Genomic DNA, 115343 nt, shown 5'->3' with positions numbered 1-115343 from the left:
GGTGGCCGGCGGCTCGCCGATGGCCAGGGCGATCTCGCGCTGCGCCATGGCGTAGCGCGTCAGCGAATCCATCAGCAACAGCACATGCCGCCCCTGGTCGCGGAAATGCTCGGCGATGGCCGTGGCATAGGCCGCGCCCTGCATGCGCAGGAGCGGCGGCGCGTCGGCCGGGGCCGCCACCACCACGGCGCGGCCGCGGTCCTGTTCGCCCAGGATGTCTTCGACGAATTCCTTGACCTCGCGGCCGCGCTCGCCGATCAGCCCCACCACGATCACGTCGGCCTGGGTGTAGCGCGCCATCATGCCCAGCAGCACGCTCTTGCCCACGCCCGAGCCCGCGAACAGGCCCAGCCGCTGACCGCGGCCCACGGTGAGCAGCGCGTTGATGGCGCGCACGCCGGTATCGAGCGGCTCGCGCACCGGGTCGCGTTCCATGGCGTTGATGGGGCTGCGGTCCATGGCCTGGGCGGCCACATCCGCCAGCGGCCCGCCGTGGTCCAGCGGCTGGCCCTGCGAGTCCACCACGCGCCCCAGCAATCCGTCACCCATGGGCAGGCGCAGCACACCCGCCCGGGCCTCGGCGGGGTCGGCGGGCGTACCGCCCAGGCGCGGCGCGGGCACGTAGGCCGCGGCCGGCGTGACGCTGGCGCCGCTGGACAGCCCATGCACGTCGCCCGCGGGCATCAAGAAGGCCTTGTCTGCGGCGAAGCCCACCACCTCGGCCAGCACGGGCTCCTGTCCGGCCATCTGCACCTGGCATTGCGAACCCACGGGGACGCGGATGCCCGCGGCCTCCAGCACCAGACCGGTCAGGCGCGTGAGCGTACCGCGCGTCTCCAGCGGCAGTTCCTGCGCCACGCGCTTGCGCGCCTCGGCGACGAAGTCTCCCCAGGCGGCGGCCTGCTCAATCGGCATGGCCGCCCTCCCGCCAGGCTGCCGCCAGCCCCAGCGCCGCAATGGCGCGGCGCCAACGCTTGTCCAGCGTGCCATCCACGGCCATGCCGGCCGACTCCACCAGGCAGTCGCCGGGCTCCACGGCCGCGTCCGCCAGCCACTGGATGCGGCCGGCGGCGAACTCCTCGCGCAGCGGCTGCTCCAGCGCGGCCCAGTCGCCGGGGTTCAGGCGCACGGTGGCCGGACGACCCTCGCTGACCAGCATGCCCAGCGCCTCGCGCACCACGGGCAGCATGGCCTGCGGATTGCCCGCCACCTCCTGGCGCACCACCTGGCGGGCGATGTCGCAGGCCAGCTGCAGCACCTCCTGGGCCATGGACTGCTGCATGCCGGAAAAGCTCTCTTCCAGGGACTGGGCCAGGCTCGCCAGCCGCTGCGCGGCCTCCTGCCCCTGGCCGGCCACGTATTCATCCATGCGCTGCTGCCACTGCAGCCCCGCCTGCTCCTGACCTTCGGCCAGGCCGCGTGCATACGCCTCGTCGCGCGCCTGCTGCAGCAGCTCCTGGTGCTCGGCCTCGGCAATGCCCGGCGGCGGCAGGACCGGCTCAGGTTCCAGCACCTGCGGCTCGGCCACCAGGGGCTGCAGCGTGTCGGCGACATGGACGTCGCCGAACTCCCAGCGCGTGACGTCGCCCACTTCCTCGCGCGGGATGAAGCGGGTGTAGTGGCGGCTAGACGAAGGCATCGTCGCCACCACTGCTCAGCGCGATCTGGCCTTCCTCGGCCAGGCGGCGCACGGTCTTGAGAATTTCCTTTTGCTGAGCCTCGACCTCGGACAGCCGCATGGGGCCGCGCGACTCCAGGTCTTCGCGCATGGCCTCGGCGGCGCGCGAGGACATGTTGGCGAGGATCTTCTCGCGCACCTCGGGCTGCGCGCCCTTGAGCGCCACCACCAGGGTTTCGGAGGCCACCTCGCGCAGCACGGTCTGGATGGCGCGGCCGTCGAGCTTGGCGAGATCGTCGAACACGAACATCTTGTCCATGATCTTCTGCGCCAGGTCCATGTCGTAGCCGCGGATGGACTCCAGCACCGCCGCGTCCATGCCCGAGCCCAGCAGGTTGATGATGTCGGCCGCCGCCTTGACGCCGCCCAGCGAGCTCTTGCGCACCTTGTCGCCGCCGGCCAGCACCTTGAACAGCACCTCGTTCAGGTCCTTGAGCGCCGTCGGCTGGATGCCCTCCAGCGTGGCGATGCGCAGCATCACCTCGCTGCGCTGGCGCTCGGTGAGCTGCATCAGGATGGCGGAAGACTGCTCCGGATCCAGGTGCACCAGGATGGCCGCCACGATCTGCGGGTGTTCGTTGCGCAGCAGCTCGGCCACCGACAGCGGATCCATCCACTTGAGGCTTTCGATGCCCGAGACATCGCCGCCCTGCAGGATGCGGTCGATCAGCAGCGCGGCCTTGTCGTCGCCCAGGGCGCGCTTGAGCACGGCGCGCACGTAGTTGCTGGTGTCGGACACCAGCAGGCTCTGCGCCGCCGCGTCGTTGGTGAAGCGGTTGAGCACCTCGTCCACCTTCTCCTTGGAGACCGTGCGCATGCGCGCGATGGTCTCGCCCAGCTTCTGCACCTCCTTCGGGGACAGGTGCTTGAAGACCTCGGCCGCCTCTTCCTCGCCAAGGGACATCAGCATGATCGCTGCGTCGTTCAGGCCTTGCTCATCCATGCCAGACTCGTTTTCAGATGCGGGCCGGCGTCATTCGCCGTTGACCCAGGTTTTGAGGATGCTGGCCACGGCCACGGGGTTGTCGCGGGCCAGCTGGCGCGCGTCCTCCAGGCGCAGCTGCTCGGCCGTGGGCTGCAGCTCCTCGGCCTGCACCGGAGCGGGCAGCGCGGGGCGCTGCAGGTCTTCGGAGGCGACCGCGCTCAGTTGCCCGCCCTGCGGCTGCATGACCGGCACCGCGCGGGCCCGCGCCTTGAGCATCGGGCGCACCAGGCCCAGCAGCAGCAGGGCCGCGGCCAGGGAGATGCCCACGGGCCAGCCCAGGGTCTTGGCCAGCTCGATCACCTCGGGCTGCTTCCACAGCGGCAGCTCGCCCACGGGCGCCTCTTGCACGAGGAAGGGCGCGTTCATCAGGTTCACCGAGTCACCGCGCTCCTTGTTGAAACCGATGGTCTCGCGCACCAGGGCGGTCATCTGTTCCAGCTGCTCGGGCGTGAGCGCCTTGTTCACCATGGGCTTGCCCGGCCCCTCGCTGACGGGCTGGTAGTTCACGACCACGGCCGCATTCACGCGCTTGACGGCGCCCGTGCCGCCGCGCGTCACATGCGTGGTCTTGTCCACCTCGTAGTTGGTGACGGATTCGCGCTTGCCCTGCACGGCGCTGCCCTGCCCGGGCTGCTGGCCGTTGACGGCCGTGGGCGGCGGGTTGGCGCCGTTGATGGGGGCGGTGGAATTCTGCGGCGGCTGGTTGCTGACCGCGCCGGGTACGCCCGCGGGCGGCTGCGGGCCCTGCGGGCCGCTGCTCTCCACGATCTGCTGGCTGCGCACGGCGCTGGCATCGGGCGCCAGATTGGGCCGGTGCTGCTCCACCGTGGACTCGGTGTGGCTGAAGTCCACCTCGGCCGTCACCTGGGCCTTCACGTTGTTCTTGCCCACCACGGGCTCCAGCAGGTCCAGGATACGGCGCGTGTACTGCTGCTCAATCAACTGCACATAGGCCAGCTGCTGCGCGTCCACGCCGTTGCTGGCGGCCGCGTCGGGCGACTGCGACAGCAGCTTGCCCGTGTCGTCCAGCACGCTCACGGCCGAGGGCGCCAGCTCCGGCACGCTGGAGGCCACCAGGTGCACGATACCGGCGAGCTGGGCGCGGTCCAGAAAGCGCCCCGGGTACAGGCCCAGCAGCACCGAGGCCGAGGGCTTTTGCTGCTCGCGAAAGAAACCGTTCTGGTTGGGCAGCGCCAGGTGCACGCGCGCGCTCTGCACCGAGGCCAGCGCCTGGATGGAGCGCGTGAGCTCGCCCTCCAGCCCGCGCTGGAAGTTGAGCCGTTCCTGGAACTGGGTCACGCCGAAGCGGTTCGTCTCCATGAGTTCGAAGCCCGTCACCGAGCCCTTGGGCAGCCCCTGCGTGGCCAGGCGCAGGCGCACATCGTGCACGCGCTCGGCCGGCACCATGATGGCGCCGCCGCCCTCGGTGTACTTGTAGGGCACGTTCATCTGGGACAGCTGGGCCACGATGGCGCCGCCGTCCTTGTCGTTCAGGCCGGAGAACAGCACCCGGTAGTCGGGCTGGCGGGTATAGAAGAACGCGGCCGCCAGGGCCGCCACCAGCAGCGCCGCCACGGCGCCCAGGCGCAGGCGGGTGGACCGGTCGAGCGACGCCAGCCGCTGCGGCCAGCCGGGGCTGGCGACAGGCGGCGGAGTGACGGGAACTTCGGCAACTGCGGACATCGTGCTTTCCAAATAGACGGTGCCAGGCGGGACTCTGGCGCTGGTGCGATTATTGGGTCGCCCCCCTGCGCCGTTCGCCGGATAAAGCGCGCCTTTGACCATCATTTCGCCGCGCTGGCGCGCCGCCGGCCGCCTACGATTGCACCATCCCCAATTTCTCCCAGCAACCGCCATGGACCTGCGCATCGCCAGCACCCCATCCCCGCTTACCGGCACCCAAGTGGCGCGCCGCGTCACTGCGCCGCAGGAAGGCGTGCAGGAGGCCGGCTTCTCAACCGCATTCAAGGACGCCCTGCAGTCCGTGAGCGCCGCCCAGGACCGCGCCGGCGGCCTGCAGCGCGAGGTGCAACTGGAAAACCCCAACGTCAGCATCGAGGAAACCATGGTCGCCATGCAGAAGGCGCAGATCGGCTTCCAGGCCACGCTGCATGTGCGCAACCGCATGGTGCAGGCCTACACCGACATCATGAACATGCAGGTGTAGAACTCCTGATTTAATAGCTGCTAGCGCTTGATGGATAAGCGCAAAAGCCATTTTTGATTAAAAAAAGCCGGCCACCTTGCGGTGCCGGCTTTTTTCGTCCTTGGAACTCGGCATGCGGCGCCACCACGCCGCTGCAGCCCGTTCCCGGGCTGCCGCCCTCAGTGCATCATCTGCGGCTGGCCGTCAAACAGATGCTCGAACTGCGCCAGCCAGGGCTCGGCCAGGCAGCGGATCTGGGCATCGTTGCGCAGGATGCGCTGCATGATGCGCGCCTTTTCCTTGCGGTGCTCCGGGGCCAGCTCCTGCGCCTGCGACTGGAACCGCAGTTGCTCGATGAGCACGGCGCAGGCGCCCTCGTAGCGCACCACGCCATCCCAGTCCTTGAGCTTGGCGGCCTCCAGCATCTTGGCGCTGCTGTCTTCGATGGCCTTGTAGTAGTCAATCAGCATTTCGGGCATGTCTCAGGCCCCGACCATCACGGGGTGGTTTTCGGGCCGGCCTGCTGCAACGGCAGAGGAGGCTCCGGTTTTTTTGATTTCGTTCCAGCCCAAAGCGATGGGCTCGATCAGGCGCATGACCTCTTCCATCATCGCGTCGTCGTTACGGGCGTTGGCCAGGATCAGACGGCGCAGGCAATAGTCATACAGCGCGCCCAGGTTCTCCGCCAGCTCTCCGCCCATCTCGCGGTCCAGCGCCGTGCTCAGGCCCTCCTCGAGGATGCGGGTGGCCTTGGCGACGCTATTGCACTTGGTCAGCACGTCGCCGCGCGCCAGCGCCCCGCGCGCCGTGGCAATGGCACTCAGCAAGCCCTCATACAACAGGCTGACCAGTTGGTGCTGATCGATCGTGTGCATGCTGGTTTCCACGTTGATGCGCTGGTAGGCAGACGCGGCACGGGGCTGGTAGGCGGCGAACATGGCAGGCATTCCTTTGAACTGTCTGCTGTATTTATCGGCAAGGCACGCTAAAACTTAAAGCTTCGCTTGAACTCAACCAGGGGTTTTATTCCAGGTCGTCACCTGCTGGGCAATGTAGGCGTTCAGCGCATTCAGCCGGCTCATCTGGCTGTCCAGCGCCACGTAGCGCGCCGTCAGGTTGGCCTCCAGCCGCGTGGCACGGTCTTCCACCGCACGGACGTCCTTCGAATTGGCCGTCTTGGCTTTTTGCAGCACTTTGTCCTTGCTGGAAAAGAAGCCGGTTCCATCCGCCAGCAGGCTGTCGAGCGTGGCCTTGATCTTGGTTCCCACGCCATTGGCGGCATTGCCATCGGCACCGCGAAAGAACGTCTTGAGCGCCTCAGGATCCTTGAGCGCTGCATTGAGCTTGACCGAGTCGATCTCCAGATCGCCCGTGGGCCGCAGCGGATCAGTCCCCTTGGCCGTACCGATGCCGACGTCTGACAGCGTGCGCAGCTTGCCATCCCCACCGCCCGCCACCGACTGCAGCGCCATGCGCAGGGTGTTCTGCAGCGACACCGCCGTCGAGTCGCCCTGCAGCAGCCCGGCCGTCTTGGTTTCCTTGTCGTAGCTGGTGATCGTGTTGAGTGCCTGATTGACTGCGTTGTAGGCTTTCACGAAGGCGTCCAGGTTCTCCCGGACCTTCGAGGTGTCGCTGGCCACCGTGATCTCGACCGGGCCCGTCGTCACCTTCAGCGCATTGAACGTCACGCCAGACACCGTGTTGGCGAACGTGTTGGTGGCGGACGTCACCGCGATGCCGTTGACCGTTGCCTTGGCATCCTCCGCATAACTGGTGGCGACGTTGTCCATGAGGCGCGACAGGCCCGAACCATCGGCATCGTTGCCATCGGTGTCGGTGACTGTCATGCGGAAACCCGCTTCTTCTCCGGTGGACTGGCTGCGCAGCAGCAGGCGCTCGCCCGAAGCGTCGGACACGATGGTGGCCGTCACGCCCGCCTTGGCGCCGTTGATTTTGCCCGCGATGCTGGACAGCGTGTCATTGGCGCCGACCACGATGTCCACGGCCGTCTTGCCATCGGCAGGCGTGAATGTGGAAGGGTCGGCCCACTTGCCCACCTCCAGGCGCAGCGTGCCTGCGCCCACCGGCAAGCCCTTGCCCAGCGCCTGCGAAGTCATTGTCTGCGCCTTGGCCAGCCCCTGCACCTCCACACTGAGTGTGGAAGCGACCGTTCCGCCCACCGCCGAGGCGGTGATGGCGTCCTTGTTCGACGAGGTGGCCGTCACCGCATTCCACCCCGTCACGCTCGCCAGCTTGCTCGCGGCGTCCGACAAAGTGGACACCAGCGACTTGATCTGGCCGTAGGTGGATATCTTGGCGTCGATCATCGTGGCCTGGTAGGTCAGGCCGGTGCTCCTGGTGATAGGCAGGCGCGCCATGTCCACGGACGCCTTGATGAGCTCGTTGACATTGATGTTGCCACCAAGACCGACTCCCAAATTCGTAAAGCTAGGCACAGCCACCTCCTGATAAATGCACTGTCAGGTTAATACCAATCGAGAGATTGTCCAGCCAACCTGCCAGGCGCATTGCGCCGATAAGTGCCCGGAACACCGCCCATCCCTGTGCAAGCGACAAAGCGGCGACGATTTTTATCGTCGCCGCTCCCGGTGGTTGCGAGACCGGCCCCGCAAGAGACCGGCCCCAAATTCCGGCTTAGCGCAGCAGGGCCAGCACGCCCTGCGGCAGCTGGTTGGCCTGCGCCACCATGGCGGTACCGGCTTGCTGCAGGATCTGGGCCCGCGACAGGGCGGCGGTTTCGGCCGCAAAGTCAGCGTCCTGGATACGGCTGCGGGAGGCGGACATGTTTTCCGACGTGGTCTGCAGGTTCGCCACCGCGCTTTCGAAGCGCGACTGCAGGGCACCGTAGCTGGCACGCTGGCTGGCGATGGCCGAGATGGCGGCATCCACCATGGCCAGGGTGCGGTTGGCGCCGGCCACCGTGCTCACATCCATGTCCTTCACGGCCTGCATCTGGCTGGCGTTGGCCGTGGTGCCGATCAGGAAGCCGTTGACCGTGCCTGCGGCCGTACCCGCCGAGTCCGTGGCACTGAAGGACTTGGACGAATCCAGCGTGAGCTGGCCCGTGATCACGGTGAAGTTGGCACCAGCGCCCGCGACGGCAGCACCGCCGGCCATGGCAGTCGTCGTATCGTTGGCATGGTGCAACGTGAAGTTGGTAGCAGCGAGGGCCGACTTGTTCTTAAGATTGATGTCCTCGCCCGAGTCATTGACCAAAATGATGCCGTTGCCAGCCTCGTTCAAGCGGGCCGATACGCCAGTCTTGGCAGACACATCGTTGAACGCCTTCACCGCAGCGCTCAAGCCTTCCGCGTCGTTCTTCTCCACCTTGAACGAAATGGTGACCGGGGCGGTCGTTTCGTTGTTGGAGGCCACTTCCAGGGTGAAGGAGCCGGAAGCGAACGTATCCAACTGCACCTCGGTGCGGGCCGATGCGCTCACTCCGGTGTATTCGGTCTGGGCGTTCACCAGGGCTGCCACGTCCTTGGCCGAAGACTTGGCCGCGTAGGTAATGTCCTTCTTGCCAGCTGCACCTTCGATGGTCAGAGTGCCGCCCGCGATGGCCGAAGTGCCCGTCGCACTGGCCTGCACCAGCTTGGTGCCTGCCGTGCTACCCAGCGTCAGATCACCGCTCGAGTCCGTGGCCGTGGCTGCCTTGGCACCAATACGGTTGTTACCGTAGGCATTGGTGCTGAAGTTCGACGAGGTGGCCGTGATGGTCTGGTTGGCATTGGCACCCACCTGGAAGGCGGCGCTGGTGAACGAGCCGTCCAGCAGTTTGCGGCCGTTGAATTCGGTGGTCTTGGCGATGCGGTCCAGTTCGGAAGTGAGCTGATTCACCTCGGAGTTCAGGGCATTGCGGTCGGAGGCGCTGTTGGTGGCGTTGGCCGACTGCACGGCCAGCTCGCGGATACGCTGCAGGATGTCGCCCGAGCTCTTGAGCGCGCCTTCAGCCGTCTGCGCCAGCGAGATGCCGTCATTGGCATTGCGCACCGCCTGGTTCAGGCCACGGATCTGGCTGGTGAAACGCTCGGAAATGGCCAGGCCGGCGGCGTCGTCCTTGGCGCTGTTGATGCGCAGGCCCGAGGACAGACGGTTGATCGAGGTATTGAGCGCGTTCTGGCTGACACCCAGGTTGCGCTGGGCGGTGAGCGAGGCGACGTTCGTGTTGATGGTGGAAGCCATTGCAAATCTCCCGAAAGAACTGACTAGATATGGCGTTGCCGCCAACTGGGCCCAGAACCGTCTGGCCACAGCGTTCACAGCGCCCAACCAGGCCATCTGTTGAACAGCGGGTCGTCACTTTTTGTTTCACACGGCCCGTTGATGATGTTTTCGGGTTGTGCTTAGAAAACTTTAGGGCTGAATCGGCAGATTGAGCGGTTTTTGGCCTGCTTATCCAGCCAACGGCCCGGCGGCCGCTGCCCACAATCCCTTCATCGTTCCCAAAAAGTCCGCCGGAGGGGTAGCGCTTGAACCGGCAGAAATGTTCATTTCCAGCCCTGCAGGAGTTCCGCAATGGCATCGACGATCAACACCAACATCGCCTCGCTCACCGCCCAGCGCAACCTGGGTGTCAGCCAGGCTTCGCTCAACACCTCGATCAATCGCCTGTCCTCGGGCCTGCGCATCAACAGCGCCAAGGACGACGCCGCCGGCCTGGCCATTTCCGAGCGTTTCACTACACAAATCCGCGGCATGAACCAGGCCGCGCGCAATGCCAATGACGGCATCTCGCTGGCCCAGGTGGCCGAAGGCGCGCTCAAGAGCTCGGGCGACATCCTGCAGCGCATTCGCGAGCTGGCCGTGCAGTCGGCCAACGCCACCAACAGCGCCTCGGACCGCAATGCCCTGAATTCCGAAGTGAACCAGCTCACCTCCGAGCTGGACCGCATTGCCAAGACCACCGAATTCAACGGCCGCAAGCTGCTGGACGGATCGTTCACCAGCGCCGCCTTCCAGGTGGGTGCCAATGCCAACCAGACCATCACGGCCACTTCGTCGAACTTCAGCACCAGTTCGTACGGCAACTACCGCATTGGCGGCAAGGCCGTAACGCCTACGGACGGCACGGGCGACCTGACACTGGGCAGCCTGCCGGGCTCCGTCAAGGCTCAGGGCGCCGTGGGCGCCTCCGCCATCACGGGCGGCACGCTGACCGTGGACGGTGCCTACGGCAAGAAGGACATTGCCTACCCTGCAGGCGCATCCGCGGAGAGCTTGGCATCCCTGGTGAACGCCCAGACCGAGCTCACTGGCGTGAGCGCTTCGGCGCGCACCGAAGTAGGAATCGATAACCTCGTCTCCGGCGCCTCTTACACGCTTCAAATCGCCTCGAACAACGCCACGGGTGCTCCTGCAACGGTCTCGTTTACCGTTAAATCCCTCACCGCCGATGGTCTGAGCGCCGCCGTGAAGGCATTCAACGACGTTTCGGCCAAAACCGGGGTGTCTGCGCGCGTGAACGACGACGGCGACCGCATCATCCTCACCAACGACGCGGGTGAAGACATTCACCTGTTGAACAACTCCGCCGCCGCCAGCACCTTCAGCCTGACCAATCCAGACGGCACGGCACTGCCCACAGCCCAGGCGGGGATTGCGGGCCAAGCGGGCGCGGGCGCCTTCGGCACCCACGACATCGTCCTGACGGGCCAAATCACGCTGGATTCGTCCAAATCGTTCAGCGCGATGGATACGGCCGGTGCTGCTGCGGGCGGCGGCTTCATGCTCGCTGCCACCGCCACATCCAGCCAGTTGCAAGCCGTCAAGGACATGGACATCAGCACGGTGGACGGCGCCAACCGCACCCTGGCCATGGTGGATGCAGCCATCGCAGCCATCGCCAGTCAGCGTGCCAACTACGGCGCCCTGCAGTCGCGCTTCGAGACGGCCATCGCCAACCTGAACATCTCATCGGAAAACATGTCCGCCTCGCGCAGCCGCATCCAGGATGCTGATTTCGCGGCGGAGACGGCCAACCTGTCGCGCACCCAGATCCTGCAACAGGCCGGCACCGCCATGGTGGCCCAGGCCAACCAGATTCCGCAGGGGGTTCTGGCGCTGCTCAAAGGCTGACAAGAGCAACTGCTCCATAAAAAAAGCCCGGTGCATTGCACCGGGCTTTCTTCGTTGTCCACGTCGCGCAAACTCAGCGCCCCGACCAGGCGGCCAACCACGCATCCAGGCCTGTACCCTCCAGCATCCAGTCACGCCGAACGGCCGCTTGCAGCTCATCGCCCTCCCGCCTGGCCGCATCCAGGTCGCCAACGTGCATGCGGATGGCCCCCACCCAATCCTTGAACCGGTTACGCACCTTGGTGACCGGCAGGCTGGAACGCCGGTAAGGGCCCACGTCGCTGCAGACGACCGGATACCCGCAGGCCCCATATTCAAGCAGCTTGAGCTGACTCTTGCATTGGTTGAACAGATTGTCTTCCAGGGGGGCAATTGCCAAGTCCAGGCCCAGTGCCGCCAGACGCGCAGGGTAGCGGTCAATGCCGCCGCCGGGATGGTATTCGTGAACGTGCGGCAGCAGCGCATCGGGGCACAGGCCAAAGAAAACCCATTCCACCTCCTGCGCAAGCTCTCGCACCACGTCCTTGAGCAGAGCCAGATCCCCCGTGTGCCCCACGCCACCCGCCCAGCCGACCCGGGGTTTTGCGGACTGGCGGCGCGTAGGTTGCACCGCGCCCCACCATGATGGAGGCAGCCGGTTCTCCACCACCCGAATGTCCGGGTGCAGACCCGCGAAGGCCTCCGCCAGCGGCTCGGTGGAGACGACGAAACGATCCACATAGCCCAGCCCCTGACGCAATGCCTTGAGTACATCGCTCGACAACGCAAGGCGATGCGCGTTCTGCAAAGGCACGTTGGGCAGATAGTCATCCAACTCATACACCTTGAATGCCCGCGAGAACATGTGGATGCGGCGCATGGACTCGATCTGCTTCTCTCCGATCCGCCGTTGCAGCACGATCACATCGGGCGCATAGCGTTCGAGTTCAGGCACCTCCAACAGCGCCGCGGAATACCCTCCGTCAATGCGTCCCGCCGCCTGCATCGCGCGCCATGGCTGAATGACCCGGTAATGCCCGCAGCCGTATGCATCGGCTTGGTGCGCCAGCACCCGCGGCCCCCGAGCGGGCGCGCCGGTGGGCATGCGCAGATGCGGTTCAACCTCATACCCCTTGCCGTACAGGGTGAAATGCCGGTGATACGCCGGGTCGTGCGCCAACACCGGAAGCCATTTGGCGTACATCGCATCCTGCTCGGCGGCAAAGCGCTGGCGCTTGGCCTCCTGGGCTGCGGCGTCCACGCTTTTCTGGCTCACGCTGCCCACGTGCATCATGAGTGCGTGCGGCGTCCACACCACCAGGTGACCGGACTGCCTGACCTTGAGGCACAGGTCCACGTCGTTGTAGGAAACCTTGAAGTCGCCCTCGTCCAATCCGCCCACCGCCTCATAGACAGACTTGCGTACCATGAGGCAGGCCCCCGTCACGGCGCTCAGGTCTTGATCCACCAGCAACCGGTGCAGGTCACCCGGAGCATTCATGGCGGCCCCGTTGTACGGATGGTCAGCGGGCCCATTCAGGCCCAGCACCACACCCGCGTGCTGGACGCTACCGTCTGGATAGAGCAGCTTGGCACCGACGATGCCCACCTCGGGTCGCTGTGCGTGGTTGAGCATGGCGTCGAGCCAGTTTTCCTGCAGCACCGCCGTGTCATTGTTGAGCAGCAGCAGATACTCGCCGCGCGCCTGCCGTGCAGCTAGGTTGTTCATCGCCGAGTAGTTGAACGGATGCGGGTAGCGCAGCACACGCAGCTGATCCGACTCCATGCGCTCAATGCTGTCGAGCCATGCCTGCGCTTCAGGGGTCGTGCTGCCGTTATCAACAATCAGCACTTCAAAGTGACGGTAAGCGGTCTTCTCGAGCAATGTCTCCACGCACCGCTGGAGCATCGGCAACTGATCCTTGGTCGGGATGATCACCGACACCAACGGCGCATGGTCATGCTCATACAGTACGCGGAAGGTCCCCGGTACTCCATCCACCACCCGGGCACTGGCATAGCCACGCCGGTGCATATGAGACAGCACCACCTGCCGGGCATCTTCGCTGGCCGACACCGCGGCTGGCGCAATGAGGAATGGCTCCGACACATGTCCCAAGCTGGCGAACTCCCCACTTTCGGCCATGCGCAGCAATGCGCCCAGTTCGAATGCATCGCCATCCTCCGCATCGAACCCGCCCACGGCCTCGAGCGCCTCGCGGCGGAAGAGCCAGTGCCTCCCCATCACCCCGGGGAAGCTCACGAGCAGGTCGAGATTGAAATCCGGGCGGAACAGCGGCAGCAGCCCCTTGGCCCCCTGCACCACCTCGTCCGCATGCACTGCCTTGCACGCAGGCGCCTGCACTAGTGCCTGGCGCACCATTTCCACCCCTGAGGGCAAAAACTGCACCCCGGCAGGCACGCGCAGCCACCATTGCTCAGTGCGCCGCTCCATGAGTGCCGCGAGGGGTGCGCAGCCATCGCCACAAGCCAGTACCGATACAGCCATGCCACGCGGATAGCGCCCGTCAGGCCCGCTAAGGCTGCGTCGCGTGCTTTCTGCCTGATCACCCTCCTCTCCGTCAATGACGACGTGGAGGGTCGCTACCGGTCCCTCCTCCTGCGTCATGCGGACACGCGCACCCTCGGGGTCGCGTCGATCCAGCCACTGCGCGAAGGCGTCGGGCGAAGGCAAAACGGCCATCCGCTCGCGCTGCAGGTCTTCCTGCAGCTCCTGCGGAGGGCTGTGCAGCACGCGCCGCGTAGCCTCCAGATAGGCGCGGCCGAACTTGGCATCTGGCTCGAGATAGCAGCCCTCACCCCATTCATTCCAGGCATTGATGAAGACAATCCGCTCATCGCCCGCCTGTTCCTCCAGCGTGCGCGCCACGGTGCGGCGCAGCCATTGCTCGTAGAGCTGCGGCGTGGAACCATGGATGACAGTGGCTCCGCCCTTGCGCCGACGGGCCGCGTTATCCCACGCTGGCACGATGCCGCGAAAGCGCTTGTAGGCAGGGCGGGGCCTGCTCAGCCAATAGTCCGGCAACTGCGCGTAGTCCGCCAGATTCATCCGGTTGTCGCGCAGACCATGCAGCGCCATGTCTGGCGCCAGGGTGGAGAAATTGACCTGATGCGGCAGGAACTCGGTCGCTGCATCGAATCCGGCCGCATCAGGGTGCATCGGCTTGAAGCTGTCTACCGCCAGCAGGTAGACCTCGCCAATACCCTCGCGACGCCAGACTTCCCGCCATGCGGAAGATGCACGAGCCACGTTCGGAATGATGTCAAGCCGGTAGACGAGCACCAGCGGCCGGCCATCCACGCGGATGTAGCGCGCGTCGCGCAGGTAAGGCACCAAGTCCAGCGCGAAGCGTTCGTCAAGCTCCGGGGAGTAGCTCTGGCGCATCAGCACTTGCTGCTCGCCGCCGTCCCAGCGGCGCGTCCAGTTCTCGTTGGCCCAACACAGGCAGAACGGCAGATCGATATCGGGCCGGCTCAACAACTGGTCTACAGGCTTCTCCAGCAACCGCTGACCGTCGAACCAGTAGTAATAGAAGCAAAAGCCTTCCAGCCCATGCTCGCGCGCCAGGCGGGCCTGGCGATCCAGCACCTCGACATCGGAAAGGTCGTAGTAACCCATCTCCGCCGGCACGCGCGGCTGGTAGTGACCGTCGAACAGCGGCTGCCCTTGGCGCACATTGCTCCACTCGGTGAAGTCCTTGCCCCACCACTCGTCGTTTTCCGCAATGGCGTGGAATTGGGGTAGGTGGAAGGCGATGGCGCGCACGGAGCTCCGGGGGGCTGCGATCTCAGCGACGGCCACATCCTTGAGCGCACCACGCAAAACACCCGCCAAGTCCAGCGGCCCGGAGGGCAAATACAGGCGACGCAATGCATCCAACGAATACAGGGCCGCGCCCTCGGCCCCGGAGGATGACTCCCGGCAAAAGCGCTCAAACCATGCGGCGTCACGAACCGAATCCATCGCCACGTAATAGCGGCTCAACAGCCAGTACAGGAGATGCGACCGGTCTGCCGGCTGCTTTTGGTTCAGCACCTCTACGACATCCGACAAGTCATGGCCATCGGCAAATGGGGTGGCGTAGGAGGTCCCCAGAGAGATAACCGGGCGCTCATAGAACAGCGCCTGCATCCCCACGGCCGAGCTCACGGTCACCACCGCATCGCACATGAGCATCAACACCTGGGAGCTGGCATAAATATCCCGCCCACGTGCACTCCATACGAAGTGCGGGTACTTCCCAGCCAGGTAGCGCGCAACATCCTCTGTCACCACCGGATGATCTGGATGCTCTGTCACCACGACGGCAACGTCACGGGGCACCCGCTCCAGCACTTCCTGCAGATAGTCGAACTGTGACCTGAAGCGGCAGTTGGCATCAAATGCGTAATAGCCGGAAAACTGCAAAGGCAACAGCAGTTTCTTGCGGAACAAGGCCAGTCGCTCTCCATAGATAGCTTCCGCCTCGGGCCTCAGCCGGCTGATGCCTTCGCCGATATAGACCTGCCTCAACCGCCTAATAAACGCCAACTCCTCCTCGTCGGCGCGAAAGGCACGAATACGGTCCGACTGCCGGGACAGGAGACTGTCCTTGAACATGCCACAAGGATCAAAATACAGGGTCAGCGGAAATGGCTTGCGGGAAAACATTCCCACTTCCAAGAACAAAATGCGTGCCTGCGGAAAAAGACGCTCCAGAAAAGGCGCCGGAGAAAATGAAATAATGACCTCAGGATTCCAGCCTCCCAGAAGCCTCTTCACATACTCCAAAAAAACATCCTGCACCTTGCCCGTCTCACCAAGGTACCAACGCGATGTGATGTCCAGGTAATCCCGGCCGGCCCTCTCTATCAAAGGCTGGTAATCGGCCACAAAAGTGGCTTCCCCAGAAAACCCCCGACTCTGCGCAGCCTCCTGCAAAGCCTCTCCAAGCAGCACACGGAAGTCTGCTCCCGCTTCAGCCAGAGACTCTCGGAAAATTACCGCAAGGTCCAGCCACCCTGCCTTCCAAAAAGGTGCCTGCCGCTCAATGAAGGGTTCGACATACAGGAGGCAACGCATCAGAACTCCCCCACTGACCGCAAGATATCTTTGGCCGGAACGCCCATGGCCACCGCGCGCCCCACGCGCCACTCCTTGTCAATCCCCGTCATCACCGCCTCCTGCACGGCGCTCCAGTGCCGCTGGGGAATGACGATCACGCCATCTGCATCGCCAAAGACATAATCGCCATTAGCAATATCCACCCCCTCAATATTCAACGGCTTATTCATGGACCGGACCACGCCACGGTACTTGATGTCCGAGCAATAGAACCCGCGTGCAAACACCGCAAAATCCAATGCCGCCACAGCCTCTGCATCACGCGTCACGCCATTGATGACGGCCCCCTCCGCCCCTGCGCGCGCAGCAAGTCCCGCATTGAGATTGCCAAAATACGCGCTGTCCGGCACCAGGTTATCCACAACGATGATGTCCCCAGGACGAACAAAGTCGTAGCTTCCCAGCGCATCGTAAATATTCTCCCAATGCTCGCCCGGCCTGCATTGGTCCAGCAGCATGGTTTTGGATCGGCCAAAAATCTTGCGCCGAGTATTAGGCTGAAGGTGCCGAGGCAGGGCGCATCGCATCCCCATCTCTCGGGTAATGTCCGACAGCATCGCTGAAGACAGGTAAGGCTTCAATGCTTGCATGGCCAGGTTTTCCTGGGCGCGCTTGCCGGCCGATATGCTTTCGGCAAAAGTGAGGTCGGCGGGCCAGTTCACATCCACGCTTTCTTCCGGGTTCAACAAGAAGAAGCATGGGGCAGCAGTGAAGCGCCGATCAATGGCTACACCCTTGTTCTTGACCATGTACAGGCTCATGGCCTCGATATCTACCGCCGGAAGGTCAACGCTATTGGGAATTCGCCCCCGGCCATATTCAGGCTCGCCGTCCTTCCAGACATATTGCTTTTCCCGCTTGATTGCCACCAACGAGTCCGCGCCCGAATCGAGAAAGCATGACAAGGCACGATCCATCGTGTCAGCATCAACGAATGGCGCCGTGCAAAGCACTTGAATATAGACATCTGCAGCCACCTGGGAGCACTCATAGGCAAACAGCGCATGCCCATCGGTTTGATTGGTCGCCAATTCCGGAGGACGCTTCAACCTTTTGACCGGGAGATCATCTACCAGAGCGGCCAGCTCATCCGAGTCCGTATCCAGATAAACCTCGTCGATACGCGAGCACTCCAGCAACTGACGTAATTTCCGCTTGAACAAATACTCCCCATCCAGGATGGACAAATTCTTGTTCTTGATCCGCTCGCTGTGCCCTTTAGCAGGGACAAAGGCCACAATCTTCATTTGAAATTCCCATCAAAACAGCGTCCAACACTTGCCGGTCAAGCGCCCTAAACCATCAACAAAGGAGCAAATGCCTACCCCATCGGGCACACCAGCATAGAGCAGTTCCCTGGGGTGAAAACCGCATAAACGCCCTTGAACACTTGGCAATTGCGCCTTTTGCGGCGCCCGACATGCCATAAGCTCAAGAGAAGCCAAAGCCGTCCGATACCACTGATACGATTGCGCAATCCCGTTGCGGCTCCAGCCTCCATCGGGCGCGGCAATATTCACCAGCCTATCCGCCTTCCATGCTCGTCATCCTCGGCTACATCATCACCTTCGGCTGCGTCTTCGGCGTGTTCGTGGCCCATGGCGGCAACGTGCAGGTGCTGCTGACGGCCCTGCCCTTCGAAATGATCACCATCGGAGGGGCGGCGCTGGGGTCGTTCATCGTGACCAACCAGCCCAAGGTGCTCAAGGCGACCATGGCCACGCTGCCGCAGGTGTTCAAGGGCAACAAGTACACCAAGGCGCGCTACATGGAGCTGATGGCCATGCTCTATGAAATCCTGCAGAAGGCGCGCAAGGAGGGCCTGATGGCGATCGAGCAGGATGTCGAGGCGCCCCAGGATTCCGAGCTGTTCAAGAAGTTTCCCACCGTGGGCAGCGACCCGCATGTGATCGAGTTCACCACGGACTACCTGCGCATGATGGTGTCGGGCAACCTCAACGCCCACGAGATAGAGGCGCTGATGGACAGCGAGATCGAGACCCACCACGCCGAGGCGCACGCCCCCGTGGCGGCGCTCACGCGGCTGGCCGGCGCGCTGCCGGCCTTCGGTATCGTGGCGGCCGTGCTGGGCGTGGTGAACACCATGGGCTCGGTGGGGCAGCCGCCGGCGGTGCTGGGCGGCATGATCGCCTCGGCGCTGGTGGGCACGTTCCTGGGCATCTTGCTGGCCTATGGCGCGGTGGAACCACTGGCCGGCCTGCTGGAGCAAAAGGCGGCCGACGCGGCCAAGGAATACGAGTGCATCAAGTCCACCCTGCTGGCCAGCATGCAGGGCTACAACCCGGCCACCGCGATCGAGTTCGGGCGCAAGGTGCTGTTCTCGGGGGATCGCCCCGGCTTCGTGGAGCTGGAAGCCCATGTGAAGGGCAAGAAGTAACAACGGCCGCCCCGCGCAGGACCGCCCGCCATGGCAGAAAAGAAGCTTCAGCCCATCATCATCAAGCGCGCCAAGAAGCGCCCCCATGCACCGCACGGCGGCGCCTGGAAGATCGCCTACGCCGACTTCGTGACGGCCATGATGGCCTTCTTCCTGCTGATGTGGCTGCTGGGCTCCACCGCCAAGGGCGAGCTGCAGGGCATTGCGTCGTATTTCTCGTCGCCGCTCAAGGTGTCGATGCAGGGCGGCGACGGCGCGGGCAACAGCTCCAGCGTGATTCCGGGCGGCGGCAACGACCTGTCCAAGGTGCACGGCCAGGTGCGCCGCTCCGACGCCGACAACGCGACCAACCTGCGCACCAACATCGAGATGGCGCGCGCCGAGCGTGCCCGGCAGGATGCGCAGCGCATCAAGGCGCTGCAGTCGCGGATCGACGCGATGATCACCGAGAACCCGCGCCTGAACGAATACCGCTCGCAGATCCGGCTGGACCTCACGCCCGACGGGCTGCAGATCCAGATCGTGGACGACCAGAACCGCCCCATGTTCGACAGCGGCAGCGCCCTGGTCAAACCCTATATGCGCGACATCCTGCGCGAGATCGGCGCGGCGCTGGGCGGGGTGGAAAACCGCGTCAGCCTGGCCGGCCACACCGATTCCGCCCCCTACGGCAATGGTGACCGCGGCTACAGCAACTGGGAACTGTCGGCCGACCGTGCCAATGCCTCGCGCCGCGAGCTGGTGGCCGCCGGCATGCCCGACGGCAAGCTGGGCCGCGTGGTGGGCCTGGCCGCCAGCGACCTGCTGGAGCCGGACCACCCGCGCGCGGCGGTGAACCGGCGCATCACGATCACGGTGCTGACGCACGAGGCCGAGGAGCGGCTCATGGGAAAAAAGAACATCCTATTCCCATTGCCGCCCACCGAGGCCGAAAAGCAGGAGAATCCAGCTTCTGCCCCACCCAGTCAGTAACAACTTGTCACGTTGCTACTGACTTACGACAATAGTTCCGTAATTTCCACCGAAAGGGTCCTTTGTGTCCTCCGCCCTTCGTTTTCTGATCGTTGACGACTTTTCCACCATGCGGCGCATCGTCCGCAACCTGCTCAAGGAAAGCGGCTATGCCGACGCCGACGAGGCCGAGGATGGCGTGGTGGCGCTGCACAAGCTGCGCAATGCCAAGTTCGACTTCGTGGTCACCGACATCAACATGCCGAACATGAACGGCTTCCAGTTGCTCAGCGAGATCAAGAAGGACGACAAGCTCAAGCACCTGCCGGTGCTCATGGTCACGGCCGAGGCCCGCAAGGAGGACATCGTGGCTGCGGCCCAGGGCGGCGCGGCCGGCTACATCGTCAAGCCGTTCACCAAGGCCACGCTCGAAGAGAAGGTCACGCTGATCCTCAAGAAACTGGGGCTGTGAACATGGAGGCAGCGGAGCGCAGCATGCCCCCCGACGGGGCGGACGATGTCCACCACAAGATCGGCCAGCTCACCCGCCAGCTGCACAACGCGCTGACCGAGCTGGGCTACGCGGACCAGCTGCGCGGCACCATGGGCGAGCTGCCCGACGCGCAAAGCCGCCTGTCCTACATCGCGCGCCTGACGGGCGAGGCCGCCGAGAAGGTGCTGGGCCGCGTGGAGCAGGCCAAGGCGCAGCACGACTACATCGCCGCCGAAACGCGCCGCGTGGTCACCGCGCTGGTGGCCGACCCGGTGGCGGCCGTGGCCAAGGGCGAGATCTTCAACTTCCTGACCGACGTGGAGCGCGTCACCAAGGAGGCCGACGCGCACCTGACGGAAATCATGATGGCGCAGGACTTCCACGACCTCACCGGCCAGGTGATCGCGCGCGTGGTGAACCTGGCCGCCACCATCGAGCAGCAGCTGGTGCAGCTGCTGATCCAGACCGCGCCGCTCCAGGCAGCGGCCCAGGCCCCGGCCCCCGAGCCCCGCCGCGAGCACCTGCAGGGGCCCGTGGTCCGCCCCGAGTCCACGCCCGACGTGGTGACCAGCCAGTCGCAGGTGGACGACCTGCTGGCCAGCCTGGGGTTCTGAGCCAGCGCCGATGCATTGACAGCCGAATCGGCCTCTAGCGCCCATGGATAAAGCGCAACAAGCTATAACTTAAATAGCAACATGAACGCCCGCGCCTTGCGCCACGCGGCGTGAATAGCGCCGCTACCGCCCCCTTATTCGGGCTTTAGCTTTCGCCCCGGCTCCCGACAATGGCGTGACCCAGAAGTCACGCCGCCATGGATTCGAGCCAAGACAAAAACCTCCCCGCCACCGAGCGCAAGCTCCAGAAGGCACGCAGCGACGGCCAAGCCGCACGCTCACGGGATCTGTCGCACCTGGCGATCCTGGGCATGGGCGCGCTGTCGCTGCTGGTGCTCGCGCCCTGGTTCACCGAGTACCTGCAACGCGCCCTGAGCCAGCAGCTGGTGTTCGACGCCGCCACCGTGCAGACGCCGGACCACATGCTGGAGCGCCTGAAGACCATGGCCGTGATCGGCGTGCTGGCCAGCGCCGCGTTCGCGCTGCTCACCGGCAGCGCCGCGCTGCTCAGCGCCATCGGCGCGGGCGGCTGGATCTTCAGCCTCAAGCCCATCACGCCGCAATTCAACCGGCTCAACCCGCTGTCGGGCTTTGCCAACCTGTTTTCCAAGCAGCAGCTCACCAACGTCAGCAAGATGGTGCTGATGACCGGCATCCTCTCCTTCGTCGCCTGGAAGTTCATGGGCAACAGCATCGAGAAGATGGCCCTGCTGGTGCTGCAGCCCTCGCCGCTGTCGCTGCGCCACGCGGGCGAGTGGATCGTCTCGGGCATGAGCCTGCTGCTGCTGGTGGTGTTCCTGTTCGCCGTGGTGGACGTGCCGCTGCAGGTCTTCTTCTTCAAGTCGCGCCTGAAGATGTCGCACGAGGAGGTGAAGCAGGAGCACAAGGAGTCGGACGGCAACCCCCAGCTCAAGGGCCGCCAGCGCCAGCGCGCGCGCGAGATCGCCGACGGCGCCAGCATCGCCGCGGTGCCGAAGGCCGACTTCGTGGTCATGAACCCCACGCACTACGCCGTGGCCCTCAAGTACGACGACGCCAGCATGGGCGCGCCCCAGGTCATCTCCAAGGGCACGGACCTGCTGGCCTTCAAGATCCGCGAGATCGCCCAGCAGCATGGCGTGCCGGTGCTGCAATCGCCCATGCTGGCGCGCGCGCTGTACGCCCACGCCGAGCTGGAGCAGCCCATTCCCGCCCAGCTCTACACCGCCGTGGCGCAGGTGCTGGCCTATGTCTACCGCCTCAAGGCCGCGCTGCGCGGCGAGGGACGCATGCCCGACGCGCAGCCCGACCCGTACGTGCCGCCCGAGCTCGACCCGCACCACGGCGCACCAGCCGCCGCACCTGGTAACGCATGATGACCTCCACCCCGATGAACACCCTCCGCCAATGGGCCGGCAACCATGGCTCGGCGCTGCAGGGGCTGGCGGCCCCGCTGCTGGTGGTCGCCATCCTGGCGTTGATGGTGCTGCCCATTCCCGCGTGGATGCTGGACACCTTCTTCACGCTCAACATCGCCGTGGCGCTGATGGTGATGATGGTGGCGGCCTACATGATCAAGCCGCTGGACTTCGCGGCCTTTCCCTCGGTGCTGCTGCTCACCACGCTGATGCGCCTGTCGCTGAACGTGGCCTCCACCCGCGTGGTGCTGCTGGAGGGCCACACCGGTCCCGGCGCCGCGGGCGCGGTGATCGAGGCCTTCGGCCATTTCCTGATCGGCGGCAACTTCGCCGTGGGCCTGATCGTGTTCGCCATCCTGGTGGTCATCAACTTCGTGGTGGTGACCAAGGGCGCCGAGCGCATCGCCGAGGTCTCGGCCCGCTTCACGCTGGACGCCATGCCCGGCAAGCAGATGGCCGTGGACGCCGACCTCAACGCCGGCCTGATCGACGACAAGGAGGCCAAGCGCCGCCGCGCCGAGGTGCAGGAGGAGGCCAACTTCTTCGGTTCCATGGACGGTGCCAGCAAGTTCGTGCGCGGCGACGCCATCGCCGGCATCCTGATCCTGCTCATCAACATCGTGGGCGGCTTCGCCATCGGCATGCTGCAGCACGACCTGTCGGCCCTCGATGCGGCCAACAGCTACATCCTGCTGGCCGTGGGCGACGCGCTGGTGGCGCAGATTCCGGGCCTGCTGATCTCGGTGGCCGCGGCCATGGTGATCTCGCGCGTGGGCAAGGAAACCGACATGGGCCAGCAGATCGTGCACCAGCTCTTCATGTCGCCGCGCGTGCTGGGCGTGACGGCCGGGGTGCTGATCCTGCTGGGCCTCATCCCCGGCATGCCGCACACCGTGTTCCTGGCCATGGGCAGCGCCATCGGCTACGGTGCCTGGCTGCTGCTGCAGCGCCAGCGCCGCCCCGCCCCGGTGGAAGAAGCGCCCGCCCCCGTGAGCGACGGCGAGGCCAGCTGGGACGACCTGCAGCCCGTGGACCTGCTGGGCCTGGAACTGGGCTACCGCCTGATCGCCCTCGTGGACAAGAACCGCCAGGGCGACCTGCTCACGCGCATCAAGGGCGTGCGCCGCAAGTTCGCGCAGGAGGTGGGCTTCCTGCCGCCGGCCGTGCATGTGCGCGACAACCTCGAACTCAAGCCCAGCGCCTACCGCATCACGCTGCGCGGCGTGGTCGTGGGCGAGGGCGAGGCGCACCCCGGCATGTTCCTGGCCATCAACCCCGGCGGCATCAGCACGCCGCTGATCGGCACGCCCACCACCGACCCGGCCTTCGGCCTGCCCGCGCACTGGATCGACGCCAACCAAAGGGAAGCGGCGCAAATGGCGGGCTTTACCGTGGTTGATTCGGAAACCGTGATGGCGACCCATTTGTCACACTTGATGCAAGTGCAAGCCTCCAAGCTCCTGAGCCGCACCGAGACCCAGCAGCTCGTGGAGCATGTGACCCGGCTGGCCCCCAAACTGATCGAAGAAGTCGTGCCCAAGATGGTGTCCATCACAACGTTCCAGAAGGTGCTGCAGCTGCTGCTGGAGGAATCCGTGCACATCCGCGACATCCGCACCATCATCGAAACGCTGGCCGAACACGCCGGCAGCACGCAGGACCCCGCGGAGCTGGCGCGCCGCGTGCGCATCGCGCTGTCGCCGGCCATCGTGCAGCAGATCTACGGCCCGACGCGCGAGCTCAATGTGATCGCCATCGAGCCCGGCCTGGAACGCCTGCTGGTGCAGGCCCTGGGCAATGCCAGCGGCCCTGCGCTGGACCCCGGCGTGGCCGACCTGCTCACCCACAAGGCCGCCGAAGTGGCCATGAAGCAGGAAGAGCTGGGCATGCCCGCCTGCCTGCTGGTGCCCGACCAGATCCGCAACGCCATCGCCCGCCTGGTGCGCCGCGTGGCGCCCCGCCTGCAGGTGCTCGCGCACAGCGAGATTCCTGAAACCCACACCATCCGCATCGGCCCGATCCTCAAAGGTGCAACGTCATGAACATCAAACGCTTTACCGCCCCCACCGCCCGTGAGGCCCTGGCCAAGGCGCGCATGGCCTTCGGTGACGGCACGCTGATCCTGTCCAACCGCCCCACGGCCAATGGCGTCGAAGTGGTGGCCACGGCCGAGGAGACCCTGTCGTCCCTGCACGGCGGCGCCGAGCCCGCGCCCAGCCGCCTGCAGGAGCGCGCCGACGACCTGGCCGCCAGCACGCCCGTGCGCACGCCGCAGGCGGCGCCATTCCAGCAGGCCCAGCCCGTCCAGCCCCCAGCGCCCCGCCCCGCCGCCGCGGCGCGCAACACCGTCGCCAAGGACACCGAGCAGCTCGCCATGAGCACGTTGTCCTTCCAGGACTATGTGCGCGAGCGCATGCTGCGCCGCCGCCACGAGGCGCTGAACGGCACGCCCGGCACCGCAACGCTCAACGAGCGCGCGGGTCTGGAGCACGGCCAGCAGGAACGCCGCTTCGAGCGCCCCGCCGAGCGCACGCTGGCGCCACAGCCCGAGCCGCTGCCGGTGAACGCCCCCCTGGCGCGCCACAACCCGCTGCGGGTGATGCACGCCGCCCTGGGGGCCGAGCAGCTCACGCCGCGCCGTGCCGAGCTGCCCACCACCGCCGCGCCCACGCTGGCCGCGGGCCTGGGACAGCAGAGCCTGATGAAGGAGCTGCAGTCCATGAAGGAGCTCATCGAGGACCGCTTCAACACCCTGGCCTGGCTGGGCCAGGCGCGCCAGAACCCCATCCAGTCCAACCTGATGCTCAAGCTCATCCGCTCGGGCTACTCGCCGGCGCTGTCGCGCGCCGTGCTGGAGCATTTGCCCGAGCACCTGGGCGCGGCCGATGCCGTGCGCTGGCTGATGGAGGTGCTGGAGCGCAACCTGCGCACCGACGCGCAGACGCTGCCGCTGTACGAAGAGGGCGGCATCTACGCCATGGTGGGCGCCACCGGCGTGGGCAAGACCACCACCACGGCCAAGCTGGCCGCGCTGTGCGCGCGCATCCACGGCCCCGCCAGCGTGGGCCTGATCACGCTGGACACCTACCGCGTCGGCGCCCACGAGCAGTTGCGCTCCTACGGCCGCATGCTGGGCGTGGTGGCGCACCTGGCGCACGACCGCGCGGCGCTGCAGGACCTGCTGGGCCTGCTGTCGTCCAAGAAGATGGTGCTCATCGACACCACGGGCGTGGCCCCGCGCGACCCGCGCAAGCGCGACCTGCTGGACGTGCTGCAGCTGCCCGGCGTGAAGCGCCTGCTGGTGCTCAACGCCAGCAGCCATGGCGACACGCTGGACGACGTGCTCACCGGCTTCAAGACCACGGGCTCGCAGCAGGCCATCCTGTCCAAGGTGGACGAGGCCGTGAAGCTGGGCCCCGCCATCGACGCGCTGATCCGCCACCAGATGGTGCTGCGCGGCGTGACCAACGGCCAGCGCGTGCCCGAGGACTGGGAGGCGGCCGACGCGCGCAAGCTCGTCAGCGCCTCCATGCGCACCAGCGTGAAGTCGGCCTTCGACCCCAAGGCGGCCGAACTCAACTTCTTCTTCTCGCACGCCACGGAAACCGCCGACGAGCAAGGACTGGCCGATGTTGCTTGACACCATCCTCCACCAGGCCACGGGCCTGCACAGCTTCACGCCGCAGCGCGACCTGCGCCTGCTGGCCGTGCTGAGCCAGCCGGACAGCGGCCCCTGGCTGGAAATGCTGTGGCAGCTGTGCTCCAGCCTGCAGCGCCTGGGCTACCCCGTGGTGGTGCTGGACGGCACGGCCGCCGAGAGCGACCAGGCCCCCGGCCTGGAGCAGCTGCTGGGCGCCACGCCCTGGCCCGGCACCGAGGCGCTGGACGCCGCGGCCGCCAGCGCCTCGCTGGCGGTGGTGCCCGCGGCCCGCGGCCTGGCGCGGCTGGCCGACCCGGCCCAGCACCCGCCCGGCGCCGCGCTGCCGCGCCTGCACCCGCTGTTTCGCTCCTACGCGCTGATGGTGCTGTACGCGCCACCGGAGCAACTGGCGCCGCTGCTGCGCGGCAGCGCCAGCGTGCCGCTGATCATGACCGGCCCGGGCGCCCAGGGCATGGTGCGCAGCTACCGCCAACTCAAGCACATGGCGCTGCATGCGGGCGTGGGCTGCACGGTGGCCTCCATCCTGCCGCCCCACACGGCGGCGCACCCCCGGCAGACCGCCGAGGCGCTGGCCACGCTGCAGCGCAGCGCCCGCGGCCACCTGGGCCTGCAGATCCACACCACCACGGTGGCCGGCGCGCGCGCGCAGGACATCCAGCGCCTGGCCTTGCAACTGCTGGAAAACGCATGCACCATTGACGCCCCCATGCCAATGCTGCCCGCGCACAGTCTCTCCGCCCTCTCCCCCCTGGAACGGAGCCACTGAAACGATGTACACCGCGAAAGGCCAGCTCGACCGGGACGCGCTGTTCCACCAGCACGTGCCCCTGGTGCGGCGCATCGCCCACCACATGATCGCCAAGCTCCCGCCCAACGTGGAGCTGGACGACCTGATCCAGGTCGGCATGATCGGCCTGACCGACGCGCTCTCGCGCTACGAGGTGGCCCAGGGCGTGCAGTTCGAGACTTTCGCCTCGCAGCGCATCCGCGGTGCCATGCTGGACGAACTGCGCGAGGGCGACTGGATGAGCCGCAGCTCGCGCAAGAGCCAGAAGGAGATCGAGCAGGCCCTGCACCGCGTGGAGCAGAAGCTCGGGCGCAGCCCGATGGAGTCCGAGATCGCGGCCGAGCTGGGCATGAGCCTGGAGGACTACCAGTCCCTGCTGAGCAAGGTGCGCGGCACGCAGCTCGTGTACCTGGAGGACATCCACCACGGCGACGATGACGACGAGGGCTTCCTGGACCGCCACGTGGCCAGCGGCGACGCCGACCCCATGAACGCGCTGCGCGACCGGCGCCTGCGCGCCTCGCTGGTGGAGGCCATCAAGCAGCTGCCCGAGCGCGAGCAGTACATCATGGGCATGTACTACGAGCACGACATGAACCTCAAGGAAATCGCCGCCGTGCTGGGCGTGACCGAATCGCGCGTGTGCCAGCTGCACAGCCAGGCGATCGCGCGGCTGCGCACCAAGATGCGGGGGCATTGATCTTTCTGACTCAAAATGGGCTGCTTGGCTTATAAAGTCTGCGTAGACAGCTATCTTTTTTGAGTTTCTTTGGTTGGATTGAACGTTGTCGGCCGAGCGCAGCGATGGCCTGTCTCGCGGGTGCCCTTCTGGCCGTACCGAGAAGCGCAGGGCTGGGCGGACCAGGGCTCGCGATTGTCTGAGCGCCGCAGGCGCGAGTTCGAGCGAGACCCCGCACAGACCGAGCATCGCAGGTTGCCCCGCTGCATAGCAGCGGGGTCACGGACAGCAGGGTCGCCTTTTCTTTGCTTACTTTCTTTTGGCGAAGCAAAAGAAAGTGAGTGCGCCGCCGGGCGCATATCCCGGCCAGCTACATCAAAAGGCCCAGAAGACATCAAAAAGAATAGCTACTGACGCTTATCCCATAAGCGCCACAGCCTATTTCAACCCAAAATCAGCCCGGCGCCCGGTAGATCCGCGCCCCCACCGTCCCAGAGGCGGGCCCATAGGTCACCCCCTCCACCGGCGGCAGCAGCGACGCCGCCTGCCGCTCCGTCAGCGCCAGCACCCGCGCCAACTGGTCGCGCAGCAGCGACAGCTGCCGGCCTATGGCCTGCACGCGCTGCGCCACAGAGTCCGGCGCACCATCGCCCCAGGGCGATTGCGCCAGGGCCTGGGCCAGCGCGATGGCCGCCTCGCGCAATTGCGGGGCCGTCCGCTCCAAAACCAGGGGGTCATCGGACAAAAGCGCAGCATGCATATGCTGCAGCTGCGCTTCGATGGAGGTGAGGGTGTCGTCGAGTGACATGGGGGGTGAGTCTAGGGCCTGTCACCCCGGCAGGCCAGAAGGCCGGGCGCGCGTCCTGCGGCGGCGGCGATCAGCCGCGGGCGCGGAACAGGGTTTCCTGGGCGTTAGCCAGCAGCTTGTCGGCCACGGCCTCGGCGTTCACCCGGAAGGTGCCCTTGTCGATGGCGGTCTTGATGGCCTTGACCTTGCCGGCGTCAAAATCGGCCGCGCCCCGGGCGGACTCCACGCCGCGTGCGGTGGCGGACAGCGTGACCGGCACCCCCGCGGCGGCGCGTGCGGTGCCCTGGGCCGCCGCCTCTGCGGCCGGCGCGGGCGCGGCGGCCTTGGCCTGCTGCTTGACGGCAGCGGCCTGTGACAGCGCATTCGCAATATCCGGGTTGTTTCCAATCTTCATCGCACTCTCCACCACCCCTGTGAGATGTGGGGCCAGTAGCCATGTTTTCGGCCGGCAGGGAGCGAACTTTAGCGCTTTGTGGCGCCGCGCGGCTCACAAGGCCGCTTCTATTGTTCCATCCTCCGACACAGTTCCGCCGATTAACCGCCCATTCGCCATGCGAACGCGCACATTCTGCCCCTGGGATCCGGCGCTCATGGCCTGGCCCGAGGCCGTGACCGCATAGCCCGGCCCCTGCACCACCACGCGCACGAGCGCGCCGGACTTGAAGAGGTCAGGCGCCCGCACCATGTTCTGGCGCAGGGCCTGGCCGGCGGCCAGCGGCCGCGCCGCAACCTGCCCCACCCATGCCTGCGGGTTGGCGACGATGGCGGCCTGCTCGGCGGCCCAGTCCACCTCGGCCTCCATTGCGTGCTGCTCCGTCAGCACCGTGCCGGTGGCCACGTTGCCGGCCAGCACCCACGCAGGGCCATAGGCCTTGACGGTGAGGGGCAGGAACACATTCCAGCGCGTGGCCCCGTCCAGGCAGCGCAGGCCCAGGCGCGTGCGGCCCCACAAGCGCGCGCCGGTGGGCAGATAGGGCTCGACGCGGGCGCAGGGCGCCAGACGCAGGCGCGAATCCAGCGCACCCACGCTCACCTCCATGCGCAGCGGCAGCCCGCCCGCCTGGGCCTGGGCCAGCGCGTCGTCCAGCCAGCGCTGGGTCAGCGCGCCCAACTCGGGGGTCTGATCTGCCACCGCCTGGGCCTGCGCCGGCAGGGCCAAGGCGGCGCCCAGGGCCATTCCCGCACACAGCGGGCGCAAGAAGGCGGCAAGAGAGGTGAGGCGCACGAGAGAAAACGGCATGGGAACGGCTCCAGCGGACATAGCGGCGCCCGGTGACCTGGCCTGGTGCGAGGCGGTCCGGGCACCCTTTCACGGATGCCACTGTAGGCCGGCGCGCACGGCCTGGAAGCACCGAACAGCGGGCCAATCCCCGCTTTCTTCGCGCTTTAGAAACGGCGGCCGATTTCCATAATCGACGCACGCCACCAGCCCGCCGGGCGATGGCGCCAACCCCTATTTGCACGCCGAGGCCCACATGCTCGACAAGATGACCAACCGCCTGGACTTTCACGGAAACGCGCTGCTGCTGCGCTCCGAGCGCCAGCGCGCCATCGCGAGCAACATCGCCAACGCCGACACGCCCGGCTACGTGGCGCGCGACTTCAAGTTCGCCGATGCCATGCGCGCCGCCACCGAGGCCCAGGGCAGCGCCCCGCGGTCCGGCCCCAGCGTGAGCGACCCGCGCCACATTCCGCTGCCGGCCGCCAGCAGCGGCGGCTCGGACAGCACGCTGGGCTATGCCCTGCAGACCCAGCCCAGCCTGGACAACAACACGGTGGACATGGACCGCGAGCGCGCCGCGTTCGTGGACAACGCCGTGCGCTACGAGGCCACGCTGCGCTTCATCAACGGCCAGGCCAAGACGATGCTGAGCGCCATCCAGGGCCAGTAAAGAGAAAGCGAGCACCCGCCATGTCCATGTTCTCCATCTTCAACGTCTCGGGCAGCGCCATCAGCGCGCAGTCGCAGCGACTGAACGTCGTGGCCAGCAACCTGGCCAACGTGGACGCCGTGGCCGGCCCCGATGGCCAGGCCTACAAGGCGCGCCAGGTGGTGTTCCAGACCACGCCCATGGGGCCCGACAGCTCCGCCGGCGTGCGCGTCTCGGCCATCCAGGAAAGCGACGCCCCCGGCCGCCGCGTGCACGACCCCGCCAACCCCCTGGCCGACGCCGAGGGCTACGTCACCCACGCCAACGTGAATGCCGTGGAGGAGATGGTCAACATGATCTCGGCCTCGCGCTCGTACCAGAACAACGTGGAGGTCATGAACACGGCCAAGTCGCTGCTGCTCAAGACCCTGCAGATGGGCCAGTGAGGCACCGCCCTGCCACCCTAGAGAGCACACCATGATCCTCAACCCCATCGGCTCCACCGCCACCGTCAACTCCGGCACGTCCGCCAATGCAGCCAACGACCCCGCGGCGATGCAGGACCGCTTTCTCAAGCTGCTCGTCGCCCAGCTCAACAACCAGGATCCGATGAATCCGCTGGACAACGCGCAGATGACCACGCAGATGGCGCAGATCAACACGGTGACGGGCATCCAGACGCTGAACCTGACCATGCAGACCATGGCCGAGGAGTTCTCGACGATGCAGCAGATCCAGGGCATCTCGCTCATCGGGCGCTCGGTACTCACCGAAGGCAACCGCATGAGCTTCACCGACACCGCCGGCAAGGGCTACTTCAGCCTGGAAGGCGCCGCCAAGGACGTCAAGGTCGAGATCGTCACCCCCGGAGGCGTGGTCGTGGACACGGTGGAGATGGGCGCACAGGACAAGGGGCGCCGCAGCTTCGAGTGGGACGCCAGCAAGTACAGCGGCAACACCTCCGACCTGCGCTTTCGCGTGACGGCCACCACCGGCGAGACCGCCGTCACGGCCACGCCGCTGACACAGGCGCAGGTCGTGGCCACGGGCTCCAGCGCCGGCGCCCTGACCCTGACGCTGGACAACGGCGACAGCGTCAACTACTTCCGCATCCACAGCGTGCTCTGAACGCCCGCACCACGTACCGCATTCCCGCCATCAGGAGCACACCATGGGTTTCCAGCAAGGTCTCTCGGGCCTCAACACATCGGCCAAGAATCTCGACGTCATCGGCCACAACATCGCCAACGCCAACACCACGGGCTTCAAGTCCTCGCGCACGGAGTTCGCGGCCATGATCGCCTCGGCCATCGGCGCGGCGGGCGGCACCAACTCCGGCATCGGGGTGGAGGTGTCCTCGGTGTCCCAGCAGTTCAACCAGGGCAACCTCACGGTGACCGGCAACAGCCTGGACGTGGCCATCAACGGCAACGGCTTCTTCACGCTGCAGATGCCCGACGGCTCGCGCGCCTACACGCGCGCCGGCAACTTCAAGCTTGACAACCTGGGCAACGTGGTCACCAACAACGGCGCGCAGGTGATGGGCTACCCCATCGACCCGGTCACGGGGCTGCGCACCTCCAGCACCGCGGTGCCGCTGACCTTTCCCACGTCGGCCCCCATCCCCGCCAAGCAGACGACGGCCATCCAGACCGCCTTCAACCTGGATGCCCGCACGCCCAACGCCAAGGGCGACCCCTCGGCCACCCCGCCCGTGCCGGCCACGCCGCGCACCACCTACGGAACCTCGCTCAATGTGTATGACAGCCAGGGCGTGGCCACGCCGCTGAGCTTCTACTTCGAGAAAAACGGTGCCAACACCTGGGACATCTACAACCAGCTCGATGACCTGACCACCGCGCCGCCCACGGTGCCATCGATCACCGGCCGCATGATCGCCGACAAGAACGGCGCCATCGCGGCCACGGTCGAGCCCGTGGCCAGCTCCGTGGTCAACGGCGATCCCACGCTCACACAGGAGGACGACTTCCCCACGTCGTTCACCTACCGCTTCTATGGCCCCGACGCCCAGGGCACCTACGCCATCCGCGAAACCACGGTGACCGCGGCCTCCCCTGCCGATGCCTGGGACTTCACCTATTCGGATGCGCCCGCCAACACCCTGGTCGCCTCCGCCCGCCTCAAGGACAACCTGGTGGATTACGCCAACGGCACTTTCGCCGCGAACGTCACCGCCGCGCACACGCCCTTGAACACCGCTCCCGCCGCCACCAAGCAGTCGTTCGAGCTGGCGCTGTCCGTGAACCCCAGCCCCGCCAACCCCAACAGCCCCACGGCGCCCGGCAGCAACCCGGCGCCCGGCAGCTTTCCCGTGACGCTGGACCTGAACAAGGTGACGCAGTTCGGCACCAAGTTCGCCGTGTCCGAGCTGGCGCAGGACGGCTACACCTCGGGCGAACTCACGGGCATCAATGTCGAAAACAACGGCATGATCATGACCCGCTACTCCAACGGCGTGACGCGGGCCGAGGGCCAGATCGCCCTGGCGAGCTTTCGCAACACGCAGGGCCTGGCGGCCGTGGGCGGCAACAACTGGGTGGAAACCTACGAATCGGGCCAGCCGGTGCTGGGCACGCCCACGGACGGCAACTTCGGCGCCCTGCGCTCGGGCGCGCTGGAGGACTCCAACGTGGACCTCACGGCCGAGCTGGTGAACATGATGACCGCCCAGCGCGCCTACCAGGCCAACGCGCAGACCATCAAGACGCAAGACCAGGTGATGTCCACCCTGGTGAACTTGAGATGACCCCCCTGAGCGGCTGCGCCGCTTCCCCCCTCTCTCGTGCTTCGCGCGGGAAGGGGGACGCCGCCCGTGCGGCGGGGCGGCCCTTGCACGGCGGCCCGCGCTTGGGGCGCGCCCGTTCCATGCGCCGCGGGCAACGCGCGGCACGGTGAATCGCTGAAAGGAAACCTGCACGATGGACCGCATCATCTACACCTCCATGACCGGCGCCAGCGCCGCCGCGCACCGGCAGGCGGTGCTGTCCAACAACCTGGCGAACGCCTCCACCAACGGCTTTCGCGCCGAGCTGTCCAACTTCCGCTCGGTGCCGCTGCAGGGCAGCGGATCGACCACGCGCGTGTTTGCGCTGGAGGCCACCTCCGGCCATGTGGAAACGCCCGGCCCGGTGCAGCGCACGGGCCGCAACCTGGACGCCATGGCCGCGGGCAACGCCTGGTTTGCCGTGCAGGGGCTGGACGGCACCGAGGCCTACACCCGCGGCGGCGCCTTCGAGGTCACGGCCGCGGGCCAGCTGGTCACGCAGGGCGGGCTGCCGGTGCTCTCGGACGGCGGTGCGCCCATTGACGCGCCCCCGAACGCCGAGGTGACGCTGGGCGCCGACGGCACCATCACCGCGCGCGTGGCCGGGCAGCAGCCCCAGGCCCTCGCGCGGCTGAAGCTCGCCACGCCCACGCCGGACGACCCGCTCAAGCGCGGCGACGACGCGCTGTTTCGCACCACCTCGGGCGAGCCCATGGCCAGCGACCCCAACGCGCGGCTGCTGGCCGGCGCGCTGGAGGGCTCCAACGTGAACCCGGTGGAAGCCATGGTCGGCATGATCGCCGCCGCCCGCCAGTTCGAGCAGCAGATGCGTCTGCTGCAGACCGCCGAAAGCGACGACAAGTCCGCCGGCCAGCTGCTCAGCCTGAACGGCTGAAGACCTAGGAGAAGCACATGATCAATTCCCTGTGGATCGCCAAGACCGGCATGACCGCCCAGCAGACGCAGCTGGACGTGATCTCGCACAACCTCGCCAACGTCTCCACCACGGGCTTCAAGCGCAACAACGCGGTGTTCGAAGACCTGATCTACCAGAACCTGCGCCAGGTGGGCTCGCAGACCACCGAGGAAAACCAGCTGCCCACGGGCCTGCACCTGGGCCTGGGCGTGCGCACCGTGGCCACCAGCCGCAACTTCACGCAGGGCAGCCTGCAGCAGTCCAACAACAGCCTGGACGTGGCCATCAACGGCAATGGCTTCTTCGAGGTGCAGCTGCCCGACGGCACCATCGGCTACACGCGCGACGGCTCGTTCCAGCTCGACTCGCAGGGGCGCCTGGTCACCTCCGGCGGCCTGCCCGTGGCCAACGGCATCACGGTGCCGCAGGGCGCCACCAGCATCAGCGTCAGCGAAAGCGGCGTGGTCAGCGCCATCGTGGCGGGCAATCCCCAGCCGCAGCAGCTGGGCCAGCTCGCCATGTCCAGTTTCATCAACTCCGCCGGCCTGGAGCCCGTGGGGCAGAACATGTACAAGGAATCGGCCGCCTCGGGCGCGCCGCAGCAGGGCCAGCCGGGCACCAACGGCCTGGGCATCATGAAGCAGGGCTTTCTGGAGACCTCCAACGTCAACGTGGTGGAGGAACTCGTCACCATGATCCAGACCCAGCGCGCCTACGAGATGAACTCCAAGGCCATCCAGACCTCCGACCAGATGCTGGCCAAGCTGTCGCAGCTGTGAGGACACGCGCCATGAACACCCCCCTGCGCCTCGTCCTGCCCCTGGCCTGCGCCATGCTGGCCACCGGCTGCGCCACCATGAACCCGCCGCCGCCCGTGGACCTGCTGCCCACCGCGCCGCCGCCCGTGGCCGCCACGCCGCGTCCCACCGGGCCGGCCACCGGCAGCCTGTTCCATGCCGCGAGCTACCGCCCCGCCTTCGAGGACCGGCGCGCGCGCCTGGTGGGCGACATCGTCACCATCCAGATCGTGGAGCGGGTGACGGCCAAGCAGAACTCCACCTCCACCATCGACCGCAGCTCCGACACCTCGGCCGGCATCACGGCGTTTCCGTTCGTCGGCGCCAGCAAGCTGGGCAAGCTGGACCTGGGCGCCAGCAGCAGCAACGCCTTCTCGGGCAAGGGCGGCACGGAGAGCAGCAACACCTTCACCGGCGCCATCACCACCACGGTCATCGACGTGCTGCCCAACGGCCACCTGGTGGTGTCGGGCGAAAAGCAGATCGGCGTGAACGAGAACGTGGACGTGCTGCGCTTCTCGGGCACGGTGGACCCGCGCTCCCTGCAGCCCGGCAGCGTGGTGGCCTCCACCCAGGTGGCCAATGCCCGCCTGCAGTCGCGCGGCCGCGGCGCGCAAAGCGAGGCCCAGGCCATGGGCTGGCTGTCGCGCGCCTTCAACTCGGTCGCGCCGTTCTAGCGCGCCCTCTGCGCCGCGGTGCGCCCCCAGTGCGGGGCGCCGCCGCACTCACATCAAAAATAATAGCTACTAGCGCTTTATAAATAAGCGCTACGGCCGTTTTTCATCTTAAACCCCATGCCCGGCAAATAAGGGGTTTTCTGGCGTCTTTTCGGTGGTTCGCGCCATGCGGGGCGCACCCACAATCATTGCCATGACCACCTTTCCCCCGCTCCCTTCATCGGCCGGCGCTCGCGCGCTGCAGCGGCTGGCCGCGCTCGGGATGCTGGCGCTGTGCACGGCGCTGCCCGCGCATGCGCTGCGCATCAAGGAGGTGGCCGCCGTGCAGGGCGTGCGCAGCAACCAGCTCACGGGCTACGGCCTGGTGGTGGGCCTGGACGGCACGGGCGACCAGACCACGCAGATGCCCTTCACCACGCAGGCCATGCAGAACTACCTGCAGCAGATGGGTATCAGCCTGCCGCCGGGCACCACGGCGCCGCAGCTCAAGAACGTGGCCACGGTGATCGTGACCGCGCAGCTGCCCGCCTTCGCCCAGCCGGGCCAGGCGATCGACGTGAGCGTGTCCTCCATGGGCAATGCCAAGTCGCTCAAGGGCGGCACGCTGATCGCCACGCCGCTGCGCGGCGCCGACGGCGAGATCTACGCCCTGGCCCAGGGCAACGTGGTGGTGGGCGGCGCCGGCGCATCGGCCGGCGGCAGCAAGGTACAGATCAACCACCTGAGCGCGGGCCGCATCCCGGACGGCGCGCAGGTCGAGCGCTCGGTGCCCACGCCGCTGCACGAAGGCGACACCATCAACCTGGGCCTGAACGCCTCGGACTTCCAGACCGCGCGCAAGGTGGCCGACACCATCAACGGACGGCTGGGCCCGGGCACGGCCACGGCGCTGGACGGGCGCACGGTACAGGTGCGCGCGCCCATGACCCCGGGTGCGCGCGTGAACTTCATCGCCGAGCTGGAGGAGCTGCAGCTGCCCGCGTCCACGCCCGCCGCCAAGGTGGTCATCAACGCGCGCACCGGCTCCATCGTGCTCAACCAGGCCGTGACGCTGGGGCCCTGCGCCATCGCGCACGGCAACCTGTCGATCACCATCAGCAGCACGCCCGTCATCAGCCAGCCCGCACCGCTGTCGCAGGGCCAGACCGTGGTGGCGCAAAAGAGCGACATCCAGGTCAAGCAGGACGGCGGCAAGGTGCTGGAGATTCCCGCCTCGCCGCAGCTGGCCGACGTGGTGCGCGCGCTCAACACCCTGGGCGCCACGCCGCAGGACCTGCTGGCCATCCTGCAGGCCATCAAGGCCGCGGGCGCGCTCAATGCGGAGCTGGAGGTGATCTGATGGCCTTCTCCCTTTCCAGCACCGGCAACGCCGGCGCCGCCCGCCAGGCGCTGGCGGTGGACGGGCGTTCGCTCAACGCGATCAAGCTGCAGGCCGGGCAGAACGACCCGCAGGCAATCCAGGAAACGGCCAAGCAGCTCGAGTCGCTGTTCATGCGCGAGCTCATCAAGAGCATGCGCGAGGCGACCATGAAGTCCGGCCTGCTCGACGGCGCCGAGGGCAACCTGGCCAACGACCTGTTCGACCAGCAGCTGTCGGTGCAGATGGCGGGCCAGCCCGGCGGGCTGGCCGAGGCCATTCAGCGCCAGCTCTCCAAGCAGTTGGGCGGCGACGGCCAGACCACGCTGGTGCCCGGTTCCACCCTGAGCATGGACGCCGCGCTGCGCAAGGCCGCGCCGGCCGGCGACCCCAAGGCGCCATCGCCCAAGGGCCGCGACGATTTCGTACAGCACCACCGCGCCGCGGCCGAGCGCGTGGCGCACAGCAGCGGCATTCCCGCCAGCTTCATGCTGGGCCAGGCCGGGCACGAAACGGGCTGGGGCAAGAGCGAGATCCGCCACCGGGACGGCAGCAATGCCTTCAACCTGTTCGGCATCAAGGCCGGCAAGAACTGGACCGGCAAGGTGGCCGAGGTGACCACCACCGAATACATCAACGGCGCGCCGCGCAAGGTGGTGGCCAAGTTCCGCGCCTACGACTCGTACGAGGAGTCGTTCAAGGACTATGCCCGCCTGATCAATGACAACCCGCGCTACGAAAAGGCGCGCGGCAAGACCCATTCCGCCGTGGCCTACGCCACGGAGCTGCAAAAGGCCGGCTACGCCACCGACCCCCAGTACGCCGCCAAGCTCAGCCGTGCCATCCAGAGCACGCAGGGCGTGGCGCGCACGCCGGTCCTGGCCCAGGCATCCGGCACGCAGGCCTGACAACGCACCGCACCACTGAACCATGAGCCTTCTCAACGTCGGCGCCCGCGCCCTCCTCGCCAACCAGGTCGCCCTGCAGACCACGGGGCACAACATCGCCAACGTCAGCGTGGCCGGCTATTCGCGCCAGAGCGTGGCCATGGAGACGGTGCAGGGCCAGTTCACCGGCTCGGGCTACATCGGCAACGGCGTGCAGATCGCCACCATCCTGCGCAACCACAACGAGCTGCTCACGCGCCAGGCCGCCGCCGCCCAGGCGGTGCAGGCCTCCGACACGATCCGCGCCGAGCGCCTGGGGCAGATGCAGGACGTGTTCAGCGGCGGCACCAGCGGCCTGGGCGCGGCCATCACCGACATGATGAACTCGCTGGCCGACGTGGTGGCCTCGCCCACCGACATCACGGCGCGCACCGTCACGCTCACGCGCATGGATGAAATGGCGGCGCGCATGCGCAGCAGCGCCGAGCAGTTGCAGGAGATCCAGTATTCGGTCAACGAGCAGCTGCAGAACAACACCACCCGCATCAACGCCCTGGCCCGCAGCATTGCCGAGGTGAACGAGCAGGTCGCCCGCGTCAAGGGCAACGGCCAGACGCCCAACGATCTGCTGGACAAGCGCGACCAGCTGATCCGCGAACTCAACCAGTACATCCAGACCACGCAGATCCCGGCCGACGACGGCACGGTGGGCGTGTTCGTGGGCGGCAGCCAGGCCTTGGTGCTCGGCAGCACGCCCACCACCGTGTCGGTCGACGAATCGCAGTTGTTTCCCGGCAGCGGCCAGACGCGCCTGTTCTTCAACCGCCCCGGCGCCGCGCCCGTGGAGCTGGAGGAGTCCATGCTCGGCGGCGGCGAGATGGCGGGCCTGCTGAAGTTTGCCAACCACGACCTGGCCGAGGGCCGCAACCTGCTGGGGCGCATGGCGCTGGCCATCGGCACCACGATGAACCACCAGCAGACGCTGGGCCTGACCCTGGACGGGCAGCCCGGCAAGCCGCTGTTTTCCACCCCCGCCTCGGTCCATGGCTACACCCAGGGCACGGCCGTGGGCAGCATCGGCTTCACCGACCCGACCCGCTTCTCGCCCACGCAGTTCGCCGCGTCGGACTACGAGGTGCACTTCACCTCGCCGCCGGGCGGGCAGGTGGTGCGGCTGTCGGATGGCAAGGCCACGCCCTTCACCGATCTCAACGACCTGCGCAGTCAGCAGATCGACGGCCTGACCTTCGACTTCACCACGGCCGGCGCCGCGAACGAGCGCGTGCTGTTCAAGCCCTTTGCCAGCGCCGCGGCCAACATCCAGTCTCTGGTGTACTCGCCACGCGACCTGGCCGCCGCCAACCCCGTCAACGCGGCCATGGGCACGTCCAACACCGGCACGCTGCAGCTGGCGGGGCTCAAGGCCACGGGCCTGCCCAATCCGCCGGGGCTGGTGCTGCCGCCCAACGGCGACACCGCGACTCCGCCGGCGTTTCCCGGCGGCATCCAGCTGGCCTTCACCGCCGGCCCGCCCGCCACCTACGACGTGCTGAACCGCGGCACCAACCCGCCGACACCGGTTGCGCCAGCGGCCCGGCCCTACACCCCCGGCCAGCCCATCACCATCGACGGCTGGTCCATCACCCTGCAGGGCACGCCCAAGACGGGGGACACGGTCAACATCGGCAACGCGCTCGATCCGCAGTACGGCGACATGTACACGCGCAACGCCGGGAACGCCACGGCGCTCATGGATCTGCGCGACGTGAAGATGTTCGACGAGTCCTCGATGGCCGACGGCTATGCCGGGCTCATGGCCCAGGTGGGAACGCGCACGCAAAGCGCGCAATACGCGGCCAAGCTCTCGGACTCCATCGCCAGCAACCTGGAGGCCAGCCGCACGGCCGTCTCGGGCGTGAATCTGGACGAGGAGGCCGCCCGACTCATCCAGTACCAGCAGGCCTACCAGGCCTCGGCCAAGGTGCTGCAGATCGCGCAGAACATCTTCGACAATCTGATCCAGACCATGGGCCGCTGAAAGGACCCCGCATGAGCAGCTCTTTCTACCGCGTCAGCACCGCCAACATGTACGACGGCACGATGCGCAACCTCAGCGCACGGCAAAAGACACTGGTGGACCTGCAGGAAAACCTCACCTCGGGCAAGCGCGTGGTGCGCCCCAGCGACGACCCCGTGGCCGCAGCCCAGGCCGAGCGCGCGCTCACGCGCCTGAGCCGCATCCAGACCGAGCAGCGCGCGCTGGACGTGCAGCGTAATGCCATCGCCCAGGCCGAGTCCACCCTGGGCGACGCCGTGGGCCTGGTGCAGGAGATACGCCAGCTGGTCGTGGCCGCCGGCGGCGGCGCCCTCAAGCCCGAGGACCGCAAGACCTACGCCAACCAGATCCAGAGCCTGCGCGAGCAGCTCACCGAAGTCATCAACCGCAAGGACACCAATGGCGTGCCGCTGCTGGGCGCCCTGGGCAGCGCGCTGGAGCCCTTCACCGGCCCGCTGATCGGCAACCCCGACTACCTGTTCGCCGGCCTGCCGGGCCAGGGCAGCAGCAACGGCACGTCGATCACGACGACGCTGGACGGACATGCGACGCTGATGTTCGACCCGCAGCGCGATGGGGTGTACTACGCCACCGGCAGCACCATTCCGCCGGACCGCACCCTCGTAACCAGCGGCATCACCCCGGTCAACCCGGACCTGGTGACAGGAAACAACTACCAGATCGACTTCCTGAACGTGGTTCCCGGTGCGACGCCGGGCACCACCTCGGCGCAGTACACCATCACCGACAACAGCACCGTGCCGCCCACGGTGTCGGCGCCGGTCACCATTCCAGACTACCCGTCCGACAAGCCGATGGAAGTCTCCGTGACCGGCATTCCCGGCCTGAGCTTCACCATCAAGGGCAACCCCGCCAACGGCGACTCCATCAGCCTGCAGCCCAGCGCCAGCCTGATGAGCTCCATCGACAGCGCCATCAGGGACATCGGCGGTGCGCCCAACCAGAATGCCGCCACGCAGGCCGTGGGCCAGGCGCTGGCCAACATCGACATCGGCATGGAGCGCCTGCACAACATGCGCGGCTACGCGGGCGAACTGCTCAACCGCGCCGACCGCATCGCCGGCGACCAGGGCAACCGCTCCATCCAGCTGGAGGCCGACCGCTCGCGCGCCGAGGACCTGGACATGGTGCAGGGCATCTCGGACTTCCAGAACGCCCATGTGGGCTACGAGGCCGCGCTCAAGTCCTACGCCCAGGTGCAGCGCCTGTCGCTGTTCAACTTCATCAGCTGACGCCAACGGGCGCGGGGTTTTCGCCAGATGCGCGCGCCCCGGCGCGGCATGACAATGGCGGCCTTCGCCCCCTCGAACCACCACCCTCATGGTCCAATCCGTTCTCGGCAGCCTGGTGCTCGGCTACCGCCCCCTGTGGAACGCCGCCCGCAAGATGGCCGGCGTGCAGCTTTACGTGCACAGCGAAGGCGCGGCGCTGGTGGATGCGCCGCACCTACTGCGCACCATCCAGGAGCTGTGGACCGCCAGTTCCCCACCGCTGCTGCTGTCGCCGCGCTCGCCGCAGCTGCTGGCCGACCTGCTGGAACACGCCCCGCGCGGCGCGCCCTGGATCGAGGTGCCGGGCGACTGGCTGGCCACCCCCACGGTCCGCGAGCGGGCCCGGCAGGCGCATGCCCGGGGCCTGCGGCTGGTGTGGCGCGGCGACCTGGCCCGCCTGCCCGATGCCGAGACCGCGCAGCTGTTCGACAACAGCCTGCTGCACCTGTCCAGCGCCGACGCGGTGAGCGCGCTGCAGGCCTCGGCGGCCGGGCGCGGCACCGGCGCGACGGCCGCGCAGCGCAGCCCCCTGATCGCCGGCCAGCTCTATGACAACGTGGCCAGCCGCGCGCTGCTGTCGCACTGCCTGGACGAGGGCGGCGCCCTGGCCGTGGCCGGCTGGCCCATGGAGGACGTGCTCTACAGCCTGCGCCACCACCCGCTGCAGCCCGCGCACGAGGTGGTGCTCAAGCTCATGAAGGCCATCGACGAGGAGCAGTCCATCGACCGCTTCGAGCAGATCCTGGGCGAAGACCCGCTGCTGGCCCACCGCTTCATGGTCTACACCAACTCGGCGGCGCTGGGCCTGCGCACGGGCGTGGATTCGCTGCGGCGCGGCCTGGTGATGATGGGCTACGGCTCCCTCGGGCGCTGGCTGTCCGACCAGCTGCCCCATGCCGCCACCGAGCCCGACCTGCGCCCCATCCGCGCCGCCATGGTGCTGCGCGCGCGCCTGACCGAGCACCTGCTCGACGCCGGCGTGGGCAAGGACCTGCGCCGCGAGGTGTACCTGAGCGGCCTGTTCTCGCAGCTCGACGAGCTGCTGCGCGAGCCGCTGGGCGCCATCCTGCGCCGCCTGCCGCTGTCCGAGCGCGTGTACGACGCCGCCGTGCTGCGCACCGGGCCCTACGCCCCCAGCCTGGAAATGGCCTGCGCGCTGGAGGGCGACGACGCCGGCGCCATCCGCCAGCTGTGCGAGACGCACGAGCTGGAGCTGGAATATGTCAACCGCGCGCTGCTGCGCGTGCTGTCGGAGCTGGTGGTCGAGCGCCCGGCGGCCCACTGAGCGCAGCTGCCGTCAGCGCGCGCCCTCCTGCGCCACGCGCTGCCAGGTGCGCCAGAAGGCCGGGTCCTGCGTGGTGCTGAAGTTGATGCGCATCAGCGTGCAGGGCCGGCGCGTGGCATGGAACAGCGCCCCCGGCGCGATGAGGTAGCCCTCGTCCAGCATGCGCTGGGCCAGCATGTCGGTGTCCACGCCCGTCTCCACCCAGCCGAACATGCCCGCGGGCTCCGCGGCGAAGGTGCAGCCGGCCTCCAGCGCCAGCTGCACGCTGCGCGCGCGGGCCTGGGCCAGGCGCAGGCGCATGCGGTCGGCGTGGCGGCGCAGCTGGCCCTGCTCGATGCACAGCGCCAGGGCCTTTTCCAGCAGGGAGGGCGTGGTCAGCGTGGACAGCAGCTTGGTGTCCAGCAGCCGCTCCATCAGATCGGGCGACGCGGCCAGGTAACCCACGCGCCAGTTGGGCGCCAGGATCTTGGCGAAGCCGCTCACGTAGATGGTGCGGCGCAGCCCGTCGAGCGCGGCCAGCCGCGTGGCGTGGTCGGCGGCGATGTGGCCGTAGGTGTCGTCCTCGACGATGTGGAAGTCGTGCCGCTGCGCCAGCTCCAGCACCTGGTGCGCGCTGCCCGGCGAGAGGCTGTAGCCCGTGGGGTTGTGCAGCACGCTCACGCTCACGAACAGCTTGGGCGCGTGCAGCTCGCAGTAGCGCGCCATGACCGCCAGGTCCGGCCCCTCGGGGCCGCGCGGCACAGGCAGCACGCGCATGCCCAGGGCGTCCAGCCGCGCGAACTCCACAGACCAGCCGGGTTCTTCCACCATCACCGGGTCACCCGCCTTGAGCAGCGTGCGGCTGACGATGTCCAACGCCTGCGTGGCGCCCACGGTGGTCATGATCTGCGTGGGCTGGGCGTGGATGTTGATGTCCGCCATGCGCCGCGCCACCGCCTGGCGCAGCGCGGCGTCGCCCATGGGCTCGCCGTAGCTCAGCGAGCCGTCGTGCAGCGCGCTGCTGGCCGTGATCTTGCGCACCGCGGCGGCCATGAAGCGCGCATCCTCCAGCCAGCCGATGGGCAGCACGCCCGCGCCCGGCTGAGGCTTGGCCGAGGCCTGGTGGAACATGCCCCGGATCAGCGCGGTGGCGTTGATGCACGAGCCCGACAGGCGCACGCCCATGGTGCCCAGCGGCGACACCGCTTTTGCTCCTGAATTAATAGCTAATTGCGCTTGCGCATCAAGCGCTGGTGGCTGTTTTTGCACAAAATCGCGCACATAGAAGCCGCGCTGGCGCCGCGCCTCCACCAGCCCCTGGGCCAGCAGCTTGTCGTAGGCCGCCACCACCGTGTAGGGGCTCACGCCCTGCTGGCGCGCGCATTCGCGCACCGACGGCAGGCGCGCGCCGGCGGGCAGCAGCCGCGCGCGTATGCGTTCGGCAAAGCGCTCGGCCAGTTGCTCGGTCAGGGTGCGGTCGGGGGTGCGGGTGAGCAGGGCCATGGTGCGAAGGGGCAGTTCCTGCACCGGCACTGTGCCAATGCAAATGCCGGTACAGTCGATGAAATTGTGAGGTTCAACTGTATCGGAACTGTAATGGACTTTGGCCCTACAGTGCACCGCATCCCCGCCTCCGATGGAACCCTCACATGCCCCTGGTTGAATTCACCGCCCTGCTGATACTGGCCACCGCGATGAGCTTCACCCCCGGGCCGAACACCACCCTGTCCACGGCGCTGGCCGCCAACCGCGGCCTGCCCGCCGCCATGCGCTTCGTGGTGGCCGTGCCCGTGGGCTGGAGCGCGCTGCTGCTGCTGTGCGCCGCGGGGCTCGGCGCCGTCGTGCTGGCCGTGCCGGCGCTGCGCTGGGCGATCAAGGCCGTGGGCATCGCCTACCTGCTGTGGCTGGCGCTCAAGCTCTCGCAGTCGGGCCGCCTGTCGGAGGCCGACGCCGCCCGCCTCTCCGTGGGCTTCTGGCAGGGCGCGGCGCTGCAGTTCGTGAACATCAAGGCCTGGCTGCTGGCGCTGACCATCGTGGCCGGCTGGGTCGTCGGGCGCGACGACAGCCTGCAGCGCCTGGCCGTGGTGCTGCCGGTGATGGCCTTCTTCGCGCTGTCCAGCAACTTCGTCTATGCCGCCACGGGCGCGCTGCTGCGCCACTGGCTGGCGCACGGGCAGCGCCTGCTGTGGTTCAACCGCGCCATGGCCCTGGTGCTGGCGCTCACGGCCGCCTGGATGGTGATCGCATGACGGCGCCCACCATCACCCATCCGGTGCGCAACACCCAGCGCGACGAGACCCTGGGCCTGTGGCTCGGCGTGCTAGGGGTGGCGATCTTCGCCATCACCCTGCCCGCCACGCGCCTGGCCACCGGCACGGCCGAGGCGCCGCAGCTCTCGCCCTGGTTCGTCACCATGGGCCGCGCCGCGCTGGCGGGCCTGCTGTCGGCGGTCTTCCTGCTCGCCACGCGCTCGCCGCGCCCGCAGCCGCACCAGTGGAAGCCGCTGACGCTGGCCGTGCTTGGCAACGTCGTGGGCTACCCGCTGCTGCTGGCCTATGCGCTGCGCAGCGTCACGGCCAGCCACGCGGCCGTGGTCACGGCGCTGCTGCCGCTGGTGACGGCCGCCGTCGCGGCCGTGGTGCTGCACCAGCGCGCCCGCGCGGGCTTCTGGATCTGCGCCGTGCTGGGCAGCACGCTGGTGGTGGCGTTCTCGCTGCTGCGCGGCTGGCAGCTGGGCCATGGCTTCGGCCTGGAGGCGGCCGACGCGCTGCTGGTGGGCGCGGTCGTGGCGGCCTCGGTGGGCTACATCCAGGGCGCCAAGGTCACGCCCGCGCTGGGCGCCGAGCGCGTGATCTGCTGGGTCTGCCTGATGGCGCTGCCCGTCACGCTGCCCGCCGCGCTGTGGCTCTGGCCCGCGCAGCCGGTGGCGGCCTCGGCCTGGGGCGGCTTCGTCTACGTGGGCGTGTTCTCGATGTGGGCGGGCTTCTTCGCCTGGTACCGGGGCCTGGCCCTGGGCGGCGCGCTGCGCGTGAGCCAGGTGCAGCTGCTGCAGCCCTTTTTCTCGATCCTGGCAGCGATTCCGCTGCTGGGCGAGCCGCTCGACCTGGTGACGATCGGTTTCGCGGTGGCCGTGGTCGCCACCGTGCTGGCAGGCAAGAGAATGTCGTGACCGGGCTGCGCAGCCCCTAGCATTAGCACCTGCGGCCCCACCCGCAGGGCCGCAACCCGCCGCACGACGGCATTGTTGGAATGATTCGGCGCCATGAAAACGCGCCTTTTGGAGATGATGGAATGACGAACTGGACCCTGGCCGCACGGGCCGAAAAGATGAACCCCTCGGTGATCCGAGAAATCCTGAAGGTGACCGAGAAGCCCGGCATCATCAGCCTGGCCGGCGGACTGCCCTCGCCCCAGACCTTCCCGATCGACTCCTTCGCCGCCGCGGCCGCCACCGTGCTGGCCCACGAAGGCGCGTCGGCGCTGCAGTACGCCGCCAGCGAAGGCTACGCGCCGCTGCGCGAGGCGATCGCCGGGTTCCTGCCCTGGGACGTGCACCCCGACCAGGTGCTGATCACCACCGGCTCGCAGCAGGCGCTGGACCTGGCGGCCAAGGTGCTCATCGACACGGGCAGCCGCGTGCTGGTGGAAACGCCCACCTACCTGGGCGCGCTGCAGGCCTTCGCCCCCATGGAGCCCAAGGTGGTGTCGGTGGCCAGCGACGACGAGGGCGTGCGCATTGACGACCTGGCCGCCAAGGCCGGCAGCGGCACGGACAAGGCGCGCTTCCTGTACGTGCTACCCAACTTCCAGAACCCCACGGGCCGCACCATGACCGAGGCGCGCCGCGAGGCCCTGGTGGCCAAGGCGGCCGAGCTGGGCATTCCGCTGATCGAGGACAACCCCTACGGCGACCTGTGGTTCGACCAGGCCCCGCCCAAGCCCCTGACCGCGCGCAACCCCGAGGGCTGCCTCTACATGGGCTCGTTCTCCAAGGTGCTGGCGCCCGGCCTGCGCCTGGGCTACATCGTCGCGCCGCGCCAGATGTACCCCAAGCTGCTGCAGGCCAAGCAGGCGGCCGACCTGCACACCCCCAGCTTCAACCAGCGCCTGGTGTCCGAGGTGCTGAAGAACGGCTTCCTGGACCGCCATGTGCCCACCATCCGCCAGCTCTACAAGCAGCAGTGCGAGGCCATGGTGACGGCCCTGGAGCAGGAAATGCAGGGCCTAGGCGTAACCTGGAACCGCCCGGCCGGCGGCATGTTCCTGTGGCTGCGCCTGCCCGAGGGCATGAGCGCGCTGGAACTGCTGCCGCGCGCCGTGGAGCGCAACGTGGCCTTCGTGCCCGGCGCCGCCTTCTACGCCGAGCAGGCCGACACGCGCACGCTGCGCCTGTCCTTCGTGACCGCCACGCAGGAGCAGATCCGCACCGCGATCGCCGCGCTGGCCGCCGCCATCCGCGCGACGGCCTGATTTCCGCCCGCCCCTGACCGTCCCCGCGCGGGACGGTGGCTGCAGCCCCTGCGCGTGCGCGGGTGCCGCCGCCGCATGCCCGCGCCCCTTCTCATCACCGGAGCCCTCCCATGCGCCAGCGCCCGTTCCAGCAAGTCGACGTCTTCACCGCCACCCCCTATCTCGGCAACGCCCTGGCCGTGGTGCTGGACGGCGAGGGCCTCGACACCGACACCATGCAGCAGTTCACGAACTGGACCAACCTGTCGGAAGCCACCTTCCTGCTGCCACCCACCGAGGCCGGCCGCGCCGGCGGCGCCGACTACCGCGTGCGCATCTTCTGCCCGGGCCGCGAGCTGCCGTTCGCCGGCCACCCCACGCTGGGCAGCTGCCATGCCTGGCTCCAGGCCGGCGGGCAACCCCGCGTGCCGGGGCGCGTCGTGCAGGAATGCGGCGTGGGCCTGGTCACGCTGCGCAAGGACGGCGACAGCCTGGCCTTCGCCGCGCCGCCGCGCCTCAAGAGCGGGCCCCTGGACGAGGCCGATGTGCAGCGCATCGCGCAAGGCCTGGGCGTGGCGCGCAGCGACATCGTGGCGCATGCCTGGTGCGACAACGGCCCCAACTGGCGCGGCGTGATGCTGCGCTCGGCCGAGCAGGTGCTGGCCCTGCGGCCCGACGCCGCGGTGCTGGCCGGGCTGGACGTGGGCGTGATCGGGCCGCGCGGCAAGGTCGGCGTGATCGGCGCGCATGCGGCGGGGGAGGACATCGCCTTTGAGGTGCGCGCCTTCTTCCCCGGCAACAACGGCCTGACCGAAGACCCCGTCACCGGCAGCCTGAACGCCGCGCTGGCCCAGTGGCTCATAGGCGCGGGCCTGGCGCCCAGCCGCTACATCGCCAGCCAGGGAACGGCCCTGGGCCGCGCCGGCCGGGTGCATGTGCTGCAGGAGGACGGGCATATCTGGGTCGGCGGCCATGCGGTCACCTGCGTGCGCGGCGAGGTGCGGCTGTGACCGACGCGTCCTGCTGCCCCGGCATCGACCACCTCGTGGTGCTGGCCGCCGACCTGCGCGAGGGCGCCGACTGGTGCCGCCGCACGCTGGGCGTGGACCCGGCCAAGGGCGGCGAGCACCCGCTCATGGGCACGCACAACCGGCTGCTCAACATCTCCAGCCCCGCGCACCCGCGCAGCTACCTGGAGATCATTGCTATCAAACCAGGAGCTACTAGCGCACGCCCCATGGGCGCAAAACGCTGGTTTGATATGGATGATCCGGCCCTGCGCGCGCAGGTGGCCCGCGGCGGGCCGCAGTTCATCCACTGGGTGGCATGCGTGCCGGACATTGCCGCCAGCCATGCGGCGCTGGCCGCGCGCGGCGTGGACCGCGGCGAGATCATCACCGCCAGCCGCCCCACCTCGCTGGGCCTGCTGGAGTGGCGCATCACCGTGCGCGGGGACGGCCAGCGGCTCATGGACGGCTGCCTGCCCACGCTGCTCGAATGGGGCGAACGCCACCCCTGCCACGGCCTGCCGCACAGCGGCGTGCAACTGCAGTCGCTGCGCCTGCAGCACCCGCAGGCCGCCGCCCTGGCGGACGCCTGCACCGGCGCCGGGCTGCCGCCCATGCCCGTGGACTGGGCCAGCGCGCCCCGCCTGACCGCCACGCTGCTCACGCCGCTGGGGCCCGTGTGCCTCGCCAGCCATTGCCCCGAATGACACCCAACCAAGACACACCCATGCCCGCCATTGCCCTGCCCACGCTGGCCGACATCGAGGACGCCGCACGCACCGTTTACCAGGAATTCCAGGCCACGCCGCAGTACCGCTGGGGCCTGCTGGGCGAGCGCCTGGGCACGGAGTGCTGGCTCAAGCACGAGAACCACAACCCCGTGGGCGCGTTCAAGATCCGCGGCGGGCTCACCTACTTCGCGCAGATGGCGCGGCGCGGCCAGCTGCCGCGCGAGGTGATCAGCGCCACGCGCGGCAACCACGGCCAGAGCATCGGCTGGGCCGCGCGCCGCCATGGCGTGGCCAGCACCATCGTCGTGCCGCATGGCAATTCGGTGGAGAAGAACGCCGCCATGCGCGCGCTGGGCGTGAGCCTGGTGGAGCACGGCGACGACTTCCAGGCCGCGCGCGAACACGCGCTGCAGCTGGCGAGCGAGCGCGGCGCCCACATGGTGCCCAGCTACCACCCGGACCTGGTGCGCGGCGTGGCCACCTACTGGTGGGAATTCCTGCACGCCGTGCCGCACATGGACGTGGCCTACGTGCCCATCGGCCTGGGCTCGGGCGCCTGCGCCGCCGTGGCGGCCAAGCTGGCGCTGGGCCACCGCGTGCGCATCGTGGGCGTGGTGAGCCGCCATGCCACGACCTATGCCGACTCGTTCGCCGCAGGCCGCGTGGTCGCCTCGCCCGTCAGCACGCAGGTGGCCGACGGCATGGCGGTGCGGGTGGCCGACCCCGATGCCCTGTCGGTGCTCATGCCCCACCTGGACCGCCTGGTGCAGGTGGACGATGCCGAGGTGGCCGCCGCCATGCGCGCCCTGTTCAGCGACACCCACAACGTCGCCGAGGGTGCCGGCGCCGCGGCCCTGGCAGCCGCCCTGCAGGAGCGCGAGGCGCTGCGCGGCCAGTGCGTGGGCCTGGCGCTCACGGGCGGCAATGTGGATGCCGCGGCCTTTGCCCGCGTGCTGCTCGGGCCATGATACGGCGCCAAAACCTGCCGCACCCCCGCGGCAGGTTTTGATCTGCAAAACCACCAACGCCAGCCCAAGCGCAAGGCACCGCAAGAACGCCAGGGTTTTCCCGGCAAGCTATTTCACCCAGCAAAACTTTCGGCAGCGCGTTTGACGCACGGTGCGCCGCGCCAACACCATTGCCTCCAAGCCGCTGCACCCGCGGCACTGGAGACAAGACCATGCGATGGAGACAACGCCCCGCCGGTTCCAACTGGGGTGAATTCGGGCCCGACGACCAACTGGGCCGCGCCAACCTGATCGGCCCCGAGCAGGTCCGCAAGGGCGTGCAGGAGGTGCGCGAGGGCATCAGCCTGTGCCTGTCGCTGCCCCTGGACTACCCCGGCGGCAATGGGCTCAACGCGCGGCGCCTGCCGCCGCAGCTGCGCCCCACGCGGCGCGAGGGCATTCCCTACGTGAACTTTCCGCTGGGCCATGTGTACCCCGGCGCCACGGACGTGGTCAGCGACGACCAGGTGCTGCTGTCGCTGCAGTACTCCACGCAATGGGACTCGCTGGCCCATGTGGGCGCGCTGTTCGACCCCGAGGGCGACGGCCGCCTGCGCACCACCTACTACAACGGCTACCTTGGTCATGGGCACATCCTGGGCCCGCAGGACCACGGCATTCCCACGCGCGACGAACACGGCGCCCCCGCGCGCTACCAGCCCCAGTGCTGCGCCGGCCGCGCGCCCGACGAGAGCGTGGCCCGGGCGCTGGGCGTGGAGCACCTGGCCGTCAAGGGCATGCAGGGCCGCGGCGTGCTGGTGGACCTGGAACGCACGTACGGCATGGCGTTCCGCGACATCGGCTACGACGAACTGATGCGCGCCATGGAGCGCAGCGGCGCCACCGTGGAGCCGGGCGACATGCTGCTGCTGCGCACGGGCTTCGCCGAGCTGGTGCTGTCCATGCAGCGCCAGCCCGACGAACACCGCCTGCACCACAGCTGCGCGGCGCTGGACGGCGGCGACGAGAGGCTGCTGCAGTGGATCACCGACAGCGGCATTGCCGCCCTCGTCGCCGACAACTACGCCGTGGAACGCCACCCGCCGCGGCGCGTGCCCACCGACGGTTCGCCCTACCCCGTGCTGCCGCTGCACGAGCACTGCCTGTTCAAGCTGGGCCTGCCGCTGGGCGAGCTGTGGTACCTGAAGGAGCTGGCCGATCGGCTGCACGCCCTGGGACGCACGCGCTTTCTGCTCACCGCGCCCCCGCTGCGCCTGCCCGGCGCCGTGGGCTCGCCCGTCACGCCCATCGCCACGCTCTGATTTCCCCACACACACAACCAAGGAGACAACCATGCACCGCCCCACCCCCCTCACCACCGCCTGCCGCACGCTCTGCACCGGCCTAGCCCTGCTGGCCGCCAGCACGGCCGCCACGGCGCAGATTTCCGACGACGTGCTGCGCCTGGGCATCCTGACCGACCTGAACGGCCCGTTCGCCGACATCACCGGCCCCGGCAGCGCGGCCGCAATCCAGATGGCCATCGACGACTTCGGCGGCCAGGTGCTGGGCAAGAAGATCGAGCTCATCGTGAGCGACCACCAGAACAAGGCCGACATCGCCTCCAGCAAGGCGCGCGAATGGTTCGACACCGGCAAGGTGGACGCCATCATGGACGTGGCCGTTTCCGCCCCCGCGCTGGCGGCGCTGGAGATCGCCAAGCAAAAGCAGAAGGTGATCATCTTCAACGGCCCCGGCCTGGACCGCCTGACCAACGACCTGTGCATGCCCAGCACCGTGCACTATGTCTACGACACCTATGCCCTGGCCAACGTGACGGCCAGCGCCATCACCCAGCGCGGCGGCAAGGACTGGTTCTTCGTCACCGCCGACTACGCCTTCGGCCACAGCCTGCAGGACCAGGCCAGCGCCGTGGTGACGGCCCAGGGCGGCAAGGTGCTGGGCGCGGCCAAGCACCCCATCGGCGCGACCGACTTCGCCTCGTTCCTGCTGAGCGCGCAGAGCAGCAAGGCCCAGGTCGTCGGTCTGGCCAATGCCGGCGGCGACACCGTCAACACCATCAAGGCCGCGCGCGAGTTCGGCCTGACCCAGGGCAAGAACAAGCAGACCCTGGCCGGCCTGCTCATGTACATCAACGACGTGCACGCCATCGGCCTGCGCACGGCCGCGGGCCTGATGCTCACCGAGGGCTTCTACTGGGACATGAACGACGAGACGCGCGCCTGGTCCAAGCGCTACTTCGAGAAGATGAAGAAGATGCCCAACATGAGCCAGGCGGGCGCCTACTCCTCCACCATGCACTACCTGAAGGCCGTGCAGGCCGCCAAGACCGACGACACGGCCAAGGTCATGGCGCAGATGAAGGCCCTGCCCATCAACGACTTCTTTGCCAAGAACGGCCGCATCCGCGAGGACGGCCGCATGGTGCACGACATGTACCTGTTCGAGGTGAAGTCGCAGGCCGAGTCCAAATACCCCTGGGACTACTACAAGCTCGTGGCCACCGTGCCCGGCGACAAGGCCTTCCTGCCGCTGTCGCAATCCAAGTGCCCGATGGTGAAGAAATGACGAACACCGTCCTCGTCGTAGGCGCCACCGGCGTCGTGGGCCAGGCCTGCCTGCGCCACTTCGCCGCCCTGCCCGGCTGGAAGGCCGTGGGCGCGGCGCGCCGCCCCATCGCCCTGCCCGAGGGCGCCACTTCGCTGCAGCTGGACCTGCAGGACAGCGTGGCCTGCCGCGCCGCCCTGGGCGCGCGCGACGACATCACCCACATGGTCTACGCCGCCGTGTACGAGCAGCCCGGCGGGCTGGTGGGCGGCTGGCGCGACCAGGAACAGATGCGCACCAACCTCGCGATGCTGCGCAATGTCGTCGAGCCGCTGGACCGGCCCGGCAGCCCGCTGCGCCACGTCACCATCATGCAGGGCGGCAAGGCCTACGGCGTGCACATCCACCCGCAGATCGCCGTGCCCGCACGCGAGCGCTGGCCGCGCGACGCGCACGAGAATTTCTACTGGCTGCAGGAGGACTTCCTGCGCGAGCGGCAGGCGCAGAGCGGCGCCTGGCACTTCACCATCATGCGCCCGCGCATCGTGTTCGGTGACGCCATGGGCAGCCACATGAACCCCATACCGGCCATCGGCGTCTATGCCTGGCTGCGCCACGCACAGGGCCTGCCGCTGGCCTACCCCGGCGGCCCCGCCCGCGTGAACCAGGCCATCGACGCCGACCTGATCGCCCAGGCCTGCGCCTGGGCCGCCGAGTCGCCCAACGCCCGCAACGAGACCTTCAACCTGGACAACGGCGACGTGTTCGTCTGGCAGAACGTCTGGCCCGCCATCGCCGACGCGCTGGGCATGCCCGTGGGCGAGCCCGAGCCCCAGTCCCTGGGCGCCACGCTGCCGACGCAGCAGCGGGCCTGGGAACGCATCGTGGACCGGTACCAGCTGGCGGCGCCGCGCGAGCTGGCGGCCTTCATCGGCCAGGGCGCGGCCTATGCCGACTTCCAGATGAACCACGGCAAGGCCGGCCCGCTGCCGCCGGTGATCATGAGCTCGGTGAAGATCCGCCAGGCGGGCTTTCACGCCTGCATCGACACCGAGGACATGTTCCGCAAATGGTTCGGCCGGCTGCAGCAGCGCCGCTTGCTGCCCACGGCGGAGCAGGCACGCGCCGGATAGCCACGAAAGCCATGGAACCCGTCGCCCGCGTGACAAGCGCCAGCGACCGGCCTGCCCACAATCCACGCCCATGGGAACCCTCTACCTCGTGCGCCATGGCCAGGCCTCGTTCGGCGCGGATGACTATGACCGGCTGAGCCCGCGCGGGCATGCGCAGGCGCAGCGGCTGGGCGCGTACTGGCGCGAGCGCGGCCTGCGCTTCGACGCCGTGCTGTGCGGCACGCTGCAGCGCCACCGCCAGACGCTGGAGGGCATACAGCAAGGGCTGCACGGCGCGGCGCCCGCGCCGCTGCTGATGCCCGGGCTCAACGAGTACGACAGCCATGCGCTCATCCATGCCGTGCACCCCGCGCCGCTGCCGCGGCCCGACACGCCCGCGTTGTACAAGCAGCATTTCCGCCTGCTGTGCGACGCGCTCGCGCAGTGGATGGGCGGCACCATCAGCCCGGCCGGCATGCCGAGCTGGGACGACTTCTCCGGCGGCGTGCGCACGGCGCTGGAGCATGTGCGCCACCACCACACGGGGCAGAACGTGCTGCTGGTCTCCAGCGGCGGCCCCATTTCCACCGCCGTGGGCGAGGTGCTGTCCACGCCACCCGAGGTCACCATCGCGCTGAACATGCGCATCCGCAACAGCGCGGTGACGGAGTTCAGCATCGCGCCGAAGCGCCTGATGCTGCAGACCTTCAACACCCTGCCGCACCTGGACACGGACGAGCACCGCGACTGGATCACGCACGCCTGACGGGCAGCGCACTCTCAAAATTCGAGGCATTTAGGCCGCAAAGCCTTACCACGAAAGCGCAATTAGCTATTTAATTTAAAGCAAAACACCATGGGCGGCCCAATTGCGGACCTGCACTTCATGGCGCCCCTTCACGGCCGCGGCGACGGCGGGCGCGGCTCAGCCCGCGCCCGGTTCGCGCAGCGTGCTCAGCGGCAGGGCGTGCAGCTCCTGCAGCAGCGCCGCCAGTTGCGCCGCAGCGGCCTCCACCACCGCACGGCCCTTGTCTGCCGTGGCCCCCGCCGCATTGCCCACGGCGCCCGCGGGGTGGTAGTCCTCGATGGCCCAGCCCATCTTGGCGCTCTTGCCGTTGCCCAGGATGGCGTAGCGCTCGGCGCGGTCCTGCGAGCTGGAGCGCCAGGCCTGCGCATGCTCCATGTGCACCGTGGCGGGCGCGAGGTGCAGCATCATCGACGTTTCGATCTCGCCGCCGTGGATGCCAAAGCGGTGCTCCTCGGCGCTGAACTGCGCGCTCACGGCCTCGGGCAGCGGCAGGCTGAACCAGCTGCAGCTATAGACAAGCAAGCCGTGGCGCTGGCGCAGCTCGCGCGCCACGATGTCCATGGCGCTCACGTTGCCGCCATGGCCGTTGAGCAGCAGCAGCTTCTTCACGCCGGCGCGCGCCACGCAGGCGCCCAGCTCGGACCACAGCGCGATCAGCGTGGCGGGCGAGAGCGAGAGCGTGCCGGGATAGGACAGGTGTTCGGTGGACAGGCCGATGTTCTGCGAAGGCAGGAACAGCGCCGGCAGATCGGCGGGCAGCAGCGGCAGCGCGGCGTCGATCACGCCCTGCAGCAGCGCGGCATCCACGCCCAGCGGCAGGTGCGGGCCATGCTGCTCGACGGCGGCCACGGGCAGCACGGCCACGGTCTGCGCGGCCAGGCCCGAGGCCAGGGCTTCGGCAAAGTCACGCGCGGACAACTCGGACCAGAGGCGGGAGGGATGGGGCATGGTGCGCATGGTAGCGCCACGGCCCCGCCACAACGCGGCGCCTCACCGTCAGTCCCTTGGCCCGCGCGCAGGCCGCCGCCGGTGCGCTGCCCCTAACAGCGCACGCCACGGGTCGCCATACCGCACTTGCAGTATGGCGACCGGCGCCATGGCTGAAGAAACTGCCAGCAGGCGGCCCGCCGGCTTCGCGCCGGCACCCGCCATGACCCTATTTCCCAGAAAGGCAGACACACCATGACCCTCCGCAATGTTCCGTGGCCCCACTCGCTTCTCGCCGGCGCAGTGCTGGCACTCAGCGCCTGCGGCGGTGGCAGCGACGGCGATGGCAAGACCCCGACCCCCACGCCCGAGCCGCAGCCGCCCACCACGCAGGAGCTGGTGACCCAGTACATCCAGGCCAGCACGGCCATCACGGCCACGCGGCTGCCCGACGCGGGGGCCGACCGCTATGCGATGCTGGATGCCTGCTATCTGGGCCAGGGCAGCAGCAAGGCCGCGCTGGTCGCCGCCTGGAACGACGGCGGCGCGCAGCGCCTGGCCGCCAACGCCTACATGGTGGGGCGCCAGTTCACCAACGTGCAGGTGCTGGCCGAGCGCAAGACCACGAACGCCGACGGCTCGGCGCGGCATGAGGTGGACATCGGCTATGACGAGAAGTACACCAACGGCACCACCACCACGGGCCAGACCGAGACGCTGGTGGCCGGCAGCACGGCCGGCGCCTGCGACACGCCCCAAACGGGCGCCGCGCTGCGGGCGCTGGGCAACCGGCGGGCGGTCAGCGTGTCGCTGGTGGCGCGCAACACGCTCAACACCTTCTTCAAGCTGGCCGATGGGCAAAGCGCGGCCACGCCCTACCAGCTGCGGCGCGAGGTGCAGTTCGCCGTCATCGACCCCGCCAAGGCCGCCACCTACGTGGTGGTGAGCTGGCCCTCGCCCACGGCGGGCGCGGCGCCGCTGTCGCTCAAGCTGCTCTCGCCCCGCGTGGCGCGCGATGCGGCGGAGATGCAGGGCACGCCCGGCAACGCCACGTATTCCGACACCGACCGCTTCCGGATCTGCCGCTCCGACGCGCAAGGCAGCGTGGCCAACGCCGCCACGGCCGACTGCGCCAAGCTGGGGCTGCTCCAGGACACGTGGGGCGCCTCCGTCTGGCCGCCGGCCAATGCCGAAGCCATCGCCAGCGGCGAGGCACGCTATGCGGCCTGGGGCTTCGCCGCCGGTACGGAGTTCACCTTCCAGGTGCATGCCGACGATGGCTGGAAGACCGTCAACGGGCAGCAGGGCCAGACGCCCATCGCCACCTACCGGCTGTCGCTCAAGAACGCCCCCTATCCGTTCGCGGAGATGACGCCCGCGAACTTCCCGCAGATCACCAGCGTCTCCCCGACGCCCCTGGAGATCGCGACCGCGTTCAAGGGCGCGGGCGGCACGGCGCGCATCCAGTGGCAGGTGGCCAAGGTGCCCGCGGGCGGCCTGCCGATGGTGTTCTCCGACCTGTCGTCCTACCGCCAGGGCCCCAAGGAGGGTTCCGCCAACGGCCTGCCGACCGTGCGCACGCGCGCCCAGTCGGTCACGGCGGCCCCCGGCGCGACCGAGGCCCTGCTGCCCTTCGGCGGCAAGCCCGAAGGCGCATCGGCCACGACCTACGGGGAGTTCACGCTGACCCATGTCGACCGCAACGGCCGGCAGATGCGCCACAGCGTGCAGTTCCAGCCGTAAGCACGGCGGGCGAGGCGGAGGGTGGATCATGGCGGGAGCGCCCCTCCCGCTACCATCCCCACCATGACCCACGACCTTTTCCGCCAAGACAGCTACCTGCGCGAGTGCAGCGCCACCGTGACCGCCCTCACCCCCGAGGGCGGCGTGGTGCTGGACCGCACCGTGTTCTACCCCCTGGGCGGCGGCCAGGCCGGCGACGCGGGCGTGCTGCTGCGCGCCGATGGCAGCAGCCTGCCCATTGCCGACACGCGCAAGGGCAAGGACGCCGAAGGCCGGCCCACGGCGGACATCGTGCATGTGCCCGCCGATGGTCAGGCGCCGGGCCTGGCCGTGGGCGATGCGGTGACCGCGCGCATCGACTGGGAGCGGCGCCACCGCCTGATGCGCTTTCACACCGCCTCGCACCTGCTGTGCCATGTGGTGGCGCAGCCGGTGAATGGCTGCTCGATCACGCCCGAATACGCACGCATCGACTTCCACATGGACGGCCCGCTCGACAAGGAGACCGTCACCGCCGCGCTCGCCCGCCTGGTGGGCGAGGACCATGCCATCACCCTCGGCGCCATCAGCGACGAGGCGCTGGACGCCAACCCGCAGCTCGTCAAGAGCATGAGCGTGCAGCCCCCGCGCGGCACGGGCCTGGTGCGCACCGTGCGCGTGGGCGGCGCCAGCGACGGCGATGCCGCGCAGATCGACCTGCAGCCCTGCGGCGGCACCCATGTGGCGCGCACGGGCGAGATCGGCGCCGTAGTGGTCACGAAGATCGAGAAGAAGGGCGCCATGGCGCGCCGCCTGGTGCTGGGCTTCGCGGCCTGAGAACGCCCCGCACGGCCGGTTCCGAGGAACCAAACCCCTGCTCCACCGCTCCCACCCTGCGCCATGTCTCACCGATTCCTGCAGCGTGCGCTGCCCGCTCTCTTTTTTATAGCTGCCAGCGCTTTACCACTGGGCGCCAGCAGCCAAATTCTTCTCAAAAACTCTGCCCTGGCCGGCGGCAGCACCGTGGCCACGCCCCATGTGCAGGCCGAGCTGGTGGCCCAGGCGCCCGATGGCGTGGGCCCCGGCAGGCCGCTGTGGCTGGGCCTGTCCATCACCCACCAGCCCGAGTGGCACACCTACTGGAAGAACCCGGGCGACTCGGGCCTGCCCACGCAGCTCGAATGGACACTGCCGCCGGGCCTGGATGTGGGCGAGGTCGCCTGGCCCGTGCCCAAGAAGATTCCCCTGGGCAACCTGGCCAACTACGGCTACGAGGGCCAGGTGCTGCTGCCCGTGCCGGTGACGGTGTCGCAGGCCTTCAGCCCCGGCCCGCTGGCCAAGGAGGTGACGATCCAGCTCAAGGCCTCGTGGCTGGTGTGCCGCCAGGAATGCATTCCCGAGGAGGGCCAGTTCACGCTGCAACTGCCCCTGCAGGGCACGACGGCGCTGCACGCTGCAGCCTTTGCCTCCGCCGCCCAGGCCCATCCCCAGGCGCTGCCGGCCCAGGACGGCAGCCAGGCCCGCGTGGACGGCAGCGCCCTCGCCCTGCGCGTGGCCGGCCTGCCCGCCGCGCTGCGGGGGCAGGCGCTGGACATCTTCCCCGAGACCCCGGGCGTGGTGGAGACCGCCGCCACCCCCAGCCAGCAATGGGACGGCGCGGTGTGGACGGCGCGCGTGCCGCTGTCGCCCCAGCGCAGCGAAGGCCCCACGCCCCTGCCCGTGGTGCTGGCCCAGGGCGGCCAGGGCTGGCGCGTGGAGCTGCCCGTGGAGGGCGGCTGGCCCGCCACCGCGGCGCCGGCCACGGTATCGCCCGCGCTGGAGGCCGCGCTGAAGGCCAACGCCCAGGCCGATGCGCTGGCCGCGCAGGCGCGCGGCGCGGGCATCACCCCGGTGCCCATGGGCATCTGGCTGGTGGCGCTGCTGGGGGCCCTGCTGGGCGGGCTGATCCTCAACCTCATGCCCTGCGTGTTCCCGGTGCTGGCCATCAAGGTCGTGGGCTTTGCCAGCCATGCGCAAGACCGGCGCGCCCACCGCATCGGCGGGCTGGCCTACACGGCGGGCGTGGTGCTGTCCTTCCTGCTGCTGGGCGCGCTGATGCTGGGCCTGCGCGCCGCGGGCGAGGCCGTGGGCTGGGGCTTTCAGCTGCAGTCGCCGGCCGTGGTGGCATCGCTGGCCACGCTGTTCACGCTGATCGGCCTGAACCTGGCCGGCGTGTTCGAGTTCCGCACCCTGCTGCCCCAGTCGCTGGCCAGCCTGCAGGCGCGCCACCCGGTGGCGGACGCTTTCCTCACCGGCGTGCTGGCCGTGGCCGTGGCCTCGCCGTGCACGGCGCCGTTCATGGGCGCATCGCTGGGGCTCACGGCCACGCTGCCGGCGGCGCAGGCGCTGGCCATCTTCGCCGCGCTGGGCCTGGGCCTGGCCCTGCCCTACCTGCTGGCGAGCTGGCTGCCCGCCGTGGCGCGCGCGCTGCCGCGCCCCGGCGCCTGGATGGACACGCTGCGCCGCTTCATGGCCTTCCCCATGTTCGCCACCGTGGTGTGGCTGGTGTGGGTGCTGGGCCAGCAAAGCGGCATCAACGGCGCGGCGGCGCTGCTGGCGCTGCTGGTGCTGCTGGCCATGGCCGTGTGGGCGTTCACGCTGCGCGGCCGCGCGCGGCGCTTTTTTGCTCCACTTTCGATAGCTACTTGCGCTGTGTTCATATGGCTTTGGGGCCCAAAGATCACTGAGATGGAGCTGACGCCCGCCAGCGCCGCGACACCCGCGGGCGCGGCGTCTTCGGAGGCCACGTCCTGGCAGCCCTGGCGGCCAGGCCTGACGGACGAGATCGTCGCCCAGGGCCGCCCCGTGTTCGTGGACTACACCGCCGCCTGGTGCGTGACCTGCCAGTACAACAAGAACACCACATTGGCCAGTTCGGCGGTGCTGCAGGACTTTGCCGCCAAGAACGTGGCCCTGCTGCGCGCCGACTGGACGCGCCGCGACCCCGCCATCACCGCCGCCCTGGCCGCGCTGGGCCGCAGCGGCGTGCCGGTGTACGTGCTGCACGCGCCGGGCAGCGCGCCAGTGGTGTTCTCCGAGATCCTGAGCGAATCCGACCTGCGCGCCGCCGTGGCCAAGCTCTGAACGCCCGCGCGGCTCAGCGGCGCGCACCGCGCGCCGGGGGCGCGTCCAGCTCGCGCACCAGGCGCATGCCCACCAGGGTGTAGCGCGTCTGGGGCGTGTTCCAGTTGCGGAACGCGCAGCGCGCATACAGCGGCCAGGTGTGCCACGAGCCGCCCCGCCGCACCCGCGCCTGGCCCGTGGCCGGGCCCTGCGGGTCGTCGCGCGGGGCGCGTGCGTAGGCGTCCTCGCCATACCAGTCCGACACCCATTCCCACACATTGCCCACCATGTCGTGCACGCCGAAGGCGTTGGGCGCGAAGCTGCCCACGGGCGCGGTGAAGGCATGGCCGTCATGCCCCGGCGCAGCCTGGGCGCGCCAGTGCTGCCATTGCGGCCAGTGGGGCACGGCGTCCTGGTCGAACACATTGGCATGGCGCGTCAGCGTGGCGGGGTCGTCGCCCTGCGGGTAGCGGGTGCGCGTGCCGGCGCGGCAGGCGTATTCCCACTCGGCCTCGGTGGGCAGGCGGTAGCGGTGGCCCTCGGTGGCGCTGAGCCAGGCAGCCAGCGCGTGGGCGTCGTGCCAGGTGATGTTGACCACGGGGTGGTCCTCGCCCTGGGCGAAGCCGGGATAGCGCCAGGAGTAGCGCGGGTCGCGCCCCTCGAAGGCGTCGCCGCGCGCGCTGGCGGGGCCGTCGTAGGCCGGGTTGTAGCCGTAGCCGCCGGTGCCGTCGGCCTCGGATTCGGGCTGGTAGCCCGAGGCCTGCACGAAGCGCCGGAACTGCCCCACCGTCACCTCGGTCCGGCCCAGGTAGAAGGCGCGCGTGATGCGCACGGTGTGCACGGGCGCCTCGTCGGCCAGCTGCTCCAGGCGCCGGCGCTCCATCTGCGGGTAGGCGCGCGCCAGCGCCTCGGCCGGCTCGCTGCCCCCCATGCGAAAGCTCCCCGGCGCGATGCGCACGAAGGCCATGTCCAGGGAGTTCACCCACAGCTGCGGCGCGCCCTGCGCCTGCACCGCCCCCGCAGCCCAAGCGGCCACCAGCACGCAAACGCCTTGCAGGGGAAGGGGCGGGACACGGGCCATGGCGGGCTCCTGGTGCGATTGGTCGATGGTCCGCAGTGTAGGGCGTGGGGTTTTTCGCGGCGGCGCGGCGGCCCTGGTTTTTTATACTGCTTGCCGGGTGTCCATGCCGCACAGTGCGGCCGGGCAGGTATGTTCAGCGCAGGTCGGGCCGCCTGCGCATCCAAGAGCCGTCAACGGCCCCTTTTCTTTCCTGCCATGCATCGCCCCACCACCCCGCGGCGCGCCACGCCGCGCGCGCCCGCCCTTCTCCCCCTGGCCGACCGTACCGGCGCCGCCCTCTCCCGCCTGGCCCATGCCGATGCCGCTGGCGGCATCGTGCTGCTGATCGCCGCCGCCGCCGCCCTGGCCTGGGCCAACTCGCCCTGGGCGCATGGCTACCACGCGCTGTGGCATCTGCCGCTGTCCATCGCGCTGGGCGACTGGCAGGTCACGCAATCGCTGCATTTCTGGATCAACGATGCACTGATGACGGTGTTCTTCCTCGCCGTGGGCATGGAGATCCGCCGCGAGCTGCACGACGGCGCCCTGGCCCGCCCGCGCGATGCGCTGCTGCCCGTGCTGGCGGCGCTGGGCGGCGTGGTCGTGCCGGCGCTGGCCTACCTGGCGCTGGTGCCGCCCGCGCTGCGCAGCGGCTGGGCCGTGCCCACGGCCACCGACATCGCCTTCGCCGTGGGCGTGCTGGCCCTGCTGGGGCGCGGCCTGCCGCCGGTGCTGCGGGTGTTCCTGCTCACGCTGGCCATCATCGACGACCTGGTGGCCGTGCTCATCATCGCGCTGTTCTATTCGGGCGGCCTGCAGTGGCCGATGTTCGCCGTGGCCGCGCTGGGCCTGGGCGCCGTGCTGCTGCTGCAGCAGCTGGGCGTGCGCCGCGCCTGGGCCTACGTGCCGGCGGGCGCCGTGCTGTGGTGGGGCCTGTGGCAGACCGGCGCCCACCCCACGCTGGCCGGCGTGGTGCTGGGCCTGGTGACGCCCGTGCATGTCCTGGCCGGGCGCGAGAGCGCCGCCCCCGTGCTGCGCGTGCAAGCCAGCCTGCACCCCTGGGTGACGTTCGGCGTGATGCCGCTGTTTGCACTGGCCAATGCGGGCGTGGCCCTGGGCGGCGCGCAGGAGCCGGTGGCGGGCGCCGCCCTGCTCGCGACCGCCGTGGCCCTGGCCTTGGTGGCGGGCAAGCCGCTGGGCGTGCTGGCGGCCTGCTGGCTGGCCGTGCGCCTGCGCCTGTGCGCGCTGCCGCCGGGCATGGGCTGGGGCGGCCTGCTGCTGACCGGGCTGCTGGCGGGCATCGGCTTCACCATGGCCATCTTCATTGCCACGCTGGCGTTCGACAACGCGGCCATGCTGGACGCGGCCAAGCGCGGCGTGCTGCTGGCCTCGGGCCTGGCCGCTTTGCTGGGGCTGGCCTGGGGACTGTGGCTCAAGCGGCGCCACGCCGCCGCCCACGGCGCCGCCGGCTGAGCGGGGGGCGCACCCTCACGCCCCATCCCCCAAGGAGCGCGCCTGTGCATACACTGCCGGCATGCTCCGCACACCCGACACCATCAGCACCCTGCGCGACGTGCTCGCGCAGTGCCGCACCATCGCCGTGGTGGGCCTGTCGCCGCAATGGCACCGGCCCAGCCACTTTGCCGCCAAGTACATGCAGGCCCATGGCTACCGCATCGTGCCCGTGAACCCGCTGGTGGCGCGGGACGGCGGGCAGATCCTGGGCGAGACCGCCTATGCCAGCGTGCTGGATGCCGCCGCCGCCCTGGCCGCGCAGGGCGTGAAGATCGACATGGTGGACTGCTTTCGCAAGAGCGAGGACATCCCGCCGCTGGCCGACGAGGCCATCGCCATCGGCGCGCGATGCCTGTGGCTGCAGCTGGGCGTGTTCCACGAGGCCGCCAGCGCCAAGGCCGAGGCCGCGGGCCTGCAGGTGATCCACAACCGCTGCGTGAAGATCGAGCACGCGCGCCTGTTCGGCGGCCTGGGCTGGATGGGCGTGGACACCAAGGTGATCTCGTCCAAGCGCCTGCGCCGCCCGTTTCACTAGCCTATTCATAGCATTCAGCGCTTGCCGCACAAGCGCTGCAGGCCTTTTTGACCTATAAATCCATGACCGCACCCAGCTCTTCCGGCGAGCGCGCCTTCGGCTTCGGCACCCGCGCCATCCACGCCGGCGCCCAGCCCGACCCCGTGACCGGCGCACGCGCCACGCCCATCTACCAGACCACCAGCTTCGTCTTTGACGACGCCGAGCACGCCAGCAGCCTGTTCAACCTGCAGACCTTCGGCAACGTGTACAGCCGCATCAGCAACCCCACGGTGGCGGTGCTGGAGGAGCGCATGGCCAGCCTGGAGGGCGGCCGCGCGGCCCTGGCCTGCGCCAGCGGCATGGCGGCGCAGATGGCGGCGCTGCTGGCCATCCTGAAAAGCGGCGACCACATCGTGGCGGCCAGCACGCTGTACGGCGGCACGGTGGGCCAGCTGGGCGTGGGCTTTGGCCGCCTGGGCATCGAGACCACCTTCGTGGACCCCGCCGATCCCGAGAACTTCGCCCGCGCCGTGCGCCCCAACACCCGCGCCTTCTATGGCGAGACCATAGGCAACCCGCTGGTCAACGTGCTGGACATCGGTTCAATAGCCGACGTGGCCCACGCCCACGGCGTGCCGCTGGTGATCGACAACACCGTGGCCAGCCCCTACCTGTGCAACCCGCTGGCCCTAGGCGCCGACATCGTGGTGCACAGCGCCACCAAGTACATCGGCGGCCACGGCACGACCATGGGCGGCGTGGTGGTCGAGGGTGGCAAGTTCCCCTGGGACAACGGCCGCTTCCCCGAGATGGTGGAGCCCAGCCGCGCCTACCACGGCGTGAAGTTCTACGAGACCTTTGGCGACTTCGGCTACACCATGAAGGCGCGCATGGAGGTCAACCGCACCTTCGGCGGCGTGCTCTCGCCCCTGAACGCCTGGCAGCTGCTGCAGGGCGCCGAGACCCTGCACCTGCGCATGCGCGAGCACTGCCGCAATGCGCTGGCCGTGGCCAGGTTCTTGCAAGCCCACCCGCAGGTGGCCTGGGTCAACTACCCGGGCCTGCCCGACTCGCCCAGCCATGCGCTGGCGCGCAAGCAGTTCCGCGCGGTGGACGGACAGCCGGGCGCCTCGGGCATCCTGACCTTCGGCGTGAAGGGCGGCGCCGCGGCCGGCGAGAAGTTCATCGACGCCTGCGAGTTCCTGAGCCACCTGGCCAACATCGGCGACGCCAAGACGCTGGTGATCCACCCTGCCTCGACCACGCACCGCCAGCTGAGCGAAGAGGAGCTGGAGCGCGCCGGCGTGCGCGCTGACATGGTGCGGCTGTCGGTGGGCATCGAGGACCTGGACGACATCCTCTGGGACATCGACCAGGCGCTGGCGCGCACTTGAGGGCCTACGCCCAGCGCCGCACATCCCTGCAGTAGTCCGCGGCTGGCCCCCTGAAAACGCCGCCAGCCAGCTCCACGGTGGCGCTGGCGGGGGCTGCGCCCACATGGCGCGCCCAAGGCGGCGCTCAGCGGCGGCGTGCCAGCCGCCGCTTGCGTTGCCATGCGGGCGCCAGCCACAGCAGCTGCACCGTGACATAGCCCAGCACTGCCATCACCAGTCCCAGCGTGGGCAAGCCCACCAGCAGCGGTACGCCCAGGGCCTGCATCCAGGTGCCCAGCGCCTGTGCCGAAAAGTCGCCACCCGGCACCACGCTGCTCCATGCGGGCAGGGTGTGCGTGCCGGGCATGGCCAGTGCGCCCAGATAGAACGCCAGCACATACAGCGGAACGGTGGTGAGCGGGTTGGTGTAGAACGTAGCCACGCCACCCGCCACGATGTTGCCGCGCAGCCAGGCACAGGCCAGCAGCGTGCCCGGGATCTGAAGCGGGCCGGGGATCAGCCCGCAGAACATGCCCGCCGCCACCCCGCGCGCTAGCGGCTGGCGCTGAAAGCGGAACAGCGCACGCTGCTCCAGCCAGGGCTGGTAGCGCGCCAGCCAGCCGCGCTCCAGGTGGGCGCGCGCCCGGGGTTCCAGCCCACGCAGCCAGCGGCGCAAGGTGCAGAGCATCTGCATCGCCCCCTCCTCAGTCCCAGAGCAGCGCGGCAGCGGCCCCGGCGCCACACAAGGCAGAGAGCCCCATCAGCAGCCGCACATCGCGCCGCTCGTTGCCCGCCCGGTGGGCGGTGACGGTGGCCGCGACCAGGCCCCCCAGCAGAACAAGCAACACAGAGTCGAAGAGTTCCATGGCGTGTGACCTTGTTTCAGCCTTTGCGGGGCAGGGCCGGGGCGCCATGGGCGCTTTCACCCGAGTTGCGCAACGACAGGTAGATGGAACCGGCGATCAGCCCGGCGGTGACCAGCAGCGCGTAGCCAATCGGGATCTTCACCAGGTCGATGAGCAGCATCTTGCCGCCGATGAACACCAGCACCAGCGCCAGGCCATAGGCCAGCAGGTGGAAGCGGTTGGCCAGGTCGGCCAGCAGGAAGTACAGCGCACGCAGGCCCAGGATGGCGAAGACGTTGGCCGTGAGCACGATGAACGGGTCGCTGGTGATCGCAAAGATCGCCGGGATGCTGTCCACAGCAAAGATGATGTCGGTGGTGCCGATGAGCACCAGCACCACGAACAGGGGCGTGAAGTGCTTGACGCCATTGATCATCGTGGAGAGCTTTTCGCCGTCGAACTGGTCGGTGATGCGGATGCGCTTTTTCAGGAACTTGAGCACCGGGTTGGTGGCGATGTCGGTCTCCTGGCCCGCTGCAAACCACATCTTCACGCCCGTGATGACCAGGAACGCGCCGAACACATACAGCAGCCAGTGGAAGGTGGCCAACAGCCACGCGCCAGCCAGGATCAGCAGCGTGCGCAGCACGATGGCGCCGATGATGCCGACGATGAGCGCACGCTTCTGGTACTGCGGCGGCACGGCAAAGTAGCTGAACAGCATCAGGAAGACGAAGATGTTGTCCACCGACAGGCTCTTCTCCACCAGGTAGCCGGTGATGAACTGCATCGACACCGTGTTGGCCACCTCGCGGCCCTGGCTGCCATCCAGGTACCACCACAGGATGGCCACGAACACAAAGGCCAGCGAGAACCACAGCAGGCTCCAGCGCAGCGCTTCTTTCATCGTGACTTTGTGTGCGCCCTGGCGCTCCATCACCAACAGGTCGATGGCAATGGCCACCACCACAAAGACGGCAAAACCCGTCCACATCCACCAGGTGCCTATTGTTTCCATGATCTTTCTCCAAAGGGGAATGCTTGGCCGGGCGCCCCACCCGGCAACAGACCCGCACTGTAGGGACGCAGTGGATTCTTAAAAACCTGTCAAATTGGTAGCATTGGTTCGGTTTTTACGAACCAAACTCGTTTTTCCACCAAAAGGCGCCCATGAGCCAAAGCTTCAACTACCGCCATCTTTTCTACTTCTGGGTGGTGGCCAAGGAGGGCGGCATCGCGCGTGCCGCCGAGCGGCTGGACATGGCCGTGCAGACCATCAGCGCCCAGGTGCGCGAACTGGAGAAATCCCTGGGGGTGAGCCTGCTGCGCACCGAGGGCCGCAACCTGGTGCTGACCGACGCGGGCGTGGCCGCGCTGCACGAGGCGGACCACATCTTTGCGCTGGGCGAGCTGCTGCCCGTGCGCGTGCGCGAGGCCGCCAGCGGCCAGACGCTGCGCCTGAACCTGGGCATCTCCGACGGCATTGCCAAACTGGCCCTGCACCGGCTGCTGACGCCCGTGCTGGAAGAACCCCACCTGCGCCTGCTGTGCCACGAGGGCGAGTTCCAGCCCCTCTTGGGCGAGCTGACGCTGCACAAGCTCGACGCGGTGCTGGCCGACCGCGCCGCACCACCCAACCCCGCACTGCGCACCACCAGCCAGCTGCTGGGCAGCAGCGCCATCGCCTGGTATGCGCCCCCGCTGTGGGCCGAGGTGGCTGCCAACAGCTTTCCCCACAGCCTGGCCGTGGTGCCCGTGCTGCTGCCCACCGACCACGCCGCCATGCGCGCACGCATCGACCACTGGCTGGAGCGTGAACGCATCCGCCCGCGCATCGCAGGAGAGTTTGAAGACAGCGCCCTGCTGAGCACCTTCGCCACCGCAGGCATGGGCGTGATGCCCGCGCCCGTGTCGCTGGGCGAACACCTGGCGCAGACCTACGGACTGGTGCAGGTGGGTACCACGCCCGATGTGCACGAGCAGTTCCACCTGATCTACAGCGCCCGCAAGGTGATGCACCCACTGCTCACGCGGCTGCTGGAGGCGGGGAAAAGCGGATTGCTACTAAATATATAGCTACAAAGGCACAACCACCAGCAGGTAAAGGCCTAAAACATGCCTCAATGCCAAGCCCAGCGCCCGCTCTGGTCGGCCCGCGCGTGGCATCCGCCACCGCGGGAAGGCGCGCTGCGGCTCAGGGGGAGACTCACCTCCCCGGCATGTCCTTGACCGTGTAGCACAGGCTCACCGTCGCATCGTCCGGGATGGGCGGCATGCTGTCGTTCCAGGCCTCCCAGGCCGTGAGCATGGCCTGCAGGCGCTCGGGCAGCAGCGGCGCAAGGTTGGCGCGCTCGCGCTCGTCCTGCGCCAGGTTGAACAGGTAGTCCACGCCGTCCACGCGCAGGTATTTCCAGTCGCCCTGGCGCATGGCGCGCTGGCCGCGGTGGTTCATGCGCCAGAACAGGGGCTGCTCCTCGGTCCAGGCCGCGTCGCGCAGCAGCGGCACCAGCGAGCGGCCGTCCCACGGGTAGTCGGGGTGCGGGCGCGCGCCGCCCAGCTCCAGCAGGGTGACGGACCAGTCCATGCTCAGGCAGGTCTGGCGGCTCACGCCGCCCGGCGCGATGGCGGCGGGCCAGTGCGCGATCCACGGCACGCGGATGCCGCCCTCGGTCAGGTCCATCTTGCCGCCCACCAGCGGCCAGCTGTCCGAGAAGCGCTCGCCGCCGTTGTCGCTGGTGAAGACGATGAGCGTGTCGCGCTCCAGGCCCTGCGCGCGCAGCTGCTCCACGATGCGGCCGATGCCCTCGTCCATGTGGTGGATCATGCGGCGGTAGCTCTCCACGTTGCCGCCGTGCAGGTGGTAGATGGCCTGCCCGCTGTCGCGCAGTTCCTGCGCCAGTGCCTCGTCGTCGCGCGTCTCCCAGGGCCAGTGCGGCGCTGTGTAGTGCACGCTGAGGAAGAACGGCTGGCCGGCGCGCGCGCCCGGCGCCATGCGCGCGATGTAGTCCACCGAATGGTCGGTGATGAGGTCGGTGAGGTAGCCCTGCTGCGCGCGCTCCTCCTCGCCGAACCACAGGTCGTGCGTGCCGTTGGCGCCGCAGTGCGTGAAGTAGTCCACCCCGCCCGACATGGGGCCGAAGAACTCCTCGTAGCCCGAGCGCAGCGGGCTGAAGTGCGGCGGGTAGCCCAGGTGCCACTTGCCCATGAGCGCGGTGCGGTAGCCCGCCTCCTTGAGCAGCGAGGGCAGCGTGGGGTGCGCCGGCGGCAGGCCCAGCCGGTCGTTGCCGCGCGTGGCGGTGCGGATGGGCTCCTCGGCCGCGCCGCGCAGGCGGTACTGGTAGCGCGCCGTCATGAGCGCGAAGCGCGTGGGCGAACACACGGGCGAATTGGAGTAGCCCTGGGTGAGGCGCAGCCCCTCGGCCGCCAGCCGGTCGAGCACGGGCGAGACGGGGCCGAAGGCGGCGTCGCGCCCGCCGTAGCAGCCCAGGTCGGCATAGCCGAGATCGTCGGCCACGATGAAGACAATGTTCGGTCGCTGCATCACTGGTTTTCAGAAAAAAGGCCGCCAGCGCTTGCCTGGCAAGCGCTGAGCTATCAAAAACAATAGCAGAGCTTAGGGCTTGTAGCCCGAGGAGCGGATCACCGGCTCCCACTGCTGGCGGTAGGCCGCGAGGCGATCGCGCGTCTGCGCGGCGGTGCTGGCCACGGGGTCGAGCTTGCTCGACTTGAACTGCCGCACCACGTCGGGGTCCTGCATGATCTTGTGGATCAGCGCGGCATAGCGGTCCACCTGCGCCTGGGGCATGGACTTGGGCGCGAAGAAGCTGTTCCAGCCCGCGGCGGCCAGGTCCACCCCGCCCTCACGCAGCGTCGGCACCTGCGGCGCGAGCGGGTGGCGCTGCTCAGCAGACACGCCCAGCAGGCGCAGCTTGCCGGCCTCGTGCTGGGTCAGCAGCACGTCCAGCGTGTCCACCGCCACGGGGATCTGGCCGCCGATGAGGTCGGTGAGCAGCGGGGCCGAGCCCTTGTAGCCCACGGCCTCGGCCGCCACCTGGGCCTGCTTGCCCAGCATCAGCGCAAAGAAATGCGGCAGGCTGCCCGTGGCGGGCACGCCGATGTTGGCCTGCTGCGGGTTGGCGCGCATCCAGGCCAGCAGGTGCTGCAGTTCCTTCACGGGCACGGCCGACGACACGGCCACGCCGAAGACATAGCTGTTGACCTCGCTCACGGGCACGAAGTCCTTGGCCGGGTCATAGCCCAGGTCGTTCACCACCAGGGGCGACACCACCATCACCGCAGGGTTGGCCAGCAGCAGCATGGGCTGGCTGGCGGGCGCCGCCTTCACGTACTGCGCCGACACGCGGCCGCCCGCGCCCACCTTGTTCTCCACGATCACGGGGCTGCCCAGCGCCGCCTGCAGCTTGTCTGCCACGATGCGGGCCACGCGGTCGCTGGCCCCGCCGGGCGGATAGCCCACCACCACGCGCAGGGTGGCGTCCTGCGCGAATGCGGGTGCGGCGCCCAGCGGCGCGGCTGCCAGCAGGGCGGAGCGGGTGAGGAACTGACGGCGTTGGATCATGCGGAGTCTCGTCTCTTTCTTGTCTGCGGGGGGATCGGGACCGCACCGGGCCTGACCGATGCGGCAAGCCCTCCATGCTGGCACAGCTTTCAGGGGGTATCGTTATGAGGATATTCCCTAGGTAGGCCGGCCCCGCGCCCCGGCTTTCTTGATCTGAGGCAAGCCCCATGGGCTTCGCAGGCACCGCGGCGGGCCACCCTGCGACAATCGCCCCATGAGTTTCGCCCCCCTCCAGAACGACACCTTCCTGCGCGCCTGCCGCCGCCAGGCCACCGACTACACCCCCCTGTGGCTGATGCGCCAGGCCGGCCGCTACCTGCCCGAGTACAAGGCCACGCGCGCCCAGGCGGGCAGCTTCATGGGCCTGGCCACGAATGTGGCGTACGCCACCGAGGTCACGCTGCAGCCCCTGGAGCGTTTCCCGTTGGACGCGGCCATCCTGTTCAGCGACATCCTCACCGTGCCCGACGCCATGGGCCTAGGCCTGTCGTTCGCCGAGGGCGAAGGCCCGCGCTTCGCCAAGGTGGTGCGCGACGAGGCCGCCGTGGCCGAGCTGGCCGTACCCGACATGGACAAGCTGCGCTACGTGTTCGACGCCGTCACCAGCATCCGCCGCGCGCTGAACGGCCGCGTGCCGCTGATCGGCTTCTCGGGCAGCCCCTGGACCCTGGCCTGCTACATGGTCGAGGGCAAGGGCAGCGACGACTACCGCCTGGTCAAGACGCTGATGTACAGCCGCCCCGACCTGATGCACCGCATCCTGGCCGTGAACGCCGATGCCGTGGCGCAGTACCTCAACGCCCAGATCGACGCCGGCGCCCAGGCCGTGATGGTGTTCGACAGCTGGGGCGGCGTGCTGGCCGACGGTGCGTTCCAGGACTTCAGCCTGGCCTACACCAAGCGCGTCCTGGCCCAGCTCAAGCGCACGGGCGTGGACGGCACCGACGTGCCGCGCATCGTCTTCACCAAGGGCGGCGGCATCTGGCTCGACGATATGAAGGACATTGACTGCGAAGTGCTGGGCCTGGACTGGACCGCCAACCTGGGCAAGGCCCGCGCCATCGTCGGCGGCCAGGCCGGCGGCCCCGGCAAGGCGCTGCAGGGCAACATCGACCCCAACGTGCTGTTCGCCCCGCCCGAGCAGGTGGCCGCCCAGGCCCGCGCCGTGCTCGACAGCTTCGGCAAGCCCCACACCGACCGCACCACCTGCGGCCCCACCCACATCTTCAATCTGGGCCACGGCATCAGCCAGTTCACGCCGCCCGAGCATGTCGCGGCGCTGGTGGAGACCGTGCACGGCCACTCCCGCGCCCTGCGGCAGGGCTGACCGGGCGCCCGGCCCGCCCGCCGGTGCGGCGCGCACGCACCGGTGTTCCTGCACGGCCGCCACGGGGGTGAGTGCCGGCTCACTCCGGCGCACCCGCCCCGTGACTTATGCACATTTCTGCCCGCATGGCAGCGCGGCGACAATTGGATACCAGCGCAACATGCGTGCGCATCCAAAAAAAGAAGATCGCACGCAAGTTATTGATTCATATAGACATCGCAGCCCTGCCGCTTTTGCGGGCACGCTAAGCAAAGCATGTATTCATAAGGCATTGCGGGGGGTGGGGAGTGGATATCAACAAAGTTATCCACAGAAAAACTGAACTTCTCCCGAATTCCTCGTAAAATCAAGCACTTGCCGCCGGATGTGCATGAAAAGTCCCGCATCCGATCCGCGCCCTACCACATTTTGGGGATGGCTCTCCCTATTGACAGCGCAGTTGTGCACATGTTTGGTGGAGCGGCGGCATGCACCCGCCATACCCCAGCGGCTATCGCGCCGGTTCTTGCGCTGCAGCATAGATCATTGATTCATATACATTTTTCGCCACACCGGCCTATCAATCTGCTAGCACCCCAGCGCCCTGCCACGCCCGCCCAGCGCTCGTCGGCACCATCTGTCAACAAAGTTATCCACAGATCGCCTGATTTCTGGGGGTAAGTCTGTGGAATCATGCGGTTCCGCCGCCCACACCCCCAACCACCCCGCCCATGCCCCCTTCCACCGCGCCCCACGCCGCCGAGACGCCCGCACCCGCCATGGGCCTGGTGCAGGTGGCCGTGAGCACGCCCGCGCACAGCGCGGTGGGCGATCTGCTGAGCTACGCCTGCGACAGGCCCCTGCCGCCGGGCACCCTGGTGCGCGTGCCGCTGGGCACGCGCGAGGTGCTGGGCGTGGTCTGGGACGCGCCGGCCGAGCCCGCGCCCCTGCCGGCCGGCATGGCGCCGCGCCCGGTGACGGGCGTGCTCGACGGCATTGCGCCGCTGGATGCCGGCTGGCGGCGCCTGGTGGCGTTCTCGGCGCGCTACTACCAGCGCGCCCTGGGCGAGGTGGCACTGGCCGCCCTGCCGCCGCAGCTGCGCGACCTCACGCCGGAGCAACTCGCCCGCCGCCTGCGCCGCCCCAGCGCCGCGGCGGACGCCTCTCAGAACAGTCCTGATTTAATAGCACTTAGCGCAGAGCAGGAAAGCGCTTGCGGCCAAATTGGCACCCAACCCGGCCCCTTCCTGCTGTTTGGCAGCACCGGCAGCGGCAAGACCGAGGTCTATCTGCGTTGCGCGCAGCAGGCGCTGGCCGCGGCGCCCACCGCCCAGGCCCTGGTGATGGTGCCCGAGATCAACCTCACCCCCCAGCTGGAGGCGCGCTTTCGCGAACGCTTTGCACCGCTGTACGGCGAGGGCGCGGTGGTCAGCCTGCACAGCGGCATGACCAACCCCCAGCGCCTGAAAAGCTGGCTGGCCGCGCACGCGGGCGCGGCGCGCATCGTGCTGGGCACGCGCATGGCGGTGTTCGCCAGCCTGCCGGGGCTGGCGCTGATCGTGGTGGACGAGGAACACGACGCCAGCTACAAGCAACAGGAGGGCGCGCGCTACTCCGCCCGCGACCTGGCCCTGTGGCGCGGCCACGCCACGGGCGCCAAGGTGATCCTGGGCAGCGCCACGCCCTCGCTGGAAAGCTGGCACGCCAGCCGCCCGCCCACGCCCGAAGACCCGCAGGGCGGGCGCTACCTGCGCCTGCACATGCCCAGCCGCATCGGCGCGGGCGAGCTACCGCGCGTGCGCCTGGTGGACATGGGCCAGCAGCCGCGCGGCGCCGTGTTCTCGCCGCCGCTGCTGGCCGCCATCACCGAACGCGTGGAGCGCGGCGAGCAATGCCTGGTGCTGCTCAACCGCCGCGGCTTCGCCCCCGTGCTGCACTGCCACGACTGCGGCTGGAAGAGCGACTGCCCGCACTGCAGCGCCCACCAGGTGTTCCACAAGACCGACCGCACGCTGCGCTGCCACCACTGCGGCTTTACGCAGCGCGTGCCGCGCGCCTGCCCCGGCTGCGGCAACCCCGACATCCTGCCCCTGGGGCGCGGCACCGAGCAGCTGGAGGAACAACTGGCCGCGCTGCTGCGCAACGTGATCACGCCCGAGCGCCGCGCCGCGCGCGTGGCCCGCATCGACGCCGACACCACCAAGGCCAAGGGCGCGCTGGAAGAGCAGCTGGCCCAGGTGCACAGCGGCGAGGTGGACGTGCTGGTGGGCACGCAGATGGTGGCCAAGGGCCACGACTTTCGCCGCGTCACCCTGGTGGCGGCCGTGCAGCCCGACGGGGCGCTGTTCTCCAGCGACTTCCGCGCGCCCGAACGCATGTTCGCCCTGCTCATGCAGGCGGCGGGCCGCGCCGGGCGCGACGCGCATTACATCGCCACCCAGGGCCAGCCGCCCGAGATGTGGATCCAGACCTGGCACCCCGACCACGCCGTGTTCGCCGCCCTGCGCCGCCACGACTACCCGGCGTTCGCCGCCCAGCAGCTGGCCGAGCGCGCCGATGCCGGCATGCCGCCCTTCGCCCACCAGGCGCTGGTGCGCGCCGACGCCCGCACCCAGGAGACCGCCCAGGCCTTCCTGCAGGCCGCCAGCGACGCCGCGCGCACCGCGCAGCTGCCGGGGCTGGACCAGGTGTTTTTGTTCCCGCCCGTGCCGCTCGCCATCCAGCGCGTGGCCGACGTGGAGCGCGCGCAAATGCTCATCGAAAGCCCGCACCGCACCGCGCTGCAGCGCTTCCTGGCCGCCTGGCAGCCCCTGCTGCACGCCGAACGCCCGCGCCACAAGGGGCTGGTGCGCTGGCTGGTGGACGTGGACCCGCAGGCCATCTGAGTGCCGGCCTCGCCACCACCCCGGCGCTTACTTCATCCCACGGTTGATCTTGGTGCCCTGCAGCGAAACGCCGGCCCCCAGGCCTGCATGGGCCGGCACATAGCTCGTCCCCGGCGCCTGGGTCGTGGTGGTGTTCACATGGCCATTGGCGCCCGCGGACCAGCCATAGCGGTGCTGCACCGCCCCGATTGCGCCCAATGGCCGGGCTGGCCCGCTGCGATCTGGCAGGCATGGTTGGCGCAAAAAATTGCCAAAATCAACATTTATTATTAATGTTTAACGTTTTATTACCTTCACCAACCGCATCAATGAACACCTTCACATCCTCCGCCCAGCGCCAGGCCCCTGAGCGCTTTCCCCTGAGGGCCCTGGCCCTGGCCGCATGCCTGGCCATGACGCCAGCACTCTCCCTGGCGGGCGGGTCGGGTGGTGGTGGTGGCTCAGCCCTTATGGGCGGCGGCGGTGGTGGTGGCGGCAATGCTGGTGGCTGGGTTGGCCCAGTGGGCAGCGCGGGCTCCGGCAGCGCGAACGGTGGCATCGCAGGCGGTGTACTTGCGTCCGATGGGCAATCAGCCATTGCCAGCCTCGATGGGGCGAACGGAGGCAACGGTGACACTGGTGCAGCCGGAGGTTCTGGCGGTATTGCCGGTGCCGGAGCCGATGGGGGAGGCGTAGTAGGCGGCGGTGGTGGCGGCGGCGGCGGCGGTGCCGACGGACGGGACTGCACAGGGGGCGTGCAAACAGGCTTTGATGGCGGCAAAGGCGGCTCTCCAATCGGTGTCGGGGGCATTAGTGGCGGCGGCGGCGGCGGCGGTGGCGCTGGCGCCCATATCTTCATGAACGGGAACAATTGCACGGTAGGCGCGGTCGTTGGCGGCAACGGTGGAGCAGGCGGATCAGTTCCGACACCGGGCAGCGGCGGCGGGGGCGGCGGCGGCGGCTCTGGCTTGCTGGTACGCGGCAACAACAACACCATCACCACCACCGGTGCAACAGGAGGCAACGGGGGCGCAGGAGGGTCCAGCCTCGCCGATAGCGGCACCGGCGGCAGCCCCGGAACGGGCATCACCATTACCGGCACCGGCAACCTGGTGCGGGTCAGCGGCACGGTGGCCCCCGGCACCGGGGCAACGACCAGCGATGCCATTGACATTCAGACGGCGGGCAATACGGTGGAGCTGAACGCCGCCACCGTCAACGGTTCGCTGCGCACCACCGGGGTCGCGGGCAACACGTTGCGCGGCACGGGCACCATCAACGGCAGCGTGTTTTTGGGCGCGGGCACCATTGCCCCGGGCCATTCCATTGGCACCCTCACCGCGCCCTTCTTCGACCTGCGCGGGGCAACCTACAACGCCGAGATCGACGCGACGGCTGTCACGGCCGACCTGATCGACGCCACCGGCCCCAGCGTTCCGCCCGGCGGCTCGGTCTGGATTGCCGGCGCCACCGTGAACATCAGCAACCTGGCCGGCACGCCGGCCGTGGGCCAAAACTACACCCTGCTGCGCGCCGCACCTGGCGGCGTGAGCGGCACCTTCACCCTGGGCACGCTGCCCGCCGGCGTGAGCGCCAGCCTCAGCTACCCAGGCGGCACCTCGGTGGTGCTGACCATTACCGCGGTCGCCGCAGCGCCAGCACCGGGGAGCGCCCACGGCATTCCCACACTGTCGCAATGGGGTGTGGCCGCGCTCAGCCTGTTGCTGGCGGGCGGCCTGCTGTGGCAGCGCCGGCGTGGGCGGGTTTAGGGCAATTTTTGGCTGTAGCGCTTATGCAATAAGCGCTGACAGCTATCAATAGCAGAGCAATCAGGTCAGCAGCGCCACGGCGCCCGAAAAGCTCAGGAACGCCAGCGCCGTGCTGACTAGGATGATGCGCGCCACGCGCCCGCCGTGGGCGCCGAAGCGCTCGGTCAGCAGTGCCACGTTGCTGGCGCTGGGCAGGGCCGCCACCAGCACCATGGCCGTCAGGCCGAACGGCGACAGCGGCAGGCCCAGGGCGATGGCCGCGCGGCCCAGGCACCACAGCAGCAGCGGGTGCACGATGAGCTTGGCCAGCGCCAGCGGCACGTACTGCCCGGGCGGCACGCGTTCGTGCGCGTTCATCTGCGAGCGTGCCAGCACGGCGCCGATGGTGAACAGCGCCACGGGCGAGGCCGCGCCCGCCAGCATGGCCAGCGTCTGGTCCACGGGGCCGGGCAACTGCCATTGCAGGGCCGACGCCACGCCGCCCAGCACGATGGACCAGGGCATGGGGTTGGTCGCCATGCCCTTGAAGGCGTTGCGCAGCGCCATCGCCACGCCGTGCGTGCCCGCACCGTCCAGCCGCGACAGGGCGATGCACAGCGAGCTGGTGATCACCATGTCGATGGTCAGCACCAGGATCACCGGCCCCGCGCTCTGCGCGCCCAGCAGCGCCACCAGCAGCGGCACGCCCATGAAGCCGGTGTTGGGAAAGGCCGTGACCAGGGCGCCGAAGGCCGCGTCGTTCCAGCCCAGGGCGCGCCGCGTCAGCGCGATGGCGCCCGCCACCATGAGCAGCGCGCACAGCAGGTATACGCCGGCCACGGCCGGGTCCAGCAGCTGGGCGATGGGCGTGCTGGCGCCGAAGCGGTACAGCATGCACGGCAGCGCAAAGTACAGCACGAAGCTGTTGAGCCCGCCGATGGCCCCGGTCGGCAGCGCGCCGCTGCGCGTGGCCAGGTAGCCGCAGAGCACGAGCGCGAAGAACGGGAAGGTAACGATGAGTACGGACAGCACGGGCGCGATTGTGGCAGCGCGCTCACCGCCCGACACACTCCTACACCATTGCTCGCCGCCCCGCTGGCGCCATGGCCGCGCGCGCGCCGCTATCATTCGGGCGCTGGTTCGTCTCCCAACCGCCCTCCGCCGCACGCCAGTCGGTCGGTGGCGCGCCCTCCCTTCTCCCCCATGTCCGGTCTCAATCTCGCTCAGTTGCAGGCAGTGCATTACACCGACGGCCCGTGTCTCGTGCTCGCGGGCGCGGGCTCCGGCAAGACGCGGGTGATCACGCACAAGATCGCCCACATGATCGACAAGGGGCTGGCGCCGCGGCGCATCGCCGCCATCACCTTCACCAACAAGGCGGCGGCCGAGATGCGCGAGCGCGCGGCCGGCCTGATCGGCCGCCAGGCCAAGGATGTGCTGGTCTGCACCTTCCACGCCCTGGGCGTGCGCATGGTGCGCGAGGACGGCCATGTGCTGGGCCTCAAGCCCTCGTTCAGCATCCTGGACCAGGACGACGTGACCGGCATCCTCAAGGACTGCTCGGGCGGCACCACCGACCTGGCCACGGCGCGCCAGTGGCAGTGGACCATCAGCGCCTGGAAGAACCAGGGCTGGGACGCGCGCAAGGCCCTGGCCATGGCGCAGGACGACCACGAGCGCAGCATCGCCCTGATCATGCAGCGCTACGAGGAACGCCTGACGGCCTACCAGAGCGTGGACTTCGACGACCTGATCGGCATGCCCATGCGCCTGCTGCGCGGCCACCCCGAGGTGCGCGAGAAGTGGCAGCGCCTGCTGGGCCATGTGCTGGTCGATGAGTACCAGGACACCAACGCCACGCAGTACGAGTTGCTGAAATACCTGGTGGGCGAACGCGCCCACTTCACGGCCGTGGGCGACGACGACCAGAGCATCTACGGCTGGCGCGGCGCCACGCTGGACAACCTGAAGAAGCTGCCGCAGGACTTCCCGCAGCTCAAGGTCATCAAGTTGGAGCAGAACTACCGCTCCACCAGCGCCATCCTGCGCGCGGCCAACAACGTGATCCAGCCCAACCCAAAACTGTTCCCGAAGACGCTGTTCTCGGAGCTGGGCGAGGGCGAGCCCGTGCGCGTGGTTCAGTGTGACAACGAGGAGCACGAGGCCGAGCGCGCCGTGGCCCGCATCCAGGGCCTGCGCGCCGCGGCCAACCCGCCGCCGGCGTGGAAGAGCTTCGCCATCCTGTACCGCGCCAACCACCAGGCCAAGCCGTTCGAGAAGGCGCTGCGCAAGGCCAACATTCCGTACAAGGTCTCGGGCGGCACCAGCTTCTTCGACCGCGCCGAGATCAAGGACCTGTGCGCCTGGTTCCGGCTGTGGATCAACAACGACGACGACCCGGCCTTCCTGCGCGCCATCGCCAGCCCGCGCCGCGGCATCGGCCACACCACGCTGGGCGCCCTGGGCGAGTTCGCCACGCAGCACAAGCAGAGCATGTTCGGCGCACTGTTCAACGCCATGCTGCCGGCCGTGATCCCCAAGCGCGGCATGGAAGGGCTGCTGGAGTTCGGCCGCACCATCAACGACCTGGAACACCGCGCCCGCCACACCCACGGCTTCGAAGCCGCACGCGCCTTCCTCACCGACTGGCTCCAGGAACTGGGCTACGAACAGCACCTGTACGACAGCGAGGACAGCGAGAAGGTGGCCGCCGCGCGCTGGAGTAATGTGCTGGAGTTCTGCGACTGGATGGCCCAGCGCGCGGGCGGGCAGGTGGACGACACCGCCGGCGTGGTGACCACGCGCGAGACCAAGAGCCTGCTGGAGGTGGCGCAGACCATCGCCCTGCTGTCCACGATCAGCGAACGCGAGCAGGAGCAGGAGCAGGACATGGTGGTGCTGTCCACCCTGCACGCCAGCAAGGGCCTGGAGTGGCCGCATGTGGTGCTGGCCGGCGTGAACGAGGGCATGCTGCCCTTCAAGCTGGACGACGACGACGGCCGCCAGGAAAAGGTCAGCGACGACACCCTGCAGCGCCTGCAGGAAGAGCGCCGCCTGATGTACGTGGGCATCACCCGCGCCCAGCGCACGCTGGCCGTGGGCTGGACCAAGAAGCGCAAGAAGGGCCGCGAGATGGTGGCCTGCCAGCCCAGCCGCTTCATCGCCGAGATGAAGCTCGACGCCACCACCGCCCGCGAGGACCCGCGCGAGAAGCTGCGCCAGTTGCGCGAGGAATTCGCCCGCAAGGCCCAGGCCGCCGCCGGCCCCACGCCCCCCTGAACAGCATGCCAAGAACTCATTTATTGATAGCTGCCAGCGCTTTACTGATAAGCGCTTGCGCCCAAAATCACTCAAAAAACCAGCCACCTGAAGCGCGCCCGGCCTGCCCGACGGCGGCGCAGATGGAGCAGCCCGAACTCGTCGGCCGCTGGCAGGCCGACATGCCGGGCCAGCCCGGCCCCGTGGTGCTGGAGCTGGGCCCCCACCCCGAGTGGGAGGGTACGGTCAAGGGCCATATCCACCGGCCCGGCTTTTCCGCCGTGGTGGTGGGCGACGTGCACCAGGGCCTGCTGACGCTGGAGGAATCGCGCGACGGCCAGCGCGTGAGCGGCAACTGGAGCGGCGACGTGGTCGACGGCAGCTGCGCGCGCGAAATCCGCGGCGAATGGACGGACGAGGCCGACCGCCCGTTCCGCTTCACCCTGCGCAAGATAGGAACCCGCCAACCATGACCCGCACGCTCCTCACCACCCTGATCGGCGCGGCGCTGCCGCTGGCCGGCCAGGCACAGCCAGACGCCGCCCACATCACCAGCCCCGCCGGCTGGCGCCAGTGCTCGGCCATCACCGGCGACAGCCAGGCGCGCCTGGCCTGCTTCGACCAATGGGCCGGCGAGCAGGCCTGGCAGGCCCCCGCGGCCGCGGCCAGCACGCAGGCCCCCGGCACCGGCCTGGCGCCCCCCGTGGACGCCACGCTGCCGGCCACGCGCATCATCGAAGTGGCGCAGGTGGACGGCTGCCGCGACGCGCAGTACAGCACCCTGTCGCGCTTCTGGGAGCTGGAGGCCGGCAGCGACTGCGGCGCCTTCCGCTTCCGCGGCTACCGGCCCATGAGCGTCTCCGTCGTGGGCGCCAGCAGCGTGAACCAGCAGCCCTCCTCCGGCAGCCCGGACAACAACGCTGCCACCGCCGTGGACTACCGCACGACCGAGATGCGGGTGCAGCTGTCGGTGCGCACCAAGCTCGCCTCGGGGCTGCTCACACGCGGCCACCCCACGCTGCGCGACTCGCTGTGGGCCGGCTACACGCAGCAGTCGTACTGGCAGCTGTTCTCGCCCGGCATCTCGCGGCCGTTCCGCAACACGGACCACGAGCCGGAAATCATGTACGTGTACCCCACCGACGCCAAGCTGCCCTTTGGCTGGCGCTGGCGCTACAGCGGCATCGGGCTGGTGCACCAGTCCAACGGCCAGAGCCTGCCGCTGTCGCGCAGCTGGAACCGCGTGTACCTGATGACCGGCATGGAGCTGGACAACCGCTGGGCCGTCACGGCCCGCCTGTGGAAGCGCCTGCACGAGCGCCCGGAGAACGACGACAACCCCGGCATCAGCAACTACGTGGGCCGCGCCGAGCTGGGCCTGGCCTGGAACGTGGACAAGGACAACCTGCTGGCGCTGACCGCGCGCCACTCGCTGGGCTCCACCAGCCGCGGCTCGGCGCGCCTGGAGTGGCTGCAAACCCTGGGCACCAGCCTGGTGGGCAACCGCACCAACCTGCGCCTGCACACGGCCCTGTTCACGGGCTATGGCGACAGCATGGTCGACTACAACCGCAAGCGCACCGTGTTCAGCGTGGGCGTGAGCCTGGTGGACTTCTGACGCCGTCCCGATCACATCCGGTTACCGTTTGACCCGGCCCGCGGCTTGAACCCGCCCCGCGGCGCCGACACAATTCCTCCATTGCCGCCCACGCTATCGCCCCAGGGGTGGCGATGGCACTCAGGCTATCGGCACGCGTGCGGCGCGGGCCGATAAGGCGCCGGTTTCGCACGGTTTTCACGCCTTTGCCTGCGGGCCATCCCCGCAACAATGCCGCTCGGAGAATGAGACCATGGACCTGCAGTACGAGCTCAAGGCGGGCAACTACTACCTGTACGACATGCGCGAGACGCCCAGCGCCGTCACGGGCGAGCGCCGCTTCAAGCTCAAGACGGACAACGTGGCCATCGCCTTCGACCTGCACACCGGCGAGGTGCACCAGCATGGCAGCCCGGCGCGCATCCAGTCCTGGGCCACGCACCAGCGCCGGCGCCTGCGCGCCGCAGGCGCCCTGGACGTAGCCAACGACATCGTCGTCGTCTCCGGCCCGCTGCCCGTGGACGAACTCAACAAATGCCTGTGGATCAGCGGCTACTGCCGGCGCATGTTCACGCGCCTGGCCAGCCTGCCCCACGGCAAGCTGCAGCGCCCCGCGCAGCAATGGAAAAAAGCGGCCTGAAGGCGCTCCTGCACTGCGCAAGAAGCTCCTGTATCAATAGCAAAAGCGGGCCGCAAGGGCCCGCTTTTTTCATGCGCGCTGCGGCGTCAGGCCGGCTCGGCGTCTTCCTCGTCCGTCTCCTCGGGCGGCAACTCCTGCGGCTCGGCATGCTTGACCACGGTGACCGGCACCGGGCTGCTGTGCACCAGCGCCTGCGACACCGAACCCAGCAGCGCCCCGCGCAGGCCGCCCAGGCCGCGCGCACCGATGAACAGCGCGTCGCAGCCGCAGCGCTCGACCATGTCCACCAGGGTGGCGGCCACGGGGCCCAGGCCGATCTCGGTCTCGTAGGGCACGCCGGCGGCCTCCACCAGCGCCACGGCCGGGGCCATCAGGTGCTGGCCTGCCTCCACGCTGGCGGTGGCCACCGCGTCGGCGCCCTGACGCGCCAGCTCCAGCAGCGTGGCCTCTTCCTGCACATGGCCCAGCACCAGCGTGGCCTGCAGGCCGCCGCGGCGCACCAGTTCGAGGCCGTGGCGCACGGCGTCGAGCGCGAGTTCGGAGCCGTCAACGGCGATGAGGATTCTGAGCATGGGTCACCTCCTTGTACTGCGATATCAATGCAGCCAGTGTAGGCCGTGCCGGCACCGCGCCCGCCGCAAAACCCCGCCGGTGTGCCGCGCAAGCAGTCTGGGACAATCGCGGCCATGCTCAAGTTCGAACTCCTGGCCACCGATTCCTCCAGCCACGCACGGCGCGGCACGCTCACGCTCAACCACGGCGTGGTGCAGACCCCCATCTTCATGCCCGTGGGCACCTACGGCACCGTCAAGGGCGTGATGCCGCGCAGCCTGCGTGAAATGGGCGCGCAGATCATCCTGGGCAACACCTTCCACCTGTGGATGCGCCCCGGCCTGGACATCATGCAGAGCTTCGGCGGCCTGCACGGCTTCGAGCAGTGGGACAAGCCCATCCTGACCGACTCGGGCGGCTTCCAGGTCTGGTCGCTGGGCGCGATGCGCAAGATCACCGAGCAGGGCGTGCACTTCCAGAGCCCCGTGAACGGCGACAAGCTGTTCATGTCGCCCGAGGTCAGCATGCAGATCCAGACGATCCTGAACTCGGACATCGTCATGCAGCTCGACGAATGCACGCCCTACGAGACCAACGGCCACAAGACCACCGAGGCCGAGGCGCGCAAGAGCATGGAGATGAGCCGCCGCTGGGCCCTGCGCAGCAAGGACGAGTTCGAGCGCCTGGGCAATCCCAACGCGCTGTTCGGCATCGTGCAGGGCGGCATGTACACCCATCTGCGCGAGGAATCGCTGCAGGCGCTGGTGGAGATGGACTTCCCCGGCTACGCCGTGGGCGGCGTGAGCGTGGGCGAGCCCAAGGACGAGATGCTGGAGATCATGGCCCACACGCCGCACCGCCTGCCACAGCACAAGCCGCGCTACCTGATGGGCGTGGGCACGCCCGAGGACCTGGTGCAGGGCGTGGCCGACGGCGTGGACATGTTCGACTGCGTGATGCCCACACGCAACGCGCGCAACGGCACCATCTTCACGCGCTACGGCGACCTGAAGATCCGCAACGCGCGCCACAAGGCCGACCACCAGCCGCTGGACCCCAGCTGCACCTGCCACGCCTGCGCGGGCACCGAGGGCGTGAGCTGGAACGACGGCGGGCGCGGCGGCTTCTCGCGCGCCTACCTGCACCACCTGGATCGCTGCGGCGAGATGCTGGGCCCCATGCTCACCACTATCCACAACCTGCACTACTACCTGCATCTGATGCAGGAGGTGCGCGAGGCGCTGGATGCCGGGCGCTTCGGCGAATTCCGCGCGCGCTTCAAGGCCGACCGGGCGCGCGGGGTGTAGCGCGCCCGGCGCTCACGCCATCACCACGCGGTTGCGCCCCGCCGCCTTGCCGGCGTAGAGGGCCTCGTCGGCGCGCCGGATGGCGGACTCCACCGACTCCCCGGGCCGCCAGGTGGTGGCGCCCATGCTGGCGGTCACCCCGCCGCCGCCCTGGCAGACCGCCGCCCAGTCCGCCGATTCGATGCAGGCCCGCAGCCGCTCCAGCACCTCGCGCGCCTGCTCCCCGGTGGTGCCGGGCAGGACCAGCAGGAACTCCTCGCCCCCGTAGCGCCCCGCGCAGTCCGTCGCGCGCATCTGCGCCTTCAGCAGGCCGCCCAGCGCGTGCAGCACGCGGTCGCCGGCGTCATGGCCGGCATCGTCGTTGATGCGCTTGAAATGGTCCACGTCCAGCAGCGCCACGCTCAGCGGCAGGCTCTCGCGCGCGGCCTGCTCCTGGTGCCCGCGCAAGGCCTCCATCACGCCCCGGCGGTTCGCCAGGCCCGTGAGCTCGTCGCTGCGCACCAGGTCCTCGATGCGGGCCAGCGCCTGCCCCAGCCGGTACTGCACGCTGCGAAAGTAGGTCACCAGGCCAATGCAGCGCGCCACGGCCCCCAGCACCACGCCCACGGTCAGCAGCTGGCCCGCCAGGCTGGCGGTGGGCATGCGCATGTCCGGCCCCACCCACACGATGGCCGCGCCGGCGGCGGCCAGCGTGAGCACCCAGGTCACGTAGAAGCTGAGGCGGCTGCGCGCGAGAAAGCCGTCGGCACTGAAGACGATCAGCATCACCAGCGCCTGGAACGCCAGCTGCGGCGCTGCCAGCGCTGGCGATGGGCCACGCTGTCGGCATGCGCCGAGGGCGGAATGGGCGCCCACAGGGGCGGGGCGGGGTTATGGCGGCGTTCCATGGACTCTGCGGCGGCAGGGTGCCACCGTGGCGCCCCGTGGACTTGGCGCGATTATCCCCACCACGATGGCCCACGCACCGCTTATCCGGCCGTGGCCGAGGGCGCGGACTCATGCCGAGCCCGCTCGCCCGACACGCCGCAGGCATGGCAAAAGCGTGCAAACGCGCTCTTGCGCGTGCTGCAGTGCCCGCAGTGGTCGAACAGGCCGATGCCGCAGTGCGGGCAGAAGTCGATCGTCTCGTTCTTCAGGTCCACGGCCCGCTCGCAGCCCGGGCACACGCCCTTGGCCAGGCGCGCCAGTGCCGCGTCGTAGCCCAGCTCCTTGCGGCGCTCCTGCTCGGGCAGGGATTCGGCCTGCGTCTGGCGCTCGAGGTAGCGGTTCAGCGCCACGATGGCGTAGCGCCCCACCAGCACCGTGATGGCGATGCCCACCGCATAGCGCACGTAGCCGCCGTAGCTCGGCAGATACGGCACCAGCTCCACGAAGAACGCGAACAGCGCGAAGAAGATGAAGCCCCACACGAACGGCCAGTAGGTGCCCTTGCGCTTCTTCACGAACAGCCAGCCCGCGATGGCCAGCAGCGGCAGCGTGAGCACCAGGCGGTACAGGAACACGCGCAGCTCGACCTTGCGGCGCTCGGCCGCGAGCTTCACATGGCCGTCGGCCTCCAGCCGGTTCAGCCGCTCCTGCGCGGCGGCGGCAGCCTGGCGGGCGTCCAGCGCGGCCTGCTGCTCCTTTTCAACCGCCTGCTGCGTCCGGCGCTCGGCCAGCTTGAGCTGGTCCAGCCCCTGCGTGCGCGCCACGACCTCGGGGTCGTGGTCGGCGCGCTGGGTGGCGCTGCGCGTGGCCAGCCAGTTGTTGAAGGTCTCGCGCGCGGCCTGGGTCTCGCTGCGCGCCTTGCTGCGCTGCAGCTGCGCCTGCTCCAGCGCGGTCTGCGCGTCCTGCTCGGCCTGGTGCGCCTCCCTGACCTGGTTGCGCAGGGCCGTGGCCGCGGGCTGGTCCAGGAAGTCGTCCAGGCGCAGCGGCGTCTCGACCTTGGGCAGATCGCCCACAACGGTGCCGCCCAGGCCGATCAGAAAGCTGGCGAACACGAAGGCCACCAGCCACAGGCCGCGGCGGAACCATTTTTCGGACAGTCGCAGGGATTTGCTCATGTGCTCCTCACTCGGTTTACTATCAATTTAATAGCTGTCTGCGCTTATGAATAAAGCGCCACAGGCCATTTTCACTTGAATTGTGCGGCATCAGCGCCCCGGCAGCCGCAGCACCTGGGGCTCTGCCGCCAGCTGCGCCCGTTGCAGCCAGGCCAGCGCCGAGTCCACCGTCACCGTCTCGATGCGGTCGGCAAAGCGCTTCGCGGGCGGATGGTCGTCGAAGGCGATGTTGGCCGCCGTCATGCGCCCGCCCAGGCGCGTGAGCGGCCCGATCTTCAGCGCGGTGGGCTCGTAGCCCTTGAAGCGCAGCCAGGCCTGGGCCTGCTCGCGCGTACGCACGCCGGCGGGCTCCATGGCGGCGGCCAGCGTTTCCAGCGCCCACTGGTTGGACTGCTGGTACTTCGTGCCCCAGGCGTAGCTCACCATGCTGTAGGGGCGCTGCTGCAGCGCGGTGGTGCGCGCGCCGTCGCCCAGCACGGCCAGCAGGCGCTGCTGCACCTCGGGGGCGGGCACGGCCCACACGGCCTCGTGGCGCCAGAGGTCGTCCAGGAAGAACTCCCCCAGCCCCTGGCGGTAGATGAAGCCACTGACGGTGCCGCATTCGTTGAGCTTGTGCGCCACGCGCCACGGCCCTTCGGGCGTCCGGTAGGCCCAGCCCAGGTGCGAGTAGCGAAGCCCGTATGCCGACAGGTCCTGCCCCGCGCGGGCCAGCAGCACCACGCTGGCGCCGCTGGCGTCCAGCGCGCGCGCCGTGCGCTCGGCGAGCTGCATGCCGCGCTCTATCGTCTGCACCGTGGGCCGGCGCGGCTCGCACGGGCGGCCGGCGTGCGCGCCGGTGGCCACCAGCGCCAGGGCAGCGGCCAGCATCACACAACGATGGCGCATGGTCACAGCCTTTCGTTGTGCAGCAGCGCACGGCCCAGCGCGTTGGGCACGAAGGCCAGCACCTCGCCCGCGGCCGACAGGATCACGCCGGTGCCGATCACGCTGCACGCCACCACCGTGCCCACGCCGTGGGCCGCGGCGGAAGCGGCGCGGCCCGACACCTCCACGCTGGCCCGGGCGCCGTCCGACGCGCGCTCCAGCAGGTACACCGTGCCGGTGGCCGAGGCCTCGACGGCCTGCACCGTGAGCACCGCGCCGCCCACCGACAGCGCGGCCGGCAGGGCCACCACGGCCCCCGCCGTGGCCGACGCCGCGCCCGAGGCCACCACCACGGAGGCCAGGGGCATCAGCGACAGCGCGGCCGATGCCTCGCTCTGCGCCCGGGCGGGCAGCGCCGCGCCGGCGGACAGGCTCAGCGCGAGCAGCGCGCCGGCCAGGGTCTTGCGAATCGAAACGCTCATGTGGGTCTCCTGGAACGGGTTCATTGCTCGGCGGCGGCCTCGCGGCGGCCCCGCAGGTGCGCCTCGGCCAGGTCGGCCTCGTGGCGGTCGCGCAGCATCTTGGCCAACGTGAAGGCGGTGGTGATCAGGTAAAGCCAGCTCACGCCCAGGAAGGCCTTGTAGGTGGCGCTGATCGCCATGCCCCACAGGCCCCAGCCCGTCAGCCCCATGGCCACGGCAAAGCCGCCCCAGACCACCAGCTTCCACAGCGGCACGTCCTTGCCGCCGCGGCCCGCACCGCGGTGCGTGTGCTGGTTGTCACGCACAAACTTGGCAAGCACGAAGGCGGCCGAGAGGCAGAACACATAGCCCATGAACATGAAGGCCACCTCCAGCCGCTCGCCCGGCAGCCAGGCCAGGCCCGTGCCACACAAGAACACGGCGATACCGAAAGAGACCCAGACCTGGAACTGCCAGGCGCGCGTGTCGCGCTGGATGGGCAAGGGAGAGTTGTGCATGGTGCTTGGGACCCGTGGGCCGCTGTTGAACATGGCCGGCATGGTGCGGCCCTGCGCGGGCCAAGCATCGCATTCAATGCAGGGGTCCCACCAGAAAGTCCGCCAGGTATCGCTTCAAGATACCCGACACCGGCTTATGACGCGAGCAATTGCCCCACCCGTGCGCGCAGTGCGGCAGGCTGCACCTCGGCGGCAGCCACCGGCACGCCCACGTTCAGCCCCACGCGGTTGAACAGGCCACGCCGGAACGGCCGCACCATGGCCCCGCCCTGCTCGATGCGGCTGAAAAATGAGCCCCAGAGGTTCGTCAACGCCATGGGCACGACGGGTGCCTCCACCCCATCGGCACGGGCACGCTCGAGGATCTTCATGAGGCCGCCCTTGAACTCCTGCAGCTGCCCATCGCGCGTGATGCCGCCCTCGGGGAAGATGGCCAGCAGGTCGCCGTCCCGCAGCACCTGCGCGGCGCGCTCGAAGGCCGCCTCGTAGGTGGCGGCATCGTCCTTTTGCGGCGCGACGGGGATGGCCTTGGCCAGGCGGAACAAAGCGCCCAGCACGGGGATGCGGAAGATGCGGTGGTCCATGATGAAGTAGATGGGCCGGGGACTGGCGGCCATGAGCAGCACGGCATCGACAAAGCTCACATGGTTGCACGCCAGGATGGCCGCACCGGTGGTGGGAATGTGCTCGTCGCCGCGCACCTTGAAGCGGTAGATGCAGCGCGACAGCACCCAGGCCACGAAGCGCAGCAGGTACTCGGGCACCAGCATGAAGATGTAGAACGCCACCACCGCGTTGGCGATGCCCGTGAACAGGAAGATCTGCGGCACCGTGAAGTGCGCCGCGAGCAGCGCGCCCGCGAGCACGGAGCTGGCGATCATGAACAGCGCGTTGAGGATGTTGTTGGCCGCGATGATGCGCGCGCGGTGCGTGGGCTGGCTGCGCATCTGGATCAGCGCGTACATGGGCACGCTGTACAGGCCCGCGAACAGGCTGAGCAGCAGCAGGTCGAGCATCACGCGCCAGTGCGCGGGCTGCGCCACGAAGCGGGCCAGGCCCATGACATCGGCGGCCGGCAAGCTGCGCGAGGCGAAGTACAGGTCGATGGCGAACACGCTCATTCCGATGGCGCCCAGCGGCACCAGGCCGATCTCCACATGCCGGCGCGAGAGCACCTCGCACAGCAGCGAGCCGATGCCGATGCCCACCGAGAACACCACCAGCAGCAGCGAGGCGACCTGCTCATCGCCGTGCAGCACCTGTTTGGCAAAGCTGGGGAACTGACTGAGGAACACCGCGCCGAAGAACCACATCCACGAGATGCCCAGCAGCGAGCGGAACACGACGCGGTTGCCGTGCGCCAGCTTGAGGTTGCGCCAGGTTTCGCTCACCGGGTTCCAGTTGACGGTGAGGCCGGGGTCGGTGGCCGGCGCCGGCGGAATCCACTGCGCCACCAGGCGCCCCAGCACGGCCAGGGTCAGGCAGGCCACGGCCACGCTGGCGTGGCCGATCTGCGGAATGGCCACCAGCAGCCCCCCGGCCACGTTGCCGAGCAGGATGGCCACGAAGGTGCCCATCTCCACCATACCGTTGCCGCCCGTCAGCTCGCGTTCGTTGAGCGCCTGCGGCAGGTAGGCAAACTTCACCGGCCCGAACAGCGTGGAGTGCAGCCCCATGAGGAACACGCAGGCCAGCAGCACGGCCGCGCTGTCCAGCAGGAAGCCCGTGGCCGCCACCAGCATGATGGCGATCTCCAGGCTCTTCACGAAGCGGATGATGCGCGTCTTCTCGTACTTGTCGGTGAGCTGCCCCGCCGTGGCCGAGAACAGCAGGAACGGAAGGATGAACAGCGCCCCGATCACGAGGCCCGCCATGGCGGGCGGCATCCACGACACGCTGAGCTGGTAGGTCACCATCACGGTGAACGCGAACTTGAACAGATTGTCGTTGGCCGCGCCGGCAAACTGCGTCCAGAAAAACGGCGCGAAGCGGCGCTGGCGCAGCAGGGCGAACTGGTTGGGGTGGCCGTCATGGGCCACGAACGCGGCATCCGGGTTGGCCTGGACTCGGCTCATCGTGCACTCCCTCGCTGGATGGTGAACGCCCTTGCGGCGCGCAAAGGCAGGCTGGCGATTGTGCCCTCGCTCCCAGTGACCCACGGCCGCAGCGCACACGCCACCGGCAGCGCTGCGGCGGCGGCCACCACATGCTTGAGACTGTGCCCGGACACCACCGCATGGGTGGCGGCAAACACGGCAGCATCACCGGCCTCCAGCGCCTTGGCCACGGCATACAGCGCCACCACCGCACCCCAGCGCACCGGCGGCGCACCCGGCAGTGGCGCCACGCAGGCCAGCCCCAGCAACACCAGCACGCCCCCGCCCTGCAGCACCGCCCAGGGCAGCAGGTTGCCCGTGGCCGCCCACGCCTGCAGCGCGGCCACGCCCCCCAGCAGCACGGCGGCCACAACGGCCCAAGGCGTGCGGCCATCCACGCGGGTGGAGACAGCCAGGCCCAGCAGCCCGGCAAAGGCCCAGAGCATGCCAAAGCGGTCCCACCACAGCGTGGCGTCGTGCGGCGCCCAGTGGTACCAGGCCGAGACGCCGCCCGTCAGCGCCAGGCCGGCAAAGAACATGGCCGCCAGGGCGCGCTGTGCAGCGGGCAGGCGCCGCGCCCGTGGCCCGCTCAGCGCCCAGGCCCCCGCCAGCGCGGCCAACACGAAAGCGGCGTTGCTCAGCACATCCAGCGCGCAGGGCAGTCCGGCCCAGGCGCGCTGGTCGGCAAAGGCGTGGTAGTGGGGCGCCTGCGCCAGCGGGGGCAGGCCCCAGGCCAAGCCCAGGAAAACGGCCACCACGGCGGCCAGGAGCCAGCGCAGGCGCTGGGCGGAAAGGATCCACAGGTGCATCGCGCACTCCTTCGCTCAAGGGCGCCCCCCTGCGGGACGCCATGGCGCGCAGTGTCGGCAGGCACAGCTTTTGAGGCATTGCCTGAATGCACCAGAACAAACCCCGAGCGCCGCAGGTATCCATAATCGATACCCATGAGCACCACCGCCGACCTCGTCACCGCCCTGAAGAAAGAGCTGAAGGCCGCCCAGATGACCTATGCCGATCTGGCCCGGGCCATCGGCATGGCCGAGTCCAGCGTCAAGCGCATGCTGGCCAAGGGCGACATGCCGCTGTCGCGCATCGACGCCATCTGCCGGGCGCTGCGGCTCGACTTCGCCGACCTGGCGCGCCGCGTGGCCGAAAGCCAGCCCCTGCTCAGCGAGCTGAGCCTCGACCAGGAGCGGGCCGTGGTGGCCGACAAGAAGCTGCTGCTCATGGCGATCTGCGTGCTCAGCCAGTGGACGCTGGAGCAGATCGTGGGCGCCTACCGGCTCAGCGAGGCCGAGGGCATCAAGTACCTCGCGCAGCTCGACCGCATCGGCATCATCGAACTGCGGCCGCTCAACCGCTACCGCCTCAAGCTCGCCAAGACCTTCCGCTGGCGCCCGCACGGGCCGGTGATGCACTACTTCCGCGACCATGCCCTGCTGGACTATTTCAACGGCGGCTTCGACGGCCCCGGCGAGGGCGTGCTGCTGGTGCATGGCGCCATCGGCCGCAGCCTGGCGCCGGCCTTCATGGAGCGCCTGCAGCGCGTGGCGCAGGACTTCGCGCAGCAGCACCTGGCCGACCAGCGCCTGCCCGAGCGCGAGCGCGAGGGCTACACCCTGCTGCTGGCGATGCGCAGCTGGGAGTTCGAGGCCTTCGCCGCCATGCGCCGCACGGCGCCCGCCAAAAGCTCCTGAATCAATAGCTACCAGCGCATTACTGGCAAGCGCTGCAAGTACTTTTTACATAAAAGACCACCGCCAACACAGCTGCTCACAACCGTTTTCCGGGCGGTCACCAACGCTTTCCGCGCGTTGACCTGCGCGGGGCACCATGGACTCCAGACGGCGCGGCATCCGCCGCACGCCCACCCACAGGAGAACACCATGGCCCGCACCCTCTTCACCGCCGCCAGCCTGGCCGCACTGACGCTCGCTGCCGCCGGCGCCGCCCATGCCGCCGCGGGCGCCACCGTCGTGATCCAGGCCGGCTCGCCCCCTTACCCCATGCACCAGGCGCAGGTCGCCCACTACCCGCCGCCTCCACCGCCGCGCTACGAGCGCGTGCCGCCGCCGCGCCGCGGCATGGTGTGGTCGCAGGGCCATTGGGAGTCGCGCGGCCACCGCCATGTCTGGGTGCCAGGCCAATGGATACGCGTGCGCCCGGGCTACCACTACCGCCAGCCGCACTGGGAGCGGCGCGGCAGCCGCTGGCATTACGCGGCCGGCGGCTGGGACCGCGACGGTGACGGCGTGCGCAACCGCTACGACCGCCGTCCGGACAATCCCTACCGCCACTGACATCGCGCCCGCGCCGCATTCCCGCGGCGCATGTCCGCTGGTACGATGCGCCACGCAGGAGAGCAGACGGCCCCTCGCCGTTTCACCGAAGGCGCAAACTCCCATACACGCTCAGGTTCCGTACTGCACACCAACACAGCCGTCTGGAGAGCCGCCACGCCCGCCGTGGCGCACCGAAGGAGCAAGCACCGCGCGGGTCGTGCGGCGTGAATCTCTCAGGTACCAAGGACAGGGGGAGCGGCAGCCAGGCCATGTCGCGCCCGCTGTTCGCTATGCATTCAATAGCTGCTCGCGCGCGCCCAGTCTGTGCAAACCTTGAAAAAGGCTTGTAAACCATGCGCGTGATCGTTCTCGGTGCCGGCGTTGTCGGCACCACTTCTGCGTATTTCCTCCAGCAACTCGGCCACGAGGTCACGGTCATCGACCGCCAGGCCGCGCCCGGCGCCGAGACCAGCTTCGCCAACGGCGGCCAGATCTCCGTGAGCCATGCCGAGCCCTGGGCCAATCCCAGCGCGCCGCTCAAGGTGCTGCAGTGGCTGGGCCGGGAAGACGCGCCGCTGCTGTTTCGCCTGCGCGCCGACATGCGCCAGTGGCTCTGGGGCCTGCAGTTTCTGCGCGAATGCACGCCCGCGCGCACGCGCCACAACATCGAGCAGATCGTGAGCCTGGGCAGCTACAGCCGCAGCACGCTGCAGCAGCTGCGCCAGGACGCGGGCCTGCGCTACGACCAGCGCGCGCAGGGCATCCTGCACTTCTACACCAGCGCCCAGGAATTCGAGGGCGCGCTGGCCCCCGCCGAGCAGATGCGCGCGCTGGGCTGCGACCGCCGCGTGGTGAGCGCCGACGAGGCCGTGCGCATCGAGCCCGCGCTCGCGCACATCCGCCCGCTGCTGGCGGGTGCCACCTACACGGCCGAGGACGAGTCGGGCGACGCCAACCTGTTCACCCGCGAGCTGGCCCGCGTGGCGCAGGCGGCGGGCGTGCGGTTTCGCCTGGGCTGCCACATCACGGCGCTGCGCCAGGCGGGCGGCGCCATCGACCATGTGGAGATCACCGACGAGACCGGCCGCTACGAGCGCGTGCACGGCGACGTCTACGTGCTGGCGCTGGGCTCGTTCAGCCCGCTGCTGGCGCAGCCGCTGGGCCTGCGCCTGCCCATCTACCCGGCCAAGGGCTATTCGGTGACGCTGCCCGTGCGCGATGCGGCCGCCGCCTACGCGGTGAGCCTGACGGACGACGAATACAAGCTGGTGTTCTCGCGCTACACCGGCGCGCAGCGCGACGGCCAGCCCGGCCGCGACGTGCTGCGCGTGGCCGGCACGGCCGAGCTGAACGGCTACGGGCGCGAGCTGAACACCGTGCGCTGCGAGGCCATCGTGCGCCGTGTGGAGCAGCTCTTTCCCGGCGCGGGCGACGCCAGCCAGGCCCAGTTCTGGACCGGCCTGCGCCCGGCCACGCCGAGCAATGTGCCGCTGATCGGCAAGACGCGGTACGGCAACCTGTTCCTCAACACCGGCCACGGTACGCTGGGCTGGACGCATGCCTGCGGCTCGGGCAAATCCATCGCGCGCATCGTCAGCGGGCTGGCGCCCGAGCTGGACTTTGCCTTCTGCGGCCTGCCCCGGCCCGCATGCGGCGCACGGCCGGCGGCGCTCACCACCTGAGCCACCACCATATGCTATTTATTTAATAGCTAATTACGCTTGATGGACGGTCGCTGCAAGCCTCAAAGACCTCAAGCATCTACGGCGGGGCGGGCAAACACGGTAAGCACGCCGCTGTAGCCATAGAGCCGGTGGGCGGCAATCTCGCCCCCGGCGAAGAAGCCCACGAGCGGCACATCGCCCAGCGCATGGCGCACGATCTGCAGCTCCGCACCCGGGCCGCCGAAGTGCGGGCCACCGCGGCCCGAGCAGCTCACGTAGACGGCGCCGGCGATGCGGCGCGCGCCCGCCGGCTCGGCGCCCGTGGCGGCGCCCCGCAAGGGCCGGGCCTGCTCGGCCTCGAGCTGGGGCGCAAGCTCCTCACGGATCTCGGCGCAGATGCGCATCAGGTCGGCACGCGCCGCGGCCGCATGGCGCTGGCAGAACGCGAGGCGCATGCCCACCTCCACCGGCTCGGCCAGGGCCACGCCGTTGCGCGTGGCGTCCAGCCCCACGATGTGGCGCACCCGCGTGTCGGCGCCAAAGTGGCCCGTGCGCTGCTGCGCCGGCGCGCCGGCATCCACCAGGCCAACCAGGGTGGCGCGCACCGCGCGCAGCGCGGGCTGCGGGTCGCCCACCAGGGTCACTCCCAGGGTGTCCAGCAGCACATCCAGCGCAGGCTCGCCGTCAAGTTCCAGCACCACGTTGTCCTGCGCCGCGGTGATCGTGGCCAGCGGGCCGATGGGCTGGCAGCCCTGCGTGACACGCGAGACCAGATCCACCTGCGAGCCAAAGGCCACGCCCGACAGGCCGCCATGGAGCACGCCGCCTACGGCCGCATCGCCACCCTCGTGCAGCGCGAACTGCACGCTGCGCCCCCGGCTAGCGGCCACGCCGCCGAACAGGTAGCCGCTGTCGGTGCGCTCCGCCATCTCGGCCAGCAGCTCCTGCAGCTCGGGCGTGTGGCCGTCGGCATGCACCAGCGCCTTGTGGGCGGCAAAGGCCGGTTCGCCCGGACGTGGCACGCCGTGCGGCAGGGGCGCGACGCCGGAGAACACGCGGTACTGCGCCCGCGGCAGGTCGCACAGCATGAGCGAGAGCGCGGGTTCGTCGAAATGCTCCGCGTTGTTGCCCGCCACGCCCACGCCCACGGTGCCGCACCAGTCCGTGATCGAGGGCAGCTCAGCCTCCAGATAGCACAGCAGCGCCGCGGCGTCGTCCGCGTAGTGGTCCGTGATGTAGAGCAGGCCCAGGGAAGGCGCCGCCGCGTACTGCGGCAAGGCCATCTGGGCCTTGAGCTGCGCCAGCGCCAGCGCGGCGGCCATGCGCCATTGCGGATGGGTGGCGTGGGCATTGGGAAAGAGCTTCATCGATCACCCCTGGTGCATGTGTGAGGCCGCGGCGTGCGGCCCTGCGTCAGCCCGGAGCGCGCCGCGCACGGGGTGCGGCAGCTTTCTTGGCTGCGGGGGCGGCCTTGCGTGCTGCGGTGCGTGGCTTGGCGGCAGCCTTGGCCTTGGGGGCGTCCGGGTCCGCGGTCGCGGCGCGCGCGCCCTGCATGCCCTGCGCCGCCATCTGCGCGGCCATGTCGGTGGCCGTCTTGAGGGCGCCGCTGGCCATCTCGCGCGTGGCCTCGAACGCCGCCTGGTGCGAACCCGCATCCTGCATTGCATTGGCCGCGATCTGCTGGAACTGGCTGGTCAGCGCGCCCCACCATTGCATCGGGTCCACCATGCCGGGGGCTGCGGACGCCGACGCCGCCGCTGGCGGGGGCTCGTCGGGCGGCGGCGCGGGCGATGCCGCAGGCGCCGCGGCAGCCGCGGTAGCCGCGCGCCCCGCCTTGCTGTCGGCTGCGGCGCGCGCGGCGCCAAACGTGCCGGCCAGGTCGCCCATGGCCATGTTCATGTCCTGCAGCGTGGCCAGCGTCATCTTCTGCACCTCCAGCGCCTGCACGGTGGCGGCGATCGCGCGCGCGTTCTGCTCCAGCCAGAACTGCACGGCCTTGAGCTCCTGGATGCGCTTGTCGAGCTCTTCCACGCTCACGGTGGGCGCCACCCAGCCCGACAGCGCGGGCATGGCCGGCATGCCTGCGGCGGCGCCCTTGGCCAGGCTCTGCAGGAAGTCGAAGCCCGGGACGAAGCGCCCGAAGCCGAAGGGGGAGGTATCGCTCATGGCCGCTCCTGTGCGTGGGAATGGGACTGTGGCCGACAGCTTACCGCCAATGCCCCGCATCGCGCCAGCGCGCACACCTCCTGCGCATGCCCCTCAAACCCCGTCAATGCGTGGTTTTCTCGTGCAAACCCGCATGAATACTGCCACTGCGCGCACAGACACCGCCTAGAATTCGGGCACCAGCTTGACTGGCATGCATTCCGACATTCAAAAAATATCCAGCACCATGGCAACTGCAAAGAAAACCACCGCACCGGTGAAGAAGACCGTCGCCGCCAAGAAGGTTGCGGCACCCGCCAAGAAGGCCGCCGTGAAGAAGGTCGCAGCGCCCGCTGCACCAGCTGCACTCAAGCCCGTGAAGGAGCCCTTCACGAAGACGGCCCTGGTCGCCCACCTGGCCACGCAAGCCGGCGTCGAGCCCAAGGCCGCCAAGGCCGTGCTCGCGGCGCTGGAGACGGCCATCCTCGGCTCCGTGCACAAGAAGGGCTCCGGCGAGTTCACGCTGCCCGGTCTGCTGAAGATCGGCCTGCAGCAGGTGCCTGCCAAGAAAAAGCGCTTCGGCAAGGATCCGTTCACGGGCGAAGAGCGCTGGTTCCCGGCCAAGCCCGCATCGGTCAAGATCAAGACCCGCGCCCTCAAGAAGCTCAAGGACGCCACGCTCTGATCGGCACAACGCCCCCAAAGAAAAAGCAGCCCGCGGGCTGCTTTTTCTTTGCCTGCGGCAGGCCTGCCGCGCGGCGGCATCACGCCACGCGCGGCTGCAGGTAAAGGTCCGCCAAGCGCTTGCGCGCCGCTTCATTCACGCCGAGGCGCTGCGACAGGTACTGCTGCATGCCACCATGGTCGTGCTCCACGGCCTGCAACGCCGCCTGCAGAAAATCCTCCTGCACGCGCCAAATCACGTTCAGCACGGCCTCCGGCGCGGAGCTCTTCAGCCCCGCCGGGCGGCGGTACAAGCCATTGGTGAGCAGATAGTCCTGCATCACCACCTCGCGCGACACCCCGAGGGCCAGCAGGATCAATGCGGCGGCAAACCCCGTGCGGTCTTTGCCCGCCGTGCAATGGAACACCAGCGGCGTGTCATCGGCCAGCAATTGCTCGAAGAGCCCGGCAAACTGCTCCGCGTTGTCGGACACGAAGGCCCGGTAGGTGTCCTGCATCAGCCCCACCGCAATCGGCGCCGTGATCTGGTGGCCCGCTATCGCCATCTCCTTGGCCCGCTGCACCACCGTAGGCTCGATGGGCAGCGCGTGGTAGCGCACCTCCGGCAGGGCATATGCCAGCGCCGCACTCTCCGCCTGTCCCCGGAAATCCACGGTGCGCGTCAATCCCAGCCCCGCCAGCACACGGGCATCCTCGGGCGTCAGCCCCGCCAGATGGTCGGACCGGAAAAGCCTGCGCCACCGCACGGTACGACCCTCCTCCCCGACATACCCACCCAGGTCGCGAAAGTTGGAGGCCCCGGAAAGCGAAAGAGAGCGTGAATAGTCATCCATGCAGAACACTGTAGTCCAAAGCACGCAGCTTCACGTGACACCGGGCTGTGGCGCACATGGCCGCGGCAGCTCCGTGGCATGCATCTAATGGTTACGGAAATGCAAAACGCCTCAGAACCCGAAGGGTGCTGAGGCGTTTTTGATATGGTGGCCTGGGACGGAATCGAACCGCCGACACAAGGATTTTCAATCCTCTGCTCTACCAACTGAGCTACCGGGCCTGAGCCTTGAATTATAGCTCGAAAAAACAGGACCTATGCCAAGGCATGAAAAATATCTGCGAATCAGCCGTTGCGCTTGTTGCGCCCCAGATCCACGCCCAGTTGGCGCAGCTTGCGGTACAGGTGCGTGCGCTCAAGCCCCGTCTTTTCCGCCACGCGGGTCATGGAGCCGCCCTCGCGGGCCAAGTGGAACTCGAAATAGGCCTTTTCAAACCCGTCGCGCGCTTCGCGCAGCGGGCGATCGAGATTAAATCCCTGGTGAGACAAGGGAGCCTGTTCAGCCATGGGCATTACCGGTACCGCGGGCGCAGCGCCGTTGACCATGGCATTGGTATCGGACGAATGCGCGGCAGCCGTATGAGGAACCGCCGTTGCGGCCGATGGCTGCTGTGAACTGGGAATGCTGCGCGCCAGGCCCTGCTCAACCGCCTTGAGCAGCTTTTGCATGGTGATGGGCTTCTCAAGAAACGAGAACGCGCCGATGCGGGTGGCTTCCACGGCCGTGTCGATGGTGGCGTGCCCGCTCATCATGATCACGGGCATGGTCAGCATGCCGGCCATGGCCCATTCCTTGAGCAGCGAAACGCCGTCTGTGTCCGGCATCCAGATGTCCAGCAGCACCAAGTCGTAGCTGCTGGCCAGACGCGCGCTGCGTGCCTGCGTGGCGTTTTCGGCAAGGTCTACGCTGTGCCCCTCGTCGTTCAGGATTTCTGACAACAGGTCCCGGATACCCAGCTCGTCGTCGACCACCAGAATGTTTGCCATGTGTATAGATGCACCCTTGCTGCACGTGCCGCGGTGTTGTGTTAGAGCGCCACCGCCGATTCAGGGGCGAATGATAGCGACACTTGAGCGCCCATCACCACGCCGCCTTCCATGCGGTTGACCAAATCGATCCGCGCGCCATGCTCGTCGGCGATTTTTTTGACGACTGCCAGGCCCAGGCCCGTGCCGCGTGCCTTGGTAGTGACATAGGGCTCGAACGCGCGCTGCAGGATGTGCGGCGGAAAGCCCGCCCCGCAATCGGAAACAACCAGCCGCACGCGCTTAGCCGACTCGCTCCAGCGCGTGCTGATGCGCACCGCGGCCGTTGGCTGGCCGCCAGGCTCTGCGGCCTGCTGCGTCGCGTCCTGCGCATTCTGCAGCAGGTTGTGCACCACCTGGCGCAGTTGCTGGGCGTCGCCGGAAATGGGCGGGCAACGCGGATCGAGCTCGGCCTCCACGGGCACCTTCGCCGTTTCGGCGCCATAGAGCTGCAATACGTCGGAGACCAGCGCATTGAGATCCAGCGGATGCAGCTCGGCGGCGGGCAGGCGGGCGTAGTCGCGGAACTCGTTGACCAGGCGCTTCATCGCGTCCACCTGGTCCACGATGGTCTTGACCGACTTGGTCAGCACGGCCTGCTCGGCGTCGGGCAGCTTGCCCGTGAGCTTGAGTTCCAGCCGTTCGGCCGATAGCTGTATGGGCGTCAGGGGGTTCTTGATCTCATGCGCCAGGCGCCGCGCCACCTCGCCCCAGGCCTGGGCGCGTTGGGCCGAGACGATCTCGGAAATGTCCTCGAACACCAGCAGGCGCGCGTGGTCGGGCAGCTCCGCGCCCCGCGCCACCAGGCTGGTGCCCTGCGTGGTCACGCCGCCGCCCGACGCGTGCAGCTCGAACGGCTGCTGCCAGTGGCCCACGCCGTGGTGGTCGCGGTCGCGCAAGAAGGTGTCGAAGTGGCGCTGCACCGCGGCCGCGAAGTCGGCCAGGCCCGGCACATCGGCCAGGGGCTTGCCCTCATAGGCCGCCAGCGGCGCGCGCAGGATGCGGGTGGCCCCCGGGTTGGACGACTGCACCACGCCCTGGCCGTCGAGCACGATGACGCCGGAGGTGAGGTTGTCCAGGATGGTCTGCAGGTTGCCGCGCGCCGCCTCCAGCTCGCCCATGCTTTGCTCGACCGCACCCCGCGCCTCGGCCAGCTGCTGCGTCATGAGGGCGAAGGAGCGCGTCAGCCCGCCCAGCTCGTCCTTGCTCTGCAGCGCGGCCTTGGGCGACAGGTTGCCCGCCGCCACCTCGCGCACGCCGTCCGCCAGCACCAGCAGCGGGCGCGCCAGCTGGTTGCCCAGCACCACGGCCAGCAGCACCGCGCCGAACACGGCCAGGAACAGGCTCAGCGTGAGCGTGCCGATGTACATGCGCCGCAGCCCGCCGCGCGCCAGCGCCCGCTCCTGGTATTCGCGGTTGGCCTCCTGCACGGCGATGGCATTGGCCACCAGGGCCTGGGGCAGCGGCAGCGTGGCCTGCACGAAGCGCGGCTCGGCCAGCAGGCCCACGCCCGGGTTGGCGACCAGCACAAGTGCCCGCACGCGCGCGTTGTCCGCGGCCAGCGGGTCGTTGATGTCGTCCAGCCCCTCGATCTGGAACGCGATGCGCTCCTGCCGCGCCGTGCGGAACTGCTGAACGCTCGGGCGCTCGGGATTGAGCGAATAGCGCGACTGCCCGGCGCTGGCCACGGCCTGGCCTGCGGCATTCCACAGCACTAGGTCGGAGGCGCCCAGCTGGTCGCGCATGCGCTCCAGCACCAGGCCCGCCGCCGCGTCGGGCACCTGCCCCAGCTGGCTGCTGGCGGTACGGGTCTTGGTGGCCAGGTCGCTGGCGATGGTGTCCAGCGTGACGCGGGCCAGGCTCACGCCCGCCGTCAGCGCCCCCTCGACCTTGACGTCGAACCAGCTCTCGATCGACCGCGACACGAACTGGTAGGACACCACATAGATCAGCAGCCCGGGAATCACCCCCACCAGACCGAATATGCCCGCCAGCTTGATCAGCAGGTGGCTGCCGAAGCGCCCCCGCTTCAGGCGCACGCCCAGGCGCACCGCGCCCCAGACCAGCACCGCCAGCAGCACCAGGGCCACCAGCACGTTCACGCCCAGCAGCCAGGCGAAGTTGCGTTCGTACAGGGCCCGGTTGTTCGTGGCCTGGGTGAGCAGGAACAGCAGCACCAGGCCGATGGCGCACATCACGCCCGCGCCCAGCCCCAGGGCCCAGCGCACGGCGCGCGCGCGGCTGGCCGCCCGGCGCGCGGAGCCTGCGGGACGCGTCTCGCCGGCGCTCATCGCGCGGCCTCCGCGGCGGGCAGGCGCGTGCTGTGCGCCAGCACCATGCTCCAGCCCGAACGGCCCACGGCGCTGATCTGCAGCGGCCGCGGCAGTTGGGACATGTCCAGGCGGAACTGGAAGTTCACCACATAGGGCGTCTCCTCGCTGAGCACGCCTTCGTCGGCGATCTTCCAGCGGGCGATGCGCTGCATGGCCGAAAGCGCATCGGACAGCTCATCGAAGCTCTGGCCCAGCGACACGCCCAGGCCGGTGGGCGCGAACGGCGTGGAGGACTGCACCAGGCGCCAGCGGCGCGTGAGGGGCTGGTAGCTCAGGCGCAGAAAGCGCGTGGCGCGGGCCACGGTCTTGTCCGACCAATACCAGCGCTGGCGCACCACGTCGGCCTCGGCGATGAAATACATGGAGATGCCCTTGTAGAGGGCGTCCTCGACCAGCTCCGGCAACTCCAGTTGCAGTGCGGCCGTGAGGAACAGGCCGTCGGCCGTGTGGTCAAGCTGCAGCTGGGTGACCTCGCCATGGCCCTGCGCGCGCGCGGCCGTCGGCGGCGTCCAGAACGCCAGCAGGCAGGCCAGCACCGCACACCAGTGCAGCCAGATGCGCGCGCCCCGCTCAGGCGGCGGCTTTTTGCAACAATGCGTAAAAGAAACCGTCGTGCTCACCCGGCCCATTGTCCCGGAGTACCTCGCGCTTGTCCGGGCTGCCCGGGAATAAATGGCCCGGCGACGGCAGCAAATGCGCATCGGTGTTGTGTGCAAGAAACGCCTGGATCTGCGCCTCCCCCTCGGCGCGGAACACCGAACAGGTGCAGTACAGCATGCGTCCGCCCGGCCGCAGCAGCGGCCACAGCGCAGCCAGCAGACGCGCCTGCAGCGCGGCCAGCTGCGCCACGTCGCTGTCGCGGCGCAGCCAGCGCACGTCCGGGTGGCGGCGCACGATGCCCGATGCCGTGCAGGGCGCATCCAGCAAGATGGCGTCGAACGGCTCGCCGTCGCAGTCCTGCTGCCACCAGTCCTGGGGCGCGCCGGCGTCGGCCACGAGCACCTGGGCCGCAAGCCCCAGGCGGCCCAGGTTGTCGTGGATGCGCCCGGCGCGCTGCGCGTCCACCTCCAGCGCCGTCACCTGCCACGGCGCCCGCAGCGCGGCCGCCCATTCCAGCAGGTGCGCCGTCTTGCCGCCGGGCGCCGCGCAGGCGTCCAGCAGACGCAAGGGCTGCTGTGCATCCAGCCCGTCGAGCAGCAGCGGCGCCGCCATCTGCGCGGCCGCGTCCTGCACCGACACCACGCCCTCGCCAAACCCTGGCAGCTGCCCGACCGGCACGGGGCGGTGCAGGGCCACCCCGCCGTCACCGACCAGGCTCGCTTCAATATTCATAGCTGCCAACGCTCTCTGGTAAAGCGCTGGAGTGCTTTTTAACTTGGAAGCCCGCAGCACCATGGGAGCGGGCGCGTTGTTGGCCTGCAGGATCTGCTGCCACTGCCCGGGATGGTCGGCCCGCAGGCGCTTGATCCACCACGCGGGATGGTTCCAGACGGCAACCTCATCGCCCTCGGTGGCGGCCACCAGCGCATCGCGCTCACGCAGAAAGCGCCGCAGGCAGGCATTGACGAACGAGGCCTGGGCCTTTGTGGCCTGGTTGCGCTTGGCCGCCTCCACCGCCTGGTTCACCAGCGTGAACGGCTCATAGGGCGCGGCCAGAGGGTCCCAGGCCAGCGCGAGCGCGGTGCACAGCAGCGCGTCCACGCGCGGCGGCGGGTTGCGCGGCGCCAGCTGGCGGCGCAGCGCCTGGGCGCGGCCCAAGTTGCGCAGCACCTGGAACAGCAGCGCCTGCACGCCGGGGCGCAAGCGGGCGTCCACGGCGTCCAGCGCCGCCGTGCCTGACTGGCCGGCGCATATGGCCTGCAGCGCCGTGGCGGTGGCGTCCAGCAGCTTCCACAGCGCTGCCGCGGATCCGTGCGAGGGGGCCGGAGAGGTGACGGGGGGCATGCTCACAGCGTCTGCGCCTTCTTGAAGCCGAACAGCCAGGCCAGCAGGTTCGCCGGGAACTGTGCGATGGCCTGGTTGTATTGAACGACCGCCTCGTTGAACAAGCGCTGCGCCGGGTCGCGCAGCAACGCCACCTGTTCGCGCCGCTGCACCCAGGGGGCCAGTGCCGGCGGGGCGACGCCCTCGCTGGCCTGGGCGGCCTCGCGCAGAACGCTCTGCCAGGCGGTTTCCAGCACCTGCGCGGCGGCGGCCAGCGCCGCGGCCGCGCCGCCATCCAGCGGCCGGGCCCGCGCCACGGCCAGCGACGCCCCGAACTGCGTGGCCGCGGCCCACAGGGCCGCGTGGTTGTCATGCCCGCCGGCCGGCGGCGCGGCACGGAGGGCATCAGGCGAGCCCCGCGCCGCCTCGTACTCGGTCAGCAAGGCGATCCACCGCACCATGTGCGTGTCCAGGCCGCCGAAGGCCTGAATGGCCGCCGACCGCAGGCGGATGAGCCGGTTGTAGGCGCCCACCGCCCAGAACAGGAACAGCGCCAGAAGAATCCAGGTGGTCAACATGATCGCAACCAGGGCCGCCCGCTCGCGCTGCGCGGCCCCTCCCACCACAAGGTGACTTGAAACAAGACAAAAAAGAAACTCCCGGCCCGCCAGACAGGCAAGCCGGGAGCATTCAGTGCCCGCATACGGGATGCGAGACTGTCGGCGGCTTAGTCAGCCGTGTCGGCGCTGCCGTCGATCTCGGCGGCCGCATCCTCGGTGCCCATGCCGGCCAGTTCGGCCTCCTCGGCTTCGGCGATGGCGCGGCGCTCGGCCTCGTCCATGGCGTCCTTGGCCTTGCGGGCCTGGTGGTAGGCCAGGCCGGTACCGGCCGGAATCAGGCGGCCCACGATGACGTTTTCCTTCAGGCCACGCAGCTCGTCGCGCTTGCCCATGATGGCAGCCTCGGTGAGCACGCGGGTCGTTTCCTGGAAGGAAGCGGCCGAGATGAACGAGTCGGTCGACAGCGAGGCCTTGGTGATGCCCAGCAGCACGTTGGAGTACGTGGCGGGGATCTTGCCTTCGGACTGCAGACGCTCGTTGGTGTTGAGGATCTCGGAACGCTCCACCTGTTCGCCGGCGATGTAGGTGGACTCGCCCGGGTTCTCGACCACGACGCGGCGCAGCATCTGGCGAACGATCACCTCGATGTGCTTGTCGTTGATCTTCACGCCCTGCAGACGGTACACGTCCTGCACTTCGTCCACGATGTAGCGCGCCAGCTCCTCGATGCCCAACAGGCGCAGGATGTCCTGCGGGTCGGCCGGGCCGTCGACGATGGACTCGCCCTTGTTGACCACCTGGCCTTCGTGGACCAGCACGTTCTTTTCCTTGGGCACCAGTTCGTCCCAGACCTTGCCGTCCGGATCGGTGATCTGCAGGCGCACCTTGCCCTTGGTTTCCTTGCCGAAGGACACCGTGCCGGTGATCTCGGCCAGCATGCCCTTGTCCTTGGGGCTGCGGGCTTCGAACAGCTCGGCCACGCGCGGCAGACCGCCGGTAATGTCGCGGGTCTTCTGGCCTTCCACGGGGATACGCGCCAGCACCTCGCCGGGGCCCACGTCCTGGCCGTCGCGCACCTGGATCAGGGCGCCCACCTGGAAGCCGATGGTCACCGAGTGGTCGGTGCCGGGGATCTTCACTTCCTGGTTGTTGGCGTCGATCAGCTTCACCTGCGGACGCACCACCTTGGCGGAGCCGCGGCGCTTGGGGTCGATCACCACCAGCGTGGACAGGCCGGTCACCTCGTCCACCTGCTTGGCCACCGTGAGGCCTTCCTCGACGTTCTCGAACTTCACCTGGCCGGCGAATTCCGTGATGATCGGGCGCGTCAGCGGATCCCAGTTGGCCAGGATGGTGCCGGCCTTGATCTGCTGGTCGGCCTTCACCGTCAGCGTGGCACCGTAGGGCACCTTGTGGCGCTCGCGCTCGCGGCCATGTTCGTCCTGGATGATGACCTCGCCGGAGCGGGCAATCACCACCAGCTCGCCCTTGGTGTTGGTCACGTAGCGCATCGTGGCGTTGAAGCCGATGATGCCGTTGGACTTGGCCTCCACGCTCGACGCGATGGCGGCGCGCGATGCGGCACCACCGATGTGGAACGTACGCATGGTCAGCTGCGTGCCGGGCTCGCCGATGGACTGGGCGGCAATCACACCCACGGCCTCGCCGAGGTTGATCAGGCCGCCGCGGCCCAGGTCGCGGCCGTAGCACTTGGCGCACAGGCCGAAGCGCGTTTCGCAGGTCAGCGCGGTGCGCACCTTGACCTCGTCCACGCCGGCGGCTTCCAGCTCCTCGATCGTGTCCTCGTCCAGCATGCGGCCCGCGGGCACCAGCACGCCACGGGTCTCGGGGTGCAGCACTTCCTCGGCCGCCACGCGGCCCAGGATACGGTCGCGCAGCGACTCGATCACCTCGCCGCCCTCGACGATGGCGCGCATCAGCGAGCCGTTGGAGGTGCCGCAATCGTCTTCGGTCACCACCAGGTCCTGCGTCACGTCCACCAGGCGGCGCGTGAGGTAGCCCGAGTTGGCGGTCTTCAACGCCGTGTCGGCCAGACCCTTACGGGCGCCGTGCGTGGAGATGAAGTACTGCAACACGTTGAGGCCCTCGCGGAAGTTCGCGGTAATGGGCGTCTCGATGATGGAGCCGTCGGGCTTGGCCATCAGGCCACGCATGCCGGCCAGCTGGCGGATCTGGGCTGCAGAGCCGCGGGCGCCGGAGTCGGCCATCATGTAGATGGAGTTGAACGACTCCTGGTCCACCTCGTTGCCGTGGCGGTCGATGGTCTTTTCCTTCTTCAGGTGGTCCATCATGACCTTGGAGATGTCGTCACCGGCCTTGCCCCAGATGTCCACCACCTTGTTGTAGCGCTCGCCGGCCGTCACCAGGCCGGAGACATACTGCTGCTCGATCTCCTTCACTTCCTTCTCGGCGCGACCGATGATCTCGGTCTTCTGCTCCGGCACCAGCATGTCGTCCACGCAGATGGAGATGCCGGCGCGCGTCGCCAGGCGGAAACCGTTTTGCAGCAGCTTGTCGGCAAACACCACGGTTTCCTTCAGGCCGCACTTGCGGAAGCTCACGTTGATGAGCTTGGAGATTTCCTTCTTCTTCAGCGCCTTGTTGATGTTGGAGAACGGCAGGCCCTTGGGCAGGATCTCCGACAGCAGGGCACGGCCCACGGTGGTCTCGACCAGCGCGGTGGCGGGCTCGAACTCACCCGTGGCCTTGTTCTTGGTCCACTCGGTCAGGCGCACGTTGATCTTGGTGGCCAGCTCCACCTCGCCGGAGTCCAGCGCGCGCTGCACTTCGCCGGTGTCGGCGAAGATCAGGCCCTCGCCCTTGCCGTTGATCTTCTCGCGGGTGGCGTGGTACAGGCCCAGCACCACGTCCTGCGACGGCACGATGGAGGGTTCGCCCGAGGCCGGGAACAGCACGTTGTTGGAGGCCAGCATCAGCGTGCGGGCTTCCAGCTGCGCTTCCACGGACAGCGGCACGTGAACGGCCATCTGGTCGCCGTCGAAGTCGGCGTTGAAGGCCGCGCAGACCAGCGGGTGCAGCTGGATGGCCTTGCCTTCGATCAGGATGGGCTCGAAGGCCTGGATGCCCAGACGGTGCAGCGTGGGAGCACGGTTCAGCATGACCGGGTGCTCCTTGATGACCTCTTCCAGGATGTCCCACACCACGGGCGTGCCGGCTTCCACTTCCTTCTTCGCCGCCTTGATGGTGGTGGCGATGCCCATGGCTTCCAGGCGCGAGAAGATGAAGGGCTTGAACAGCTCCAGCGCCATCAGCTTGGGCAGGCCGCACTGGTGCAGCTTGAGCGTCGGGCCCACGGTAATCACGGAACGACCGGAGTAGTCCACGCGCTTGCCCAGCAGGTTCTGGCGGAAGCGGCCGCTCTTGCCCTTGATCATGTCTGCCAGGGACTTCAGCGCGCGCTTGTTGGCGCCCGTCATGGCCTTGCCGCGGCGGCCGTTGTCCAGCAGCGAGTCCACGGCTTCCTGCAGCATGCGCTTTTCGTTGCGCGCGATGATCTCGGGAGCCTTCAGCTCCAGCAGGCGACGCAGACGCGAGTTGCGGTTGATGACGCGGCGGTACAGGTCGTTCAGGTCCGACGTGGCGAAGCGGCCGCCGTCCAGCGGCACCAGCGGACGCAGGTCCGGCGGCAGCACGGGCAGCACGTCCAGGATCATCCACTCGGGCTTGATGCCGGACTTCTTGAACGCCTCCAGCACCTTCAGGCGCTTGGCGTTCTTCTTCACCTTGACTTCGGAGCCCGTCAGGTCGCCGCGCAGGCGCTCGATCTCGGTCTCGATGTCGATGGCTTCGAGCAGGTCCTTGATGCCCTCGGCGCCCATCTTGGCGACGAACTCATCGCCGTATTCCTTGCGCTTGGCGTCGTAGTCGTCCTCGCTCATGATGCTGAACTTCTTCAGCGGGGTCATGCCGGGGTCGGTGACCACGTAGGCTTCGAAGTACAGCACGCGCTCGATGTCGCGCAGCGTCATGTCCAGCACCAGGCCCAGGCGCGACGGCAGGGACTTCAGGAACCAGATGTGGGCGCAGGGCGCGGCCAGGTCGATGTGGCCCATGCGTTCGCGGCGCACCTTGGTCTGGGTGACTTCCACGCCGCACTTCTCGCAGATCACGCCGCGGTGCTTCAGGCGCTTGTACTTGCCGCACAGGCACTCGTAGTCCTTGATCGGGCCGAAGATCTTGGCGCAGAACAGACCATCGCGCTCGGGCTTGAACGTGCGGTAGTTGATGGTCTCGGGCTTCTTTACCTCGCCGAAGGACCAGGAACGGATCTTCTCGGGCGATGCCATGCCGATCTTGATGGCATCGAAATGCTCATCCGGCGTGAATTGCTTGAACAGGTCGAGTAGCGATTTCATGTGACTCTTTCCCTTTTCATCAAAAATCATAGCTGCCGGCGCTTGATGGGCGGCCATCTACAGGCCAAATCCCATCAAAACCGAATGCAGGCAAGCGCCAGCAGCTCACTTTTTTATAAATCGGCCCCGATCAGGAGCGTTCCAACTCGATATCCAGGCCCAGGGAGCGGATTTCCTTGACCAGCACATTGAACGACTCCGGCATGCCGGCCTCGATCGAGTGCTCGCCCTTGACGATGTTCTCGTACACCTTGGTGCGTCCCTGCACGTCGTCGGACTTGACGGTCAGCATTTCCTGCAGCACGTAGGCCGCACCGTAGGCCTCCAGCGCCCACACTTCCATCTCACCGAAACGCTGGCCGCCGAACTGGGCCTTGCCGCCCAGGGGCTGCTGCGTGACGAGCGAGTACGGGCCCGTGGAGCGCGCGTGCATCTTGTCGTCCACCAAGTGGTGCAGCTTCAGGTAGTGCATGTAGCCGATGGTCGTCGGGCGCTCGAAGCGCTCGCCCGTGCGGCCGTCGAACAGGTAGGCCTGGGTGCGCGTATCGGTCAGGCCCTTGGCCTTGGCGATGTCGTCCGGATAGGCCAGCTTGAGCATGTCCTTGATCTCTTCCTCGGAGGCACCGTCGAACACCGGGGACGCATAGGGCACGCCGGTGGTCAGGTTGGCCGCCATGGCCATCACATCGGCGTCGCTGAGCTGGCTCAGGTCCTCCTGGCGGCCCCGGGAGTTGTAGACCTCTTCCAGGAACTTGCGCATCTCGGCGGCCTTGGCCTGCTCCTGCAGCATGTTGCCGATGCGCTGGCCCAGGCCCTTGCCGGCCCAGCCCAGGTGGACTTCCAGCACCTGGCCGATGTTCATGCGCGAGGGCACGCCCAGCGGGTTCAGCACGATGTCGGCAGGCGTGCCGTCGGCCATGTAGGGCATATCTTCGACCGGAACGATCTTGGACACCACACCCTTGTTGCCGTGGCGGCCGGCCATCTTGTCGCCGGGCTGCAGGCGGCGCTTGACGGCCAGGTAGACCTTGACCATCTTCAGCACGCCCGCGGGCAGCTCGTCGCCCTGCGTGAGCTTCTTGCGCTTTTCCTCGAAGGCCAGGTCGAAGCTGTGGCGCGTTTGCTCCATGGCGTTCTTCATGGACTCGAGCTGGGCGGCCACCTCGTCCTCGGCGGGACGGATGTCGAACCAGTGGAACTTCTCCACGCCGGCCAGGTAGGCCTTGTCGATCTTCGTGCCCTTGGCCAGCTTCTGCGGGCCGCCGTTGGCCACGCGGCCGGTGAGCAGCTTCTCGATACGGTCGAAGGCGTCGGCCTCGACGATGCGCAGCTGGTCGTTCAGGTCCAGGCGGAAGCGCTTGAGCTCGTCGTCGATGATCTGCTGGGCGCGCTTGTCGCGCTGGATGCCTTCGCGGGTGAAGACCTGCACGTCGATCACGGTGCCCGACGAGCCCTGGTCCACGCGCAGCGAGGTGTCCTTCACGTCGGACGCCTTCTCGCCGAAGATGGCGCGCAGCAGCTTTTCTTCGGGCGTCAGCGTGGTCTCGCCCTTGGGCGTGACCTTGCCGACCAGCGTGTCGCCGGGCTGCACTTCGGCGCCCACGTAGATGATGCCGGACTCGTCCAGGCGGTTCAGCTGCTGTTCGGACAGGTTCGGGATGTCGCGCGTGATTTCCTCGGCACCCAGCTTGGTGTCGCGGGCCATCACCACCAGTTCCTCGATGTGGATCGAGGTGTAGCGGTCTTCGGCCACCACGCGCTCGCTGATCAGGATCGAGTCCTCGAAGTTGTAGCCGTTCCAGGGCATGAACGCGATCAGCATGTTCTGGCCGATGGCGATTTCGCCCAGGTCGGTCGAGGCGCCGTCGGCCACCACGTCACCCTTGGCCAGCACGTCGCCGCGCTTGACGATGGGGCGCTGGTGGATGTTGGTGTTCTGGTTGGAACGCTGGTACTTGATGAGGTTGTAGATGTCCACACCCACCTCACCGGCCACGGCCTCGGCGTCGTTCACGCGCACCACGATACGCGTGGCGTCGACGTAGTCCACCACGCCGCCGCGCTTGGCGGTCACCACGGTGCCGGAGTCGACGGCAGCCACGCGCTCGATGCCGGTGCCCACCATGGGCTTTTCCGGGCGCAGAACGGGCACGGCCTGGCGCGACATGTTGGCGCCCATCAGTGCGCGGTTGGCGTCGTCGTGCTCCAGGAAGGGCACGAGCGATGCGGCCACCGACACGATCTGCGCGGGCGACACGTCCATGTACTGCACGCGGTCGGCCGACACCAGGGTCGATTCACCCTTCTCGCGGGCCGACACCAGGTCGCCCGTCAGGCGGCCTTCGGCGTCCAGCGTGGCGTTGGCCTGGGCGATGATGTACTTGCCCTCCTCGATGGCCGACAGGTAATCGATTTCCATCGTCACCTTGCCGTCGGCCACACGGCGGTACGGCGTCTCGATGAAGCCGTACTCGTTCAGGCGCGCGTACAGGGCCAGGGAGTTGATCAGGCCGATGTTCGGGCCTTCGGGCGTTTCGATCGGGCAGACGCGGCCGTAGTGGGTCACGTGCACGTCGCGCACTTCGAAGCCGGCACGCTCGCGGGTCAGACCGCCCGGGCCCAGGGCCGAGACGCGGCGCTTGTGCGTGATCTCGGCCAGAGGGTTGGTCTGGTCCATGAACTGCGACAGCTGCGAGGCGCCGAAGAACTCCTTCAGGGCCGCGGAAATCGGCTTGGAGTTGATCAGGTCGTGCGGCATCAGCGGCTCTTGCTCAGCCTGGCCCAGACGCTCCTTCACGGCCTTTTCGATACGTGCCAGACCGGTGCGGTACTGGTTCTCGGCCAGTTCGCCCACGCAGCGCACGCGGCGGTTGCCCAGGTGGTCGATGTCGTCCACCTCGCCCTTGCCATTGCGCAGATCCACCAGGATCTTGACCACGGCCAGGATGTCCTCGTTGGACAGCACCATGGGGCCGGTGGATTCGTCGCGGCCGATCTTGGCGTTGAACTTCATGCGGCCCACGCGCGACAGGTCGTACGTGTCCGGGTTGTAGAACAGACGCTGGAACAGGGCCTGCACGGCGTCTTCCGTCGGCGGCTCGCCGGGGCGCATCATGCGGTAGATGGCGACGCGGGCGGCGAACTCGTCCACCGTCTCGTCGATGCGCAGCGTCTGCGACATGTACGCGCCCTGGTCGAGCTCGTTGGTGTAGATGACCTGCAGGTCCTGCACGCCCGCCGAACGCAGCTTCTTGAGCAGCGCTTCCGTCAGCTCTTCGTTGGCCTTGGCCAGGATTTCGCCCGTGTCGGAGTCAACGATGTTGCGCGCCACGACGCGGCCGATCAGGAAGTCCTCGGGCACGCTGATGTGCGTGGTGCCAGACTGCTCCAGCTCGCGGGTGTGGCGCGCGGTGACGCGCTTGTCCTTGGCCACGACCACCTTGCCGGACTTGTCGGTGATGTCGAAACGCGCCACCTCGCCACGCAGGCGGTCGGAGACGAATTCCATCTGCGCACCGCTGTCCATGAGGCGGAAGTTGTCATTGACGAAGAAGTTCGCCAGGATCGACTCGGGATTCAGGCCGATGGCCTTGAGCAGGATCGTGACCGGCATTTTGCGGCGACGGTCCACGCGGAAATAGAGCACGTCCTTCGGGTCGAATTCGAAGTCCAGCCACGAACCGCGGTAGGGGATGATGCGCGCCGAGAACAGCAGCTTGCCCGAGCTGTGGGTCTTGCCCTTGTCGTGCTCGAAGAACACGCCGGGGGAGCGGTGCAGCTGCGAGACGATCACGCGCTCGGTACCGTTGATGATGAACGAGCCCTTGTCGGTCATCAGGGGCACCTCGCCCATGTAGACCTCTTGCTCCTTCACTTCCTTCACCACCTTGGACTGCGCCGTCGAAGACTCGCGGTCATAGATGATGAGCTGCACCTTGGCACGCACTGCCGAGGCGAAGGTCAGTCCGCGGGTCTGGCACTCGCGCACGTCGAAAGCTGGCTTGGCCAGGTTGTATTCGACGAACTTCATTTCCACAAAACCATTGTGGGAGACAATGGGGAACGCGGAGTTGAAGGCGGCTTGGAGGCCCTCGATGCTGCGCTTTTGCGCAGGAGTATCTGCCTGCAGGAATGCGGTATAGGCATCCCGCTGCATCTGCAGCAGATAAGGTACTTTGAGCACGCTGTCACGGCTACCGAAGCTCTTGCGGATCCGCTTGCGTTCGGTATAGCTGTACGTGGATGTTTGGGCCATGAGATCTCCGGGCAAAGACATGGAATGAGGTCTTCGACTACTGCCCCACAAGGGCGCATCCTTGCAGGCTTGGCGGTTGGCCACTACCAACCATGGCGGACGGTGATGCGTTGCACATCACCCGAACCAAGGCGTCTTCTGTTGTCGGCTGGATCAGAAGACACTAGAAAGTAGCCTTGCCGGCCACTTTCTGGTGTGCTCTGGAGCATGTTCCATAAGCACCAAAGGCTGGAGGCCTTTCACAAGACCCCCAGCCCAGGAGACAAGGTCGATTACTTGAGTTCGGCCTTGGCGCCGGCTTCCACCAGCTTCTTGACGGCGGCTTCGGCGTCAGCCTTGGCCAGCGCTTCCTTGACGTTCTTGGGAGCGCCGTCCACCAGGTCCTTGGCTTCCTTCAGACCCAGGCCCGTGATTTCACGCACGGCCTTGATGACGGAGACCTTGTTGGCGCCGGCGTCGGTCAGCACCACGTTGAACTCGGTCTTCTCTTCAGCGGCAGCAGCACCACCGCCGGCAGCGCCACCGGCAGCGGGAGCGGCCATGGCGGCAGCGCTCACGCCAAACTTCTCTTCAATGGCCTTCACCAGGTCATTGAGTTCCATGACCGTCATGCTGTCCAGCGCGGTCAAGAATGCGTCTTTATCGAATGCCATTTTGATTTCCTAACAATTGGTTGAGAGGGGGACGATTGCAGAAACCGCCTCAGGCGGCTGCAGCTTCGCCTTCGCCTTTTTGGGCCGCCAAAGCACCCAGCACCACGGCGGTGCGGGAGATAGGCGACATCAGCAAGCCACACAGCTGAGCCAGCAGCACTTCCTTGGAAGGGATGTTGGCCAGTTGCTTCACGCCGTTCACGTCCAGGGCCTTGCCCGCGAAAGCGCCACCGCGAATGACCAGCTTGTCGTTGGTCTTCGCGAAATCGGCCACCACCTTGGCGGCGGCCACAGCGTCTTCGGAGAAGCCATAGATCAGGGGACCGGTCATCTGGTCGGCCACCACGTCAAACTGGCCGCCAGCCACAGCACGGCGGGCCAAGGTGTTCTTCAGAACACTCAGGCTCACACCCTTGCTGCGAGCGTCGACGCGCAGTTTGGTCATGTCGGCCACCGTGATGCCACGGTATTCCGCGATCACGAGCGTTTGAGCTTTAGCGGCGAGGCTGGTCACTTCATTGATGACCGCTTCTTTCTCACTGCGATTAAGACTCAAGGTCTACTCCTTAAATTGCGCAGTCCGGGAGACCCCTTTCTGCGCGCTCTTTGTTGCAGCGACCAACTGTTGAGGAACATGCATTCCATCTGCAGCGGGATCGCCATCTGCGTTGGCTCCGTGAATTTAAATGCAGCCACCTGCATACCAACGGTCTTGGATGGCCTAATGCATTGCTGCACCAGCCCACCAACGAGGCGCCCTTATCGGGCACCTCAAGATTTCTCGCGATTAAGCCGCGATGGACTGCGTATCCACCCGCACGCCCACGCCCATGGTGGACGACACGGCCACCTTGCGCAGATAGACGCCCTTGCTGGTTGCAGGCTTGGCCTTGTTCAGCGCCTCGACCAGTGCCGCCAGGTTGCCCTGCAGCTTGTCGTTGTCGAACGAACGACGACCGATGGTGCTGTGGATGATGCCGGCCTTGTCCACGCGGAATTGCACCTGACCAGCCTTGGCGTTCTTCACGGCCGTGGCCACATCGGGGGTCACCGTGCCGACCTTGGGGTTCGGCATCAGGCCACGCGGTCCGAGGATCTGGCCCAGCGTACCCACCACGCGCATGGCGTCAGGTGCAGCGATGACCACATCGAAAGGCATGTCGCCAGCCTTGACCTGGGCAGCCAAATCGTCCATGCCGACCACATCCGCACCAGCGGCCTTGGCTTCTTCAGCCTTGGCGCCTTGTGCGAACACCGCAACGCGGGTGGTCTTGCCCGTGCCGTGCGGCAGCACCACCGCGCCACGCACCACTTGGTCAGACTTCTTGGCATCCACGCCCAGCTGAACGGCCACGTCGATGGATTCGTCGAACTTGGCCGTAGCGGCGTCCTTCACCAGGACCACGGCCTCGGCGAACGGATACAGCTTCGTGCTGTCGACCTTGCCCTGCAGGGCCTTTTGCTTCTTGGTCAGCTTTGCCATTTAGAGGCCCTCCACCGTCACGCCCATCGAGCGGGCGGAGCCAGCCAGCGTACGGATGGCAGCATCCACGCTCGCAGCGTTCATGTCCTTCAGCTTGGTCTTGGCAATCTCTTCCAGCTGTGCACGGGTGATCTTGCCGACCTTCGTGCTCAGTGCATTGGAGGAGCCCTTGTCCAGCTTGATGGCCTTCTTGATCAGCACGGTGGCTGGCGGCGTCTTGATGACAAAAGTGAAGCTCTTGTCAGCAAATGCCGTGATCACCACAGGCAGAGGCAGTCCTGGCTCAACGCCCTGGGTCTGCGCATTGAATGCCTTGCAGAACTCCATGATGTTGAGGCCGCGCTGACCCAGTGCCGGGCCAATCGGAGGGGAGGGGTTGGCCTTACCAGCTGGCACTTGCAGCTTGATGAAGCCGACGATTTTCTTCGCCATAGTTGCTCCTTGCGGGTCATAACGCCTGATTCAACAACCAGGCTCCCCGGGGTTACCGACTCTCTGTTCTCGATCGCGCCGAGTCGAAAAGCGCAAACATCATTCCGTTGTTCAGGTCTTTTCGACCTGACCAAACTCCAGCTCCACGGGAGTGGAACGGCCAAAAATCATCACGGAAACGCGCAGGCGGCTCTTTTCGTAGTTGACCTCTTCCACAGAACCATTGAAGTCTGTGAAGGGGCCTTCCTTGACGCGCACCAGCTCTCCCACCATGAACTCGATCTTGTGGCGAGGCTTGTCCGTGCCTTGCTGCATCTGGCTCACGATCTTCTGAACTTCCTCTTCAGAGATCGGTGCGGGGCGGTTCTTCACCCCACCAACAAAACCCGTCACCTTGCTGGTGTGCTTCACCAGATGCCAGGTGTCGTCGTCCATCACCATTTCGACGAACACATAACCGGGAAACAGTCGCCGCTCGGTGGTTTTGCGCTGCCCGTTCTTCATCTCGACCACTTCTTCGGTCGGGACAAGAATGCGGCCGAACTTTTGCTGCATGCCCGCACGGGCGATGCGCTCCTGAATGTTGCGCTCCACCGCCTTTTCCATTCCGGAATAGGCATGCACTATGTACCAGCGCAAGTCGGGATTCACCACAGCATCCACGGGAGGCTGAGCACCACTTGCATCTACGGCATCCACCATCACTTCCTCCAACCCAAGATCAAGTCGTACAGAACCCATTCCAAGGTCTTGTCCGTGAACCAGAGGAATAGCGCCATCACCACGACAAATGCGAACACGTAGCCCGTCATCTGCAGCGTTTCTTTGCGCGTAGGCCAAACAACCTTCTTGACCTCACGCCATGCATCACGAGCAAAACCGATGAATTGGCGCCCATGCTCCGAAACAAGGAACATCGCCACGGCCAGCAACAGCCCCAGCAGCAGAACCCCCCACTGAATCAAGGGACCCTGCTTACCCAGCACATAAAAACCAGCGATAGAAGCAAGAACGATCGCCACCGCAGCGAACAACTTTGCCTTGTCCGCACCGGTCGTAACCGTTTCAACCTGGGAAGTGGCCATAGATGAGATTTTCGCCTTTTCGATCTGACGCCTCACAAGACGCCGAAGCCCGCCAGACTCTGGCGGGCTTGTCTGTCACCACAATTAAGTGGCAGGGGCAGTAGGAATCGAACCTACAACCTTCGGTTTTGGAGACCGACGCTCTGCCAATTGAGCTATACCCCTTCGATCCTTTGATTACGCAATGATCTTGGCAACGACGCCGGCGCCCACGGTGCGGCCACCTTCGCGGATGGCGAAGCGCAGGCCTTCTTCCATGGCGATGGGGTTGATCAGCTTGACGGTGATCGACACGTTATCACCAGGCATCACCATTTCCTTGTCGGCCGGCAGCTCGATGGAGCCGGTCACGTCGGTGGTGCGGAAGTAGAACTGGGGGCGGTAGTTGTTGAAGAAGGGCGTGTGGCGGCCGCCTTCGTCCTTGCTCAGCACGTACACCTCAGCCGTGAAGTGGGTGTGGGGCTTGATGGAGCCGGGCTTGCACAGCACTTGGCCACGCTCGACGTCTTCGCGCTTGGTGCCGCGCAGCAGCAGACCGACGTTGTCGCCAGCCTGGCCCTGGTCCAGCAGCTTGCGGAACATTTCCACGCCCGTGCAGGTGGTCTTTTGCGTGTCGCGGATGCCGACGATTTCGATTTCTTCGCCGACCTTGATGATGCCGCGCTCGACGCGGCCGGTCACCACGGTACCGCGGCCGGAGATGGAGAACACGTCTTCCACGGGCATCAGGAAGGCGCCGTCCACGGCGCGCTCGGGCGTCGGGATGTAGGTGTCCAGTGCCTCAGCCAGGCGCAGGATGGCGGGCTCGCCCTTGTCGGACTGGTCGCCTTCCAGGGCCAGCTTGGCCGAGCCGCGGATGATGGGGGTGTCGTCGCCGGGGAAGTCGTACTTGTCCAGCAGTTCGCGCACTTCCATTTCGACGAGTTCCAGCAGTTCCTCGTCGTCCACCATGTCGCACTTGTTCAGGAACACGATGATGTAGGGCACGCCCACCTGGCGGGCCAGCAGGATGTGCTCGCGGGTCTGGGGCATCGGGCCGTCAGCGGCCGAGCACACCAGGATGGCGCCGTCCATCTGGGCGGCACCGGTGATCATGTTCTTGACGTAGTCGGCGTGGCCGGGGCAGTCCACGTGGGCGTAGTGGCGAGTGGACGTTTCGTATTCCACGTGCGAGGTGTTGATCGTGATGCCACGCGCCTTTTCTTCGGGGGCGTTGTCGATCTGGTCGTAGCCCTTGGCTTCGCCGCCGAACTTCTTGGACAGCACCGTGGCGATGGCCGCCGTCAGCGTCGTCTTGCCATGGTCCACGTGACCGATCGTGCCCACGTTCACGTGGGGCTTGGTACGCTCAAACTTACCTTTTGCCATTTTC

103 protein-coding genes, 2 tRNA genes and 1 riboswitch (1 of these 106 running past the window's edge) are annotated in these 115343 nt (G+C 68.2%); of the genes, 52 read left to right on the top strand and 53 right to left on the bottom strand.

The features are described 5' to 3' along the window. The 4 genes in view from fliI to fliF are tightly spaced (at most 30 nt apart) and all read right to left on the bottom strand, a layout consistent with a single transcriptional unit that may run on beyond the window. Positions 1–915: the 5' portion of a flagellar protein export ATPase FliI gene (gene fliI / locus BP68_RS15710; RefSeq protein ID WP_496373437.1), read on the bottom strand. The gene continues 489 nt to the left of window position 1, outside the view; the window shows 915 of its 1404 coding nt (coding positions 1–915); it begins with the start codon at positions 913–915; the stop codon falls past the left edge of the window. After that, positions 905–1639 (bottom strand): FliH/SctL family protein, encoded by a 735-nt coding sequence (locus BP68_RS15705; RefSeq protein ID WP_496373435.1) that lies wholly within the window; start codon positions 1637–1639, stop codon positions 905–907. Before BP68_RS15705 ends, fliI begins: the two co-directional genes overlap by 11 nt. Continuing rightward, entirely contained in the window at positions 1626–2621 is a 996-nt protein-coding gene (fliG, locus tag BP68_RS15700; RefSeq protein ID WP_496373433.1) for a flagellar motor switch protein FliG, read from the bottom strand. Before fliG ends, BP68_RS15705 begins: the two co-directional genes overlap by 14 nt. Positions 2622–2651: 30 nt before the next feature. After that, positions 2652–4346 (bottom strand): flagellar basal-body MS-ring/collar protein FliF, encoded by a 1695-nt coding sequence (gene fliF, locus BP68_RS15695; protein WP_496373431.1) that lies wholly within the window; start codon positions 4344–4346, stop codon positions 2652–2654. A gap of 172 nt (positions 4347–4518) precedes the next feature. Between fliF and fliE the strand changes: the two genes are divergently transcribed. Next, positions 4519–4830: a flagellar hook-basal body complex protein FliE gene (fliE, locus tag BP68_RS15690; protein WP_496373429.1), complete on the top strand. Its 312-nt coding sequence runs from the start codon at positions 4519–4521 to the stop codon at positions 4828–4830. 158 nt (positions 4831–4988) lie between these two features. On the opposite strand, the gene BP68_RS15685 is transcribed toward fliE, so the two are convergent. The 4 genes from BP68_RS15685 to BP68_RS15670 form a co-directional block, all read right to left on the bottom strand. Next, positions 4989–5288 carry a flagellar protein FliT gene (locus tag BP68_RS15685; protein WP_496373427.1) on the bottom strand — a complete coding sequence of 100 codons (300 nt, stop codon included), beginning with the start codon at positions 5286–5288 and terminating at the stop codon, positions 4989–4991. A gap of 3 nt (positions 5289–5291) precedes the next feature. Next, on the bottom strand, positions 5292–5747 hold the full coding sequence (gene fliS, locus BP68_RS15680; protein ID WP_496373425.1) for a flagellar export chaperone FliS: 456 nt from the start codon (positions 5745–5747) through the stop codon (positions 5292–5294). Between the two features lie 72 nt (positions 5748–5819). Further along, complete coding sequence (gene fliD / locus BP68_RS15675; RefSeq protein ID WP_496373423.1) at positions 5820–7265, bottom strand: flagellar filament capping protein FliD; 1446 nt, start codon at positions 7263–7265, stop codon at positions 5820–5822. A gap of 199 nt (positions 7266–7464) precedes the next feature. Beyond that, positions 7465–9015, bottom strand: coding sequence for a flagellin N-terminal helical domain-containing protein (locus BP68_RS15670; protein WP_496373421.1), 1551 nt, complete (start codon positions 9013–9015; stop codon positions 7465–7467). 333 nt (positions 9016–9348) lie between these two features. Here BP68_RS15670 and BP68_RS15665 point away from each other — a divergent pair, with 333 nt between their 5' ends. Then, positions 9349–10908, top strand: a complete 1560-nt coding sequence (locus tag BP68_RS15665) for a flagellin N-terminal helical domain-containing protein (protein ID WP_496373419.1) — start codon at positions 9349–9351, stop codon at positions 10906–10908. A 73-nt stretch (positions 10909–10981) separates the two neighbouring features. Here the strand turns inward: BP68_RS15665 and BP68_RS15660 are convergent, their stop codons facing one another. Genes BP68_RS15660 through BP68_RS15650 form a run of 3 tightly spaced genes read right to left on the bottom strand, consistent with a single transcriptional unit; the run spans position 10982 to position 17532 of the window. Next, on the bottom strand, positions 10982–15970 hold the full coding sequence (locus BP68_RS15660; RefSeq protein ID WP_496373417.1) for a glycoside hydrolase family 99-like domain-containing protein: 4989 nt from the start codon (positions 15968–15970) through the stop codon (positions 10982–10984). Continuing rightward, positions 15970–17259: an RraA family protein gene (locus BP68_RS15655; protein ID WP_496373415.1), complete on the bottom strand. Its 1290-nt coding sequence runs from the start codon at positions 17257–17259 to the stop codon at positions 15970–15972. The genes BP68_RS15660 and BP68_RS15655 overlap by 1 nt, the downstream gene beginning before the upstream one ends. 12 nt (positions 17260–17271) lie before the next feature. Further along, complete coding sequence (locus tag BP68_RS15650; RefSeq protein WP_496373413.1) at positions 17272–17532, bottom strand: hypothetical protein; 261 nt, start codon at positions 17530–17532, stop codon at positions 17272–17274. A gap of 17 nt (positions 17533–17549) precedes the next feature. Between BP68_RS15650 and motA the strand changes: the two genes are divergently transcribed. The 9 genes from motA (at position 17550) to BP68_RS15605 (ending at position 27013) form a co-directional block, all read left to right on the top strand. Further along, a complete protein-coding gene (motA, locus tag BP68_RS15645) occupies positions 17550–18410 on the top strand; it encodes a flagellar motor stator protein MotA (RefSeq protein ID WP_496373411.1) in 861 nt (286 codons plus the stop codon). Between the two features lie 30 nt (positions 18411–18440). Then, entirely contained in the window at positions 18441–19382 is a 942-nt protein-coding gene (gene motB / locus BP68_RS15640) for a flagellar motor protein MotB (RefSeq protein ID WP_496373409.1), read from the top strand. 64 nt (positions 19383–19446) lie between these two features. After that, positions 19447–19833, top strand: coding sequence for a chemotaxis response regulator CheY (gene cheY, locus BP68_RS15635; protein WP_496373407.1), 387 nt, complete (start codon positions 19447–19449; stop codon positions 19831–19833). Positions 19834–19835: 2 nt separating this feature from the next. Next, positions 19836–20468, top strand: coding sequence for a protein phosphatase CheZ (locus tag BP68_RS15630; RefSeq protein WP_496373483.1), 633 nt, complete (start codon positions 19836–19838; stop codon positions 20466–20468). Between the two features lie 197 nt (positions 20469–20665). After that, positions 20666–21823 carry an EscU/YscU/HrcU family type III secretion system export apparatus switch protein gene (locus BP68_RS15625; protein ID WP_496373405.1) on the top strand — a complete coding sequence of 386 codons (1158 nt, stop codon included), beginning with the start codon at positions 20666–20668 and terminating at the stop codon, positions 21821–21823. Then, a complete protein-coding gene (flhA, locus tag BP68_RS15620; protein WP_496373481.1) occupies positions 21823–23907 on the top strand; it encodes a flagellar biosynthesis protein FlhA in 2085 nt (694 codons plus the stop codon). Before BP68_RS15625 ends, flhA begins: the two co-directional genes overlap by 1 nt. Then, the gene (gene flhF / locus BP68_RS15615) at positions 23904–25505 is read left to right on the top strand and encodes a flagellar biosynthesis GTPase FlhF (RefSeq protein WP_496373403.1); all 1602 of its coding nucleotides are present in this window, start codon (positions 23904–23906) and stop codon (positions 25503–25505) included. The genes flhA and flhF overlap by 4 nt, the downstream gene beginning before the upstream one ends. Further along, positions 25495–26292, top strand: coding sequence for a hypothetical protein (locus BP68_RS15610; RefSeq protein WP_496373401.1), 798 nt, complete (start codon positions 25495–25497; stop codon positions 26290–26292). Before flhF ends, BP68_RS15610 begins: the two co-directional genes overlap by 11 nt. Positions 26293–26296: 4 nt before the next feature. Further along, entirely contained in the window at positions 26297–27013 is a 717-nt protein-coding gene (locus BP68_RS15605; RefSeq protein WP_496373399.1) for an RNA polymerase sigma factor FliA, read from the top strand. Positions 27014–27446: 433 nt separating this feature from the next. Here the strand turns inward: BP68_RS15605 and BP68_RS15600 are convergent, their stop codons facing one another. From BP68_RS15600 to flgA, 3 genes are all read right to left on the bottom strand, one after another. Next, the gene (locus BP68_RS15600; RefSeq protein ID WP_496373397.1) at positions 27447–27800 is read right to left on the bottom strand and encodes a hypothetical protein; all 354 of its coding nucleotides are present in this window, start codon (positions 27798–27800) and stop codon (positions 27447–27449) included. A gap of 70 nt (positions 27801–27870) precedes the next feature. Then, a complete protein-coding gene (gene flgM / locus BP68_RS15595) occupies positions 27871–28194 on the bottom strand; it encodes a flagellar biosynthesis anti-sigma factor FlgM (protein WP_496373395.1) in 324 nt (107 codons plus the stop codon). Between the two features lie 93 nt (positions 28195–28287). Further along, positions 28288–29040, bottom strand: coding sequence for a flagellar basal body P-ring formation chaperone FlgA (gene flgA / locus BP68_RS15590; RefSeq protein WP_496373393.1), 753 nt, complete (start codon positions 29038–29040; stop codon positions 28288–28290). A gap of 235 nt (positions 29041–29275) precedes the next feature. On the opposite strand from flgA, the gene flgB reads away from it, so the two are divergent. From flgB to BP68_RS15530, 12 genes are all read left to right on the top strand, one after another. Continuing rightward, positions 29276–29692, top strand: coding sequence for a flagellar basal body rod protein FlgB (flgB, locus tag BP68_RS15585; protein WP_496373391.1), 417 nt, complete (start codon positions 29276–29278; stop codon positions 29690–29692). Positions 29693–29712: 20 nt separating this feature from the next. Next, a complete protein-coding gene (gene flgC, locus BP68_RS15580; protein WP_496373389.1) occupies positions 29713–30117 on the top strand; it encodes a flagellar basal body rod protein FlgC in 405 nt (134 codons plus the stop codon). Between the two features lie 31 nt (positions 30118–30148). Continuing rightward, on the top strand, positions 30149–30799 hold the full coding sequence (locus tag BP68_RS15575; protein ID WP_496373387.1) for a flagellar hook assembly protein FlgD: 651 nt from the start codon (positions 30149–30151) through the stop codon (positions 30797–30799). Between the two features lie 43 nt (positions 30800–30842). Beyond that, complete coding sequence (locus tag BP68_RS15570; protein WP_496373385.1) at positions 30843–32438, top strand: flagellar hook protein FlgE; 1596 nt, start codon at positions 30843–30845, stop codon at positions 32436–32438. A gap of 172 nt (positions 32439–32610) precedes the next feature. Then, entirely contained in the window at positions 32611–33351 is a 741-nt protein-coding gene (flgF, locus tag BP68_RS15565; RefSeq protein ID WP_496373383.1) for a flagellar basal-body rod protein FlgF, read from the top strand. A 17-nt stretch (positions 33352–33368) separates the two neighbouring features. Then, entirely contained in the window at positions 33369–34151 is a 783-nt protein-coding gene (gene flgG / locus BP68_RS15560) for a flagellar basal-body rod protein FlgG (RefSeq protein WP_496373381.1), read from the top strand. Positions 34152–34162: 11 nt separating this feature from the next. Beyond that, on the top strand, positions 34163–34846 hold the full coding sequence (locus BP68_RS15555) for a flagellar basal body L-ring protein FlgH (RefSeq protein WP_496373379.1): 684 nt from the start codon (positions 34163–34165) through the stop codon (positions 34844–34846). A 193-nt stretch (positions 34847–35039) separates the two neighbouring features. Next, entirely contained in the window at positions 35040–36185 is a 1146-nt protein-coding gene (locus tag BP68_RS15550) for a flagellar basal body P-ring protein FlgI (protein WP_496373377.1), read from the top strand. Then, on the top strand, positions 36185–37111 hold the full coding sequence (flgJ, locus tag BP68_RS15545) for a flagellar assembly peptidoglycan hydrolase FlgJ (RefSeq protein WP_496373375.1): 927 nt from the start codon (positions 36185–36187) through the stop codon (positions 37109–37111). The genes BP68_RS15550 and flgJ overlap by 1 nt, the downstream gene beginning before the upstream one ends. A gap of 22 nt (positions 37112–37133) precedes the next feature. Further along, positions 37134–39128: a flagellar hook-associated protein FlgK gene (gene flgK / locus BP68_RS15540; RefSeq protein WP_496373373.1), complete on the top strand. Its 1995-nt coding sequence runs from the start codon at positions 37134–37136 to the stop codon at positions 39126–39128. An 11-nt stretch (positions 39129–39139) separates the two neighbouring features. Then, complete coding sequence (gene flgL / locus BP68_RS15535) at positions 39140–40399, top strand: flagellar hook-associated protein FlgL (protein WP_496373371.1); 1260 nt, start codon at positions 39140–39142, stop codon at positions 40397–40399. 88 nt (positions 40400–40487) lie between these two features. Further along, positions 40488–41723 carry an HDOD domain-containing protein gene (locus BP68_RS15530; RefSeq protein ID WP_496373369.1) on the top strand — a complete coding sequence of 412 codons (1236 nt, stop codon included), beginning with the start codon at positions 40488–40490 and terminating at the stop codon, positions 41721–41723. A gap of 12 nt (positions 41724–41735) precedes the next feature. Here the strand turns inward: BP68_RS15530 and BP68_RS15525 are convergent, their stop codons facing one another. Next, positions 41736–43199 (bottom strand): aminotransferase-like domain-containing protein, encoded by a 1464-nt coding sequence (locus BP68_RS15525; RefSeq protein WP_496373479.1) that lies wholly within the window; start codon positions 43197–43199, stop codon positions 41736–41738. Between the two features lie 152 nt (positions 43200–43351). On the opposite strand from BP68_RS15525, the gene BP68_RS15520 reads away from it, so the two are divergent. The 10 genes from BP68_RS15520 (at position 43352) to BP68_RS15475 (ending at position 53282) form a co-directional block, all read left to right on the top strand. Then, positions 43352–43951 carry a LysE family translocator gene (locus BP68_RS15520; protein ID WP_496373367.1) on the top strand — a complete coding sequence of 200 codons (600 nt, stop codon included), beginning with the start codon at positions 43352–43354 and terminating at the stop codon, positions 43949–43951. Continuing rightward, complete coding sequence (locus BP68_RS15515) at positions 43948–44871, top strand: DMT family transporter (RefSeq protein ID WP_496373365.1); 924 nt, start codon at positions 43948–43950, stop codon at positions 44869–44871. The genes BP68_RS15520 and BP68_RS15515 overlap by 4 nt, the downstream gene beginning before the upstream one ends. A gap of 122 nt (positions 44872–44993) precedes the next feature. Further along, on the top strand, positions 44994–46172 hold the full coding sequence (locus BP68_RS15510; RefSeq protein WP_496373363.1) for an aminotransferase-like domain-containing protein: 1179 nt from the start codon (positions 44994–44996) through the stop codon (positions 46170–46172). Positions 46173–46282: 110 nt separating this feature from the next. Beyond that, positions 46283–47161 carry a PhzF family phenazine biosynthesis protein gene (locus BP68_RS15505; protein ID WP_496373361.1) on the top strand — a complete coding sequence of 293 codons (879 nt, stop codon included), beginning with the start codon at positions 46283–46285 and terminating at the stop codon, positions 47159–47161. After that, positions 47158–47865, top strand: coding sequence for a VOC family protein (locus BP68_RS15500; protein ID WP_496373359.1), 708 nt, complete (start codon positions 47158–47160; stop codon positions 47863–47865). The genes BP68_RS15505 and BP68_RS15500 overlap by 4 nt, the downstream gene beginning before the upstream one ends. 20 nt (positions 47866–47885) lie before the next feature. Continuing rightward, the gene (locus BP68_RS15495) at positions 47886–48857 is read left to right on the top strand and encodes a threonine dehydratase (protein ID WP_496373357.1); all 972 of its coding nucleotides are present in this window, start codon (positions 47886–47888) and stop codon (positions 48855–48857) included. A 212-nt stretch (positions 48858–49069) separates the two neighbouring features. Next, the gene (locus BP68_RS15490) at positions 49070–50158 is read left to right on the top strand and encodes a cyclase family protein (protein WP_496373355.1); all 1089 of its coding nucleotides are present in this window, start codon (positions 49070–49072) and stop codon (positions 50156–50158) included. A gap of 31 nt (positions 50159–50189) precedes the next feature. Then, complete coding sequence (locus BP68_RS15485) at positions 50190–51425, top strand: ABC transporter substrate-binding protein (protein ID WP_496373353.1); 1236 nt, start codon at positions 50190–50192, stop codon at positions 51423–51425. Beyond that, positions 51422–52537, top strand: coding sequence for an SDR family oxidoreductase (locus BP68_RS15480; RefSeq protein ID WP_496373351.1), 1116 nt, complete (start codon positions 51422–51424; stop codon positions 52535–52537). Before BP68_RS15485 ends, BP68_RS15480 begins: the two co-directional genes overlap by 4 nt. A 70-nt stretch (positions 52538–52607) precedes the next feature. After that, positions 52608–53282, top strand: coding sequence for a histidine phosphatase family protein (locus BP68_RS15475; protein WP_496373349.1), 675 nt, complete (start codon positions 52608–52610; stop codon positions 53280–53282). A 159-nt stretch (positions 53283–53441) separates the two neighbouring features. Here the strand turns inward: BP68_RS15475 and BP68_RS15470 are convergent, their stop codons facing one another. Next, a complete protein-coding gene (locus BP68_RS15470) occupies positions 53442–54272 on the bottom strand; it encodes a creatininase family protein (RefSeq protein ID WP_496373347.1) in 831 nt (276 codons plus the stop codon). Positions 54273–54506: 234 nt separating this feature from the next. On the opposite strand from BP68_RS15470, the gene BP68_RS15465 reads away from it, so the two are divergent. From BP68_RS15465 to BP68_RS15455, 3 genes are all read left to right on the top strand, one after another. Further along, entirely contained in the window at positions 54507–55994 is a 1488-nt protein-coding gene (locus BP68_RS15465; protein WP_496373345.1) for a hypothetical protein, read from the top strand. Positions 55995–56057: 63 nt separating this feature from the next. Further along, positions 56058–56810 carry an alanyl-tRNA editing protein gene (locus tag BP68_RS15460; RefSeq protein ID WP_496373343.1) on the top strand — a complete coding sequence of 251 codons (753 nt, stop codon included), beginning with the start codon at positions 56058–56060 and terminating at the stop codon, positions 56808–56810. 63 nt (positions 56811–56873) lie between these two features. Then, complete coding sequence (locus BP68_RS15455) at positions 56874–59096, top strand: protein-disulfide reductase DsbD family protein (protein WP_496373341.1); 2223 nt, start codon at positions 56874–56876, stop codon at positions 59094–59096. A 13-nt stretch (positions 59097–59109) separates the two neighbouring features. Here BP68_RS15455 and BP68_RS15450 read toward each other — a convergent pair whose 3' ends face one another. Continuing rightward, positions 59110–60156: a formylglycine-generating enzyme family protein gene (locus tag BP68_RS15450; RefSeq protein WP_496373339.1), complete on the bottom strand. Its 1047-nt coding sequence runs from the start codon at positions 60154–60156 to the stop codon at positions 59110–59112. A 195-nt stretch (positions 60157–60351) separates the two neighbouring features. Here BP68_RS15450 and nhaA point away from each other — a divergent pair, with 195 nt between their 5' ends. From nhaA to BP68_RS15435, 3 genes are all read left to right on the top strand, one after another. Further along, positions 60352–61608: a Na+/H+ antiporter NhaA gene (gene nhaA / locus BP68_RS15445; RefSeq protein WP_496373337.1), complete on the top strand. Its 1257-nt coding sequence runs from the start codon at positions 60352–60354 to the stop codon at positions 61606–61608. 61 nt (positions 61609–61669) lie between these two features. Beyond that, positions 61670–62185 carry a CoA-binding protein gene (locus BP68_RS15440; protein WP_496373335.1) on the top strand — a complete coding sequence of 172 codons (516 nt, stop codon included), beginning with the start codon at positions 61670–61672 and terminating at the stop codon, positions 62183–62185. Between the two features lie 62 nt (positions 62186–62247). Further along, positions 62248–63561, top strand: a complete 1314-nt coding sequence (locus BP68_RS15435) for an O-acetylhomoserine aminocarboxypropyltransferase/cysteine synthase family protein (RefSeq protein WP_496373333.1) — start codon at positions 62248–62250, stop codon at positions 63559–63561. A 124-nt stretch (positions 63562–63685) separates the two neighbouring features. Here the strand turns inward: BP68_RS15435 and BP68_RS15430 are convergent, their stop codons facing one another. The 3 genes from BP68_RS15430 to BP68_RS15420 are packed head-to-tail and all read right to left on the bottom strand — an operon-like array spanning position 63686 to position 65403. Further along, positions 63686–64234 (bottom strand): DUF2062 domain-containing protein, encoded by a 549-nt coding sequence (locus BP68_RS15430; protein ID WP_496373331.1) that lies wholly within the window; start codon positions 64232–64234, stop codon positions 63686–63688. A 10-nt stretch (positions 64235–64244) separates the two neighbouring features. Continuing rightward, positions 64245–64406, bottom strand: coding sequence for a hypothetical protein (locus BP68_RS15425; RefSeq protein WP_496373329.1), 162 nt, complete (start codon positions 64404–64406; stop codon positions 64245–64247). Between the two features lie 16 nt (positions 64407–64422). After that, a complete protein-coding gene (locus BP68_RS15420) occupies positions 64423–65403 on the bottom strand; it encodes a TerC family protein (protein ID WP_496373327.1) in 981 nt (326 codons plus the stop codon). A 152-nt stretch (positions 65404–65555) separates the two neighbouring features. On the opposite strand from BP68_RS15420, the gene BP68_RS15415 reads away from it, so the two are divergent. Then, entirely contained in the window at positions 65556–66461 is a 906-nt protein-coding gene (locus BP68_RS15415; RefSeq protein WP_496373325.1) for a LysR family transcriptional regulator, read from the top strand. Positions 66462–66591: 130 nt separating this feature from the next. Here the strand turns inward: BP68_RS15415 and BP68_RS15410 are convergent, their stop codons facing one another. Together BP68_RS15410 and BP68_RS15405 are read right to left on the bottom strand one after the other, a co-directional pair. After that, positions 66592–67926, bottom strand: coding sequence for a sulfatase family protein (locus BP68_RS15410; protein WP_496373323.1), 1335 nt, complete (start codon positions 67924–67926; stop codon positions 66592–66594). Between the two features lie 72 nt (positions 67927–67998). Further along, on the bottom strand, positions 67999–68964 hold the full coding sequence (locus BP68_RS15405; protein WP_496373321.1) for a Bug family tripartite tricarboxylate transporter substrate binding protein: 966 nt from the start codon (positions 68962–68964) through the stop codon (positions 67999–68001). Positions 68965–69178: 214 nt separating this feature from the next. Here BP68_RS15405 and hemE point away from each other — a divergent pair, with 214 nt between their 5' ends. Further along, complete coding sequence (gene hemE, locus BP68_RS15400; RefSeq protein WP_496373319.1) at positions 69179–70291, top strand: uroporphyrinogen decarboxylase; 1113 nt, start codon at positions 69179–69181, stop codon at positions 70289–70291. A gap of 710 nt (positions 70292–71001) precedes the next feature. Continuing rightward, on the top strand, positions 71002–73155 hold the full coding sequence (priA, locus tag BP68_RS15395) for a replication restart helicase PriA (protein WP_496373317.1): 2154 nt from the start codon (positions 71002–71004) through the stop codon (positions 73153–73155). Positions 73156–73182: 27 nt separating this feature from the next. Here priA and BP68_RS15390 read toward each other — a convergent pair whose 3' ends face one another. Both BP68_RS15390 and BP68_RS15385 read right to left on the bottom strand, forming a co-directional pair. Next, positions 73183–73335: a hypothetical protein gene (locus BP68_RS15390; RefSeq protein ID WP_496373315.1), complete on the bottom strand. Its 153-nt coding sequence runs from the start codon at positions 73333–73335 to the stop codon at positions 73183–73185. A gap of 389 nt (positions 73336–73724) precedes the next feature. Next, on the bottom strand, positions 73725–73985 hold the full coding sequence (locus BP68_RS15385; protein ID WP_496373313.1) for a hypothetical protein: 261 nt from the start codon (positions 73983–73985) through the stop codon (positions 73725–73727). Between the two features lie 6 nt (positions 73986–73991). On the opposite strand from BP68_RS15385, the gene BP68_RS15380 reads away from it, so the two are divergent. After that, positions 73992–74903: an IPTL-CTERM sorting domain-containing protein gene (locus BP68_RS15380; RefSeq protein ID WP_496373311.1), complete on the top strand. Its 912-nt coding sequence runs from the start codon at positions 73992–73994 to the stop codon at positions 74901–74903. A gap of 60 nt (positions 74904–74963) precedes the next feature. Here BP68_RS15380 and BP68_RS15375 read toward each other — a convergent pair whose 3' ends face one another. Next, on the bottom strand, positions 74964–75914 hold the full coding sequence (locus tag BP68_RS15375; protein WP_496373309.1) for an AEC family transporter: 951 nt from the start codon (positions 75912–75914) through the stop codon (positions 74964–74966). Positions 75915–76085: 171 nt separating this feature from the next. Between BP68_RS15375 and BP68_RS15370 the strand changes: the two genes are divergently transcribed. The 4 genes from BP68_RS15370 to BP68_RS15355 all read left to right on the top strand — a co-directional run bounded on the left by BP68_RS15370 (position 76086) and on the right by BP68_RS15355 (position 80377). Continuing rightward, entirely contained in the window at positions 76086–78161 is a 2076-nt protein-coding gene (locus BP68_RS15370; protein ID WP_496373307.1) for an ATP-dependent helicase, read from the top strand. A gap of 122 nt (positions 78162–78283) precedes the next feature. Continuing rightward, positions 78284–78613, top strand: coding sequence for a hypothetical protein (locus BP68_RS15365; RefSeq protein WP_496373305.1), 330 nt, complete (start codon positions 78284–78286; stop codon positions 78611–78613). After that, positions 78610–79758, top strand: a complete 1149-nt coding sequence (locus BP68_RS15360) for a phospholipase A (protein ID WP_496373303.1) — start codon at positions 78610–78612, stop codon at positions 79756–79758. Before BP68_RS15365 ends, BP68_RS15360 begins: the two co-directional genes overlap by 4 nt. Before the next feature lie 232 nt (positions 79759–79990). Next, complete coding sequence (locus tag BP68_RS15355) at positions 79991–80377, top strand: hypothetical protein (protein ID WP_496373301.1); 387 nt, start codon at positions 79991–79993, stop codon at positions 80375–80377. A gap of 86 nt (positions 80378–80463) precedes the next feature. On the opposite strand, the gene BP68_RS15350 is transcribed toward BP68_RS15355, so the two are convergent. After that, the gene (locus BP68_RS15350) at positions 80464–80949 is read right to left on the bottom strand and encodes a universal stress protein (RefSeq protein ID WP_496373299.1); all 486 of its coding nucleotides are present in this window, start codon (positions 80947–80949) and stop codon (positions 80464–80466) included. Positions 80950–81063: 114 nt separating this feature from the next. Between BP68_RS15350 and tgt the strand changes: the two genes are divergently transcribed. Then, positions 81064–82236: a tRNA guanosine(34) transglycosylase Tgt gene (gene tgt / locus BP68_RS15345; protein WP_496373297.1), complete on the top strand. Its 1173-nt coding sequence runs from the start codon at positions 81064–81066 to the stop codon at positions 82234–82236. A 12-nt stretch (positions 82237–82248) separates the two neighbouring features. Here the strand turns inward: tgt and BP68_RS15340 are convergent, their stop codons facing one another. The 8 genes from BP68_RS15340 to BP68_RS15305 all read right to left on the bottom strand — a co-directional run bounded on the left by BP68_RS15340 (position 82249) and on the right by BP68_RS15305 (position 89026). Then, on the bottom strand, positions 82249–83001 hold the full coding sequence (locus BP68_RS15340; RefSeq protein ID WP_496373295.1) for a GGDEF domain-containing protein: 753 nt from the start codon (positions 82999–83001) through the stop codon (positions 82249–82251). Beyond that, positions 83001–83123, bottom strand: a complete 123-nt coding sequence (locus BP68_RS15335) for a hypothetical protein (protein ID WP_496373293.1) — start codon at positions 83121–83123, stop codon at positions 83001–83003. The genes BP68_RS15340 and BP68_RS15335 overlap by 1 nt, the downstream gene beginning before the upstream one ends. 81 nt (positions 83124–83204) lie before the next feature. Continuing rightward, positions 83205–84278 carry a serine endopeptidase gene (locus BP68_RS15330; RefSeq protein ID WP_496373291.1) on the bottom strand — a complete coding sequence of 358 codons (1074 nt, stop codon included), beginning with the start codon at positions 84276–84278 and terminating at the stop codon, positions 83205–83207. 90 nt (positions 84279–84368) lie between these two features. Next, entirely contained in the window at positions 84369–85163 is a 795-nt protein-coding gene (locus BP68_RS15325; RefSeq protein ID WP_496373289.1) for a DUF2145 domain-containing protein, read from the bottom strand. 2 nt (positions 85164–85165) lie between these two features. Then, positions 85166–85624, bottom strand: coding sequence for a hypothetical protein (locus BP68_RS15320; protein WP_496373287.1), 459 nt, complete (start codon positions 85622–85624; stop codon positions 85166–85168). A gap of 20 nt (positions 85625–85644) precedes the next feature. Then, complete coding sequence (locus BP68_RS15315) at positions 85645–86121, bottom strand: YiaA/YiaB family inner membrane protein (protein WP_496373285.1); 477 nt, start codon at positions 86119–86121, stop codon at positions 85645–85647. Between the two features lie 134 nt (positions 86122–86255). Further along, positions 86256–88196 carry an MFS transporter gene (locus BP68_RS15310; RefSeq protein WP_496373283.1) on the bottom strand — a complete coding sequence of 647 codons (1941 nt, stop codon included), beginning with the start codon at positions 88194–88196 and terminating at the stop codon, positions 86256–86258. Further along, on the bottom strand, positions 88193–89026 hold the full coding sequence (locus tag BP68_RS15305) for a hypothetical protein (protein ID WP_496373281.1): 834 nt from the start codon (positions 89024–89026) through the stop codon (positions 88193–88195). Before BP68_RS15305 ends, BP68_RS15310 begins: the two co-directional genes overlap by 4 nt. Positions 89027–89161: 135 nt before the next feature. Here BP68_RS15305 and BP68_RS15300 point away from each other — a divergent pair, with 135 nt between their 5' ends. The 3 genes from BP68_RS15300 (at position 89162) to BP68_RS15290 (ending at position 92181) form a co-directional block, all read left to right on the top strand. After that, positions 89162–89914, top strand: a complete 753-nt coding sequence (locus BP68_RS15300) for a helix-turn-helix domain-containing protein (RefSeq protein ID WP_496373279.1) — start codon at positions 89162–89164, stop codon at positions 89912–89914. 189 nt (positions 89915–90103) lie between these two features. Continuing rightward, positions 90104–90517: a YXWGXW repeat-containing protein gene (locus BP68_RS15295; protein WP_496373277.1), complete on the top strand. Its 414-nt coding sequence runs from the start codon at positions 90104–90106 to the stop codon at positions 90515–90517. Positions 90518–90650: 133 nt separating this feature from the next. Further along, positions 90651–90759: riboswitch (glycine riboswitch) on the top strand. 93 nt (positions 90760–90852) lie between these two features. Beyond that, entirely contained in the window at positions 90853–92181 is a 1329-nt protein-coding gene (locus tag BP68_RS15290; RefSeq protein ID WP_496373275.1) for a D-amino acid dehydrogenase, read from the top strand. A gap of 71 nt (positions 92182–92252) precedes the next feature. On the opposite strand, the gene BP68_RS15285 is transcribed toward BP68_RS15290, so the two are convergent. Both BP68_RS15285 and BP68_RS15280 read right to left on the bottom strand, forming a co-directional pair. Continuing rightward, positions 92253–93530 (bottom strand): FIST signal transduction protein, encoded by a 1278-nt coding sequence (locus BP68_RS15285; RefSeq protein WP_496373273.1) that lies wholly within the window; start codon positions 93528–93530, stop codon positions 92253–92255. Positions 93531–93576: 46 nt separating this feature from the next. Beyond that, a complete protein-coding gene (locus BP68_RS15280) occupies positions 93577–94329 on the bottom strand; it encodes a PhaM family polyhydroxyalkanoate granule multifunctional regulatory protein (protein ID WP_496373271.1) in 753 nt (250 codons plus the stop codon). 226 nt (positions 94330–94555) lie between these two features. Here BP68_RS15280 and BP68_RS15275 point away from each other — a divergent pair, with 226 nt between their 5' ends. Next, positions 94556–94993 carry an HU family DNA-binding protein gene (locus tag BP68_RS15275; protein WP_496373269.1) on the top strand — a complete coding sequence of 146 codons (438 nt, stop codon included), beginning with the start codon at positions 94556–94558 and terminating at the stop codon, positions 94991–94993. Positions 94994–95072: 79 nt separating this feature from the next. On the opposite strand, the gene BP68_RS15270 is transcribed toward BP68_RS15275, so the two are convergent. The 17 genes from BP68_RS15270 to tuf all read right to left on the bottom strand — a co-directional run bounded on the left by BP68_RS15270 (position 95073) and on the right by tuf (position 115339). Further along, a complete protein-coding gene (locus BP68_RS15270) occupies positions 95073–95825 on the bottom strand; it encodes a tyrosine-protein phosphatase (protein ID WP_496373267.1) in 753 nt (250 codons plus the stop codon). A gap of 145 nt (positions 95826–95970) precedes the next feature. Continuing rightward, positions 95971–96046, bottom strand: a tRNA-Phe gene (locus tag BP68_RS15265). A gap of 63 nt (positions 96047–96109) precedes the next feature. Then, positions 96110–96811, bottom strand: coding sequence for a response regulator (locus tag BP68_RS15260; RefSeq protein WP_496373265.1), 702 nt, complete (start codon positions 96809–96811; stop codon positions 96110–96112). 41 nt (positions 96812–96852) lie between these two features. Beyond that, positions 96853–99141, bottom strand: a complete 2289-nt coding sequence (locus tag BP68_RS15255; protein WP_496373263.1) for a sensor histidine kinase — start codon at positions 99139–99141, stop codon at positions 96853–96855. Beyond that, positions 99138–99719 carry a DUF4390 domain-containing protein gene (locus BP68_RS15250; RefSeq protein ID WP_496373261.1) on the bottom strand — a complete coding sequence of 194 codons (582 nt, stop codon included), beginning with the start codon at positions 99717–99719 and terminating at the stop codon, positions 99138–99140. Before BP68_RS15250 ends, BP68_RS15255 begins: the two co-directional genes overlap by 4 nt. A 34-nt stretch (positions 99720–99753) precedes the next feature. After that, positions 99754–101127 carry a 16S rRNA (cytosine(967)-C(5))-methyltransferase RsmB gene (gene rsmB, locus BP68_RS15245; RefSeq protein WP_496373477.1) on the bottom strand — a complete coding sequence of 458 codons (1374 nt, stop codon included), beginning with the start codon at positions 101125–101127 and terminating at the stop codon, positions 99754–99756. Positions 101128–101129: 2 nt separating this feature from the next. Then, positions 101130–101684 (bottom strand): LemA family protein, encoded by a 555-nt coding sequence (locus BP68_RS15240; RefSeq protein WP_496373259.1) that lies wholly within the window; start codon positions 101682–101684, stop codon positions 101130–101132. 149 nt (positions 101685–101833) lie between these two features. After that, positions 101834–106063, bottom strand: coding sequence for a DNA-directed RNA polymerase subunit beta' (rpoC, locus tag BP68_RS15235; RefSeq protein WP_496373257.1), 4230 nt, complete (start codon positions 106061–106063; stop codon positions 101834–101836). Positions 106064–106193: 130 nt separating this feature from the next. Continuing rightward, on the bottom strand, positions 106194–110318 hold the full coding sequence (gene rpoB / locus BP68_RS15230; protein ID WP_496373255.1) for a DNA-directed RNA polymerase subunit beta: 4125 nt from the start codon (positions 110316–110318) through the stop codon (positions 106194–106196). Positions 110319–110590: 272 nt separating this feature from the next. Further along, positions 110591–110971: a 50S ribosomal protein L7/L12 gene (gene rplL / locus BP68_RS15225; RefSeq protein WP_496373253.1), complete on the bottom strand. Its 381-nt coding sequence runs from the start codon at positions 110969–110971 to the stop codon at positions 110591–110593. 49 nt (positions 110972–111020) lie between these two features. Then, complete coding sequence (gene rplJ, locus BP68_RS15220) at positions 111021–111527, bottom strand: 50S ribosomal protein L10 (RefSeq protein WP_496373251.1); 507 nt, start codon at positions 111525–111527, stop codon at positions 111021–111023. Between the two features lie 231 nt (positions 111528–111758). Further along, on the bottom strand, positions 111759–112454 hold the full coding sequence (gene rplA, locus BP68_RS15215; protein ID WP_496373249.1) for a 50S ribosomal protein L1: 696 nt from the start codon (positions 112452–112454) through the stop codon (positions 111759–111761). Continuing rightward, on the bottom strand, positions 112455–112886 hold the full coding sequence (rplK, locus tag BP68_RS15210) for a 50S ribosomal protein L11 (RefSeq protein ID WP_496373247.1): 432 nt from the start codon (positions 112884–112886) through the stop codon (positions 112455–112457). 111 nt (positions 112887–112997) lie between these two features. After that, positions 112998–113588, bottom strand: a complete 591-nt coding sequence (nusG, locus tag BP68_RS15205) for a transcription termination/antitermination protein NusG (protein ID WP_496373245.1) — start codon at positions 113586–113588, stop codon at positions 112998–113000. Continuing rightward, on the bottom strand, positions 113588–113971 hold the full coding sequence (gene secE / locus BP68_RS15200; protein WP_496373243.1) for a preprotein translocase subunit SecE: 384 nt from the start codon (positions 113969–113971) through the stop codon (positions 113588–113590). The genes nusG and secE overlap by 1 nt, the downstream gene beginning before the upstream one ends. 89 nt (positions 113972–114060) lie before the next feature. Further along, positions 114061–114136, bottom strand: a tRNA-Trp gene (locus BP68_RS15195). A gap of 12 nt (positions 114137–114148) precedes the next feature. Beyond that, positions 114149–115339 carry an elongation factor Tu gene (tuf, locus tag BP68_RS15190; RefSeq protein WP_496371092.1) on the bottom strand — a complete coding sequence of 397 codons (1191 nt, stop codon included), beginning with the start codon at positions 115337–115339 and terminating at the stop codon, positions 114149–114151. Between the last annotated feature and the right edge of the window lie 4 nt (positions 115340–115343).

The organism is Diaphorobacter oryzae DSM 22780 (assembly GCF_059568935.1).
This window is presented reverse-complemented; position numbering and strand designations above follow the sequence as displayed.

Coding starts and splice junctions, on each gene's coding strand:
- BP68_RS15305 (WP_496373281.1), bottom strand. CDS start 89,026: ATGCACCTGTGGATCCTTTCCGCCCAGCGCCTGCGCTGGCTCCTGGCC.
- BP68_RS15370 (WP_496373307.1), top strand. CDS start 76,086: ATGTCCGGTCTCAATCTCGCTCAGTTGCAGGCAGTGCATTACACCGAC.
- BP68_RS15630 (WP_496373483.1), top strand. CDS start 19,836: ATGGAGGCAGCGGAGCGCAGCATGCCCCCCGACGGGGCGGACGATGTC.
- rplK (WP_496373247.1), bottom strand. CDS start 112,886: ATGGCGAAGAAAATCGTCGGCTTCATCAAGCTGCAAGTGCCAGCTGGT.
- rsmB (WP_496373477.1), bottom strand. CDS start 101,127: ATGCCCCCCGTCACCTCTCCGGCCCCCTCGCACGGATCCGCGGCAGCG.
- BP68_RS15275 (WP_496373269.1), top strand. CDS start 94,556: ATGGCAACTGCAAAGAAAACCACCGCACCGGTGAAGAAGACCGTCGCC.
- BP68_RS15455 (WP_496373341.1), top strand. CDS start 56,874: ATGTCTCACCGATTCCTGCAGCGTGCGCTGCCCGCTCTCTTTTTTATA.
- BP68_RS15515 (WP_496373365.1), top strand. CDS start 43,948: ATGACGGCGCCCACCATCACCCATCCGGTGCGCAACACCCAGCGCGAC.
- BP68_RS15705 (WP_496373435.1), bottom strand. CDS start 1,639: ATGCCTTCGTCTAGCCGCCACTACACCCGCTTCATCCCGCGCGAGGAA.
- tgt (WP_496373297.1), top strand. CDS start 81,064: ATGCTCAAGTTCGAACTCCTGGCCACCGATTCCTCCAGCCACGCACGG.
- BP68_RS15350 (WP_496373299.1), bottom strand. CDS start 80,949: ATGCTCAGAATCCTCATCGCCGTTGACGGCTCCGAACTCGCGCTCGAC.
- BP68_RS15530 (WP_496373369.1), top strand. CDS start 40,488: ATGGTCCAATCCGTTCTCGGCAGCCTGGTGCTCGGCTACCGCCCCCTG.
- BP68_RS15340 (WP_496373295.1), bottom strand. CDS start 83,001: ATGCTGATCGTCTTCAGTGCCGACGGCTTTCTCGCGCGCAGCCGCCTC.
- BP68_RS15485 (WP_496373353.1), top strand. CDS start 50,190: ATGCACCGCCCCACCCCCCTCACCACCGCCTGCCGCACGCTCTGCACC.
- BP68_RS15315 (WP_496373285.1), bottom strand. CDS start 86,121: ATGCACAACTCTCCCTTGCCCATCCAGCGCGACACGCGCGCCTGGCAG.
- BP68_RS15555 (WP_496373379.1), top strand. CDS start 34,163: ATGAACACCCCCCTGCGCCTCGTCCTGCCCCTGGCCTGCGCCATGCTG.
- fliG (WP_496373433.1), bottom strand. CDS start 2,621: ATGGATGAGCAAGGCCTGAACGACGCAGCGATCATGCTGATGTCCCTT.
- BP68_RS15570 (WP_496373385.1), top strand. CDS start 30,843: ATGGGTTTCCAGCAAGGTCTCTCGGGCCTCAACACATCGGCCAAGAAT.
- flhF (WP_496373403.1), top strand. CDS start 23,904: ATGAACATCAAACGCTTTACCGCCCCCACCGCCCGTGAGGCCCTGGCC.
- BP68_RS15300 (WP_496373279.1), top strand. CDS start 89,162: ATGAGCACCACCGCCGACCTCGTCACCGCCCTGAAGAAAGAGCTGAAG.
- BP68_RS15410 (WP_496373323.1), bottom strand. CDS start 67,926: ATGCAGCGACCGAACATTGTCTTCATCGTGGCCGACGATCTCGGCTAT.
- BP68_RS15295 (WP_496373277.1), top strand. CDS start 90,104: ATGGCCCGCACCCTCTTCACCGCCGCCAGCCTGGCCGCACTGACGCTC.
- BP68_RS15450 (WP_496373339.1), bottom strand. CDS start 60,156: ATGGCCCGTGTCCCGCCCCTTCCCCTGCAAGGCGTTTGCGTGCTGGTG.
- flgB (WP_496373391.1), top strand. CDS start 29,276: ATGCTCGACAAGATGACCAACCGCCTGGACTTTCACGGAAACGCGCTG.
- BP68_RS15240 (WP_496373259.1), bottom strand. CDS start 101,684: ATGTTGACCACCTGGATTCTTCTGGCGCTGTTCCTGTTCTGGGCGGTG.
- BP68_RS15475 (WP_496373349.1), top strand. CDS start 52,608: ATGGGAACCCTCTACCTCGTGCGCCATGGCCAGGCCTCGTTCGGCGCG.
- rpoC (WP_496373257.1), bottom strand. CDS start 106,063: ATGAAATCGCTACTCGACCTGTTCAAGCAATTCACGCCGGATGAGCAT.
- BP68_RS15360 (WP_496373303.1), top strand. CDS start 78,610: ATGACCCGCACGCTCCTCACCACCCTGATCGGCGCGGCGCTGCCGCTG.
- BP68_RS15490 (WP_496373355.1), top strand. CDS start 49,070: ATGCGATGGAGACAACGCCCCGCCGGTTCCAACTGGGGTGAATTCGGG.
- motA (WP_496373411.1), top strand. CDS start 17,550: ATGCTCGTCATCCTCGGCTACATCATCACCTTCGGCTGCGTCTTCGGC.
- flgG (WP_496373381.1), top strand. CDS start 33,369: ATGATCAATTCCCTGTGGATCGCCAAGACCGGCATGACCGCCCAGCAG.
- BP68_RS15425 (WP_496373329.1), bottom strand. CDS start 64,406: ATGGAACTCTTCGACTCTGTGTTGCTTGTTCTGCTGGGGGGCCTGGTC.
- fliS (WP_496373425.1), bottom strand. CDS start 5,747: ATGTTCGCCGCCTACCAGCCCCGTGCCGCGTCTGCCTACCAGCGCATC.
- nhaA (WP_496373337.1), top strand. CDS start 60,352: ATGCATCGCCCCACCACCCCGCGGCGCGCCACGCCGCGCGCGCCCGCC.
- BP68_RS15665 (WP_496373419.1), top strand. CDS start 9,349: ATGGCATCGACGATCAACACCAACATCGCCTCGCTCACCGCCCAGCGC.
- BP68_RS15270 (WP_496373267.1), bottom strand. CDS start 95,825: ATGGATGACTATTCACGCTCTCTTTCGCTTTCCGGGGCCTCCAACTTT.
- BP68_RS15465 (WP_496373345.1), top strand. CDS start 54,507: ATGACCCTCCGCAATGTTCCGTGGCCCCACTCGCTTCTCGCCGGCGCA.
- BP68_RS15430 (WP_496373331.1), bottom strand. CDS start 64,234: ATGCAGATGCTCTGCACCTTGCGCCGCTGGCTGCGTGGGCTGGAACCC.
- BP68_RS15380 (WP_496373311.1), top strand. CDS start 73,992: ATGAACGGGAACAATTGCACGGTAGGCGCGGTCGTTGGCGGCAACGGT.
- BP68_RS15320 (WP_496373287.1), bottom strand. CDS start 85,624: ATGAGCGTTTCGATTCGCAAGACCCTGGCCGGCGCGCTGCTCGCGCTG.
- BP68_RS15325 (WP_496373289.1), bottom strand. CDS start 85,163: ATGCGCCATCGTTGTGTGATGCTGGCCGCTGCCCTGGCGCTGGTGGCC.
- fliF (WP_496373431.1), bottom strand. CDS start 4,346: ATGTCCGCAGTTGCCGAAGTTCCCGTCACTCCGCCGCCTGTCGCCAGC.
- BP68_RS15310 (WP_496373283.1), bottom strand. CDS start 88,196: ATGAGCCGAGTCCAGGCCAACCCGGATGCCGCGTTCGTGGCCCATGAC.
- tuf (WP_496371092.1), bottom strand. CDS start 115,339: ATGGCAAAAGGTAAGTTTGAGCGTACCAAGCCCCACGTGAACGTGGGC.
- flgC (WP_496373389.1), top strand. CDS start 29,713: ATGTCCATGTTCTCCATCTTCAACGTCTCGGGCAGCGCCATCAGCGCG.
- motB (WP_496373409.1), top strand. CDS start 18,441: ATGGCAGAAAAGAAGCTTCAGCCCATCATCATCAAGCGCGCCAAGAAG.
- flgJ (WP_496373375.1), top strand. CDS start 36,185: ATGGCCTTCTCCCTTTCCAGCACCGGCAACGCCGGCGCCGCCCGCCAG.
- BP68_RS15480 (WP_496373351.1), top strand. CDS start 51,422: ATGACGAACACCGTCCTCGTCGTAGGCGCCACCGGCGTCGTGGGCCAG.
- BP68_RS15660 (WP_496373417.1), bottom strand. CDS start 15,970: ATGCGTTGCCTCCTGTATGTCGAACCCTTCATTGAGCGGCAGGCACCT.
- flgM (WP_496373395.1), bottom strand. CDS start 28,194: ATGAAGATTGGAAACAACCCGGATATTGCGAATGCGCTGTCACAGGCC.
- BP68_RS15495 (WP_496373357.1), top strand. CDS start 47,886: ATGCCCGCCATTGCCCTGCCCACGCTGGCCGACATCGAGGACGCCGCA.
- BP68_RS15285 (WP_496373273.1), bottom strand. CDS start 93,530: ATGAAGCTCTTTCCCAATGCCCACGCCACCCATCCGCAATGGCGCATG.
- flgF (WP_496373383.1), top strand. CDS start 32,611: ATGGACCGCATCATCTACACCTCCATGACCGGCGCCAGCGCCGCCGCG.
- BP68_RS15510 (WP_496373363.1), top strand. CDS start 44,994: ATGACGAACTGGACCCTGGCCGCACGGGCCGAAAAGATGAACCCCTCG.
- BP68_RS15670 (WP_496373421.1), bottom strand. CDS start 9,015: ATGGCTTCCACCATCAACACGAACGTCGCCTCGCTCACCGCCCAGCGC.
- rplA (WP_496373249.1), bottom strand. CDS start 112,454: ATGGCAAAGCTGACCAAGAAGCAAAAGGCCCTGCAGGGCAAGGTCGAC.
- flhA (WP_496373481.1), top strand. CDS start 21,823: ATGACCTCCACCCCGATGAACACCCTCCGCCAATGGGCCGGCAACCAT.
- flgL (WP_496373371.1), top strand. CDS start 39,140: ATGAGCAGCTCTTTCTACCGCGTCAGCACCGCCAACATGTACGACGGC.
- BP68_RS15385 (WP_496373313.1), bottom strand. CDS start 73,985: ATGGGCGCCAGCGCCACCGCCGCCGCCGCCGCCGCCACTAATGCCCCC.
- BP68_RS15460 (WP_496373343.1), top strand. CDS start 56,058: ATGACCCACGACCTTTTCCGCCAAGACAGCTACCTGCGCGAGTGCAGC.
- BP68_RS15365 (WP_496373305.1), top strand. CDS start 78,284: ATGGAGCAGCCCGAACTCGTCGGCCGCTGGCAGGCCGACATGCCGGGC.
- nusG (WP_496373245.1), bottom strand. CDS start 113,588: ATGGTGGATGCCGTAGATGCAAGTGGTGCTCAGCCTCCCGTGGATGCT.
- BP68_RS15505 (WP_496373361.1), top strand. CDS start 46,283: ATGCGCCAGCGCCCGTTCCAGCAAGTCGACGTCTTCACCGCCACCCCC.
- BP68_RS15405 (WP_496373321.1), bottom strand. CDS start 68,964: ATGATCCAACGCCGTCAGTTCCTCACCCGCTCCGCCCTGCTGGCAGCC.
- BP68_RS15415 (WP_496373325.1), top strand. CDS start 65,556: ATGAGCCAAAGCTTCAACTACCGCCATCTTTTCTACTTCTGGGTGGTG.
- rplL (WP_496373253.1), bottom strand. CDS start 110,971: ATGGCATTCGATAAAGACGCATTCTTGACCGCGCTGGACAGCATGACG.
- flgK (WP_496373373.1), top strand. CDS start 37,134: ATGAGCCTTCTCAACGTCGGCGCCCGCGCCCTCCTCGCCAACCAGGTC.
- BP68_RS15260 (WP_496373265.1), bottom strand. CDS start 96,811: ATGGCAAACATTCTGGTGGTCGACGACGAGCTGGGTATCCGGGACCTG.
- priA (WP_496373317.1), top strand. CDS start 71,002: ATGCCCCCTTCCACCGCGCCCCACGCCGCCGAGACGCCCGCACCCGCC.
- BP68_RS15255 (WP_496373263.1), bottom strand. CDS start 99,141: ATGAGCGCCGGCGAGACGCGTCCCGCAGGCTCCGCGCGCCGGGCGGCC.
- BP68_RS15435 (WP_496373333.1), top strand. CDS start 62,248: ATGACCGCACCCAGCTCTTCCGGCGAGCGCGCCTTCGGCTTCGGCACC.
- hemE (WP_496373319.1), top strand. CDS start 69,179: ATGAGTTTCGCCCCCCTCCAGAACGACACCTTCCTGCGCGCCTGCCGC.
- BP68_RS15355 (WP_496373301.1), top strand. CDS start 79,991: ATGGACCTGCAGTACGAGCTCAAGGCGGGCAACTACTACCTGTACGAC.
- BP68_RS15550 (WP_496373377.1), top strand. CDS start 35,040: ATGACCACCTTTCCCCCGCTCCCTTCATCGGCCGGCGCTCGCGCGCTG.
- BP68_RS15520 (WP_496373367.1), top strand. CDS start 43,352: ATGCCCCTGGTTGAATTCACCGCCCTGCTGATACTGGCCACCGCGATG.
- BP68_RS15420 (WP_496373327.1), bottom strand. CDS start 65,403: ATGGAAACAATAGGCACCTGGTGGATGTGGACGGGTTTTGCCGTCTTT.
- BP68_RS15605 (WP_496373399.1), top strand. CDS start 26,297: ATGTACACCGCGAAAGGCCAGCTCGACCGGGACGCGCTGTTCCACCAG.
- rpoB (WP_496373255.1), bottom strand. CDS start 110,318: ATGGCCCAAACATCCACGTACAGCTATACCGAACGCAAGCGGATCCGC.
- BP68_RS15575 (WP_496373387.1), top strand. CDS start 30,149: ATGATCCTCAACCCCATCGGCTCCACCGCCACCGTCAACTCCGGCACG.
- BP68_RS15290 (WP_496373275.1), top strand. CDS start 90,853: ATGCGCGTGATCGTTCTCGGTGCCGGCGTTGTCGGCACCACTTCTGCG.
- BP68_RS15655 (WP_496373415.1), bottom strand. CDS start 17,259: ATGAAGATTGTGGCCTTTGTCCCTGCTAAAGGGCACAGCGAGCGGATC.
- fliE (WP_496373429.1), top strand. CDS start 4,519: ATGGACCTGCGCATCGCCAGCACCCCATCCCCGCTTACCGGCACCCAA.
- BP68_RS15330 (WP_496373291.1), bottom strand. CDS start 84,278: ATGAGCAAATCCCTGCGACTGTCCGAAAAATGGTTCCGCCGCGGCCTG.
- BP68_RS15470 (WP_496373347.1), bottom strand. CDS start 54,272: ATGCCCCATCCCTCCCGCCTCTGGTCCGAGTTGTCCGCGCGTGACTTT.
- secE (WP_496373243.1), bottom strand. CDS start 113,971: ATGGCCACTTCCCAGGTTGAAACGGTTACGACCGGTGCGGACAAGGCA.
- flgA (WP_496373393.1), bottom strand. CDS start 29,040: ATGCCGTTTTCTCTCGTGCGCCTCACCTCTCTTGCCGCCTTCTTGCGC.
- BP68_RS15280 (WP_496373271.1), bottom strand. CDS start 94,329: ATGAGCGATACCTCCCCCTTCGGCTTCGGGCGCTTCGTCCCGGGCTTC.
- BP68_RS15440 (WP_496373335.1), top strand. CDS start 61,670: ATGCTCCGCACACCCGACACCATCAGCACCCTGCGCGACGTGCTCGCG.
- BP68_RS15600 (WP_496373397.1), bottom strand. CDS start 27,800: ATGTCACTCGACGACACCCTCACCTCCATCGAAGCGCAGCTGCAGCAT.
- BP68_RS15625 (WP_496373405.1), top strand. CDS start 20,666: ATGGATTCGAGCCAAGACAAAAACCTCCCCGCCACCGAGCGCAAGCTC.
- BP68_RS15335 (WP_496373293.1), bottom strand. CDS start 83,123: ATGGAACGCCGCCATAACCCCGCCCCGCCCCTGTGGGCGCCCATTCCG.
- BP68_RS15610 (WP_496373401.1), top strand. CDS start 25,495: ATGTTGCTTGACACCATCCTCCACCAGGCCACGGGCCTGCACAGCTTC.
- BP68_RS15685 (WP_496373427.1), bottom strand. CDS start 5,288: ATGCCCGAAATGCTGATTGACTACTACAAGGCCATCGAAGACAGCAGC.